This is a genomic window from Bacillus sp. AF62 (assembly GCF_050312695.1).
In the GTDB taxonomy this organism is placed as follows: Bacteria; Bacillota; Bacilli; order Bacillales; family Bacillaceae_G; genus Bacillus_A; species Bacillus_A cereus.
The window spans coordinates 1-82375 of the sequence record NZ_JBNPJZ010000038.1 but is presented as its reverse complement, the minus strand read 5'-3'; the positions used below and the strand labels follow the sequence as shown (position 1 = coordinate 82375).

Genomic DNA, 82375 nt, shown 5'->3' with positions numbered 1-82375 from the left:
CTATCATTCTTCCAGGAAAACGGGTTTCTTTATGCATTCATTTTTGGATATTTATGAGTTTTGCAACACCCTCAATATTATTAATTATTCCCTCTTTATTTGCCACTTCATTTTGTGATGCCGTAATTAACTCTAATAAGTTATATTCTAGTGAATTTTGTGTGCGAAGCATTCCTTCTAATAAAATTGCAGAATATTGATAATCATCTACTACAACCTCTGTATCGTGCTTAATCTTATTAATAGAATTAATTGCTACACTGCTTATAATTACCATACCTAAAACTGCTAATGAAATAAGCGCTAATAATTTATATTTCACTTTTAAATTTTGTAAAAAATACATTTTTTCACCTTTATTCCTTTATATATAGATTTTTAGAATTTTATAGCTTATTATTTACAAAATCGCAATAAAAAGCAATGATAAATATTCCCAATACGAAACTTATATCTCTATAAAAAAAAGTAGCATAATAGCTACTCCTTTTTTCTTTGTTTCTCATATTGTTCAAACGTATGAATTCTTTCAAAAATTGGTGGGTGCGTGTATAAGAAAAATTTCACTAACGCAGGCGGATTCACTTGGCTTAAACTTGTTTTTGATAAATATTGAAAAGTTTTCACACCAGATTTTCCGTCCTTCGTCATATTTAAAGCATATTGATCTGCCGCTCTTTCTTCTATACGTGAAACATAGTTTGTTGCTGGTTGTACTGCAAATGAGAGTATAGAAGAAATTAAGAAAAATAAAGGTAAAATGGAGAAACATGCCACTTTTGAAATTTGCAATGTATCTCCCCATTTGCGAATACACATATTTATAATACGACTAATTAAAAACATACCTATAAACGATAGCAATACATAACTTGCAACGCCAAAATATATATGCTTCATAACATAATGCCCCATTTCATGGGCCATGATAAATAAAATCTCTTTATCTTTTAACTGCTTAAGCGTTGTATCCCACATTACAATACGGGCGTTAGGGCCAATTCCTGTTACGTAAGCATTTAATGCATTCGTTTTTTCTGACATATTTACTTCATATACGTGTTTAGCAGGAATATCCGCTTTGTCTGCTATCGCTAAAATTTTCGTTTCTAATTCTTTATTTTTCAGCGTCGAGAAGTCGTTATAAAGCGGATCAATAACGACAGGCTGTATGAATGTTAAAAAGATTGTAAATGGAACAGAGAGCGCCCATCCTGCGAGCCACCATCTCTTCGGAAATTTACGGATAAGCCATAATAGAACGGTAACTACAATTAACATAGTCGCATAACTTTCCCAAAAACCGATAACATGATCTTTTATCCAGCTTTGTGTACTTTGTGTGGAAATGCCGTAATCAACGGACACTTTCCGGCCAATCCATTGCATCGGTAAGGCAAGCACTGTTGTCAATAATGATAAATAAAAGAAATAAATCGCAACTTGCAAAACACTTATTTTAGTCGTTTCCTTCGACCATTTCTCAAACTTTCTTGAAATACCTAGCACAAGTACAAATAATAAAATAATCCATTCAAGAGGCGTCGCTAAAAAGTATAGTAAATTTTTCACGCGCGAATAATCTTGGCTTAGCGTAAGCTCTCTCGTACTCATAAACGTTTCTGGATCTGCACTCGTTCCCTTATACATGTCCGGAATAAGTTCATGATTCCATCCAAATAAATACCAATATATAAGTAACGCAAATCCAACGTACAAAAAAAGCGACCAACCGATAACCTTCCTCACGCTATTCCCTCCTCTATGCTGCCTGTCTATTATTATTGTAAGTTCGTACACGCTAAATTAGAACAAGCTTATTATGTGAATTGCTCGAGATCCTTTTATTTACATAAAAAAACTCTTCTACACAAGAAGAGTTTTACCTATCTTTAAACACTTTCTTTAGTTCATAATCCGGAATAAGGATCGCACGTACAAACCAACACACGTACCCTACTTGCTTTTTAGATAACATAAAAAGCCTCTTTAAGGAAGTACATCTATTAATAAATTAAAATCTTGTAAAGAGAAAGAACTATATTTCATAATACCCTGTACAGCTAAAAGTAAAACAAGACCGATCACACACATATAATTAACTCTTTCTTCATTCTTTTTTTCAGTAACCACTCCACCACTTATACATAAAATCCCTAGCAAATGAAGCGCTAAATACATGAAAAAGTAAGCTTCCTCCCAGCGCAAAATAACATTCACTGTCGTTATTAACACTAGACTAAGTAAAATCAAATAAAAAAACTTATTTGATGATATCGTTTCATTCATATAATTTTATACATCCCTTTCAAATTTCGAATTAATGATGTTTCAAAGCTATAAAGTAAATGATTGTTTTTATACCATAAAACAAAAGGAAAGCCACCATTACTTTCTCGAATACTTTATGAATCCACATATACTTCTCTTCATTCTTTCTGAAGATGCGCTTCATCATTTCTTCTACAATTAGACCAAATATTAGTAAAACCCCGAACACAATAAGAAGAGAAATAATATTTTCTTTTAAATGAGTACTAGAAAATAAGTACTACTCTGGAAACACAATCGTATCTACTACAGGTTGAAGCCAATGACAAACGCTTTTATCACACATATCTGTAATAGACGTAGCATCTATAATCTCTTTTAATATTTTTTCAACCGTCTTCTTCATCTCATTTACTCCCCACTATATCTGAAAAGCTCTTTTCCTGCTCTGCATATATAACTGGCACTTCTTTACTCCAATATTTACGATTAACAAATAAAAAGATAAGTACTAAGTTTAATCCTGTTATAAAAATAATAAGTCCAGGAAAGAATGTCGTATAATTTGAGAAATCGGCAAAACTCATAATTTTTTCTCTACTTATTAAAAAAGACGCACCCATTATAAATGCATTGTTTAACATATGTATTGCAATTGGCATGAGTAAACTTTTCGTACGAATATATACGATTGATAATACGATGCTGAATATGGCTGCACCGAGGAAATCAACATGTAACAACGCAAACAATATTGCTACAACGATGGTCGCTATGCTCGTTCCCCATTTTGTTGCAAAACGTTGAAGTAAAAATCCGCGAAAAACAAACTCCCCGATAATTGGTGCGATGAATACGACCCTAATGACTTGATATACATATCCCCCAGTACTATCTATAATCGGTTCATGCAATGCATTCATAATAAAGTCCGGTGTAATCCATGCAAAACTATACATATACAAAATAAGATACCCGTAACTAAACATGCACAACATAACCGTAATGTATAAAACTTGCACCAAGTTAAATGTTTCATTTTTATTAACAAACAATGAAAATGAAATGCGATGCTTTCTATACTCATAAAAAATCCATACGATCGGAAGGATATAGAATATAAGGATATTTATAAAAGAAGAATTTTGTATATGAAATATACTTGTTAGCAAATCGCCACTACTTCTCGCTATTAAAATTAATAGTGCAAATACAATTAAAAAATATCTAGCTCGCATCACTTGAAACGGATTCACACTCATCTCCTCCCCTATGTTACTTTTATCATATCATTTGATTCTTAATTTTTTGCGAAAGAAAACCTTAAAATTTCCTTAAAAATTCCATAAGTTACAAAATGATGATATGATATTCGAGAAAATTAGGAGGGATTTTTATGTACCAAGCAAATATTTTACTTGTTGATGATGAAACAGCAATTTTACAATTACTAACTACCATTCTTGAAAAAGAAGGTTTTTCTCATATTACAACTGCAACATCAGCTGAAATAGCTTTATCTCTAACTAAGCAAAACAATTACGATTTAATTATTTTAGATGTAATGCTTCCTGGACAATCCGGTTTTGATATTTGTCCAATCATTCGCCAACAAACAGATTGTCCAATTTTCTTCCTATCAGCAAAAGCATCTGATTTAGATAAAATATCCGGATTTTCATACGGTGCGGATGATTATATTACGAAGCCCTTTAATCCATTAGAAGTAGTAGCACGTATGAAAGCACAGCTTCGGAGACATATGAAACAAACCGTACCACACGAACAAAAATCACACTCGATTTCATTTGGCAGATTTGAAATTGATCAGCACTCTGCAGAACTGACAGTGGATGGTCACATTGTCGAATGTTCCGCTCAACTCTTTCAACTACTACTCTTCTTTTGCGAGAATCCGAACTACGTATTTTCGAAAGAGGAAATATACGAAAAAGTTTGGGGAGCACCTGCCTATAATGGCGATGACAACACTGTTATGGTCCACATTCGAAAACTACGTGAAAAAATTGAACACGATCCAAGTAAACCAGAATATATAAAAACCGTTCGCGGGCTTGGTTATAAGTTCGTTACAAAGTAGGGTGACGATATGAATTTTAATAAACGACTTATTATTCAATTTATCATGCAACACGTTTTTGTTTTAGTTACATTACTTATCGCTGTAGTTGCTGCTTTTACTTATTTAATTTTTCTTCTTACTAGTACTTTATACGAACCTAATATTCCAGATTCTGATAGTTTTACAATTTCAAGATACATCTCTTCAGAAGATGGGCATATTTCGTTACAATCTGAAGTGCAAGATTTAATAAAGGAGAAAAATGATTGGCTCCAAGTTGTAGATGAAAACGGAAAAATCCTCTACCACTTTAATACACCAAATGATGTTCCGAATGCTTATACGAAGACATCTTTAGTCGCATATATACAACATCATATCGAAAGTAATTATAAATTTACATATTGGGAAATTGAATTAGAAGAAAAGAAAGTACTTGTTATTTATGGTGGTATGTTAAAAAGCAATGCGTTACTGACAGCAATTCAAAAGGATCACTCCTCTTTAACGATGGATTCGTTCACATTAACAGATCAAGAAAAACAGTTACTGTCTAAAGAAAAAGCAGCACTTCAAATATTTAATCAAAATGGCGAAGAGGTTTTTGCCTATCCAGCTGGAAAGAAAAAAACATTTTCAGCAATACAAATCGCCCTTAATGAAAAAGAACCGTGGAATCATAAAGAAAACACGTCTAGCTTTTACGATGCAAATAGTGGCAACCTTCTCGTTGTGACTGCGAAAAATGATCACTACTATCCAGATGACGAAATTGAAGATGTATTTACTAAGAAGTTTCTCATCGGATGCGGATTAATCCTTCTTATCGTATTTGTTTATTTAGTCATTCTTTCTATTTGGTACGGTAATAAATTCGGGAAACCGTTATTACATGCGATGCGCTGGCTTAAAAATATCGCTGGTGGAAAGTATGAAGAACCCATTAGTAAAAAAGGAAAACCTGTCAGGTTCCGGCGATCTGGTAAAGAAAAATGGTCGTTCCGTTTGTTTAGAGATGTAACAAGTTCACTAGAACACCTTTCTATTACACTCAAAAAAAACGATGCGATGAGGCAAGTACTTCAGCAAACACGAGAAGAATGGATTACCGGTCTAACGCATGATTTAAAAACACCACTTAGCTCTATATATGGCTACGCATTATTACTCGAATCGAATCAATATAACTGGACTGATCGTGATATTCAGCAATTTGGTAGTGTTATGAAAGAGAAATCTCAATATATGACGACATTAATTGATGATTTAAGCTTAACGTATCAATTAAAAAATAACAGCCTTCCTGCCCAACACGTAAACGTTGAAATCAATCAGTTCGTTCAAAAAGTGTTATTGCAATTTATTAACAATCCAACACTCCAAAATCAAAATATTGAATTCGTACCGAGCTCAAATAAAATTCAATATTTCATTGAAGAAAAATGGTTCCAGCGTATTATCGAAAACTTACTAGTAAATGCTGTAAAACATAATAACGAAACAACTACTGTCATCGTAAAATTATCACAAAACGCTAATTCCTTTACACTCTCCATTTCAGATGACGGAAAAGGAATGGATGAAAAAACGAAAGAACTTCTATTTGAACGATATTACCGCGGAACAAACACAGAAGAAAGCAACATCGGAACTGGACTTGGCCTAGCCATTACAAAACAGCTCGTTCATGCTCATAACGGGACAATTTCCGTTGATAGTGCACTCGGAAAAGGAACGACGATTATTCTTGTATTTCCGTTTCGTTCGTAGGAAAGACGCTATGTGGCGTCTTTTTTTCTTTTCTGGGAGAGTTTTTCGGTAATTGAAATTGTGTGGATCGTTTTTTTTGAGGTGTTTTAGCGGTATATGAAATTATATCGGCGATTTTTTGAATATATCGGCGCAACTCAAATTATATCAGCGATTTTTTGAATATATCAGCGCAACTCGAATTATATCAGCGATTTTCTAGATATATCGACTTACCGACAAAACTAACCTACTTCCCTACTATACAAAGTAAAAGTAAAAGTAAAAATAAAACTATTAACAAATACATTTCTAAACTGTTATACTATAAATAGAAGTATAAACTAACTAAGTTTTGCATAAAATGAAGTAGACGAGGTGCTTCCAACACCCCGTCACTGCAACTAATTACCGCAAGGTGGAAGGTTGCAACTAAAGCTTATTTGCGCTTAGAAGACTTCCCACGCTTCGCAGGCAGACGGGTGGTCTTCTTTTTGCGCTTTTTTGCCGTTAATTTCTTAAATCCAAAAACTATACCTTCTCTAGCTATAGTTTTTGTAATTTCCAACAAAATTTGCAAAAGAAATTCCATACGATTACACCTCCTTTCTTCACAAAATGAAGAAAGGGCATAACCTTCCACCCGCAATATTTAATTGCTATTTTATTTTACCATTTTCATATGTATTACAGATAAAACAATACAAATTTAACAATCCACTTATAAAAAAAACGAACCATCTCCCAATGATTCGCTCTTACCCTATTACTTTTTCTTCACCGGTATCCAAAGCTCTACTTGTGCAAACTCACTCTTATCTTCGTGGCAACGCTCATCGTACAGTTCAAACTCTGTAACTCCGCAATGTTCATACCCTGAATGCGGGAACCATTCTGAGAATACTGCATTCCAAGTTTGGTGGATAGACGATACCATTTCTTCATGAGGAACTTTCGGCGTTGTAAATACTGCATATGTTGCTGCCGGGAAAGTACGCTTCGCAATTTCATTTGGTACATTTTCAAAGTCTGTAACTTCCATTCCGATAATGTAAGTGAAGTCCCCTGTTTCTAAATTAAAATCAGTACATAATCCAAGCTCTACCCATTGGCTCGTATCTTTACGATTGGGAATTGTTGTCCCAAGATCTTTTTGTAAATATTCTTGCCAAAATACTGGAATGTCTTGATGGTTTTTCCCTTCTTTACTTGTCGTCTTCAATTCATAACCCGCCACTAAAAATTCTGGTTTATTTACAATACGATATTCCATTTGTATGCCCCCTAAATACGGATTTAATTTTCTTTGCTTTACATTCACTCTGTAATACATCGGTGTTTCGATTTCTTGTTTTCGATATTCACTCGGTGTCATTTGAAATAATTTTTTAAAGGCTCTCGTGAACGTTTCGTGAGATTGAAAGCCATGTTCAAACGCGATATCAATAACTTTTTCATCCGTATGAGAAAGTTGATAAGCTGCCCGGGCTAACCTCCTCTTTCGAACATACTCCATTACTGTATCACCTACTAATGCCTGAAATACACGGTGAAAATGCGACTCAGAAAAACCTGCAATGCGAGCTAAATTACGCAGCGTTTGTTTTTCCATTACATCTTCCTCAATATAATCAATTGACCTTTGAATTTGTGTTTCATAGCTTTCCATCTCTGTTCACCCGCCTTATATGTATTATGATAAAAGAGAACGCAATCCAATTCTTGACGTTTTTTACTATAATTCCATAAAAAATTGCAACTTTTTTATATGTATTTCGTTGTTATGTATGAAGGGAGGGAAATTAGTGAAACGCAAACAATCATTAGAAGACATTTATTCAGATCATATGCATGATTTATTTCGCTATCTTCTCTCCCTAACCGGAGATTCTCATTTTGCTGAAGATCTCATGCAGGAAACCTTTTACCGCATGCTCGTCCATATTGATTATTATAAAGGCGAAGAAATTAGGCCGTGGTTATTTACAATAGCCTACAACGCCTTTATCGATTGGTATCGAAAAGAAAAAAAATATAAAACAACTACAGTGGAAGAATTCCATTTACCAAACGTGCCAAGTACAGAACATGAATATTTCGTAAAATTTGAGATCGCCAGTTGGTTAGAAAGTTTATCTTCTATTCCGCTCGAAAGACGAAATGTCCTACTACTACGAGATTACTACGGATTCTCGTATAAAGAAATAGCAGAAATGACCGGTCTCTCATTAGCGAAAGTGAAAATTGAATTACACCGCGGACGGAAAGAAGCGAGAAACATAGAGGAGTGATACAGATGGGATGTGCAGAATTTAAAACACTATGGGAGAAGTACGAAAACGGAACGCTCACACGTGATGAACAAGAAGAATTAGAAAATCATATAGAGACTTGTGAGGAATGTGAAGTGTATTTGGATGAATTGCTTACGAAGAGTGCACCGATCAAGAAAAGACTACCACCACAAAATCTTAATGTCCCATTTTGGAAAATAAAATGGAAACAGCGTTGGCAAACTGTTAGTTTTGTTCTTGCGGTTTGTATAGCAATCTATTTTGCCGATCATTTTTCATCTTCTCTTTACTTCAATAATATGAAAAAGTTAGCTGAAGTAAATGAGATTCCAGCACTCGCACTAGAAGCAACAATTCCAAATATTCGTTCCACTGGAGGCAGTACAAAAATCAAACCCTTTTTCCGTACAGAAAATGAAATGAATTTAGTTAAAACTGTCGGCAAAAAAGAAGTTCAATTCGGTACAGTAACAACGAAAAGCTTCTTATCGTCTGTAACTGTTACAAATAAATCTTGGGCAAACAAATTGAATTACTCTAAACTTTCCTTTGTTCATCCGAAAATAAAGCAAGGTGATCATTTGAAAGAACCATCTAAAAAAGTGTGGGATACACTTGCAAAAGTACATGAGGGAACCGTTGCAGAAGTAGCGATATCTTTTGACAAACTTTACACTTTACAAGAATTAGAATCTATTCTATATAGCACATTTGAAGCACAAGAAATGCCACCAACTCCTGTATGGTACGCTTTAGACACAGGACAAGAGAGAATAGATGAGGAAGATTTCATCCTACATGGCGGAGAGGTTATCGGATTTCCAGAACATATAAACCTCCCTGATAGTGAAGCAGAACGACCGAAGACAAAAGAAGATGAAGTAATCGAAATGATGCGCATTCTTTCTGAGCATAAAAAAACTGTAAGTAAAACTACTTGGACTCTTGAAAAAGAGCTGAACTTAGATAAGCGTTATGAGTATGTAAAAGAGAACGGTGTAAAAATATACGGAATTGTTATTACTGGCCCGTCGAAAGAGTTATTAAAATTACAAAACTCCCCGCACGTACGTTATGCGACTCTTGGAGATATTGAGATTTGGAATTGGTTTGATTATTAATAAAAAAGAAGTAGCGCTCTAAAAACGATGCGCTACTTCTTTTTAATTCGAAATCACTTTCACATACATCCCTCTCACCGCTTTTTCATAAGCGACCTCGCTCATCTGTTTTATTTTTTCCGATACGACAGACGATTGAACAACTTCACCTTCACGAAGTAACGGAGGATCAATAAGACGGACTTTATTTTTCTGATACAAATCGTAATCGTCTCTATCTTCTTTTACTTTTACATTCGGATGAACTTTTCTTAATAAAGCATGGACTTCTGAATCATTACATTGCTGCAATTTCGAAATAAGCTCCTCATCTTCAAGAAGAAAATCATCTGCATGAATAATCCTTTTATGAAGAGCTACCTTTAACATTTTCGCTAACATATCATTTCCGTAAATATTCATTGGTTTCATAAAGAAATCGATTACTTCTTTGTAATACGTTTCTGTAAACCACTCTGCCATTTCGATACTTTGAAGGACCATTTTCCCCTCTACTGCGATGACATCCTCTAAAAAACTATGGACTTCTTCTAAAGAAATATACCCATATGTATACATATCTCGTAACGTATAATCTACTCGATCTGCGCATAATTCGGGCGCTGACCTTTCTAGTAATGTCCACTTCGAATCATCTAATAAAATATCTTCATAGTTATAACCATGCTTCGCAAGGATCGCTGGAATTTCTGAGTTTTTCACAACAGAACTAAATATCTCTTCATGGTAACTTTCATCTTCATTATCAAAAACGTAATCAATCACGTGGGAAAAAGCAGTATGCGATACGTCATGCAGTAAACCAGCGATCTGTTCTTCTACTGAACCACCTAGTTTTTTAACTAATAACATAACACCAACCGAATGATCAAAGCGCGTTACATTCCATTTCTCGTTCACTAAGTAACTTGCGCCTGCTTGATGAATTCCCTTTAGTCTTTGCATAGACTTACTTGAAATTAATTCTTCTACTACTTGATCCACTTCAAATTCTCCGTATAGTACATCTGATATGATCACTTACAATCCCCCTTTATTTTAATCGAGTCTTATAATCGTATCTCTTTTATGAAATTAGCACCAACATAAACATTTATTGTTATTTGTTTTTATTGAAAAAATAGAGAGCCATCAGCTCTCTATTTCATAACCCCTATTCAAATGTAACTTCTACCTGCACAATCTCCGACCTACTACCAAGTCTAAGCGGGGGTCCCCAAAATCCAAATCCAGAAGAAACAATTGCGTGGAACGCGCCTTTTTGTGCGTATCCCCAGTCTAGCTCGTACATTCTTCTCGTTACAATATGATTGGGCGCCATTTGTCCGCGGTGCGTATGACCGGATAATAATAAATCTACACCTGACGCTGCTGCTTGTTTCAACTCAAATGGCTGGTGATCCATTGCGATAACAGGCATCGATTTATCTACCGTACTCATTAATTGTTCAAAGCTTCGGCGATCTCGCTCTGTTTTATCTCTTCTTCCAACGAGATAAAAGTCATCTTCAATTGTAATTACTTCATCTAAAAGAATACGAATATCAATCTTATCCATCTCTTGTAAAAACTCTGGAACTGCTCTGCCGTAATATTCATGGTTTCCTAATACGCCATATACGCCTAATGGTGCTTTCATTTGTTTCATGATTGGTCCCATATTCTTTTGAATGAACACACCTGGATGATCGTCGATAATATCACCTGGCAGTAAAATAATATCAGGTTCCATCTCATTTACATGACGAACAAGTCTTTTTAAATGCGAAACGCCAGACAGTTTACCGAAATGCATATCAGAAGCCATCGCAATGCGTAAACTTTTACGCCCCTCTACCTTTTTCGGTATGTGCACCTCGTACTTTCTTACTACCGGACTATACGCATTAAATACTCCATACGCAAAGATAAAGATAAATGCAACTATCACAGCCGCCCCTATCCAAATAATTGCCGCTTCTTTCTCTACTGAAAACTGTAAAAGAAAGACCATAATATCAGCTAATGGCAACAACATAAGCGCATATTGTATGACCGCAAACCAAATCGAACCTATCGTTCGCAGAAATGGCAAAAACTTAAACACTTGCACGAGAATGTACGCATATGAAATAAATGCGACTATGAAAGCATAATATCCCCAAGATTCCCAGCCAAATACCGCATGAAGCCAAACCCATCCGTTCCAGCCGATGTAAAACATAAGTAGTGTGTATATAATTAATATGGTAAATATATTGAGATAACGAAGATTCTTCACAGCCAGCCTCCTTATTGATTTCTTTTATTATAACTTGTTATGCACTTATAACGTAAATATTAAGCGCTTCAATCTTCAGAATAAGAACATTGATAAACATATTGTCTTAAAATTTTTAAGAACGGCTGTAATGGACATTTTTGAGTCTTAAGTGTTGGATGAAATTCTATTATCTTTATCCTTCAAAACTCATCTATGCAATTATGCATAACCATCCATTCCGTTTTATTTCCATGTTACGATATAAATGTAATACGACATATATCGACAAAGATAAAAGGAAGTGATTGTATGAAACGTTCTAAAACCTACTTAAAATGTTTAGCATTATCCGCTGTTTTTGCTAGTAGCGCTGTAACTCTTTCAACACCTGCTGCTTATGCTCAAACAACATCGCAAGTTGTAACAGATATCGGACAAAACGCAAAAACACATACGAGCTATAATACATTTAATAATGATCAAGCTGATAATATGACAATGTCTTTAAAGGTAACTTTTATCGATGACCCAAGCGCTGATAAACAGATTGCCGTTATTAATACAACTGGTAGTTTTCTAAAAGCAAATCCTACTATAAGTGATGCACCTATTGATAACTACCCAATCCCTGGCGCTAGTGCAACATTACGTTATCCTTCACAATATGATGTTGCATTTAACCTTCAAGATAACAGCGCTCGTTTCTTTAACGTAGCACCTACAAATGCTGTAGAAGAAACGACTGTAACATCTAGCGTATCTTATCAACTTGGTGGCTCTGTTAAAGCTTCTGTAACGCCTAATGGCCCTAGCGGTGAAGCTGGTGCAACTGGTCAAGTCACTTGGTCTGACTCTGTAAGCTATAAACAAACTAGTTATAAAACAAATTTAATTGACCAAACAAACAAAAACGTAAAGTGGAACGTATTCTTTAACGGATATAACAATCAAAACTGGGGTATTTACACACGTGACTCCTATCATTCTTTATATGGAAACCAACTTTTCATGTACTCTCGCACATACCTATATGAATCTGATGCAAAAGGTAATTTAATACCGATGGATCAACTTCCAGCGCTAACAAATAGCGGTTTCTCTCCTGGTATGATCGCTGTTGTTATCTCTGAAAAAAATACAGATCAATCTAACTTACAAGTCGCTTATACAAAACACGCCGACGATTACCAACTTCGTCCAGGCTACACATTCGGAACTGCAAACTGGGTTGGAAACAACGTAAAAGACGTTGATCAAAAAACATTTAATAAATTGTTCACACTAGATTGGAAGAATAAAAAGTTAATAGAGAAAAAATAAAGAAAACCGAACCGCCACTTAGATGACGGTTCGGTTTTTATTTAAATTACAAAATCCTCCGGAATAAACACCTTCACTTCTTTCGGCTGTACGTATACAACATCACCCGCTTGAATGCTGAGATGCTTGAACTGTTCTTTACTTATTTCTGCTTCTAAGTACTCATCTGTTCCATCTCGTTTTAATTCTACATATACGACAGGTCCGACTGCGTGAAAATAAGATACTTTTGCCGGGATTGCATCTACGCTTTGTTTCGTACGAGAGATTGATAAGTCATGCGGCCTTACGTAGGCTATTCCGTCTACGTTGGAAACGTGCTTATGCTCTGGTGCTTCTAGTTCGACCGACCCTACATTTAGCTTTCCTTTATGAACGCGGCCGTGAAATAAATTTACATTTCCTAAAAAGTCATATACAAACGGACTTGCTGGGTTTTCATATACTTCTTCCGGTGTTCCCATTTGTTCAATGCAGCCTTCATTCATTACAACGATGCGGTCTGCAACGTCTAATGCTTCCTCCTGATCATGCGTTACGAATACGCTCGTAATTTGAAATTCGTCATGTAATTTCCGGAGCCATCTTCGTAATTCTTTTCTCACTTTTGCATCAAGTGCACCGAACGGTTCATCAAGTAATAAAATTTTCGGTTCGACTGCAAGTGCCCGGGCTAGTGCAATACGTTGACGTTGTCCACCAGATAATTGCGCTGGATAACGTTTAGCAAAGCCATCCATTTTTACGAGCTTTAATAATTCTGTTACCTTTTCTTCTATCGCTTCTGCTGACGGTCTTAAGCTTTTCTTTCTTACTTTTAAACCGAAAGCGACATTCTCAAATACATTCATATGTTTAAAGAGCGCATAGTGCTGAAAGACGAAACCGACTTGCCTGTTTTTCACGTGAATGTCTGTTAGATCTTCCCCATCAAATGAAACAGAGCCTCCATCCGCTTCTTCTAATCCTGCAATAATGCGTAATAACGTCGTTTTCCCAGAACCTGACGGGCCTAATAAGGCAACAAGTTCACCTTTTGGAATATCCAAATGAATGTCTGTTAGTGCTTGAAATGTACCATATTGCTTTGATACACCTTGAATTTGAATACTCACCGTAATCCCCCTCTTATTGTCGTTTTTCCATTCGCCATTCAATCCAGTTTTTTATAACGAGTGTAAACACTGCAATTAATGACATTAACGTCGCTACTGCAAATGCTGCTGAAAATTGATATTCATTGTACAAAATTTCAATATAAAGCGGCATCGTATTCGTAATACCGCGCACGTGACCTGATACGACAGAAACGGCTCCAAACTCACCGATAGCACGGGCATTACATAGAATCATGCCGTATAAAAGACCCCATTTTATATTTGGAAGCGTAACGCGCCAAAACATTTTCCAGCCACTTGCGCCAAGTGATAAAGCTGCCTCTTCTTCACTTTTCCCTTGCGCCTGCATAATCGGAATTAATTCACGTGCAACGAACGGGAAGGTTACAAAGATTGTTGCAATAATAATGCCTGGTACAGAGAAAATGAGTTTCACTCCATGTTCAAGTAGCCATTCGCCAAGAGCACCCCTCGGTGTGAAAAGTAAAACGAATACTAATCCTGCGATAACTGGTGACACAGCAAACGGCAGTTCAATAAGAGAGAGTAATACTTGTTTTCCTTTAAACTGAAACTTTGTAATAAGCCATGCCGCTGCGATTCCGAATACCGTATTCAGCGGTACAACGATTAACGCAACGAGAAGCGTTAACCTAATTGCTGAAAATGCTTCTTGATCAGTGATAGCGGCAAAGTATACATCCATCCCTCTTTCAAAGGCTTTTAGAAAAATAGTTATGAGTGGCAGTAATAGAAAGAGAGATAAAAATAAAACTGTAATCGTAATTAATACGCCTGGTACAAGCTTAGATTCTTTTTTAGCTGATACGCTTTTTACTATTTTCTTTTCTAATACTGTTGGTTCCATTTTCTCTCCTCCTATTCACTTTTTAGTTCATGCCTTCTACTCCAGCTTTGAATCATATTAATAAGAAGAAGGAAAAGGAGAGAAATAATAAGCATCACGGTCGCTACAGCTGTTGCCCCCGCATAATCATATTGTTCTAGTTTCGTCATAATCATCAGTGGTGCAATTTCTGTTTTCATCGGCATATTACCTGCGATGAAAACGACAGATCCGTATTCTCCTAATGCTCTTGCAAATGCAAGTGAAAAACCGGCAAGAAGAGCGGGAAAGATCTCTGGTAAAATGATTTTCACAAATATTTGCAAGCGGGATGCACCTAAACTCGAAGCCGCCTCTTCTACTTCTTTATCAATATTTTGCAGCACTGGTTGCACCATTCGAACGACAAATGGTAAACCGATAAAAGTAAGCGCAACGATAATTCCGAGCGGTGTAAAAGCTACTTTTATATGAAACAGACTAAATATTTTCCCAATCCATCCATTTTCCGCATAAAGCGTTGTAAGTGTAATACCAGCTACAGCTGTCGGAAGTGCAAACGGTAAATCAATAAGTCCATCTAATAGTCGTTTCCCTGGAAATTTGTAGCGTACGAGCACCCAAGCTATTAATAAACCGAAAATGGCATTTACAATAGCAGCTGCAAATGAAGTTGTAAAACTAACTTGATAGGAATGCAACACACGCTCGTTCGTTATAACCCCAGCGAACTTCTTCCAACCTAACTGTGAAGTTTGAATAAATACGATAGAAAGTGGTATAAGTACGAATAAACTCATGTACAACATTGTAAATCCAAGCGATAATCCAAACCCTGGTAAAACACGCTTCTTCCTCATCCTCTTTCACCTCATCCCCCTTTAGCAGTGCATTATTTTTGATAAATTTTATCGAATACGCCGCCGTCATTAAAGTGTTTTTCTTGTGCTTTTTTCCAACCACCAAATAGTTCATCTACTGTAAATAATTGAACTTTCGGAAATTGGGATGCATATTTTTCTGCTACTTTTTCATTACGCGGGCGATAAAAGTTTTTCGCCGCAATTTCCTGTCCTTTTTCTGAGTACAAATATTCAAGATACCCTTCTGCTACTTTTTTCGTTCCTTTTTTATCAACGACTTTATCTACAACCGCTACTGGTGGTTCTGCAAGTACACTAATAGAAGGGGTTACAATTTCAAATTTATCTTTTCCAAGCTCTTTTTGAGATAATAACGCTTCATTTTCCCATGCGATTAATACGTCACCAATTCCTTTTTCAACAAATGTTGTCGTTGCTCCGCGCGCTCCTGAATCTAATACTTCTACGTTTTTATAAATTTGGCTAACAAACTCTTTCGCCTTATCTTCACTATTATTATATTTTTTCAATGCGTATCCCCACGCCGCTAAATAGTTCCAACGTGCTCCGCCTGATGTTTTTGGATTTGGTGTAATGACAGACACACCTTTTTTCGTTAAATCATCCCAGTCTTTAATTCCTTTCGGGTTTCCTTTTCGAACAAGAAATACAATTGTTGACGTGTATGGAGTGGAATTATTCGCAAGTCGCTTCTGCCAATCTTCTGCTAGTTGTTTTTTCTTGCTAATGGCATCAATATCATAAGCAAGTGCTAGTGTAACAACGTCTGCTTCTAAGCCATCAATTACAGAACGCGCCTGGCTTCCAGATCCCCCGTGTGATTGTTTTACATTTACTGTTTGCCCATGCTTCTCTTTCCAATACTTCGCAAAATCTTTATTGAAATCTTGATATAACTCCCTCGTTGGATCATAGGAAACATTTAAAAGCTCAACTGTTTTTTTATCTCCACTTCCTTCAGAATTACTAGTGGATGTTGCCGAACCACACCCTGATAAAAGTACAACTGCTGATAATAAAACACCTGTACTTTTCATAAACGCTGTCTTACCCCACTTTTTCATCGTTAAGCCCCCTTAGTTTATACAATAGAAAAAGGCACACAATATATTCACAAACGTGAACATTGTGCGCCGTCAGTTTATCTGATTAGCTTCTAATGTATTGTATTCGATTTTTTTTCATTTTAATTCTGTAATTCATATGTGTCAACTTGGAATTTGGATTTTCTTACTAAACTAAAATATTGGCATACTTCGAGCCCAATGATTTTTCAAATCAGAAAATTCTTTTGGTAACTTACTATTTTCATTCCATTCTAATTTATATGCATTTACTAACACCGTAGCCATTGATTCACGGTTCATTACTCCATTTTGATTAAAATTACCGTTCTTATCATTTTCAGAGTTCATCCATAATTTCACAAATAAGATATTGCACTCGCCGTAAGCGTTAATCCCTTCTGTTCTATGTATATCTCCTCCTTGTTGGTCATATGAAGCTTTAAATATATGGCACCACAGCTTAATCAATGCACAAAAAAATGAGGCAACCACCTTCAAAGATGGTTGCCTCATTTTTACACTTGCATCGCTTTCTCTCTCAATGCTCTTCTTAACAACTTACCCGTGGTATTCTTCGGCAATTCTATTAAAAACTCAATGCTTTTCGGCACTTTATATTTCGCTAAATGTAACGTACAGTAATGCATTAGTTCTTCTTCTGTTACGTTCGTTTGTTTCAGAACGACGTAAGCTCGCACTGCTTCTCCTAAGTTTTCATCAGGAACACCGATTACAACAACTTCCGCTACTGATTCGTGCGTATATAATACTTCTTCTACTTCACGAGGGTATACGTTATAACCGCCAACTAAGACGATATCTTTTTTACGATCAACGATATAGAAGTAACCTTCTTCATCCATTTTCGCTAAGTCACCTGTATATAGCCAGCCGTCTTTCAATGTCGCAGCTGTATCTTCTGGTGCATTATAGTATCCTTTCATAACGTTAGGTCCGCGAACGATTAATTCGCCGACTGCGCCGACAGGTACTTCTTCCCCAAGTTCATTTACAATTTTATTTTCTACATGCCAAATATTTGTGCCAATTGATCCTGGTTTACGAGGACGATCTAGCGGGTTGAAACAAGTAACTGGTGATGCCTCTGATAAACCGTATCCTTCTGAAACAATAACGTTAAAACGTTTTTCAAAGTTTTGCAGAAGAGCAACAGGCATCGATGCGCCACCAGAAATACAAAGGCGAAGCGTCTTCACATCCTCTGCGCTTGCTTCTTCAAATAAATATAAATAATTGTACATCGTCGGTACGCCAGCAAAGATCGTTGGTTCGTACGTACGACAAATACGGAATACTTCTTTCGGACTAAATTTCGGTAACATTAAAATCGTTGCCCCGTTCACAATCGGTGCATTTACCGCAACTGTTAAACAGAACACATGGAACATTGGCAGTGCCGCAACGACGCGATCGTCAGCAGTAAATTGTAAATAAGACGCAACATCATTCGCATTACTATATAAATTTTTATGTGTTAACATAGCGCCTTTTGGTTTTCCAGTTGTACCTGAAGTGTATAGGATAACCGCTACATCTTCTTCATCTAGTTCAGGGCCTTCGTATTGTAAGTCTCCAGCCCCCACAAAACTAGTAAACGTTTTCATTTTTTCGGTTTCTGTATGGTTAAAATCTGATGAGGTTTCGCATATGATGATGTTTTCTAATGAAGGAAGTCTTGTTGTAAGAGATTGTATCACAGGTAGAAGGACGTCGAGTACGATGATTGTTTTTACATCTCCATTTTGTAAAATATAATGCATTTCGTCTGCTGTATAAATTGGATTAACTGGAATAACAGTTGCTCCGGCTTTCATTGTTCCGTATAAACCGACCAAAAAATGTGGTGAGTTCCCAACAACTAATGCGACATTGTCCCCTTTTCCAATGCCCATTTCTGCTAAATTGCTAGAAAACCTTGTGACCATTTTGTTTAATTGGTCATATGAGACCGACTGATCCATAAATATATAAGCCAGTTTATCCCCCTTCTTTTTTGCCGTTTCAGCCAAAGATTGAACGAGATTCACAAAAACCCCACCTTTATAAAATTTAGAATATTTAAAAATTCTAAATTAATTATATTAAAAGAAAATTAAAGTGGCAAGTGATATTCTATTAACTGCATATAGACAGATCACCTTCTCTTGGTTTACTTTGGAAAGATAAGGGAATTTTGTTCGCAAGTAATTTATGAAACTAGACCAGAAATCATTTTAGGATAATATGTATTCATCTTTTCTCTAAGTTTATTAAGTTCCTCTTTATTTAAGTTCCTCTTTATTTAAGTTCGTATACTCTCCATACAAATTCAAAACGTCCGCTCCATTTTCATGAAAATACACGGTAACATATAACGTCGGTAACCCTTTATTGTTTTCATCTATTGATAAGACGACATCTGGCGTTTTATTAACAGTGCTGAATGTTTCATTTCTTTTCCATTCCTTATTTTGAAACCTGTCCTGTATATCCTGTATCTTTCGTTTGTTATCTGTATGCGTAAAATATATAACATTATCCCGCGCTGGCTTTCCGATAGATAAAAGGGTACGACTTGAGGAAGTTTCACTGTTACACGCTGCAATCCCAATGACGAATCCGAGCAATATTACAATGTGTATGACCCTTTTCATATCGATCCGCCTCCTTTTCATATATATATTCCTTTATAAGAGGCAGATGTCCTGTAAGTATACATTTTGTGGTAAATGGAATTATATCGACAAAACTATAAAAAGAAAGAGGCTGCCTTTATGGCAGCCTCCCTCATTTTTAGAAGAATAAATGTAAGAAATCTTCTGTTGTAATGTTACCGAAGTAGCGTGCGATATCTACGCCTTCTAAAGCTGCAGTGAATGCATCTTTATCGAACTGAACGCCTGTTAGACGCTCTTCAATATCATGAACATCTAGTGAACCGAAGAAGTCGCCGTAAATTTTACATTCTGTTACTGTTCCTTTTTTCACTTCAAGACGAACATCAACTTGTCCAACTGGGAAGCGGTGTGAATGTTGTAAGTTGAACTTCGGTGATTTTCCATAGTTCCAATCCCAATTTTGGTAACGTTCTTCAGAAAGTTTATGGATCTCTTTCCAATCATTTTCTGTTAATTCGTACGTTGGGATTTCTGTTTCTCCTTCGAAAATTGTTTCTAGAAGAAGTTGTCTAAACTCTTCTGTCGTCATTTCTTCGTTTAGGAACTCTGTAATGTTCGCAACGCGGCTACGGATTGATTTAATACCTTTTGATTGAATCTTATCCATTTTTACTTTTAACGCTGATACGACGTGATCGATTTCAGAGTCAAATAGTAACGTACCGTGGCTGAACATACGACCTTTCGTTGAGAACTGCGCGTTACCTGAAATTTTTCTACCTTCAGCTAAAATGTCGTTACGACCACTTAGTTCTGCATTTACACCTAATTTACTAAGCGCTTTCGTTACAGGATCTGTGAATTTTTTGAAGTTGCTGAAACTGTCTCCATCATCTTTCGTAATAAAACTGAAGTTTAAGTTTCCTAAATCATGATATACTGCGCCTCCGCCTGATAGACGACGAACGACATGAATACCTTTTTCTTTTACGTAATCTGCATTAATTTCTTCTACTGTGTTTTGATTTTTACCAATGATAATCGAAGGCTCATTAATGTAGAACAGTAAATATGTTTCGTTAATATCTAAATTCTTCACACAATATTCTTCGATCGCTAAGTTTATTCTAGGATCTGTAATTCCTTTATTATCAATAAATAACATCGTATCACCTCATGAGTTCCATACGTAGCCACTATGCGCTAGCGTAATATGGCCACTGAAAATTTGTTTTGCTTCTGTTACTAAATCAGATAGGTTGCCTGTATGCGGTAAGTGCGTTAATAAAAGTTCTTTTACATTCGCATCTTTTGCAATACTTGCTACTTCTGTACTATTCATATGCCCTGCTTTTGCAGCCTCTTGATGTGCATACATATTCCACTCACAAATGAAAAGATCAGCATCTTTTGTGAATGGAATGAATTCAGGAATATAACTTGAATCAGCGCTGTATACTACAGCATCATCTCCAGCTGTAATACGCATCGCAAAGCATGTAACAGGATGAACAGTTTTTAAGAACGAAATCGAGAACGGTCCAACTTGAAGTGTTTCTTCTGGATTGTACGCGATTCCTTTCGTATGTGGTTCATGTGTTAAAGAATGGAATCCATTCTCGTCAAACGTATGACCGTATATTGGTAATTCCGGTAGTTGCCTTGTTGTCGCACTCGTAATTAATCTCGCATATTGCAATACCCCAATGTCCGCAACATGATCGTGATGATAGTGTGACAGTACAACTGCATCTATATGAGATGGTGTTATATATTTTTGAAGCTGTGCTAGTACACCACTACCACAGTCTACAAGTAAACGAAAACCATCGTGTTCAAACAAATACCCCGACGTTGCTTCTCCCGCTTCTGGAAAGCCGCCCCAAAAGCCGACAACAGTCATTTTCATATGTATCCATCCTTTCTAAAACCGAGTAGGAATGCAGTTTTTCTCCGTACTTGAGAAAGTTTTTTACTTACATCCTACATTGTTAACTATAATCCATTTCCTAAACTTTTTCATTAATTTTCAATTTTGTTATAAAACAGTTGTTGACTTTTATTTTTTGTACTAATACAATGATAGTAAGAAATGGAAATGGAGGGATTGACATGATCGATCAACCAATGGAGTTTTTCAGAAATTTACCGACGAAAACTTGTGCGCACTGTGGGAAAGAAATTGATGAGCAACACGAAGCATACCATAACAAATGTGACGATTGCGTTCACGAAGAATAGTAGTTTGTGAACATAAAAAAACCTAGCAGACATAGTCTACTAGGCTAATAACATCTTATCCTTCATCGTTGAACCTTTCACCAAGAGCTCCAGTTCAAACTCATACAATTCTTTTTTTCGATAATTTTTCGTATGGATTTTATCCATCATCAGGTCGACAACTTTTCGGGCCATTTCATCAATTGGCTGTTTAATTGTCGTAATACCTGGTTCTGTAATCTGCGATAATATTTGATTATCAAAACCGATAACAGCGAGATCATCTGGAATGCTCCAGTTATGGTGCTTCGCCTCTGAGATAATTCCAGCTGCTACCTCATCGCCTCCTGCCAAAATCGCGGTAGGATTTTTTTTGTCCTTTAATACTTCATGGAATATTCGTTTTCCATCTTCCCAAGAGAAAGCGTTTTCAAGAAAATCAATCGCTTCTACTTGGCGGCTCTTCTCAGTTATTGCACGTAAAAAGCCCATTTTTCGCTGCTGGCTAACTAATTTGGTTTCGTTACCACGGCAAAAAATAAGGTTGCGATATCCTTGATCTAACACATGCTTCGCAGCTATGTATGCTCCTTGCGCATGATCAAACTTCACTGTTGGAATATTTGCTTCCTCAATATATTCATTACATAACACGATTGGACCGTGCTGTAAGTATGGCTCTACATCTTCCCACGGATTTTCTAGTGAACATAGAATAATCCCATCTACTTGCTTCGTAGATAATAATTGTAAATACTCCATCTCTTTTTCCGGTAAATATCTTGTTTGACAAATAATCAGTTTATATTTATGTTCAGAAGCAGCAATCTCGATTGCTTCAATAAATCTACTGAAAAAAGGATTTGTAATCCTTGGAACTAGCACCGCAATTGTTTCCGTTTTTTGTTTACGAAGCCTTCTCGCAGCAGAATTAGGAACAAAGCCTAAATGCTTCATTGCTAATTGAACCCTTTTTTTCTTCTCATCTGAAACATATGGATGATTATTAATCACCCTAGAAACCGTTGTCCTTGATAACCCCGCTAATTTCGCCACGTCCTCTATAGTCGACACGAAATTCTCCCCCTTTGCATGAAAACGTTTTCTTAAATTGATTATATAGTATATTATTGGAAACTGCAATATCGGTTGTTATGATTTTACTATATTAATATTATACATAGGAAAAAGTCTGTTAATGCAGGGGCAATATACTGCTTTTAGAAATTTACGTTATGTACATTCCTTTTCTTAATACCATATATTCTTTATTCAATATAAAACCCCATCAATACGTCATCTCCATATGATCCATCTTCATACTTTATTTGCTTTCTTTGTCTTCCTTCTTCTACAAAACCCATGCGTTTGTACACTTTAATTGCCCGATCATTAACAGAAACTACACCTAAGCAAATTTTCTCTAAACCTTTCTGCCCTTTAGCCCAACTAATAAGAAATTCAATTAATTTCGTGCCGATGCCTTGATTACAATACGCCTCTTTAATCCCCATTCCCATTGTGCCTGCGTGTTGTAACCGTTCTAGTTCATATCGGTTGAAAAGTAAAAAGCCTACCACCTTATAATCTACTTCATACACGATATAAAGATTACCTTTCTCATTACTTTTCCGTACCTTTTCTCTTTCTACATCAATATCATTCGGTAATTTCTTTGGAGATACTATGAAAAACTTTGTAGTACTTTCCGATAATATAATTTCTTTTCTAATGTTCATTATTGCTTCTGCATCAGCCTTTTTTGCTAATCGTATCACTGAATCACCTCGTACTTTTTCTTTTAAAAAATAATATTAAAACTATAAAACGTCCAATATGCAATATTGCATATTAAGAATCTTTTTACTCTTGATACAATATTCATACATCAAAATAAAAGGAATGTATGCAATGAATCCAATCTTAACAGCTGCAAAACAACTATTACATAAAGAAGAAAAGATTTTATCTACTTTAAAATGTTCACTTACTGGCTATATGATTACGCATAAAGTCCCGTATCCTGGCATGTTACTTGCTACTAATAGAAGACTGCTCTTTTTTAGCCAATATAAAAACACATTCATTGCCGAATTTGATTATGAAAAAATTCTATCCATAGAAACGAAGAGAAGAATCTTTGACAAAAAAATAATATTTTATTATGAAGATGAATATATAACGCTTGGATACATTACAAGTTCGAATGTTGAAGCTTTCATAGACTTACTACAAAGAAACAGCAAGACTAGCACAGGCTTATAATCAGCGGGGATCCCCTCGCTGATTCATTATTTTAACTCCTCCCACTTCGTCCAAACTTCTCTCCCGTTTATACGGTACATACTATCCTCTCTATCCATAAACCTATGTACAATAAATTCACGTCTAATTGTACAAAAATCATCCTGATATTGTTTTATAAATGTATTAATTTCTTTTTCTGTATATTGATTTTCAGCATTTAACTTGCTAACTAAATGCTCTAACAATACTAGTTTTTTCTTCTTTTGACCTGGAATCGATTTTAAACGATCCTCTTTATCGAAAAAGTTACGAATGGTCGTATCACGGAATTTCATTTCACTCTCGGTCATTTTTTATCCTCCATCGGTTTTTATACAATAAAATTTATCGTTTATCTTTACTATCCTTCTTCATTCTTTCACTTACAACATCCATAAAGTAATATCCACTAATTAGCACATAGTAAAATAAAAGTATCCCTAGTATATCTTTCATACTCGTATATTCTTTTTTCTGAAACAAGATAGGTGAAAGAGAGAAAACGAGAAAGAAGATTAATGGATATAAGATAAAATAGTAAGTAGGATTGCCTCTCATCATATCAACTCCTCTACCCTATGTTTCTCTGTAAATTGTTGTAATTCCTTTTCTTTCGTTTCTATAGCTTTTAGAAAGATTTGTAGATGAACCAAGGAAAAGATGCCCTCTATTAAAATAAAAAAGCACCAAAAAGGTGCTTTTTTTACGCTTCAACCGATTGATTTTCAGCAACATTTTTAAATTGTCGTTTGTGCATCAAAGTTAAGGAGGCGATTGTTCCAAGTGATAATACAACGATAAAGATCATGAGCATTCCTATGTTTTGCCACATGAAGTCAAAGTCTCCACTTGATACGACTGCTTTTAATCCTGATACAGAGTATGTCATCGGTAACCAAGCATGAAATGGTTGTAAAAACTTCGGAATCAACTCTAGTGGGAATGTTCCGGCACTTGTTGTAAGCTGAATAATTAATGTGATAATGGCGATGAAACGCCCTGCATCACCGAATGCTGTTACTAAACATTGAATTAATGCGATAAATGCTAAACTTGTAATGATGCTAAAGAGTATGAAGTATGGAATGCTTTGTACTTCTACACCTAATCCGAATAGTAATATGACATCTGCTACTATCGCTTGAATAATACCGACTGATAGTAACACGCCGAACTTACTAATAAACCAACTAAATCCTGATTTCGGAACGCCAACTGTATCACGTAATGGATATACAATTGATAATAGTAATGCCCCAACGAATAAACCGAGTGATAAGAAATACGGCGTAAATCCAGTTCCGTAGTTAGGAACTTCCGCCATTTTCTCTGTCTTCACTTTTACAGGACTTGCAAACATATCATACGTTTTATCTGTCCCTTTTACTTCCCCAGTTTTCTCTGCCCCTTCACCAAGTTTCTCAGCAAGTTCACCTGAACCATCGTTTACTTTCACTAGTCCATCAGTTACTTTTCCTGATCCGTCTGCTAGTTTATTTACGCCGTCGATTAGCTGGGTTGAGCCAGTTGATAATGTGCCTAAGCCTGTTGTTACTTGACCGGAGCCATCTGCTAATTGATTTACTCCACCTGCCATTTGATTTGCTCCTACAGATAATGTACCTAAACCGCCTGTTACTTTGCTTGAGCCATCCGCTAATTGATTTACTCCTGCAGATAATGTTCCTAAACCATCTGTTACTTTGCTTGAGCCATCTGCTAATTGATTTACTCCTGCAGATAATTGACCTAATCCAGCTGTTACTTTTCCAGAGCCGCTTTGTAATTGCGTTACTCCATCAATTAATTGAACTGATCCATCTTTTAATTTATCAGCACCTATTTTTGCATTATCTAATCCCTCACCAAATCCATGAAACTTACTAACAAATTCATTTTGTGCGTTCGTTAGTTTCTCAACACCACCTGCCAGAGCTTTCATCCCTGCTGGATTTGGTAATTTATTTTGCAACCCATTTGTTGTTTGATGTATTTCGCCCTTTAATTGTTTTACTTCTTCATTTAGTTTATTTGTTCCACCTGCTACTCCGGCAGCCTTTTGCTGAACTGTCGCTGTACTTTTTACAGCACTTGTTATGAACGGTTGTAACTGCTCTTGATATTCTTTTGGTAAACTTTCAATTTGCTTTTGTAAATTCGCTACATCTTGTGCTGCAGTTTTAGCATCTCCTGCTGTTGATTGCGTAAGTTCATTTAACTGATTTATATTCGCCCCAGCTCCATCTATTTTTTCATTTACTGTATTCAATATAGAAGGAACTTTCGACTGCATTTCCTCTAAGCCTGCAGCAGACTTTTGTACGTTACTATTTAAATCTTGCAATCCCTTTTGAATTTCTTGAGACCCTTTTTCTAATTGACTTCGCCCTTCAACAAGTTTTCCCATACCATTTGATAGATCAGTTGTTTCTGTTTTTAAATCACCGGATTTACTTACTAATTTGTTCAAACCACCGGTCACTTTCTCAGATCCATCACGCAATTCACCCGTTTTGCTATTTAACGTATTTAAACCTGCTGTTACTTTTCCGGAGCCATCTACTAATTTTCCGATACCTGCATTGCTATTTAATACATGTAAACCATCTGTTACTTTTCCTGATCCATCTACTAATTTCCCGATACCTATTTGCATTTCACCGTTTTTGCTATTTAACGTATTTAAACCTGCTGTCACTTTCCCAGATCCATCAAATAGTTTCCCAACTCCATCCTTCATCTCCCCAGATTTCCCTTGAAGTGTATGAAGGCCATCCGTCACTTTACTTGAACCATCATGCAATTCACTTGATCCGTCATGTAGTTCATTTGCCCCTTCCGCTCCATCTGCTAATCCTTTTGAGACGTCTTTAATAGAATCAAACATTTTCTCTGCATATGTTTTCGTTAACGTGCTTGATACTTCAGTTTTAATCTTTTCAATAGCTGTTCCTCCAATTTGTGAAGATAAGAAGTTTAAGCTTTCGTTTGGAATGTACTCTAAGTTTAATGGCTTTGGATTGTCTTTTAGTAACGTTGTAGCGTTACTTGAGAAGTCATCTGGAATGCGCACTAACATGTAATACTTTCTACCTTCCATTCCTTTCTTTGCTTCTTTTTCACTTACGAACTCCCATTTAAAACTTTTATTATCTTTTAAATTATCAACGAGCCCTTTTCCGACCTCAATTGGTTTCCCATCAAATACTGCGCCTTTATCTAAATTGACTACTGCAACTGGTAAGTCATCTAACTGTTTATACGGATCCCAAAAGGCCCACAAAAACATCCCTGCATATAAAATCGGTACGAATAAGACCGCAATAATTGGAATTAATATTTTTTTACTTTTTATAATTTCCGTGAACTCTTTCCGAAGTAACTGATTCCCTTTCATAATTTCTCCCCCTTTTATAAATGACCAAAATGTTCATATAGTCATTTTCACCCAAACAAAAAGGATATACTTGTTCATACATATGCCTTATCCCCGAACTTATTACTATGCAACTTTTTCTCATTATGATTATAATTTTTCTATAAACCTTCCTCAAATTAAATATATGACCGTATTGTTCATTTGGTCATTTTTTTATAAAATTAAAAGGATTATCTTAGTTTGACAATCCTTTTAGTAAATAAAGTTCAAATAACTCTGCAATTTTTTCTTTTTCTAGCGGTTCATGATTTTTTTCCCAATCAAAAATAAGCGATACATATAGACGAAGCATAATAAATGCTGTAATTTCTGGATCACATTTGCTAATTTCACCTTTTTCAATCGCAATCTTTAAATACGATTGAATAACAGAAACGATTTCCACATCAACTTGTTGCATAACTTCTTGTACTTCTTTCGTTCCCATATCGCGCTCTTCTTGAATTAATTTAATCATGAGCTGATGTTCTTTTCTAAATTCCAAGATGCTATATAATGCTCTATGTACATTTTCAAAAAATGAAACATCTGAACGAATTGCATTTTCTGCAACTTGCTTCATTTCTGTAATTAAATTAGAAATAATTTCACCAAATAGCTCTTCTTTATTTTTGAAAAAAGTATAAATCGTTCCTTTTCCTACATTCGCTAACTTCGCTACTTGATCCATCGTTGTTGCTTTATAACCGAACGCTGAAAAAGACTTTGTTGCAGCTTCAATAATAGAACGTTTTCGATCTATCGCCACATTGTCACCTCCAAAAATGACCAATTGGATAATATAGTCAATCAGTACATCTTTGATATTACCACACGCTTACATTCTATACAAGTTCTCTTTTTATTATTTCCAGTATAAAAGATTTCAGTCAAGTTATATCATACTGTCCATAGTGTATCAAAAAGTATACTTGTATGGAAAGCTAGAATATATTCATAATAATTGCTGGCTAGATCCCACTAGAAATTTAATAAAATAGACAGTGTTCTTAAAACTAAAAGTTTAAGAACACTGTCTATTATTTTGACATAGAAATTAATATTTTCTCCATTTCTTTCTTAGTTAGCTCATCATCGATTATCTCTTCGTATATCTTTGTATCTCTTGTAAAAATATCATTCACTATGACAACCTGATACTCACTATTCTTTCCTTGTTCTGGTACAAACATTTTGAGCCCTTTTAACTTATCCTCTCCATGAGAAGATTTATTATAGACCATTCCTTTCCCGTCTAAATTATAACTTTCTAGATTCTCTTCTCCAGGCATCATGTAGTGAAGTGGATCCTTATTACCACCTGCATAAATCCTTGATTGGTAAATTGTAAAACCATATTTTCCATTTGTATATTCTGATTTAACAACTAATTCTACATCTCTTCCAAAATATGAGTCAGCCCATTCCCTCTTTAATTCATAACCTTCAGGTATATAAGTCGGCTGCTTAATTTGATACGGTACATGTTCTTTCGCTTCTTCTATAGTATATGTTAAAGACTTCTCCACCCTTTCCGAAAGTGGAACTAATTTCTTCTCAATACTAGCTAATCTTTCTTGATCAGCTTTATTCAAACGTTCACGTTTAAATTCCTTTGTATCTCTATCATAATTCTCAGGTACTTTTTTATTAACCATTGCTTTTTTATGAATTTCTTTAGCTTCTTTAAATAATTGAACATACTGCTCAAATTCTTCTTTTGTAAAATTCTTTTCTGCCAAATACAAAAAATCTGTATCCCTTTTATATGACTTTATTGACATACCCCATTCTCTACTTGCATTCTCTGGTGTACCTAATACTGTTTCTATCGCTTTTTCAAAAGCTGCTTTAGATTGCTTTTTTTCTACAACCTTTTCTTCCTGTCTTTCATCTCCCTCAGTTATCTTTGCATTTAATAAAAATCCGCCTGCTATAGCTGCTATCGCAATAATCCCAAGTAAAGAAAGACGATACGATTTCTTTTGGAATTTTTTAATCATAACGATTCTCCTTTTTAGTGTTCGTTTATTTCTACTTAAATTTGCTAGGCTTGGTACTTGATAGGAATAATGTTCTAAAAGGGTAATAATTGTATGACCGTATGCAATTTGTTCCTCTTTATCTATAAAAGTAAGTGCATATGCATCACATGCCAATTCTTGATCTTCTCGCATACAAAAATAGGCGTACCAAAGAATTGGATTGAACCAATTTAATAGGATTAAACTGTACATAATCCAATTTACAGCTACATCTTTTCTCTTAATATGAGCTAACTCATGGTAAAAGACATATTGTAATTGTTGCTCATTTAATACTTTCATATGTTTTTTTGATAGTAATACTTTTGGGCGGAAGAAACTAAACACAGTTGGACTTGCAATTTTTCCTGCTAAACGTAAGGAAACTGCCTTCTTCACTTTCATAGACTGCTTACAGCGATCAAACACTGTAATGACCTGTTCATCCGTAATATCCGGTTGTTTCTTTATGTACGAATATAACCGTCTATTTGTAAGAAACGTGATGGCTGCTAATATGATTACCCCAGCTAGCCACACATACAAAGCAAGTTTGTATAAAGAAAATGTAGTCTGTTTTTCCGAACTGACTTCTACTTCCGGTTCGCTAGTTTTTGTCACCATTTTAGGATTTGATTCCAATTCCACTTTACGGTCGCTTTCTATGTTCACTATATTCTCAGTAGCCGGCATATTTTTTGGAATAACTTCCGATACACTAGAACTATAGGAAAGTAATGAGTAAATGCTATAAGAGCTATCTGGCGACCATGGTAAAAGGAGTCTTATCATTAATACGATCCACAACATATATTGCCACCGGGGTGTTAATTTATTTCTAAATAGAACTTTTATACATAAAATAAATCCAACTAATATGCTGGCCATAAGTGACGTTTCTATAAGCCAATCAAAAAAATGAGGAAGATATACATTTATAAGCGTGTCTATCATTTTTATCGATCCTTCCTCTTATTCTCCTCTGTCTTCTCATCTAAAATGCGTTTTAATTCATTAATATCTTCTGAAGACAATTTTTCCTCTTTTAAAAAATTAACAAGTAACGGCTTAAACGCTGCACCGCAAAAACGCTTTAGTAAAGATTTCGTTTCCACTTGCAAATAATTATCTTGTGATACTAACGGATAATAAGCATACATTCGCCCTTTATCTTGATGGTAAGAAACGGCTTCCTTTTGTACTAATCGATTAATTAATGTGCGGATTGTTTTCGGTTTCCAGTCCATTGCATCTTCCAGTTCTTCTATAATTTCATTCGCTGTTTGTGGAGAATTCGACCAAAGTACTTTCATAATTTCTAATTCCGCTTCAGATATTTTAGGTAATTGATTTGTCATCGTATGTTTCACTCCTAAGTATTACATTTGTAATCTACAATTAAGATTACAAATGTAATACTTAATTGTCAACCATATTTTAGAAAAATTAATTTCAGCTAAACCTTACTTCACAACAACAAAATTCCTCTTTTTCAAATAATCAAATAAAAAAACAAGAAAATCTTTACAATTAATAGTAATATAGAAAATAGACAAGTTTATCAAAATAGTGGAGGCTTTTTCAGTCATGATGCGTGCGCTTCGTTTAAATATAAAGCAAGCTTTTTGTAATCGTGTTTCTTTAATTATTATGTTCAGTGGATTTGTTCTTATTTGTATTTATCATTATTATTATGTAATTCGTTATTTAGGAGACGCTGCGAATGGACCTATATCGACGGATATTAAATGGATTGGATTTCGTGGTAATGAGATGGATGTTTATTTATTATTAATGCCAGTTATTGCGAGTCTTCCCTTTAGTACAAGTTATAACTCGGATAAGTCCGATGGTTTTAAACCGTTTGTCAGTAAAGAAATTTCTTTATTTTCTTATTCAGTAACGAAATATATCGTTACATTTTGTTGCGGCGGACTTCTTTATACATTTCCATTCATCTTATCATTATTATTTTGCAAATTAACCATTCCAGACGGAGTACCAACGGCTGGTTCAGGCATTATAAATGATAACGGGATGTTCGCAAACTTATATGAAACTTCTCCCATCACTTACATTGCTGTATATATCGGAATTAATTTTTTATTTGCAGGTTTGATGGCTCTTTTAGGACTTGCTGCATCTGCATGGTCCCAAAAGGACTATATGGCGCTTCTATTTCCATTTGCAACTACCTCTATTCCTTACGTCCTGCTAAATACGGTACTCCCTACAATAGGCGGAGCACCTATTCATTTATATGATCCAAGGCAGCCGCTGCATGGCATGTCGCCATATATTTTGACAATACAATGTACCTTCTTCCTCCTCGTTAGCTTAATCATGTATATACAAGGAGTAAAACGTGATAGAAAAAAATATAGAAGAAGGTTGCAAAGAAGAGAGCGGTGTAGAAAGGCGTTTCAAGTATAATAAAACCCTAATTTCCTTACTATATTGGAAATTAGGGTTTTATTTACTATTCACTTACGGTGTACCAGCCAATCCCCATAAAATAACAACCGCTACAAAATAAATCGCTTTAATCGCTACTACTAAACATAATGAAACAATTGCATATTTACTTAATTCTCTTCTTGCACCTATTAAAGTAAAAATAACCGCCAAACTAAATGTTATATAAGAAGCTGTTATATTAATTAAGTTATACGTAATATCTAGATTGCTTGTAAGTCCTGTTACATCAGCTACGAACTGAAGCATGACGATCGTACTAAAAAAAATTGCAAGCTGATTCATTAACTTTCCATTTATTTGTAACTGCATTGATGTCCCCCTTCAAAAAAACTAAATATTCAACCAATTTTATCATTAGATTACAAAAAAAGGAATCATCTCTTTATACTATTCTATAACAATGAAAAAAAAGAACGCTTAGTCACCTAAGCGTTCCTTTCTTTAAGAAGCTTTCTTCAAATCAATTTGAGCAAGTACTGGGTCATGGTCGCTTACACGTCCGTGCTCTTTCATTATGTTTGAGTTTAAGTGCACTGGATCTACAATTGTGTGCGATGCGATGTTGTTTGTTACTAAAATATGATCTAACACTTGTGCATTTCCTTCGTGAATGTAAGTGTAACGATTCTCTTTCGGCACTGTGTTTAACATATCTTTTAAGATTGTTCCCTCTAGTGCTTTTAGTGGTTTAGAGAACTCGAAATCGTTCATATCACCTAACACGACAACTGGTGCATTCGTATTCTTTTTCTGAATTCCTTGCACGAAATGATTTACTTCTTGTGCTAACTGAATTCGTTTGTCTTCACTTTTTAATACGAGCGGCTGCACTTTTCCAAATGGCGTTGCATCTCCTAGTTTTGAGTTTAAGTGATTTGCAACGACAACAATGTTTTGTCCTTGGAACGTAAATTCTGCCGCTAACGGTTTACGTGTACTTTCAAATAATGGATTTTCGTCTCCAATACGAACAACATTTTTATCAAGTAACTTTGGTACCGTCGCTAATTTCACGCGTGATGGATTATAGAAGAAGCCGACGCGAATATTCGCTCCTGGTGCTCCTCCGTCTTGATTATTGTTTGGAGCGATTTCTACATACTCATACTTCGGTCCACGAATTTCTAGAACTGCATCAATGATACGTTTTGCGCTTAATGACGCATCTGTTGTACCGTCATTAATTGATCCGTTATTATCTTGCATTTCCTCTACACCGATAATATCTGGCATTTTTAAGTTGTATTTAATAGAATACGCTAACGCTTTTACCTTTTCATCTGTTGTTTCTTTTTTATTCGCTGAGAAGTTTTCAATGTTATATGTAGCAACCGTTAACTTATCAAGACGTGGCTGAATATTTGCGCCTACTTGCTTAAATCCACCATCCACTACAGCTGGCAGTTCTGTTATTGGCGAAATACGGAAAGAACCGTAATCATATCCTACTACCCCTGTTATATCTCCAGTGAAAGTATCTCCTACTTTTGCTACATAATCGCGAGGTACTTTTACAGAAAGACGCTCTGGGTTTAATTGATTTTCATCTAATAGAGGTGTCCCATATTGTGTTACTATTTTATCTCCACCATTTTTTACTGTTACATATAAATTCCCGTTTTTCTGAGGTGTAATAATTTTTGGTGTTGGCATCGTAACACGCATACCTTCTATACTTTCATAGAAGTCGATTGCATCTTCATTTGGATCAAATAAACCAAATGCATCATTATCAATAATCTGGTCCGGGATTTTCACACCGTTTTCTCCAAGTACAATCGGTGCTGGTAAAGTTTGATTTTTTGCGATTACAGCAACGCGACTCGCCTTAATTTCTGTCGTCGTTAAGTCTGTTTCAAATCGCTCTGCATATCCTGGTCCAACATATTCTTCTACTACTCCATCAACTTGAATAAGATCTCCTACTGCTACATTCGCATCTTTTTTATATACGTAAATACCTTCTGAAGTAGCTGGATCATTATCCGGCTGATTATCTTCTATATAAAAGCCGTTTTTATCAAGCGCTGTGACAACGCCTTCCACATTGTTTACTTTCTTCCCGTTGTAAGGTGAAATATGTGATTTTCCTTGAATGTCATGAATACGAACCTGTTCATTATTTACGATAATAAATGAAAATGTCGAAATTGCTGAAGAAGTAAGCCCTTCTTTTTCCGCGATTGCTTTCACTACACTATTTTCATTCATTACAATTTGTACATTATAACGAACACTTTTATTAGTAGGATTAGAGCCATCTAACGTATAGTAGATTGTTGCCCCTTCTGTATTCGTCGTTAATGTTACCGCTGTTCCTTTAGCAACTTCTCCGCCGTTCGGTGAAGCTACTACGTCGCTAACACGGTTTTGTCCTTCACCTTGAAACTTATAAGCTGTTACTGATTTTAGACCTGGGTTACTAAAATATAATTCAAGAGTCCCAGTCAAACTAACTTTCTTCCCGATATTTTCAGGGTGATCTTTTACATTCACTGCCGTTCTCACATCACCTTTTGGCAACTGAACGGGCATGATTTTGTCTGGATTCGTTTCGTTTGGCGAATCTGCAATTGCTACGTTTGTATCATCAAACTTAGCTGGATCCTTCGTATATTTAGAAGAACTTTGCGTATATCCGACAATATAGCCTTCCACAATCCCCTTCGTTTTCCCTTGCTGCTTAAATACTTGAATTGCTTTTTCTACTGACATAGAAGCAGTTTCTTCTGCTTGCGCTAAAGTTCCAGTAAATGAAAGCAATAGCAAGAATGATAAAAAGACACTTAACAATTTCTTCACAGCCATTTTCCTCTCTCTATTTCATATTTTCTCAGCATTTCTATCATAACAAATGATTCGTTATATAGAACTATTTTTCGACAAATTTTACAAAAGATTTATTTAATTTACAAGCTTTCAAACTATAATACAAAATAATAATTTTACACCTTCTACAAATGCACTCTATAATGTTAGAGAAAGAAAACAGAAAATATTGACATTTGATCGGGATGTAAAATGGATTCATTTGAATAGGAGTGATTGAATGGAAGTGCAAACAGAAACATACCGCGCAGCTATGAATGGAACATTAGAACGTCATTTTTCAGATATGATTGCTGTTATACCAACTAGAATTACAATTGAGCAGTTAAAACAACGACTAGAAACTATCGCTACTAAAGTTGATGAGTTAAAAATTGTTTATAGTGATGAGACAAGCCTTATTGTTGAATTACATATGGGTGAAACAGTCATACCGTATGAACTGCATATTGATGAGGCGAACGACCCAGAAGAATATAAAATGTACAATAGACAAGATTCTACAATTGTAGATCGTAATTTTGAAGATGCGGCTTTCGGCACTGAAATTTTCACTCGTACGCTATTTGTAGGCGATGTACTGGACTGCTTTTTCCAGCAGTTACAGTTTTTATGGAATCTCGCCCCAGATTTGTTATTTGTAATCGATTCAAGTGCAGCAATGAAAGTGATATCTAGAAGCTATATTGAATATCACATTGAAAATGAATTATTACCTGACATTCCTGACTTGTACGTTATTCATTCTGTTTATGAAGACGATAAAGACGGTGAGCCTACGCAATATTGGTTTCATACACATGGTCTTTTAAGAGCAGGCGTAACTGAAATAGAGTTAATTATTCCAAATCGCATTTCTTCCTACTACGGCATTGGTGATCTCTTTCAAACATTTGCTAATAATTCCGTTGAGAATGGACAAGTCCCTCTGAATGAGCCTATCGTTATCGCGCATAGTCAGCAAGGTTCTATACATACAGTCGCTGTTCCGTGGGAAAAAGGATTATCTTATATAGGGCATAAAACGAGTATGGACCAATTATCTTCAATCGAGGATGAAGAAGTGAAACTACAACCAATAGATGCACAAAATACATTCTTAGGCGGAATGGATGCCCGAGATGAATACCATCAATCTCCATCCGTTCTCTTATTCAAATTTAATACTTCAGAAGAATATATTGAAAGTTTTTTCAAAGAACACGAGGAAGCTACAGGGCTCATGTTCTATAAAACAAATAGTGAAACCGATCGTATGGCTTACAATGCGAAAAATACTTTCGGGTATTTCAGCAACATTTTTCACATTGAACAATCAAATGAAGATTTTCGTTTCCTTGCTAAGTTTGGTGTCTCCTACGAAGAAGGAAAAAGTGAACATATGTGGTTTGAAATGCAAAACATTACGGAAGATTTCATTCAAGGAATACTCATTAATGAACCATATTTTATAGAAGATATGAGTGAAGGAAATAGTTATCATTTAGATTTTGATAACTTAACAGAGTGGGTTATTTATGCAGGAGATGCTGTTATAAAGCCAAATACCTTATATATGTTTATTGGCGAATAAGTATTTTATATAATAAACGAAACGCCTTCAATATGATTGAAGGCGTTTCTTATAATTTATTGTGCGATTAATTCAGCATCTATTACTTTCTCCAAATGAGATAATACACGCTTTGAAGCTTCCTCACCTTGATTAATACAATCTGGAAGTCCAGCACCAGCATAGGAGCTACCTGCCAAGTATATACCAGGCAACTCTTTCTCCATAAATGTTGTGAGCTTTTTCATTCGCTCGTTATGGCCTACTGTATATTGAGGCATCGCTTCTTTCCAGCGACTTACGATTGTAAACTCTGGATCCTCTGTAATATCCATCGTCTTTCTTAAATCTTCTAGTACGAGCTGAACGAGCTCTTCTTCAGTTTGTTCTACAACCGCTTCATCACCAGCACGTCCAACGTAACAGCGAAGGAGTGTTTTTCCTTCTGGCGTTGTATGTGGCCATTTTTTATGCGTCCACGTACATGCTGTAATCGTGTAATCGCTATTTCGTGATACGACAAATCCTGTACCATTAATATCGCGCTGGATTGCGGACTTTTGGAAAGCAAGTGCGACATTGGCAACGGATGTGGATGGAATATTACGGAAGAAACGAAACTGCTTGTACTGAGCAAACATGGACGGCAATACTTTATGCGAAGTTGCCACTACGATGGCGTCCGCTTCTATTTCTTTTCCGTTACTAAGAGTAATCGTATAACCATCACCCTGTTTTGCAATTTTTTCAATGCGAGTTCCCTTTATTATCGTACCTTCATGCATCTTTACTTCGAGAGATTTTACGATAGATTCTAAACCTGTTTTCACTGTTTGGAACATTCCCTTTTTCGGTTCAGCTTTCTCTTCTTTCGGAGCGAGCGTACGCATACCGAGTGAAATACTGCGATGTTTCTGCTCAATTTGATACATTTGCGGGAATGTTGACATTAAGCTCATTTCATCAATATCCCCTGCATAAATACCCGATAGTAACGGTTCTATTAAGTTTTCAACCACTTCGTTTCCAAGACGATGTCTGAAAAATTGTCCGAGTGATTGGTCAGATACTGGCTTTGACCTCGGCATTAATAGATCAAAGCCAGCTCTTAGTTTACCAATTGGGGAGAACAGCCCGGAAAATAGAAACGGCGTAATTTGCGTTGGAATTCCCATCACTGATCCATTCGGCATTTTATGTAACCGATTGTTTACAAGGATAAATGATTGACCGGCTTGATTATTTACAAGTTCATCGCCGAGACCTAATTCTTTCACTAATCTAGCTGCACTTTCTTTTCGTGCTAAGAAAGAATCCGGTCCGCGCTCAATTGTAAATCCATCTTTTCGAACGGTTTGAATTTTTCCGCCAAGTTTACCCGATGCTTCTATAAGTAATGTATCAATCGGCAAGTTTTTTTCATGAATATTTTTTTGTAAGTTATACATTGCTGTTAATCCAGTGATGCCTCCGCCGACGATCACAACTTTTTTCCTCAAGCAGGCTCCCCCTTTCTTCTTACAGTACAGATTCTTTTTTCTTTAATACAACATCTGTTAAACAATCAATAAATGCGTCCGATGCATTTGGCATTTCTGGACGATAATATTTCGCACCAATTTCATCCGTTACAACTTTACACTCAAAGTCGTTGTCATATAAAACTTCTAAATGTTCCGCAACAAATCCAACTGGTGCATATACGAATGAAGTATAACCGTGCTTTTCATTTAGTTCTCTCGTTAAATCTTGTACATCTGGACCAATCCAAGGATCTGGTGTGTTTCCTGCACTTTGCCAGCCTACTGCATAGTTTGCTACTTCAGCTCCGCGCGCGATATAGTCCGCTGTTTCATTTAATTGATCTGGATATGGATCGCCCATTGCAATAATTTTCTCTGGTAAGCTATGTGCAGATACGATTAATACTGCTTTTTCACGCTCTGCATCTGACATACCGTTATATATACCCTTCACTGCATCGACCCAGTACTGGATGAATTTCGGCTCTTTATACCAGCTATCAATGCCATGAATTGTTAAGTTTCCAAGTTTCTCAGCTTCTTCTTGTGCTCGTCCAACGTATGATTTCACGCTAAACGTAGAATAGTGAGGTGCAAGAACAAGTGCGATTGCATCTTGTATTCCGTCGTTATGCATATCTTTCACCGCATCTTCAATAAACGGTTCAATATGTTTTAAGCCAAGATACATATGGTACTCTACTTCATCTTGTACTTCATTTAAACGCTTCTCTAACTTCTTAGCTTGCTCTAATGTAATAGTAGCTAAAGGAGAAATACCACCAATTGCACGGTAACGCTCTGTTAAATCTTCCAGCATTTCAGGACTTGGCTTTCTTCCTCTACGAATATGTGTATAGTAACGTTCAATATCTTCTTCTTTATATGGCGTTCCGTATGCCATTACAAGCAAACCAATTTTCTTTTTCATACAGCAATTCTCCTTTACTTCGCTAACTGCCCTTTAGAGTATTCATGAATAAATGTAGTTAAACGTTTTAATGTATCCGGATTTACTTCTGGGAATACACCGTGACCTAAGTTAAAGATATAACCCGGCTGTTTCATCCCTTGATCTAAAATACCTTTTACATGTTCTTCAATAACAGACCATGGTGCAAGTAAGAATGAAGGGTCCATATTACCTTGTACCGCCTTATGAACGCCACGTGCACGTGCTTCTTCAATCGGTAAGCGCCAGTCTAAGCCGACTACATCAAGCGGTAAGTCGTGCCACTCATTCACTAAGTGTGCAGCTCCTACGCCGTGCATAATCATCGGTACACCCATCTTACGAACTTCTGCAAAAATACGCTCCATTGCTGGTTTAATAAATACGCGATAATCTGCTACATTTACTGTTCCAACCCAAGAATCGAAAATTTGAACTGCTTTTGCTCCTGCTTTAATTTGCGCTTTTAAATATGTAATAACCATATCTGCTAGTTTATCCATTAAAGCGAACCAAGCTTTTGGCTCTGCATACATGAACGCTTTCGTATTATGGTAGTTACGAGATGGACCGCCTTCAATCATATAGCTCGCTAATGTAAATGGAGCTCCTGAAAAACCGATTAACGGTACGTCTAACATTTCTGTCGTTAATAAACGAATTGTATCTAGTATGTACGGTACGTCATCTTCTGGATTGATTTCCCCTAGTTTTTCTACGTCTTGTAAAGAACGGATTGGATTATCGATAACTGGGCCAATACCTGATTTAATTTCTACGTCCACACCAATTGCAGGTAGTGGTGACATAATATCTTTATAAAGAATTGCTGCATCTACGTTATATTGATCAACCGGCAATTTTGTAACGTAAGCACATAACTCTGGATTGTGTGTAATTTCAAATAAAGAATACTTTTCTTTAATCTTTCTATATTCCGGCTGTGAACGACCTGCTTGACGCATATACCATGCTGGTACATAATCGGTACGTTCCCCCCTACATGCTTTTAAAAATGTCTCATTTATAGTTCTTACCAAGACCCTTGCTCCCTTCCTTACCAATGCTTCGAATACGTTCGATATTTATCTTTTTTTACTATACAGCTTGTAAAAACAAAATGCATAATATTATGTACGTTGTTCATTAAATTGACACAAACACTCTTAAAAACGCTTACTATTTTCACAACATTCTTATTATAACACAGAGAAAAACTATGGTTTAGCTACTTTCGACTTTTCTCCTTCACGATTCGTTTGTGTATTATATGGTACAACGTAAAAGCTCGGTTTTGAAAATATGTTAACGAACTTTTCCTCATATTCTCCAGCACCGTTTACAGTGCTAACATGCGTATGAATTCCATTCTCCACTCTATAGATTCGGTACATAATTCTGTTATCTGGAAGTGGCGTCCAGCTTAATTTTGCTTTAAATAAACCGAAAGGGCTAAATGATAGTTTCATTTTTACATCTTCAATTCTTCGCAGCCGAATCGGAGCACCGATTGTTTCCACACCTTCAGGCTTCATAAACTTCTCTTTATGCTCTACATTAGCCTTCGTTAAAATTTTCTTAAATAATTTTGTCGCAGATGCACTTTCTCCTTGCAACTGATGCTCCTTATCCGTGCGGTCATAACCAATCCAAACAGCGCCTACTAAGTTCGGTGTATAGCCGACGAACCACATATCTCTTGCTCCCTTATCGTCATTTGGCAATGAAGTTGTACCTGTTTTCCCAGCTAACGCACCGTTATATACACCAACTCTCGCTGTTCCTTCCTTCACAACTCCTTCTAACATTTTCGTCATATACCATGCTGTCTGCTTCGAGAAGATTTTCGTCTCTACTTTTGGAGATTCCCCAATGACTGCACCGTGTCTATTTAATACTTTATCAATAACGTGTGGCTCGATAATATTTCCATTTGCTAAAAATGAACGATACATTTTTACAAGATCAAATGTTGAAACGCCATTTTTCAATCCGCCAAGCGCTGTACTTAAACCAGCATCTGCAATATGGACATTTCCTTTTTCTAAATACTGCTTTCCTTCTTCTACCCCTAACTCATTTAATAAAGAAACTGCTGGTACGTTTGCCGACTCTAAAATCGCATCATACATCGTCATTTCTTTTGAATACTCATGATTATAATTTCGAGGTTCATACCCTTCAAAAGAATTTCTTTCATTTGTTAATAAAGAATACGGATTATACTTTTTCGTTTCTAGTGCTGGTGCATAAACGATAAGTGGTTTTAAAACAGATCCAGGCTGCCTTTTGGCAAAAACACGATTAAATCCTCTCGGGACGTACTTTCTTCCCCCAATCGCCGCTTTAATCCCTCCCGTACGATTATCCATTAATAAAAATGCACCTTGCGCCCCCTCTTCTTTCCCAGGGAAATTCCTTACATCTTGAAACTGGTTATATGCTACCTTTTGAATCTTTTCATCCATAGGTACGACAAACGTATATCCTCCGCGAAGTACTTCTTGATGAGACAATCCATATAAACGAGCGGCTTCATCTATGACCATATCAATATACGGCATATATGCAAGCTCATTCTCATCTAAGTTTTTATAAAGAGCAATTGTCTTTCCTTGATAGCGAACGCTTTCTTCGGCAGTCAAATAGCCTTGTTTATGCATAAGTGACAACACGAGATCGCGGCGTTCCTTACTCTTCTCTGCAGAGTAGTACGGTGAATATCCGTTTGGTGAATTCGGAAGGCCTGCAAGCATTGCCCCTTCCTCTACCGTTAAATCCTCAACATTTTTATTAAAATACAATTTTGCTGCCGCTTGAATACCGTAAGCCCCATGACCAAAATAAATATGATTCATATACATTTCAAGAATTTGTTGCTTCGTATATTTTTGCTCTAATTGAAGAGAAATTGCGACTTCCTTCAATTTGCGCGTAAATGTTTTTTCACGAGTTAAAAAGACATTTTTAGCGAGTTGCTGCGTAATGGTACTACCGCCCTCTACCTTTTCTCCAGCTAACGTATCTTTATAAAGAGCCCGGAATATAGACGGATAATCAATTCCTTGATGCTCATAAAAACGAGAATCTTCCACCGCAACAAACGCCTGTTGCACATACTTCGGAATTTGCTCGATCGGTACGAGGTCTCTATTTTCTACGTATAATTTCGTAATTTCTTTCCCTTTCTGGTCAACGATACGTGATGAAGAGTGGAAAACGAGCTGCTTTTCATCCATCATATAGCCACCAGCTAACACGATAAGTTTATAGAGTACAATCGCTGCTACGAACATTGCGACGCCGCCTAATAAAGTCCACTTTACTTTCTTCATACATCGTCCTTCTTTCCAAATGATGGTACATTTATTATTTGAAAAAGAAGTATCTTTATGTATATAATCTTCGAAGTTTTTTAAGAGAGTTGATATAATAGAAACAAACTATTAAGGGGGCATTAAAATGAAGGCGATTATTTCATACGAAACACCTCTAGAACAAGCACATTTCACTGCAAAAAATGATGAAAAAAATATGTTTTATAAAGAAAATACAGAAGAATCTGTAGAAGGTTCACTTCAGTATGACGTACTAGATGCTGTCGGCGAATTTAAAGGACAACCTGGCTATATCGTTTGTAACAACATTTCTGTCACAGACGAAGGTCGCCCAGTATTTGAAAACCGCTTTAAAAACCGCGCAGGCCTTATTGAAAACGAACCAGGATTCCAAGCGATCCGTGTTTTACGCCCATTAAGTAACGATACATATGTCATCTTAACGATGTGGGAAACAGAGCAAAACTTTAAAGACTGGACAGAATCACGTTCATTCGAAAATGCTCATAAAAAACGTCCCACACAAGCAGAAGGACAAGCTCCAACGCATCCACATGCGGAACAGCAAAAGAGTATTTTCTCTCGTCCTTCTTTTGTGACTACTTTTGATGTATTAGTTTAATTAAAAAGTAATACAACACTAGCAGTACGTGAAATTATATTAACGATTTTTCGAATATATCTATCACATCTTGAAATATATCAACGATTCGACTAAAGATATCCATTTAATAACAAAAAGGAAACACCATTACACACCGGTGTTTCCTTTTTCTTTGTACCAATTATATATACGAAGTGTGTCCTCTTTTCGCATGTGCTTCACTTTATAACGATACCCCGCTACCGATACGACAGCTGTACATAACTCGTCTTTCTTTTGAAAATACGATTGATTGTACCCCACTGCTTGAACATGTCTTCTACGCATGATTCCTGTATATTTCGCAAGACCTCTGTATACCATTGTTAATTGGTTTTCTTTCATCATATAACCGCCGCTAGTATAACGAGCGTATGCGAGTATTGTAAATGCGATACATAGCGGGATAAGAGTGAACAATGCAATATACTGTTTAAAATATATACTTGCACCGGCAATTGGCACAGCGAGCACAGCACTTGTAATCCAGCCCATGATGATGTAACGGCGCAATGCCGCTTTCGGTAAATGAACGATTTCCTCCTCCATTTCATACGGCAACTGTAAATATGCGAGTAACTGCTGCACATTTTTTTTCTTCATAAAAGGATGTAGCATCACTTCATTCCCAGCGGATTCTATACTTTGAATGACTTCTACTTCGACAGAACAATACCCGATAGGCTGGCGAAGTATTCCTTCTTTCACAGTAATTGCTTGAATGCGGTGTAATTTTAACACAAACTCTTTCTTATCAAATAACCCTTGTACGATTCGAATTTCATTTCCGTTTCGCTCAATTTTAAAGTTTGCATATTTTAACGCATAGCCCGCTGTTGAAATAACCCAAGAAATTGCCATTAAAATTGCGGCCATAACGATTAATTCATATACACCGTTATCCATCACATACGCTTCCACTTTATTGATGAGCCATTCTGGTAGAAATTGATTAAACTCTGTGTAAAGGATTACTAACATAGAAAACACTAATCCAAATCTACCAGATGTAATAGATGCGAATAAAATTTCTTTCGCTGTTAACTGATAAACTGTCTTACTACCTTCTCCCGCAGGCACCTCTTCAGCCACAACGCTTCTTTCTTTATGTAATAAAGCAATTAGTCCCTTCGCTTCATCTTCTTTAATACCAGCTAACATCACTTCTGGCTCACTACCGCCGCCTGCAACTTCTATATTTAATTTTGTGAGTCCAAGTATTTGATAAATGATGTTAGAAGATGTACTAACATTTTGCACACGTTCTTTATTTAAGTAGCTTTCTTTCTTAACAAACACACCATGCTTTATATGTAAAATATTATTTTCAACCCAATACACCTTGAAATACCATTTTATAGCTGAGAAAATAGCCATAATAAATAATAAGGCCAAGAGAACAAGATGAAATAAATACCAAGGTTCCACTTCACCATCTGAGCGAAATAGAACAAGCAAAATAAAAGGCAACAAACTCGCAACCCTAATACCTAACAATATCGTGATCGGATGTTGCCTCTTATACATCCTCATCACTCACTTTCGCAAGTTCTCCAATTTGTCTTTTCAGCTGTTCTGCTTCTTCTTTCGTTAAACCTGGAATACTATGAGACGTTGCGGCTGTTGAAATGTGTAATTCTGCTAAATTATACTTTCTCATAATCGGACCTTGCTCAATCGTTACGTGCTGCACACGGATCATCGGAATAAGTACGCGTTTTACAACGAACATTCCCTTTTGAATCTCAATCTCTTCTTCATTTAATCTGTAACTATAATAGCGCTGACGTAAATTTGGAAACACAAAATAATCAAGTGGAATAAATATAATGGCTCCTGTTACTAATAGTCCAAACAACCAGCCCCACCAGTTAAAGTTAATCATAAAAAAGAAATACGTAATTACGACTGTTAGTATAACTGCCGCCCCAATTAAAGCGTGAATCCTCCACACTTTCAGCATATTAGAATGAATCTCCCTTTCTAACGGCTGCATCTCATCACTCCAATTCTATGAATTTATTACTTATATATTATCAAAAAATAAGGTTTTATATACAATTTTGTAAATTTATAGTCAAATAAAAATAGTTGAATCAAAAGCATGTTAAAAAACATACCTCAGTTTTTAAAATTACATATTATAAATATGAATTATATTGAACCAAATAAACCCTGCATGATTCATGCAAGGTTTATCGTTTTATACACAATATATTTCATTATTGTTGAGATATACTAGCATCGCTTTCAATTCGCTTTTCTTTTTGGCTCAGTTTTTTATCTTTAGATTTTTTTAATGTTAAAGTCATGCCAATAAAAATAAAAAGAATTCCTGTTATTTGCATTAAAGTTGGACGGAATCCAGTAAGTACAGTATCTAATAATATTGCCACTGCCGGATCTAAAAAAACTAATATTGAGATTGTTTTTGTAGATAAATGGCGTAAACTATCAAAAAACAGATAATACACTATCCCTGTGTGAATAAAACCAGTAGCTATAATATATGTCCAATTACTTTGAGTGAGGCCACTAAAAGCATCTAAATCTATAAACGGTATTAAAAGAAATATCCCCAAGAATGTTTGTAAAAATGTCATTGCATACGCACTCATTTTGTTAATCCCTTTACCAAATAAAGTTGTAAATGCATAAAAGAGTGCTGCAAGAAATCCCCATATCATACCTGAAGACATTAATGAACCGAAAGAGAAGCTTCCATCGATACCAGCAATTAATAAAGCTCCCACAAAACACACAATTATTGAAATGATAGATATTAATGTTAATTTTTCTTTAAAGACGATACTTCCAATTAACAGTACAATTACTGGTGCAAGATGATAAACTGAGATAGCAATTGTAACTGACATATTTTCAAAGGCTTTAAATAAGAAAACCCAATTAAATACTAAGAAAAAACCACATATTAAAACTTGAATAACTTCTTTTCGTTCCCATTTATCTTGTTTATATTGCCCTGTAAGCAACCAACATACACTTAAAAATATTGTCGCAAAAATACACCTTACAAACACTAATTCAAACGAAGGTAAGTTTGTTTGAACAGAAAAAAATCCAACTGATCCAAAGATAACCATTGATGCTATCATCTTTAAGGCCGGTACCGTTTTCTCTTGCTTAAAACTTTTTTGAAGCAAATTAATCCCCCTCCAATAAAAACTCGGTTTATAGTGAGAAAAACACCAGCCTAAAAAAGGACAGGTGCTTTTCCTCAAAAACACTCAATTACAAATTTTTCCCTGCAGTCCAACCACCATCAATTACAAAATTAGAACCAGTAATAAAGCGGGCCTGATCAGAAATCAAGTACTCAATACATGAAACAATATCCTGCGGCAATCCCCAAGTATCTAAAGATTGATTACTTTTTATCATAGACATCAAGGCTTTATTACTAAAGTATTCTTCTGTAAGTTCAGTTCTAATAACACCGGGAGAAATGCTATTTACTCTTATATTTTGCTTCCCAAATTCCATAGCCATCTGTTTAGTCAATCCGATTAAGGCATGCTTTGATGCCACATAAGCAGCTCGCTCTGGTTCAGCCATTAATCCAGAAACCGATGCTATATTCACAATACAACCTTTTATTTTCGATTCACACCATCGCTTAGCTACTTCCCTAGAAAGGATAAATGGGGCTACTAAATTTACATCAATTACTTTTTTAAACATATCATCGGATAAATGTAAAACAGGTGTTATCTCTCGAATACCAGCTGCATTTATTAATATATCAGGAGAAAGCTTTTCTAAATCTAATTGAGTAAAAAGATTATGAATCGCTTCGCTATTACTTAAATCAATTTGCACTACTTTCAAAGGCATATCTGTTTTCATATAATCTATTAAGTTATTATTATTAATATCAAGAGCTATTACATGAAATGATTTTTCTAAAAAGTATTTTATACAAGCATGACCTATACCGCTATTGGCTCCAGAAATCATAATTATTTTATTCTCTCTCATTTTGTCTCCTTATAAGAAAATGTTACTAATAAAATATCACGAAAAGCCTCCGTACTACATTCTGTTCCAAGTGGCGTTACGGCATGGAAGACCTTTTGTCCAAATACTAAAGTTTCTAACGGCTCCTTCAAACTTATAAACTGATTAATTTCCCGAGGAGAATTAACTATTAAATTATCTCCACCAATAGCTGTATTACTTAAATTCATAAGGTGTAAAAACACTACTGGTTCATCATCTTTATGTAACCAAATAGGTGAACTAAAAGATGGTCTTTCTTTAGTAGCTTTATATCTTACTTGATGTAAACCTATAATTAAGTCTTTACTTGTATCTATTATATTTGTTTTAAATGCAAATTCAGTATCGAAACGCACCATATTTTGAATTAAAGGATTACATAAAAAGCTATCATTTATGCTATTAAACTGTCTAACTTTCCCGCCATCATCATAGTTATATTCTTTAGATTGGAAGTAATCATTACTATTATCTAAAATATAATCTGGTGAATCAACATACTTTATATACCTTGAATAAGATCTAGCACGGCATTCACCGTACGCATCATCTTCCAAATTATAATAATCTAACTGTGCTTGTGTTAATAAGCGATGATTCTCTTCCTCTTGTAAAAAGATTTCATTTGAGATTTCAAGAAACCCTTTAGATTCAAATTCATGTACCTTTTCTTCTATGCTAAAGCCACTCATTTTACTAAGAACAAACGTCATTATAAAAACCTCCACACTATTGTATTTTTCTTTCTCACCCTATGTTAGAAATGCAATAAGTAACCGAGATTCTTGCTTAATAAAATTAAAAATTATGATATTCAATTAATACACCAAATGAAATATATGTAATCCATTAAAACTATTTCTTAAGCCATATTATATATCCTTTTGGACATTATTTCTAATTATCTGAAGATTTATCAACATTAGTCTTAATATTCGGAACTAAAGAAATAACTTTTTCAGGAAGATAAAACTGCGAGTATTGCAATTATTTATGTATATAACTTTTTTTAAAATTATATTTTAAATATAGCTAGTTTTTTATAATTTTTTTGATATAATTACATACGGGAAACGGGAAGAATTTTGTCTTCCCATGTGTTTTTATTTGCATCTAGTTCTTTTGCTAGATGCTTTTTTTATGCTAAAAAAGGTATCCTCAAATACTTTGAGGATACCTTTTCACCTTTATTATCTCTGCTGTTTTCTACCTAATACGAGTAACCCAAAACTCATCATTACAAGAAGTGCTCCCATATATGGTTCCACAGGCATTTTCTGCCCTGTCTTCGGTAATTCTTTTTCAGGCTTTTCTGGATTCGGTGTTCCAGGTATCTCTGGATCTGGTGTTCCAGGCTTTTCTGGATTCGGTGTTCCAGGTATCTCTGGATCTGGTGTTTCTGGACCTGGTGGTGCTAAATGATTCAATTTGTTTAATACTTCTAATTGAACTGCATTTATCATTCCATTTGTAATTTCAAATGGAATTGGATTAGTTAATTTTTCATATCCTTTTGGTGCTTCTACTTCTACTAGTGTGTAGTTACCTACAGATAGATCTGCGATTTTTGCCTTTCCATCTTTATCTGTTGTTACTTTCACTACCACTTTTCCCTTGTCATCATGAACTTCAAACACAGCTCCTGATAAGACTTCCTTGCTTTCAGCGGCCATTTTTGTAATCTCCACTGAACCTTTGTCTAACTTTTCATTCTCTACTTTCAATGATAAGACTTTTGTCATACCTTTTTTAATTTCGAATGATACTGGTTCCGTTAACTTCTTATAACCTGGTAAGCTCTTCGTCTCTACTAATTTGTATTTTCCTACTGATAGATCTGAAACGTTTGCTTTTCCTTCTTTATCTGTCGTTACTTCTGTTACTACTTTGCCTTGCTCATCTTGTACTTCGAAGACTACGCCTTCTAATACTTTTTGGCTATCTTTATCTACTTTTGTTACTTCTACATTTCCCTTGTCTAACATTTCATTTTCTACTGTTAAAGCAAGAGATTTTGTCATGCCTTTTTCAATTTGGAAAGTAATCGGATCTACCAATTGCTTATATCCTTTTGGTGCTTTTACTTCTACTAACTTGTATGTGCCAACTGATAAATTAGTAACTTGTGCTTGTCCTTTTTTATCTGTCGTTATTTTAGCGACTACTTGTCCTGCTGCATCTTGAATTTCAAAGACTGCATCAGCTAAAGCATCTTTATTTTCTTTATCTACTTTTGTAATTTCTATATTTCCTGTATCCACTAATTCATTTTCTACAGTCAATTGTAATGCTGTAACTCTACCTTTTTCAATTTCGAATGAAACTGGCTTTTCTAGTGGCTTGTATCCTGCCGGTGTTTCTACTTCTACTAACTCATACTTTCCAATAGATAAATCTGAAACGTTTGCTTTTCCTTCTTTATCCGTTGTTACTTTTGCAACTACTTTTCCTTTTGAGTCACGTACTTCAAATACAACATTTTCTAATCGAGCTTTACTGTCTTTATCTATTTTTGTGATTTCTACATTCCCCGTATCTACCATTTCATTTTCTACAGTGAACGTTAAAGATTTTGTCATACCTTTTTTAATTTCAAATGGTACAGGCTTTTCTAATTTTTTGTAGCCTGGTAAACTATCTACTTCTACTAGCTTGTACTTTCCTACTGATAAATCTGAAACTGTTGCTTTTCCAGCTTTATCTGTCGTTACTTTCGTTACTACCTTGCCTTTGTCGTCTTGAACTTCAAAGACTACACCTGCTAACGGTGCCTTATTATCTTTATCTATTTTTGTAATTTCTACATTTCCCGTATCTACCATTTCATTTTCTATTTTTAATGATAGAACTTCTGTCATTCCTTTTTTGATTTCAAACGATACTGGTTCTGTTAATTTTTTGTAACCTGGTAAGCTTTCTTTCTCTACTAATTTGTACTTTCCTACAGATAAGTCTGAGATTTTTGCTTTACCATTTTTATCTGTTTTTACTTCCGTTACTACTTTGCCTTGCTCATCTTGTACTTCGAAGACTACGCCTTCTAATACTTTTTGACTATCTTTATCTACTTTTGTGATTTCTACTGAACCTTTGTCTAACTGTTCATTCTCTACTTCTACTAGTTTGTAACTTCCTACAGATAGATCTGAAATTTTTACTTTTCCTTCTTTATCTGTTGTTACTTTCGTTACTACTTTGCCTTTTTCATCTTGCACTTCGAATGTTACGCCTTCTAATGCCTTCTGGCTGTCTTTGTCCACTTTTGTAATTTCTAATGAACCTTTATCTAACTGTTCATTCTCTACTTTTAGTGATAAGACTTCTGTCATGCCTTTTTTAATTTCAAACGATACTGGTTTTGCTAATTTTTTATATCCTGGTAAGCTTTCTACCTCTACTAGCTTATATTTCCCTACTGATAAATCGGAAACGTTTGCTTTTCCTTCTTTATCTGTCGTTACTTTTGTTACTACTTTATCTTTTTCATCTTGCACTTCGAATGTTACGCCCGCTAATACTGCGCCACTTTCTTTGTCCACTTTTGTAATCTCTACTGAACCTTTATCTAACTGTTCGTTCTCTACTTTCAATGATAAAACTTTCGTCATACCTTTTTTGATTTCGAATGATACTGGTTCTATTAATTTTTTGTAACCTGGTAAGCTCTTCGTCTCTACTAATTTGTATTTTCCTACTGATAGATCTGAAACGTTTGCTTTTCCATCTTTATCTGTCGTTACTTCTGTTACTACTTTGCCTTTGTCGTCTTGAACTTCGAAGATTACGCCTTCTAATACTTTTTGACTATCTTTATCTACTTTTGTTACTTCCACATTTCCCTTGTCTAACATTTCGTTTTCTACTGTTAAAGCAAGAGATTTTGTCATGCCTTTTTCAATTTGGAAAGTAATCGGATCTACTAATTGTTTATACCCTTTTGGTGCCTTTACTTCTACTAACTTGTATGTGCCGACTGATAAATTAGTAACTTGTGCTTGTCCTTTTTTATCTGTCGTTATTTTAGCGACTACTTGTCCTGCTGCATCTTGAATCTCAAATACTGCATCAGCTAAAGCATCTTTATTTTCTTTATCTACTTTTGTAATTTCTACATTTCCTGTATCCACTAATTCATTTTCTACTGTTAGCTTTAGCGCTGTTACTCTACCCTTTTCAATTTCGAATGAAACTGGCTTTTCTAGTGGTTTGTATCCTGCCGGTGTTTCTACTTCCACCAACTCATACTTCCCAATAGGTAAATCTGAAACGTTTGCTTTTCCTTCTTTATCCGTCGTTACTTTCGCAACTACTTTTCCTTTTGAATCACGTACTTCAAATACAACATTTTCTAATGGAGCTTTACTATCTTTATCTATTTTTGTTATCTCTACATTCCCTGTATCCACCATTTCATTTTCTACTTTTAATGATAGAACCTCGGTCATGCCTTTTTTGATTTCAAATGATACTGGTTTTTCTAGCTTTTTATAACCAGGTAAACTTTCTACCTCTACTAATTCATACTTTCCTACAGGTAAATCTGAAACATTTGCTTTTCCATCTTTATCTGTCGTTACTTTTGTAACTTCATTACCCTTTTCATCTTGGACGATGAATGTTACTCCCGCTAACGGTGCTTTATTATCTTTATCTATCTTTGTTATCTCTACATTTCCCGTATCTACCATTTCATTTTCTATTTTTAATGATAGAACTTCAGTCATGCCTTTTTTGATTTCAAATAATACTGGATCTGTTAGTTTCTTATAGCCTGGTAAACTTTCTTTCTCTACTAATTTGTACTTTCCTACTGATAGATCTGAGATTTTTGCTTTACCATCTTTATCTGTTTTTACTTCCTTTACTACTGTTCCAGCTTCATCTTGCACTTCAAAGACTACGCCTTTTAATGCTTTTTTGTTGTCTTTATCTACTTTTGTAATTTCTACTGAACCTTTATCTAACTGTTCATTTTCTACTTTCAATGATAGGACTGTTGTCATACCTTTTGTAATTTCGAATGATACTGGTTCTGTTAGCTTTTTGTAGCCAGGTAAACTTTTCGTCTCTACTAATTTGTACTTTCCTACTGATAAATCTGAGATTTTTGCTTTACCATCTTTATCTGTTTTTACTTCTGTTACTACTTTTCCTTGCTCATCTTGCACTTCGAAGACTACGCCTTCTAATACTTTTTGACTATCTTTATCTATTTTTGTAATTTCTACTGAGCCTTTGTCTAACTGTTCATTTTCTACTTTTATTACTAAAGCTTTTGTCATACCTTTTGTAATTTCAAATAGTACTGGTTCTGCTAGATTTTTGTAACCTGGTAAGCTTTTCGTCTCTACTAATTTGTACTTTCCTACTGATAGATCTGAAACGTTTGCTTTTCCTTCTTTATCTGTTACTACTTTTCTTACTACGCCATCTTTCTCATCTTGGACTTCAAATTCGACACCGGCTAATACTGCCCCGTTTTCTTTGTCCACTTTTGTAATTTCTATATTACCTTTGTCTACCATTGCATTTTCCACTTGTATTGGGAATATGCCGTCCCCTGTTACATTTACTTCGAACTCTGTTTCTTTTAATTGGTAGCCTTCAGGTGCTTTTATTTCTTTTAAAATATATTTTCCTGGTGCTAACGGTTTAGAGATTGCCTTACCATCTTTATCTGTAACAATATGTTCGACTACTACACCGTCTTTTACTATATCAAACTCTGCATTTGCTAATGGTTTCTCACCATTTTCCGAATTAATTTTCTTTACTTCAATTTGACCCTTTTGCATAGTATTTTTAATTTCAATTGTTTTTGTTTCTCCAGCTTGGAGTGTAACCTCTACTGGACTTGTTAATTTTTGATATCCTTCTGGTGCTACTGTTTCATATACTTTATACGTCCCAGGAGCTAAAGTTTGAGGTACTGAAAAACCTTTTTCGTCCGTTTTCAGTTTTGCAACAACTTCATTTGCACTATTTCGGACTTCAAATTCGGCAGCTTTTAACCCTTTGTTCGGATTCTCAGAATCTATTTTATGAAGCGATACTGTACCATCTTTTGGAGCTTCAGGCGGCGTAATAGTTACTTCTTTTGATGTTAAAGTTTTATCATCAAAATGTAATTCCGCTTTATTAGGAATCTTCTTATCTACGTAAGAAGATAAGTCTGCATTATTTTTGATTTTCGCCTTGATACTGAGATTAATTATCTGGTCTTCATATGACTTATAGTCAAAACTCTCACCAAACGTAAATGTTACTTCACTTCTTTGTTTATCTATATTTAACGTTCCTTTAGAAGTAATATCTTGGCCATTTTGATCATACACTTTTGCCTCTAATACTTCTAAAACATCTTCTAAATCATCACTAATTACCATAGAATTGTATTTAGGAGGATCGTTCGGTATATGTGTACCAACTTGGTATTGAATAACTTGATCCATTTGTGTTAACTGCTCATTCTCTACAAGCTTGCCATTCTCATCAACTATATTTTTTTCAATGCTAGGTGGATTATTGTCACCTGAACCGGATCCTCCCCCACCACTTACAAATACTTGTCCTACTTTTTCTTCAGTTTTAATATTTTTACCTTCTAATTTCACAGTATTTTTATGAGGCTTCGCAGCAGGATTTGTAACCTTTGTTTTATATCTTAAAATATAGCCTTTTGAACTGTCTGGAAACTCAATTGTAAATCCAGTCTTCGTTGCATTTATTTTAATGTTAGATAAATCTGCTGGCTTAATATTTGTTGGTGCATAACCATCTTCAAATACAGCCTCTTCTAATACTACGCTGTCTGTAATTAACTCATGCCCAGGTCCTAATGTATCTGTTAATTTAAGATCTTGCATTTCTGTTCCAGTTGCATTTACATATACAAGCCAATCAGCAATCGAAGGATCTTCTTGATTATAAGAACCCCATTTCAATAGATTATCTGTATTGGGCTGTGGCTTCGGTCTCTCTGTCGTATTACTTACATTTACTTCTTTATTAACGATTTGACCATCAACGTTAAATTCTAATGGAATTTCTTTAACACCATCATATGCTTCTAAACCAAAGTAGAATTCTACGAATAAAGAACCTTTAATGTTATTCTTTCCTTCTACGTAATCACCCATAGTACACGTTAATAGACCCTTTTTCATCTCACATGTACCAACTGTTTTTCCTTCAGCATCTTTTAAAGGAAAATTCATATTCATAAGGTCTTTTCGAAACTCTTTTGGCATATCAATTGTGAATTGATCTCCACTTTTTATTTTTTCTTTAGCTGACCACTTCACTTCTACTTTCATACCATCTGAGGCTTGATACGGTTCAGATGTCGTGCCATCAGTACGGGAAATATTAATTTCGTCCACTGGACTTTTCATCACAGCAGCTTGAATAACTGGAGCCCACACATTCAGCACTGAAAATAATACTAGAAAAACTAATGAAACCATTGAAATATGCCTTTTAGTACTTTTCATTTGCATAGTTCCCTCCTATTTTTTATATTTATATAACAAAAAAAGACCGTCCGGTTGCATCAAAAATGTGCAACCAGACGATCTTAGTAACCAATATGTATTACCGTAGACTCTAAGCTTTGCGGCCTATCCTTTCGAATAGTGTGCTAAAAATATCTTTTATTCTTTTTTTGTTTCATTTTCCTCTTAAACCAAATATTACTATACCGTCTGGACGGTTATAATTCAATACTCTATAAAATTGTTCTATTTTTCTAATAAAAAAAACAATTCACCACTACATTAAAGAAGCAACGGTGAATTATTTTCACATTATATAGTTCATATATTCTATTTATATGAATTTCCAATAAGAGCTTGAATCACTTTTTCTCTTAACTCGGGGCTTAGTCTTCCAACCCCTAAATATTCCGAATACCATAATCCATCTGCTGCTAATCTAATAATTGTTGCACAAACTGAATCTATCTCATCATTTTCTATATTCTTTTGCAGTTGCTGAAATGATTGTTGTAATGGCTCAAGTAATTCAGGTTTTAACATGAATGCTGCCATCATACTACTAGATAACTCTTCTGTTCTTCTCTCATTATTTAATCTTTCCTCTACAAAAGAGCGAACCCATCTCCCTTTCTTCTCTGCGTCTTCCGCTACTTTATTGTAAATGGCTCCCTCATAATCCTCTACCCCTCTGACTATCATACCTTCTATTAAAGCTTCTTTATTTGAAAAGTGATACAATAATCCACCTTTACTTACACCCGCCTCTTTTGCCACTGCTTCTAAGGTTAATTTAGCAACCCCTTTACATTGCACAATTTGAGAAGCGGCCGCCAAAATCTTTTGCCGCGTTATGCTTATACTCATTCCTTTTTAAAACCCCATTTCTACTAAATTTATATAAATACGAATCTTATTTTTAATATTGTTGATTACTACTAAGTATTTTCTTTATACAACAAAAGCTTCATTACCTTTGAATTTTTAGTTACTTATTCTATTAAAAATTTCCATATCATTCAATATGATAACATTAAACACACAAAGCTGACTATACATCTATACTTTTGTATTTATTGAAAATATATCCATAAACACGAAATGTATAAAAATTGATTATCCTTATACATCTAATCTATAATTTAAAGAGGTTTATATTTTCATAAAAATAAAGTGAAATTTTATAAGGATGATTCCATTGAAAAAATTTTCTATTAGTTATTTAATATGCTTATTGTTTTTTTCTATCATTGTGAATGTTTTACAGTATACAAGCGTTCCAAATTATGCGGATTCATGGGGGCCGATTTGGGTATCTATTATTATGCTTTCAATTCTTGGAAGTATTCCTGTTCTTATCGGTTGTTTAATAGGCGAATTTTGTTATAGAAAAATAAAAGGAAGTCACGAATTAAAAATCGGTATTCCTTTATTTATAGTGTTAGGTATTTCCTACAATCATTTCTTCTTTATGTTGTTTAACGACCGATATTTTCTATCCTTTAATTTAGAAGCCTTTTTGGAAACAGGCCTACCTATTACGTTATCATCTTTATTATTTTACCTTATAAGACGCCGTTAATTCTTTCATCATTACATAAAAAAATGTTATTACTCTTGTTACATCGAGTAATAACATTTTTATTTAAATCTATTTAACTAATTTGCTTCCAACTAGTATCCTTCACATCTTCGCTAGTCGGCTTTCTAACTGATTTCACAAAACATTCCTCGCAAGCACCAAATGCAATGAAGTTTTTCTGTGCTTGTCTTAACGAGACTTCATTTGCCCCGCCTTCAAAGTCAGGATCGTTAAACTGTACCTCATCATCTTCCCAGTAACATATATTACAAATTTCATATGTACCTGGTGGTTCTTCTTCTATTGTTCTATACCCGCAGCACGGACATGTATATTTCATTCTGTTACTCCATTATTCATTTCTTTTTTCTCCCATATATTCCGGCCCATAAAGAATGTAACAGCGCAAATCATAGTTATTACCATGAAAGTAGTATTAGAATACTCATATGTAGTTGGAATTCCAATCGTTACAGAAACAATACTAAAAGCTAAAAGTAAATATAATAATAAAGATAGAATATAGCTTAGTTTAAATCATAAAATGATACCTCTAAACAATAGCTCACCAAGTAGACAGCCACCTAAAATGATAGGTACTCCGAAATATAATGTAAGGACTCCCATTTGCGCAGTAGATTGAATTATCTTACCGATTATGTTCGGCGAAACCAGGTCACTATTGTTTCCCATCCTATCATATAAATCAAGTGCCGTTACTGAAATAAAGAAACTTAATATAGAAAACGAATACGGTATTAAAAATTTGCTCACTCTCATTCACCTCACTTTTTTTGTTTCACATATATTATTCATTACTTTCACAAAAAAATAGCCCTCTATGCTAAAACATAGAGGGCATAATTTTTATATAAAAACCTATACCTTATCCTGAAATCCCCCCTAAACAGAACATCTAAACTATCTGTGCCCTATATTCTTTAGGGGATAGGTGGTTATTAGAAAGTAGTGCCTTCTTTTTTATAATATTCTTTTGAAATCTCTTCATAAAATGCGGCTGATGTCGCGTAGAAATACGGTGCTAACCATAAGAAACCGATTCCTATAGTAAGAATACTTAATATGAACCAGCCTAAGAAACTTAAGCATAGTAAAAAGTAATCCATTTTATGTCCATTCATCATATGACGACTCTCAGTAATCGCTTGATTCGCTGTATATTCTGGATGATCATTCAAAATAAAATATGTCATAGAATAAGAAAATGATTTAATAATACCTGGAATAATAAGAAGTAATGTCCATAGAGTCAAGTATACATACATTAGTAAATATGTTAAAAACGACTTCATCAACTTACTTCCATCGCTAAACCATCTAAATATATGACCAATGCGAGCATCAGTCCCACGAATTGCATTTAAAACAAGATAATAGGCACCTATTGTTAATGGACCAATAACAAGCATTACTATAATACTTACTGTAAGTGAATCACTTGCCTCTTCCCAACCCCAAAATATCGAGAAAATACCTGTTGTTAGCATTTCAACAGCTCCAATAAGGATTCCAATTAATAAAGTTGCCCTACCGCTAATCCCCATCTTCCTTTTAATGCATCAAGTGCTTCTCTTTTCAACTGACTTATCATATATAACCTCCTAATACTATTTGTATTTTAGTATACCATTTATATCAAAAATTCCACATATTTTCCTAAAACAGAAGCATACTCCTTTTTGCATACGTATTGATACATGTGTGCTGTAGTTGTACTAATATATGGATTAAACGACTCTTTTCCCTATAACAAAAAAGCTTGCCCTTCATAATAGGCAAGCTTTCTCAAGTTATTTCTCACTTAACTTCTTCTTATACCAATTCTGCATTCTCTCCGCATCTTCTACTCTCGTATGCTCTATTTTATAACTAGATGATGCACTCGAAAACTTATACGTACATAAATCCGCACGGCGCTGGAAATATGATTGTGTCTTCTCCATTGATTGGACATGTCTTCTTCTAATAAGTCCTGTATATTTTCCGACGCTACGATAGACAAGTGTAATTTGTTCTCCGTTAACACTGTAACCATTTGTTTTAAATGTTGCGTATCCAAGTGTAAAGATAAGGATTGCGAGCGGAATTAATGCCCACATGATGAAGTGCTTTTCAGAGTATATACTTATTACAAGAAGCGGGATTGCTAGCATTGCGAAGAAAATGAAACTATCAATGAGATAGCGGCGTAATGCTGCTTTTGGTAATGCAATAATGTTTGCATTCAGTTCGTATGGTAATTGTAAATGGGCGAGTAACTGTTGTACTCGATCTTTTCGAATGATTGGGTGCAGTGTAACCTTTTCTTTTTCGTCACCCATTCCTTTACTTTGAATGACTTCTACTTGCACAGCACAATAACCGAATGGTTGGCGTAAAATACTTTCTTTTATCGTAATACCTTGAATACGATGCAATTTTAGTACGAGCTCTTTTTTCTCAATTAATCCTTGCGAAATGCGGACTTCGTCATTTCTTCGATTCACTGTGAAATCGCCATGTTTTAACGCGTAACCGATTGTAGATATAATCCAAGAAAGAACGAGTAACATGGCTACCATGAAAATCCAGCCATATATATCATGTTCCATTACATACGACTTTACGCCATTCTCTATCCATTTCGGAATGTACTCATCTACTTGGTGATAGACGAAAAAGATTAAAGAGAATAATAGTCCAAATTGACCAGATGTAACAGATGCTAATAAAATCTCTTTCCAAGTTAATTTATATTCTGTCGCTTGTTTTTCTTCTGTAACAATTTCTTTTTCTACTACATTTTCTGTTGCTTCGTCTAACATTCCTTCTGCTTTCACTTCTGGAGTTGGCTCATTTAGCAAAGTAATAAGCTCCGCCGCTTCTTCTGCCGTAATACCAGCTAAGCTAACTTCTGCTTCATCGCCCCCACCAGCTGTTTCGATTTGAATTTTCTTTAAACCGAGCATTTGATAGAGCACGTTAGAACTTGTATTAATCGTTTGAACACGTTCTTTATTTAAGTAGCTCTCCTTTTTCACGAAGAGACCTTTTTTCACATGTAATACGTTATTTTCAACCCAATATGTTGTGTAATACCATTTTTCAAATGCTGAAAAAACGGTGAGTAAACCAAATGCTGCGGGAATTAAATACCAAAACGGGAATTTTCCGTTTAAGCTAAACATGAAAATAATGAGTGGTATAAAATCTGTTATTTTTAATTCTAATAACATCGTGATTGGATGCTGCCTCTTATACATCCTCATCACTCACTTTCGCTAATTCTGCGATTTTCGTTTTCAACATTTCTGCTTCATACATCGTTAAGCCTGGGATGCTATGAGAAGTTGCTGCTGTTGAAATGTGTAATTCTGCTAAGCCATATTTTCTCATAATTGGTCCTTGTTCAATCGTTACGTGCTGCACACGAATCATCGGTACTAATACGCGCTTTACGACAAAAAGACCGTGCTGAATTTCAAGCTCTTCTTCATTTAGTTGGTAGCTGTAATAACGTTGACGTAGTTTCGGGAATAAGAAGTACGAAAATGGTGCGAACACAACTGTTAGCCCAATCATTACATACAAAATCCACGCCCACCAATCAAACTTTATCATGAGGAAAAGGTAAGCTAAAATGACGAGTATACCAATCCCTTCTTGAATTACAGCACGAACTTTCCACACCTTGACCATGTCAGGGTGAATTTCATTTTTCAATGGACCCATGTAACCACTCCAAATCTAGTAATCTAATATATGAATACTCCCAATCTATATTTTACATAACTTTACAGAAAATTGAAATTTAATCTTCTTTCTTCTCCGGAATAAAATATCCGAACCAAAGTAACCAAATGAAACCGATTAACTTTAGCCAACTTCCATCCGCTTGAAAAGCTTCAATCATACCTGGTATTTTATAAATCCCAATAAATCCAAGAAAACCGAGCCACCAGTTTTTTTGCATTTTCATCTTTACTCCTCCTTCATGACGTTTTTCACATTTCGAATCCAAATTTCTTTATACTTTAAATGGAATCCCATGAGCATATAGTTGCTCATATTATCGATCACAAGCGCTAGCGTATGAGCATTTTCTTCCGTTTCATGTTGTGACACAACGCCCAGTCTCGCGCCTTTCTTCAATAAATCGTGGAAACCATGTAAGAAATCCTCTTGTATTTCAAATAAACGTTTCTGGTACTTTTCATTTCGCGATGCAGTTACGATAAATTCATTGATAACGCGTAGTATTCCTTCTTGCCCTTCATACTCAGAGAGCATATGTAAACCATCTGCGATTAGCTTTTCTGCAAAGTTTTCTTTCGTATACTGCTCTTTATCGAAGTAATTTGCAAAATGATAATCAGAAAAAATCTCTTCAAATAAAAAATCAACTAACGCTTCTTTAGAAGAAAAATGATAGTAAATAGCCGGTTTTGAAATACCTACCTCTTTCGCAATCATGGAAAGACTCATCTTCTCAATGCCGTGTTCTGCCATAAGTTTAAATGATGCCTCTACAATGTTCTGCGATGTTTGTAAATTCTTCGTCATACTGTACCTCACTTATTTTTACTTACCGGTCGGTAAGTAAATTGTAAAATAAAAAATTATCGTTTGCAAGTTTGATTCAAAACTATATATTACTTTTTCAATCTATATTATGAATCTGGATCATATTCCTTAATAATTACTACAATAATCTTTAATCCAGTTAAATCACAAAAAGCACCGTTGTGAGTGCTTCTTGTAATCTAATATTTAGGCCCCATGTAATCATAACTTTGATCTAGCGCTTTTAATAAATCAATCGCACTCTTTAACTCTCTTTTATCAGACTCTAATTCTTCCATTCTTCTTTCAATATCTTTTTTAAAAGATTCTAAATCGCTAATGGCTTTTTTCCCTACTCCAAGTTGAGACCAGCTTGATAAGAGTAAATCATGTACAGTACTTACCACTCTTTTATTATGGTTTAAATCTTGAATCATATGGTCAAATTGTTGTAAAGCTTGGCTCAATGCTTCTTCATTTAAGTAAATTCTCGGCATCTTAATCTTCTCCCTTAATATTGTTGATCCGTCTTCTTATAATCCTCGGCTTTCTTCTCAATAAAATCTGAAATTTCCGTTGCTGTTCGTATGTACCAAAAACTTAAATGCTCTACATGTGCACGTATATTATTTACTTTAGCTTCTACCCGTCTACTTTCAGCCGTTTCTAATAATGTCATCATATTAGAAATTAACCTCGGTACTCTATCTTGAAATTCTTGCGCGTTTCGCTTCATATCTCTTACAGCTTGTTCTAAATTCTCTACCACTACACGAATCTCTCCGCCGCCTAATAACGCGCCTGGTGAATCATAAACTCTTTCATTCGTGTCTACATTTAACAAGTATTTATTTGATAAAGATCCATTCTCTCCAAACCGGAAGTTCTGATCTGTTTGATAATGATAACCAGGGCCACTTATCGAATTTAAAAATCGAGTAACATCCATCCCAAGCTTTTGCTGTAATGATAGCTTTGACATTTCTTCTTTCGAAATTGGTGGGGTTACCGCATAAGTAGAGCCTATATGACTTTCATATGCACCAAATGGTCCATAGCCAATTGAATCATTTCCGTGAACAACACTTACAATTCTATTATTAAACTCACCATTATTTGCTCTTTCTTGTAAATCAGGCGGTAACAAATGTTTTGCACTCGGCGCATTCCATGACATACATCTTACATTATCATTAGATGCCGCTGCATACTCCGCTAAAGCTCCCCCTAACGAATGACCCGTCGTATATATCTCTACATCATCCCTGTCCTTGTATGTATCCGTTACTTGTTTCATGACCCTTTCAGCTTGTTCGAATTGATTATGTGTTTCCCAGCGCTGATTCTCTTCATTCCAATATTTCTTTGAACCTTCATTCTCAGTCCCTGCTACAGGAGGTGCTGCTGGTTCATGAACACCTTCTCGTAATACAAAATGATTAGTATCTGTTTTTAAATCCTTCATACCTTCCCCTGGCTTCATCGGAATGCCTAAAGAGTTTTTCTCTATAATTTTATCCCCTTCTGTTCCTCGGAAAGCTACCATAACTTGCTTCTTCCCATCGACATCTCGTTCAAAGACTACTGCGTCCATTCCGGTTTGTTTGTCGTGGAATGTTTCTCCTACTTTCCATGTCTGTAAAACTTTTTTTTGATCTGTATAATCCTTTATCTCATAATTTTTACCTAAATCATTCCTATATGCTCCTTTTGCCAAATCATAATAAGTTTGATCTAAAACTGCACTTTCTTTCATTCTTTCACTCCTATAATAAATAGTTTATTCTAATTATATAGTTTATCATTAGGAGAGGGTGATTTTTTTGAAAAAAAAGGGATTTTTATTAATAATAATTATAATTATATTTTTTATTGGAGGGTTTATGTATATGAACAAACAAGAGAACAATGAAGAAATAGCATTAAAAGAAAAAGCGACAAAGATCGCAATCCAACATTTTAAAGAGGATAAAAAACTAGATGTTACAGTGACAAAAGTCGAATTCGGCCCTGCAGATTTTGGAGTAATTTTTGTATCGGGTCATGTAACCAATAATCCAAATCGTAAAATAACTGCAGATATAAATTATAGAGATAAATATAGGGTTGAAAGTATTAGTTATGATGACTGAAAATAATATGAAAATAAAGTATATTTTTGTTGGCCCTTTGTATTAATTCCAATTATTTCATATGTATATAAAGGATAAGATCAATATTCAATAAGCTCAACTTCTAACGTTAAAAATTTAGAAGCAATGTATCAAACTTTTGGGCACCTAACAATAAGGTGTCTATTTTTATTTTCAAAAGGAGCCCCTCAAATAATTCTTAAAAACCTAGATTGATTTGAACCTATTAAAACATTTTAAAGTTTCTCTTCTGCAACATTTGATATATCCCTAATTTAGGAACCAATGATTGGAGGAGAATTATGTTGCATAAAAGATTGTTTTTATATTTAGTTTTCATTATTACTACCTTAGGAGACTGTAATAATGAAAATAATACCGATGAAGAAATCATTAATAAAGCAACAGAAGAAACCATTCAATATTTCAAAAAAACAGAGGGCTTAGATGTATCAATTACAGATCATGAATTTGGACCAAAAGACTTTCAAACTATCTCTATATCAGGCTATGTGACTAATGATAAAACGAAAGAATTTACTGCTTCAGTTGAATACGCAAATAATTATCATATCGGCGCTATTTCAACCACCAAAAATTTAGAGCTTAAAAACTAATAATCCAGGCACTTTAGAGTGCCTTTTCTTTATACTTCACCACACAATGTTCAGTGAATATAAAATTTATTGAAGAGGAATATAACGCAACATTCATGGAGTGATTATTCGTGAAAAAATATGCTATAAGATTATTCTTTATCTTTACACTTATCCTTTTAGGAGGATGTACGATAGATCAAAAAAATACTGAACAACAAATAGTTGAAAAGGCAGAAGAAAGGACAATCCAATACTTCAAAGAAAAACAAGACTTAGATGTAGTAATCACTGATTATAGATTTGCTCCAAGTGATTTACAAGGTATCTTTATCTCCGGCTATATAAAAAATGATGAAAGCAAAACATTTAATATTACAATAGAATACGGTGGAGATGAGTATACAATAGGTTCTATCTCTACAAGTGAAAATTTACATTTAAAATAATAAAGAAAAGGCACTCTTTTAAAGTGCCTTTTCTTTATACCCCACCACACAATGTTCTGTGGATATAAAATTTAGTAAAGAGAAATATAACGCAACATTTATGGAGGAATGATAATTGAAAAAAAATGGTATAAGATTATTCATTATCCTTACACTTATCCTTTTAGGAGGATGCGGTATGAATAATAAAACAAATGAAGAAAAAGAAATAGTAGCACAGGCAGAAGAGGTAACCATTAAATATTTTAAAGAAAGAGAGGAGCTCGATGTAGTAATTACAGGACATGAGTTCTCCCCCAATGATTTTCAAACTGTTTTTATAGATGGACATGTTAAAGGAGATAAAAGCAAAACGTTTGGAGTAGGTGTAGAATATGGGGGTGGAGAGTATAATATAAGTTCTAGGTCATACTCTAAAAATCTAAAATTAAAAGAATAATCATTAGACACTCACTAGAGTGTCTTTTTTACGTAAAATATTTTAGCATATAAATTTTTTCTTAACAAAATGACTTGTATCTGTTTTTAAATCCTTCATACCTTCCTTGGCTTCATCGAAATGCCTAAAGAGTTTTTCTCTATAATTTTATCCCCTTCTGTTCCTCGGAAAGCTACCATAACTTGCTTTTTCCCATCGGCATCTCGTTCAAAGACTACTGCATCCATTCCGGTTTGTTTGTCGTGGAATGTTTCACGGACCTTCCATGTTTGTAAAGTATCATCATTCGCATTATTCACTGTAATTTCATTTCTTAACTCTTTATCTGATTTATACGCATCTTTAGCCATTCGATAAAAGCTTAAATCTAACACTTCTTGTGTATTTTTGCTATCCAAAATATTCCCTCCTCGGGATATTTAGTATATTCTAAATTATAGAACAACATTAACGGAGGGTAAACATGAGAATTAAAATCCGAAAATTTACCTTTTTTGTCTTTTTTATCTTTGTAAGTACAATAATTGGGGGATGTAATATGCAGGAAAATAATAAAGAAAAACAAATAGTAGATAAAGCAACAGAAAAAACAATTAATTACTTTAAAGAGAAACAAAATTTAGATGTAACTATTACTGATTACAGGTTCCCTTCTAATGATCTAGAATCAGTCTTCATAACTGGTCATATCAAAGATGATGAAAGCAAGGAATTCACTGCTACAATAGATTACAATAATAATTATAATGTTGGTTCTGTTTCAACGAATTTTTCTCTAAAAAAATAATACAATATGGATAAAAAATGAGGAAATAGCATTAAAAGAAAAAGCAAAAAAGATCGCAATCCAACATTTTAAAGAAGATAAAAAGCTAGGTGTCACAGTGACAAGAGTGGAATTCGCCCCCTCAGATTTTTGGGTGATTTTTGTATCAGGTCATGTAACAAATAATCCAAACCGTAAAATAACTGCAGATATAAATTATAAAAATAAGGTTAAAAGTATTAGTTATGATGACTGAAATTAATATGAAAATAAAGTATATTTTTGTTGGCCCTTTATATTAATTCCAATTATTTCATATGTATATAAAGGATGAGATCAATATTCAATAAGCTCAACTTCTAACGTTAAAAATTTAGAAGCAATGTATCAAACTTTTGGGCACCTAACAATAAGGTGTCTATTTTTATTTTCAAAAGGAGCCCCTCAAATAATTCTTAAAAACCTAGATTGATTTGAACCTATTAAAACATTTTAAAGTTTCTCTTCTACAACATTTGATATATCCCTAACTTAGGAACCAATGATTGGAGGAGAATTATGTTGCATAAAAGATTGTTTTTTTATTTAGTTTTCATTATTACTACCTTAGGAGGCTGTAATAATGAAAATAATACCGAGGAAGAAATCATTAATAAAGCAAAAGAAGAAACCATTCAATATTTCAAAAAGACAGAGGGCTTAGATGTATCAATTACTGATCATGAATTTGGACCAAAAGACTTTCAAACTATCTCTATATCAGGCTATGTGACTAATGATAAAACGAAAGAATTTACTGCTTCAGTTGGATACGCAAATCATTATCATATCGGCGCTATTTCAACCACCAAAAATTTAGAGCTTAAAAACTAATAACCTTTTTACTTTAGAGTCCCGTTTTTTTATACCCAGTCACACCATATTCTGTGGATATACAATTTAGTTAAGAGGAATATAACGCACTATTAACGGAGTGATTATTCGTGAAAAAAATATGCTATAAGATTATTCTTTATTTTTACACTTATCCTTTTAGGAGGTTGTACTATAGATCAAAAGAATGAGGAACAACAAATTGTTAATAAAGCAACAGAAGAAACCATTCAGTATTTCAAAGAAAAAGAGAATTTAGAAGTGACTATTACGAATCATCGATTTCCTTCTAATGATATCGAAACTATTTTTATAACTGGTCATATCAAAGATGATACAAATAAGAAATTTACTACTTCAATTGATTATAAGGATGATTATAATATCGGTTCTATCTCTACTACTAATTTCAGCCTAAAACACTGAAAAGACAATCTGAATTATACCTTCTTTTGAAGTATTAATCATTAAAACAAAAAAGCATCCTAAATCACAAATTTAGGATGCTTTCTTTTTAATCCCTATTCAGCAACCGCATACGATAACAATTCATCGTTACTTCCCCAAGTCTTTGCAGTAATTGATAGTTCGCATACGCGCCGACTGGGGCACCGATTATGGGTACGAGCTGAAGCATTTTTGCTAAATCGATATAGTCTCGGTACTCTGTTTGGAACTTTTCCCAGTCCATATGGTTTTCTTCTTCTGTATCCCACGTTTCGATGGCTTTCCATATTTCTTTTCGGTGGTCGTCACTTGAAAAGGCAAGTTGGAAAACGTGAAGGATAAAAAGGCGCTCTTCTTTGTCGCTCGTATCAAATCCGTACAATGTTGCTGCATCGAATAAAAATTTAATTTTAATGCCGAGTAGAAGCGGAAAGTCAGCAAGGCCAAGGAGAATACCGCCTGCTCCCGTCCCTGCTCCTTCTGCCGCTGCTATTTTTTTGTACTCATCCATTTTTTTACGTACTTCATCGTCTCGTCTTTGCAATGACCAGTTCGTCTCTTTTAATTTCGGCTTTATAAAGTTTGATCCGGCGCTAATTGTTTGTACCATCATCCGAATCGTTTCTGTTAATACTTTTTGCACTTTCGCCGGAATAAGCTGTTGTACTTTCGTCTGCACTTTCTTTGAGAACCGTGTCATCATAGAAGAATCTTTCATGAATGTAGCTTTCCACTGCTCCAGCTCTTTTATAACCTTTTCTTCATATGTAATCATAGGTTCATTCCCTTCAATTTAAACGCTCAATACGTTTTGCCCCGTATTGATAAACGAAACCGATACTAAATACTATGCTCACGACTAGTAAAATTCCCGTCATCATGAAATCTTTCGTCGCAAGGGCAAATATAACTGTAAATACAACGCTGCCAGTAAGAAGAATTGCATTTAATAAAGTAAGAAAATCTTTCTTCTTCTCTTCTCCCCCGACCGGATACAAATCAAGCCAAATCTTCATGCGGTGATGCTTCCATAAAGTTAATAGCTGATAACCGATTAAGTATAAGAAAATAAGGCTTACGATAAATCGTCCATATAAAAACGGAATGAAGTAAAGAATAACCCCTCCAAGAGCGAGCAGGCGCACATATAAGCCGAAATAGTTACCCGATCGTAAAAACGTTCTCGTATATAAGTATAAATATGTACGCTTTTCGCCGATTATCGACAGAATGAAATCCAGCCATTTTCGGCGAGATACTCTTTCTTTTAATGCTGGTACATCAACGAACATATTCGCAATTCGGTACAGCAGCATCATTTTCTTACCTTCTTCAGAAATTAAATACTCCCAGTTTAGCGGCTTTCCTTTTACCATTTGATGCATGATAGCAAGATATAACACCATGAGCAGAACGATTCCGCCAATAACAAGAACTGAAGTACGTTCTACAAGGAAATATACAAATAAACCGTTTAAGATAAAACGAATAAACCAATCAGCCCTTTGTATATTTTGATCTGTTAAAAATGACTTTTCCCACGCGACGAATAAATTCCACGCTTTTACAATGACAAATGCGAGGACAATCCATATGTAGCCAGCACCTGTTTGCTTCATTTGTTGGAAGTATAACGGAGCAAGCGCAGCTGCTACGATTGCGATTATGTATAACTGAATCATAAATGTAAAAAGAAATGCCTTGGTGAAGTAAGGTTTTAACTTTTCTTCAACTGGCAGTAAGTAAACGAGATCCGCTTCTTTTAATAACGTTTGAATGGATCCAGCTGTTAACACGAGTCCAATTAATACTGCCATTACGAGCGCAGTTGGAAACGAAGATGTTAACGTTTGTAACCATTGCTGGTAATAATACGCTCCCGCACCGATGATGAACACAAAAATAAATTTCAAATGATCATTAAATACGTATTTACTATATGTACGAACTTCTTTTAGAAAGTGACGAAATCGTTCTTTCCATAACGCTGTGCTATTCATAATCTTCTTCCTTTGTTAGCGCGATGTAAATATCATCTAACGTTGCACCTGGCATATTAAACTGTGATTGCAGCTCAGATAACGTTCCCTTCGCTCTTACTTCACCTTGATGCAGAATAATGAACGAATCACAATAACGCTCTGCCGTCGCTAAAATATGTGTGCTCATTAAAATACCGGCTCCACTCTTTTTCATTTGATCCATCATTTGAAGAAGAGATTGAATTGCTAACGGATCTAATCCAACGAAAGGTTCGTCTACTATGTAAAGAGATGGCTCAACTAAAAACGCGCTCATAATCATTACTTTTTGTTTCATCCCTTTTGAGAAATGAGATGGAAACCATTTTAAACGATTTTTCATGCGAAATTCATGTAATAGTTGTCCTACACGTTCTTCATATTGTTTTTCATCAACACCGTACGCCATCGCTGTTAATTTCAAATGCTCTTCTAACGTTAATTCATCATATAATACCGGCGTTTCTGGAATGAATGAAAAGCTAGAACGGTACGCTGTCATATCATCACGAATTGTTTTCCCATTAATTGTGACAGTTCCTTTTTTCGGTTCCATTAAACCGATAATATGTTTAATCGTCGTACTTTTACCAGCTCCATTTAAACCGATTAAGCCGACAAGTTCGCCTTTATTAACAGAGAACGAAACATCTTTTAATACAGGTCGTTTCGTATATCCTCCTGTAACATTTTCTACACGCAATAACTCGCTCATACGACACCACTTTCTTCATTAGTATTCATTCTATATTCATCTTACCAAAAATTATGCTGTACTACATAGTATCCATGTACTCAAAAAAAAAATTTAAATTTATTAGCATATATTTTCCCGAAAGCGGACATCATAATTAGTGAAGAAGGAACACATTGAAAAAGCGACCACCAATTGATGAGTACAACAACATAGTTAAGTCATCATGAAATGGGGTGTCCATGTTGGACAAAGAAATTTACACATAACCAGATCATTTGTTTCATTTTAGAAACGGGGTGTCTCCGAAAGAGCATATACTGTTTTAAAAAATAAACAATTTCCTTTTATAAAAGATTGCAATTCATTTCACTTGAAAATGGGGTGTCTACGGCAGAAACTTTAGCCGATTTACCGTGCATTTCTTAAATAAATGAGGTGTCTGCGAAACGTAAATTACGATAATGCTTTTTCAATCCCTCTTCAGAAAACAGGAAGCTGAGTCAGCTTCCTGTTTTTCGTGTTTGTTCTCTTATGTAATTATGGTAAAATACGGCTAAGGATATTTGAAAGGATGAGATCAATGAATCATACAGCAGACAATTGTATTTTTTGTAAAATCATTGACGGGCAAATCCCTTGCTCAAAAGTATACGAAGATGAACATGTGCTTGCATTTTTAGATATTAGTCAAGTAACAAAAGGACATACTCTTGTTATTCCGAAAGTTCACAAACAAGACATTTTTGCGTTAACGCCAGAAATCGCATCACACATTTTTTCTGTCGTTCCAAAAATCGCAAATGCGATTAAAGCAGAGTTTAATCCAGTTGGCTTTAACCTACTTAACAATAACGGTGAAAAAGCTGGACAAACTGTGTTCCACTTCCACCTTCATTTAATTCCACGCTACGGTGAAAAAGATGGTTTCGGTGCTGTTTGGAAATCACACCAAAATGAATACACTATGGAAAATTTACAAAACATCGCAAGTACAATTGCAAATAGTGTGAAATAATGACACTATAAGAAGGCGTAATACATAACAAGCCACTTCCCTGAAGTCATCAAATTCCGCATGGCTTGTTTCTTCACTTAAAATGCTCAGGGATGATTGTTTGTGCATGGCACATATAAGAAAGATATGCATATTTTTTCACATCATGAATACGAACAAAAAATAAGGAGGTTTCCTTTTATGTCAAAAGCTAAATCCTTTATTACAGGTGTTATTTGCGGGGGAGCAGTTGCTGGACTGGCCGTTCTTTTCTCAACTCCTTCTTCTGGTAAAGACATGCGCGGCAAGTTAAAAGAAAAAGGAAATGATATTAAAAAGACTTTAGCTGATATTACAGCTGATACGAAATTATTAAAGCGTCAAATTGTTGAAACTGCTTCAGAAGGTAAAGAAGTGTTTCAAGAATTAAAAGATGACATGCAAGACACGCTTTCTAACTGGAAACAAGATATTTCTCAAAACAAGCGCCATATTGAGAAAGAAATTTTAGACATCCAAAAGTCAATTGAGAAACTGCAAGAAGCTGTTCCAGAAAAAGCGTAAACAAATTCCTGCTTAGTTTTTTGCATATAACAAATATTTTTTATATAAATTGACCTTGACACGGCATATCGTATAGATATGCCGTGTTTTTATGCATTTACAATATATGTTATCAATTAACATGTAAGGGCAACGCATGTATTCACGACTCATAAAACGCTTCCATAGTTATGCATGATTTGTATAGAATGTCATTTTGTTAAAAAATTTTCACAATTCTTACAAAAAGACTTTATTAATTTTTATTTTACTGGCATAATAGATAGTAATGAAAAAGAATGTTAAAGTGGGTGAGTAAATGAAAAGTGGAGAAAAAGATTACTCGGTAAAAGAAGCGATGATTTTCAGCCAACGCATTGCTCAATTATCGAAAGCGTTATGGAAATGTGTAGAGAAAGATTGGCAGCAGTGGATTAAACCTTACGATTTAAATATTAATGAACATCATATTTTAACAATCGCTTATCATTTAAAAGGGGCTTCTATTTCTGAGATTGCTAAGTTTGGAGTTATGCATGTATCAACAGCGTTTAACTTCTCGAAAAAGCTGGAAGAACGCGGCTATCTTGTATTCTCAAAAAAGGAAGATGATAAACGAAATACGTACATTGAAATTACAGACAAAGGGGAAGAATTACTACTTCGCTTAATGGAGGAGTATGATCCTGAAAATAATTCAGTGTTTAATGGGGCTCTTGCACTTCGTAATTTTTATGGGAAGTTCCCAGAAAATATCGAACTGATTGCAATCCTGCGTAATATTTACGGACAAGACTTTATCGATATTTTTGAGAAATCATTAGAAGATATTGAAGAGAACTTTACAGAATCCGATCAAAAGTTAGTTAAGAAATAATCTATTTATTTTTTCGCAATCATGCTTAAGAATTCATTCATAAGCGGCTTAAATAAACCTTGTTTTGCTAGCGCTTCCGCAGTTTCGTGTACTTCGAGCTGATGTGGAAGCGCTTTTTCAAATTGATCTAACAGCGCATCGAACAAAAGAAGCCCTTCTGCTTTCTCCACTACATATTGCTCGTTCAGTTTTTCACAAAGATTTAGTATACGTTCAATATCTTTTTTACGAGCTTTTTTCTTTATGATCAAAGAATAAAATGGACACTTCTCTTCATCAATCATTTTAAATAGTAGGTCTACGTAGTATTCAGCTTGTTCTAATCTTCTAACAACGTCCATTTTCTCCCTCACTTTCTAACACAAAGTCTTCTATTTCTGAATTTTGTAACACGAACAAAATATCGTGTGATACAATATATGTATATGTATTTTAGCCAAAAGGAGGTCTCGCCTCATGACACTTATAACAGTTGTTTTTGTCGCATTCGCACTTCTTGTTATATTTTACACGAATTTCATGACACATACACTGTGTGAACGAAAACAAATAGCTGCGAGCCGCCAGCCCGGTGTCTTTCGGGTTATTAATGTATGTATAACAATTTTATTAATTTCTAGTTATATAGAAATTATATTTCATGGAAAGTGAGGAAGGAAAGCCCCTTCCTCACTTTTTTCCTCTATAAGCAAATTATACCTACAATAACCAATAAAATAAACAGTACAAGTAATAAAATAAGTTGAGAATTCATCCCCATCCCCTCCTCTATTCTGTATATGCGGCATACGCCCAATATGGCACACTTTCAAAATCTGACACGTACTGGTTAATTTTTCTTTATCAATATGAAAACGCGTCGAAATATGATATATTAAATTTTGTACATATTGCTTATACTATAGAACAAAACATTCATCAAAACTTTATCCTCAGCCACGGTAAGCCCTGTTAAGCGCGCTTTACCAATACAAAAAAGCAAAAGTATCAGTGAGACTTAATCGGGCTCTTATGAATTTAAAATTCATCGGTGTAGGATAAATTAAAAATACATAATAGTAGGAGTGTTTATCGAATGAAGAAAGCTATGCTTGCCTTAGCCGCAACAAGTGTAATCGCATTATCAGCATGTGGAACATCATCATCAGACAAAATCGTTACATCTAAAGCTGGTGACATTACAAAAGAAGAATTCTACGATCAAATGAAGACACAAGCTGGTAAACAAGTACTAAACAACATGGTTATGGAAAAAGTACTTATTAAAAACTACAAAGTTGAAGACAAAGATGTAGACAAAAAGTTCGATGAAATGAAAAAACAATACGGTGATCAATTCGATACCCTAATGAAACAACAAGGTATTAAAGAAGAAACTATAAAAAATAGTGTACGTGCTCAATTAGCTCAAGAAAAAGCGGTTGAACAATCGATTACTGATAAAGATGTAAAAGCAAAATTCGAGGATTATAAAAAGGAAATTAAAGCAAGTCATATCCTTGTAAAAGATGAAGAAACTGCTAAAAAAGTGAAAGATGAACTTGCTCAAGGTAAATCTTTCGAAGAATTAGCAAAACAATACTCTGAAGATACAGGTTCAAAAGAAAAAGGTGGCGACTTAGGATTCTTCGGACCAGGGAAAATGGTAAAAGAATTTGAAGAAGCAGCTCAAAAGTTGAAAAAAGGTGAAGTAAGCGAACCTGTAAAAACACAATTTGGTTACCATATTATTAAAGTAACTGATAATCACGCAGATGCTACTTTCGATAAAGCAAAAGCTGATATTAAAAAATCACTAGCTCAAGAGAAAACGCAAGATGCTCAATTCATGAACGATCTTATGATGAAAGAAATCAAAAAAGCTGACGTAAAAGTTGACGATAAAGATTTAAAAGATCTTTTCAAAGAGCAAAAAGCTGACGAGAAAAAAGACGAAAAGAAATAATGAAGTAAAAAGCTTGGGCTTCGGCCCGAGCTTTTTTATGTATCCTCTTCGTTAATGAAAGTTTATTTTTTCATTCGTTTAACTAAAACCATCTTTTATGCATTTCACTTAAAAACATTTCTGTAATTTTAAATCCAGAATTTTCTCCTATAATAGAGTCAATCCCGCAATGCGGACAAACTGCTGTGTTATCATCATCCCACCACTCTGTAATTTTTTCTGGATGAAAAATTTCTAAACAATAGAAACAACCACATATAACATCCTTTTCTAAGTGCTTTCTATTACGAGAACAAAAACGATGCGCTTCCTCAAAATATTTTTGCATCAGTATCCCCCTATTCCTGATTTTCTTCTTTGCTTTACTTACATTCTCCTCAATAAAATTGCAATTCTTCCTTAAAGAAAAACACAAAAAAACCTTGATCCACGCCACGCAGAACCAAGGTTTATCTTATTATCATTGATTAAATTCAAAAACTATGTTAAATTAGAACAGAAACACGTTTTATAAAAAGAAAGGAACGTATTTATCCGTATCTTAATTTTACACCAAAACACATCTTCAGTCAACCTCTATTTTTCACTTTTAAAGGAGTGCTTACCGTATGAACAAAAAACTTGATCTAGAGCAAAAAAGATTGGATACCGTAATCGAGACAATTACGGAGCAAATTGATAAACTGGAAAACGAAACCGGCAGACGCCGGGCAGAAGTAATCAATATTCGTAAACACTTTTGGGATGATGTGAAAGTGAACACGGATACTTTTGATGATTATCTTGAAACAGTTATCAACTTAAGACAACAAGCTCAGTCACTAGCTGTCACACAAATCACCCATAAGCACACCTTCAATCGACTTGCCGCATTAAGACGCATGCATAAAGCACCTTACTTCGGGCGAATTGATTTCAAAGAAGAAGGAGAATCTGCTGCGGATCAAATTTATATCGGCGTAGCTACACTTACTGATGCAAGCGGAGAAAACTTCCTTATATATGACTGGCGCGCACCCATTTCGAGTGTGTACTACGATTATCCACCAGGACCGGCTGAATACAGTACACCAGGAGGCGTAATCCACGGTAATGTGGAGAAAAAATTACAATATATTATTCAAAATGGCGAGATTGATTCAATGTTCGATACGAGCCTTACAATTGGCGATGAAATCTTGCAACAAGCGCTCGGAAAAGGTACGAATAAACATATGCAAAGCATCGTTGCTACAATTCAGCGCGAGCAAAATGAAATTATCCGTCACGATGAAGGCCGACTACTTATCGTGCAAGGCGCTGCTGGTAGCGGGAAAACGTCAGCTGCCCTGCAACGAATCGCCTACTTACTATATAAATATCGCGAATGGCTAAAAGCGGATCAAATTATTCTCTTCTCCCCTAACTCTATGTTCAACAGCTACGTATCTAACGTACTACCTGAACTCGGTGAAGAAAATATGCAACAAGTGACGTTCCAAGAATATTTAAACCATAGACTAAGCAAGTCATTTGACGTTGAAGATCCTTATGAACAATTAGAGTATATGTTAGCAGAAACGAATAGCCCTACCTATAAAACGAGAAATGCGAGCATTCGATTTAAAGCATCTACTCAATTTTTTGAGATGATTAGAACGTACAGACAATCTCTTGAATCTTCAGGCATGCTATTTAGAGGAATGAAATTTAGAGGAAAATTAATTGTTTCTGCTAAAGAAATTACAGAGCAATTTTATAATACTGACTCCTCCCTCCGCTTCCATAATCGAATTGAAAAGTTAACGGATTGGCTAAATAAACAAATAGATGCAATTGAAAAAGCAGAACTGAAAAAGCCTTGGGTAGAAGAAGAAATTGAATTACTGAGTAAAGATGAATACCAAAAGGCTTATAAATATTTACAGAAAAAAGGCGAGTTTGACGACAACTCCTTTCATGATTTTGAAAAAGAAACGAAAGTACTTGGACGTATGATTGTCCGTAAAAAATTGAAACCACTTCGTAAAGGCGTTCAAACATTGCGTTTCATCAATTTCACAGGCATATATAAACAGCTCTTCACAGATGCATCATGGGTTACTGGAGAAAAACCGAAAGAATGGGATGACATTTGCTCCTTAACAGTAAACATGCTTGATGAAGGAAAGCTATATTACGAGGATGCGACGCCATTTTTACTTTTAAAAGAATTAATTGAAGGCTTCCAAACGAATAGATCGATTAAACACGTACTCGTAGACGAAGCGCAAGATTACTCGCCGTTTCAATTTGAGTTTTTAAAACGCCTCTTCCCTGCCGCAAGAATGACTGTACTCGGGGACTTTAACCAAGCGATATTTGCCCACGCGAGTGAAGCAGTGAATTTCAACACACTTACTAGCTTATACGGACCAGATGAAACGAACGGCATCAACTTAACTCGTAGCTATCGCTCAACAAAACCGATTATTGAATTTACACGTGCTCTCGTACCGGAAGGCAACAACATTCACGCCTTTGAACGTGACGGTGAGAAACCTACAGTGACGAAAGTAGCTGATTACAGCGAACTGCACGAGCACATTACTGCAAAAGTTACTGAATTACAAAAACAAAATCACAATACGATCGCAATTATATGTAAATCCGCAGCTGAAAGCGCCGCTGCATACGAAGCACTCCGTCATATCGAGAATATTAAACTCGTGAAGAGTAACTCAGCCGAGTATGAGCAAGGCATCGTCGTGATCCCTGCTTATTTAGCGAAGGGTATTGAATTTGACGCTGTTATTATTTATGATGCTTCTGAAGATGTATACAGTGATGAGAGCGTACGTAGATTGTTCTACACTGCTTGTACGCGCGCGATGCATGAGTTGCAACTTTATAGTGTTGGCGAGGTTAGTCCTTTTGTGCTTGGGGCTGATTCGGATAGTTTTGAACTAATAACTAAAACACCTTGATGATTATCAAGGTGTTTTTTACAATAAGAATGTTATTTTTCCTAACTATCTATTTACGTTTTTGAAACAACACAATTAAGACTGGTAATATGGTTAAAGCGCAGAATAAAGAAAGTGTTGTATCAATAACAGTTGTAATACCAAATTCACGTAAGACTGGGAAGTTAACAAAAATTAACGTTGAGAATCCAACAATTACTGTTAATCCTGAAGCTGTAATGGCTTGCCCCACTTTTGAAAGAGAGACGCGAATTGCTTCTTTGGGAGACAGTCCCTTCGCCTCTTCTTCACGATATCTTTCCATAATGAGAATCGTAAACTCTGTTCCAATTCCAAGTACAAGGCAGCTTAGCGCTGTTGTTAGCGGATTATATGAAATATCGAGTAGTTTTAAAGCACCAGGCGAAAATCCTAATACTAAAACAATTGGTATTAATGGATATAATGCATGTTTTACGCGGCGATACACCAGGAGTAAAGATAAGAAAATAATGAGCAGCCCTGCGCAAATCATTAATTCACTATTTGCACCAATGTTATCAATACCATACAGCATCATAACTTGCGCGCCCGCTGGCTTCATTTTCACACCATCGACCGGCTTCATATCCTTTGATATGTTATGCATCAACTTCAATTGATCCGCCGAAGACAGATCTGGATTCACTTGGAACTGAACTGTTGCGTATTTTTTGTTTTTACTTATAACGGTTTCTTTCAGAGAATTTGGCACGTTTTCAAGCTCATTTGCTACTTGTGCAGTAGATTCTGGCAACGCACTTTTCCCATTGATTTGCAAAATAGCTTTAGGCAGTGATATGACATCACTCACATCTTTATATTTGTTTTCAATCTTTTCACTTTCATTATGCATCCAAGACATTACTTTCGGTTCCGTGACGTCCTCTGCTTCTACTAAATACGTAATATATGTTGTAGAGCCAACTATCTTTTGTAATTGTTTCGTATTTTTTAATGTCTCCATATTTTGCGGAATCATTTTTGTTAAGTCTGTTTCAGTTGGTATAGACTTTTCTGCTATAAATCCAAGACCAGATAAAATAACTGAAACGATTAAAATAGGAATTGCGAGTTTCATAGCTAGATTCGCGTATTGATTTAAGAAACGTGATAACATTGTGTTTTTATCTACATCACCTTTTAATGTAGGTACTTCTTTTTTGCGATCTAATAAGTAGAATGTTGAGAACATCAATAATAGTTCAACAACGTAACAGAATATAACACCTATCGCTAAAGTTAATCCAAATTGTTGCATCATCGGCGCTTTCGATAAATACATTGTCAGGAAGCTTAAACTCATAATCACAACTGCAATTCCCACGCCAGGTCCAATATGACGAACGGCATGTAATGTTGCAAGCTTCGCATTACATCCACTCGTTTTATATTCCTCTTCATATCTATTATGGAATTGAACACCGAAGTCAGTGCCGAGCCCTATAATGATTGGTAGTGTCGCCATTGTTGCGAGTGTAATCGGGATTCCGGCCCATCCCATGAAACCAAATGTCCATATTAATCCGACTAACACAAAGGCTAATGAAATAATACGACGTCTTACAGGGAATACGAAGAATAGTACAACAATCATTAATAGAACCGCTAAACCGAGCATGATTCCTAATGTCGTTATGACCTCTTCTTGAATATCCCCTAAAATCGCAGGCATTCCAGCTACCTTTACTGTTACACCTTGACTGAAATTCGTATCTTTAATAAGTTCATTTAGCTCTTTATTCATACGTACATACGTCGTCATCTCTGTATTATTTGATGTGTGAAGCTGAATCACAACGTGTTTTCCATTCCCAGGAATGAGTTGTTTCAATTGGTCTGGTACTTTCCCTTTATTAGAAAAGACGATTTCATGAAGTAAATCATTATTCATATTTTGAACATTCGGTAGAGCTTTCAAAATAGCTCGTTGCATATGATCTTTTTGTTGCTCTGTTAAAATGCTTTGCGTATACTTTGCAACTTCATCATTTTGCTTTTCCGTTAAAACAGATTGCGTTATTTTCTCTTGCTCATCAACTGTAGGAGTATGTTCGAGCGCGACTAATTGTTTTTGTATTTCTTGCATTTGTTCAGCTGCAAGTTGTTGCTGAATAAACACTCCCATTTTTTCACGTTGCTCATTCGTTAAACTGCTTTTGACGTTATTATTAATTTCATTCATTTTTTCGCTTGAAATAGAGTTTTTCAAAGCTGTTTCTAATTTCTCATTTGCTACTCCTGTATCAAATGTTGAAAATGAAGGAGCAGGAGCGGATAACATTTCATTTAATAAGCCAACATAATGTGTTGATCCGGTAATATCTTTAATACCTTCTGCTTTTTTAGTGAATTCTACAATTGCTTTATTTGTTTCTTGTGAAAGCAATGTATCACTCTCTCCACTAAGCAATACGTATATACCATCCCCGCCAAAATGTTTTTGGTACGTTTCTGTATCCTTATAAACATCAGATGTATTACTTAGAAATACATCATTCCCCATCTTCATCTCAATTTTCGTTATACCAAATACGAAAAATATCGTTAAACATAATATAAGTGCAATATTCATCTTCGCGTACTTGATGATAAACCGTCCAATTGTATCAAAAACCTTATTCATCGTTTTCCTCCTTTGCTATGCTCAATAATTTATCATAGGCTTTAGAGGAAAACGATGAATAAAAATGAATATACGTCTCAAAATGAGACATATGTCTTATTTTGGTTCATTTATGAGAAAATTGTTAACGATATGGATGAGTTCTTCTTTTGAATACGGATATTCATTATTTACCCATTTTTTTACGATCTCAAAAAATCCACTACAATAAAAATCACATAACACATTTGGATAATCTGAATTTTGGATTTGTCTTGAAAGAGGGTCGTTATATTGCGTTGCATTTTCATATAAGGACTCCCCGCCAAGTTGAATCAACTTATCATATAATTCACGGCTATTATTTTTACTCGTAACATTAAAAAACAACGCACGATTCACATCTATGTAGTCAATTACTTCTTCAAAAAATGTACGTTCCAAATTCAAACCTTGCTTCGTTTGTTCAAATAGCTCTATGGCAATAGTATTTATCGTGGCACTAAAGAGCTCATACTTATCAACGTAATAACGGTAAAACGTACTTCTATGAATCATTGCTTTTTCGCAAATATGATTAATCGTAATGGCTGAGAATGGTTTTTCTTTTAATAGTTCTATGAAAGTGTTCGTTATTAAAATTTGTGTACGTAAACGCGTAAGGTTACTCAATTTATTTGTCCTCCTATATGTAAGTGATGCTAAAATATCATTTTGTTGTTCTTTTAGTATGCCGTACTTGATTATAATAGTGAATTCTTTTTACATATAAAAGAAACACCTTGATCATTATCAAGGTGTTCTCTTCATTCTAAATGGCATATCTTTACGTCGATATACACTTAACACAATCCCCATTAAAAGCGCATGAAATACAGTCGGTGTTAATCCATAACTAATAAAAGGTAATGATATAGCAGCAATCGGCAATAAGCCTAAAATCATGCCCACGTTATAAATAAACTGGACTACAAAAAGAGTCATTCCTCCAATGAGAAGCAATTTACCATATCGGTCATTTATTTTATAAGATATGATTACTAATCTTGCTACAAAAAGAGAAAGAACAGAAACCAGAATTAACGCAAGCACATACCCATAATAGTAAGTCAAACTTGCAAATACAAAATCAGTATCCGCAGCAGGGATGAATTTTGTATCTCCAGATGTACCAAACCAACCAGCCGATGACATTACCTCTTTTAAACGTATATACATAAATCCTGCACCACCTGCATCACTCTCCGGATTTAAATACCCTAAAATTCTATCTAAGTGGTATCCTGAAGACCAGGATACCGATGCCCTGATAATAAATAAACAAATGGGTACAATCGTAATAATCAACGCCGTTTTCTTTCCTAACTTACTCCACCAAAGCATAACGAATACCATTGTCATATAAACAAAAATTGACGAAAGGGTTGATACAATCAAAAATAAATACAAAGAAAATAAATATAAAACCACAAGATGTATAATCTTTAACCTACTATCATTAAAAAAAGAAGCCCAAGCTAGAAAAAAGAAAGGCACTGCCATTAGACAGTCAATTGCAATTGGGCCGATTTGTATTAACGGTTCTCCAATCATTGAAGCGTTTGGAAAACAGTATAGCATTAACAGGACAACTACTCCGATTATATAAAACAACCATCCCATTCTCTCTAATTTCCGATAATCAAGTAACATCATTCCAATCGCTGTTACAACACCGAGAATAACAAATATCACCTTATTTATTATTACATCATTCGTATATCCAAAAACTAAAACCGGCAAAAATCCTAACCCCATAGCAGCCACTAATAAAATAAGTAAGAACCAATCAACCTTTGGCTTATGCAGTTTGTTAAGTTCTTGTCCCAATTTAATCGGACTTCCCATTTGTTCAACGGCCTTATCTTCAGCAACTTCCTCACTTAAGCCTTTCTCTATCCACATATTCTTCGTCTGTTTCAAGTGAAAATCTAGTTCCGCTGCTACTAAGTCCTTCGCTTCTTTTGATTTAATATGGTTCGTAACTTCTTTTAAAAAACGCTCCCCTTTTTTGCTCAATTTTTTCTCACTCCTGTACTAATCCTTTTAATATAAATCGTGCCTTCGTAGCATTTTTCTCTGCCTTTCGCAGCATCTTGTTTCCTTTATCAGTTAATTGATAATATTTAGCTCCTGCGTGATCCCAGCTAGATTGGATAAAGCGATTCTGTTCTAGACGATGTAATAAAGTGTATAGAGACCCTTCATCACCTTCGAATTTTTGAATTCCCCTCCCCCGCAGTAACTGCATCAATTCATAACCTGTTTTTTCATTCATAAGAAGTTGCAACACTGCTAAGAGGATGTCTTCTTCCTTTTCGGACGATTGATTGATTTTTTCGCGCACCCGCTTTTGGTGCTGATCAGAAAAACTCAAATGTTTAAACGTTGTGTTCTCCATTGATTTTCGCAAACCTTTTAATCGATCTTCCATTTGATTATTCCTCCAATCCTTTCTTCAAAAGCTCCTTCGCTTTTTTCAGTCTCGTTTTTATCGTGTTTTCCTTCACTTCTATTACCGTAGCAACCTCTTTAATTGATAATTCCTCATAATAAAATAGATAAATCACTTCTCGATATTTTATCGGTAAATTCATTACTGCAGAAGCCAGTTCACGATCCTCCGCATTTTGAATGACAGTTTGTTCCACACTTTCTTTTTGACTCCCCATATACGTAAAGTCATCCTCTGTCACAATAACTTTTTTGTTATACCAACTTTTTAAATAGTCCTTACAATGATTGATTGCAATTCTCCATAACCATGTTTTTAAGTTCGAATTCCCTTTATATGTATGAAGAGATTTATAGCATTTTACAAATATATCTTGCGTTAAATCCTCCGCAACCTCTTTATTATTCACATATGAATACACAAGCTGCAGGACTTCTTGTCCATACTTGTTCATGATTTCGTCGATAAGGTCCTCCTTATCTTCTATTTCAAACGCTTCTATCGTTAATTCATCCACATCATTTCCTCCTTCCCATATATTAGACGACGCACTGTATGGAAAAGTTTTATAAATTCATAAAAAAATACGGATGGTAATGTCCATACCGTTTTTTTATGAATATTTATTTACTTCTTGTCCCCTGACACTAATGCTCTGCTTAAAAACAGGAATTTTCATCCATATATCTTGTTCCCTATTTTAAAACATAATACAATTAATATGTAACTTAATAAGCTATAACTAGTAGGTGTGGTAATCATCTCTTCCATTTTGAAAAAAGGGGGAGGTGATAATATGATCGCGATGTTTGTAATTAAATTAGTGTATGGTATCCTAACCGGAGCTGGCGTTGTCATCGGTAGAAGATACGTCGGTCCATGGCTAATTTCTGTATACAAAAAAGCGAGAACCACCCTGCTTTGAACTGGACCCAAAAAGTTGGACACATATTTAAGCAGCTAATAAGGATTGAACTCTGTATTGTACAGGGGGCAATC

General features: G+C 35.0%; 77 protein-coding genes, 7 pseudogenes and 1 riboswitch. Of the genes and pseudogenes, 25 read left to right on the top strand and 59 right to left on the bottom strand.

Going from position 1 to position 82375, the window contains the following annotated elements; translation table 11 throughout:
• Nucleotides 1-70 precede the first annotated feature (70 nt).
• From ACQRBL_RS05350 to ACQRBL_RS05330, 5 genes and pseudogenes are all read right to left on the bottom strand, one after another.
• Nucleotides 71-346 (bottom strand): annotated as a pseudogene (locus tag ACQRBL_RS05350) (methyl-accepting chemotaxis protein); the annotation flags it as partial.
• 134 nt (nucleotides 347-480) lie between these two features.
• Nucleotides 481-1749 carry a M48 family metallopeptidase gene (locus ACQRBL_RS05345; protein ID WP_001233328.1) on the bottom strand — a complete coding sequence of 423 codons (1269 nt, stop codon included), beginning with the start codon at nucleotides 1747-1749 and terminating at the stop codon, nucleotides 481-483.
• Nucleotides 1750-1989: 240 nt separating this feature from the next.
• Nucleotides 1990-2289 (bottom strand): DUF2101 family protein, encoded by a 300-nt coding sequence (locus ACQRBL_RS05340; RefSeq protein ID WP_078993508.1) that lies wholly within the window; start codon nucleotides 2287-2289, stop codon nucleotides 1990-1992.
• Nucleotides 2290-2320: 31 nt separating this feature from the next.
• Nucleotides 2321-2677, bottom strand: a pseudogene (locus tag ACQRBL_RS05335) (hypothetical protein).
• Nucleotide 2678: 1 nt separating this feature from the next.
• Nucleotides 2679-3527: a CPBP family intramembrane glutamic endopeptidase gene (locus ACQRBL_RS05330; protein WP_120461120.1), complete on the bottom strand. Its 849-nt coding sequence runs from the start codon at nucleotides 3525-3527 to the stop codon at nucleotides 2679-2681.
• 140 nt (nucleotides 3528-3667) lie between these two features.
• Between ACQRBL_RS05330 and ACQRBL_RS05325 the strand changes: the two genes are divergently transcribed.
• Nucleotides 3668-4372, top strand: coding sequence for a response regulator transcription factor (locus ACQRBL_RS05325; protein ID WP_029442109.1), 705 nt, complete (start codon nucleotides 3668-3670; stop codon nucleotides 4370-4372).
• A 9-nt stretch (nucleotides 4373-4381) separates the two neighbouring features.
• Entirely contained in the window at nucleotides 4382-6124 is a 1743-nt protein-coding gene (locus ACQRBL_RS05320; RefSeq protein WP_001010445.1) for a sensor histidine kinase, read from the top strand.
• A 418-nt stretch (nucleotides 6125-6542) separates the two neighbouring features.
• Here ACQRBL_RS05320 and ACQRBL_RS05315 read toward each other — a convergent pair whose 3' ends face one another.
• Both ACQRBL_RS05315 and ACQRBL_RS05310 read right to left on the bottom strand, forming a co-directional pair.
• A complete protein-coding gene (locus ACQRBL_RS05315) occupies nucleotides 6543-6695 on the bottom strand; it encodes a hypothetical protein (protein WP_000394943.1) in 153 nt (50 codons plus the stop codon).
• A 174-nt stretch (nucleotides 6696-6869) separates the two neighbouring features.
• Entirely contained in the window at nucleotides 6870-7772 is a 903-nt protein-coding gene (locus ACQRBL_RS05310) for an AraC family transcriptional regulator (RefSeq protein WP_000446842.1), read from the bottom strand.
• A gap of 118 nt (nucleotides 7773-7890) precedes the next feature.
• Between ACQRBL_RS05310 and ACQRBL_RS05305 the strand changes: the two genes are divergently transcribed.
• Together ACQRBL_RS05305 and ACQRBL_RS05300 are read left to right on the top strand one after the other, a co-directional pair.
• The gene (locus ACQRBL_RS05305; protein WP_003269770.1) at nucleotides 7891-8394 is read left to right on the top strand and encodes an RNA polymerase sigma factor; all 504 of its coding nucleotides are present in this window, start codon (nucleotides 7891-7893) and stop codon (nucleotides 8392-8394) included.
• A gap of 5 nt (nucleotides 8395-8399) precedes the next feature.
• Nucleotides 8400-9518 carry an anti-sigma factor gene (locus tag ACQRBL_RS05300; RefSeq protein WP_023521402.1) on the top strand — a complete coding sequence of 373 codons (1119 nt, stop codon included), beginning with the start codon at nucleotides 8400-8402 and terminating at the stop codon, nucleotides 9516-9518.
• 42 nt (nucleotides 9519-9560) lie between these two features.
• On the opposite strand, the gene ACQRBL_RS05295 is transcribed toward ACQRBL_RS05300, so the two are convergent.
• Nucleotides 9561-10538, bottom strand: a complete 978-nt coding sequence (locus ACQRBL_RS05295) for an HD domain-containing protein (RefSeq protein WP_023521401.1) — start codon at nucleotides 10536-10538, stop codon at nucleotides 9561-9563.
• A gap of 133 nt (nucleotides 10539-10671) precedes the next feature.
• Nucleotides 10672-11778, bottom strand: coding sequence for a metallophosphoesterase (locus ACQRBL_RS05290; RefSeq protein WP_097919889.1), 1107 nt, complete (start codon nucleotides 11776-11778; stop codon nucleotides 10672-10674).
• Nucleotides 11779-11812: 34 nt separating this feature from the next.
• On the opposite strand from ACQRBL_RS05290, the pseudogene ACQRBL_RS05285 reads away from it, so the two are divergent.
• Nucleotides 11813-11926: pseudogene (locus ACQRBL_RS05285) on the top strand (TetR family transcriptional regulator); the annotation flags it as partial.
• Between the two features lie 143 nt (nucleotides 11927-12069).
• Nucleotides 12070-13080 carry a beta-channel forming cytolysin CytK2 gene (gene cytK2 / locus ACQRBL_RS05280; RefSeq protein WP_097919888.1) on the top strand — a complete coding sequence of 337 codons (1011 nt, stop codon included), beginning with the start codon at nucleotides 12070-12072 and terminating at the stop codon, nucleotides 13078-13080.
• 41 nt (nucleotides 13081-13121) lie between these two features.
• On the opposite strand, the gene ACQRBL_RS05275 is transcribed toward cytK2, so the two are convergent.
• From ACQRBL_RS05275 to ACQRBL_RS05235, 9 genes and pseudogenes are all read right to left on the bottom strand, one after another.
• On the bottom strand, nucleotides 13122-14195 hold the full coding sequence (locus tag ACQRBL_RS05275) for a sulfate/molybdate ABC transporter ATP-binding protein (protein ID WP_063546756.1): 1074 nt from the start codon (nucleotides 14193-14195) through the stop codon (nucleotides 13122-13124).
• 13 nt (nucleotides 14196-14208) lie between these two features.
• Nucleotides 14209-15066: a sulfate ABC transporter permease subunit CysW gene (gene cysW / locus ACQRBL_RS05270; RefSeq protein ID WP_097919887.1), complete on the bottom strand. Its 858-nt coding sequence runs from the start codon at nucleotides 15064-15066 to the stop codon at nucleotides 14209-14211.
• Between the two features lie 11 nt (nucleotides 15067-15077).
• Nucleotides 15078-15905 carry a sulfate ABC transporter permease subunit CysT gene (gene cysT / locus ACQRBL_RS05265; RefSeq protein WP_001227879.1) on the bottom strand — a complete coding sequence of 276 codons (828 nt, stop codon included), beginning with the start codon at nucleotides 15903-15905 and terminating at the stop codon, nucleotides 15078-15080.
• A 32-nt stretch (nucleotides 15906-15937) separates the two neighbouring features.
• A complete protein-coding gene (locus tag ACQRBL_RS05260) occupies nucleotides 15938-16993 on the bottom strand; it encodes a sulfate ABC transporter substrate-binding protein (protein ID WP_000758702.1) in 1056 nt (351 codons plus the stop codon).
• 174 nt (nucleotides 16994-17167) lie between these two features.
• Nucleotides 17168-17344 (bottom strand): S-layer protein, encoded by a 177-nt coding sequence (locus ACQRBL_RS05255; RefSeq protein WP_141526255.1) that lies wholly within the window; start codon nucleotides 17342-17344, stop codon nucleotides 17168-17170.
• Between the two features lie 167 nt (nucleotides 17345-17511).
• Nucleotides 17512-19044: a fatty acid--CoA ligase family protein gene (locus tag ACQRBL_RS05250; RefSeq protein ID WP_097919885.1), complete on the bottom strand. Its 1533-nt coding sequence runs from the start codon at nucleotides 19042-19044 to the stop codon at nucleotides 17512-17514.
• Between the two features lie 161 nt (nucleotides 19045-19205).
• Nucleotides 19206-19650 (bottom strand): annotated as a pseudogene (locus ACQRBL_RS05245) (hypothetical protein).
• Between the two features lie 139 nt (nucleotides 19651-19789).
• Nucleotides 19790-20779 carry a lipoate--protein ligase gene (locus ACQRBL_RS05240; RefSeq protein ID WP_023521393.1) on the bottom strand — a complete coding sequence of 330 codons (990 nt, stop codon included), beginning with the start codon at nucleotides 20777-20779 and terminating at the stop codon, nucleotides 19790-19792.
• A gap of 9 nt (nucleotides 20780-20788) precedes the next feature.
• Nucleotides 20789-21523, bottom strand: a complete 735-nt coding sequence (locus ACQRBL_RS05235) for an MBL fold metallo-hydrolase (RefSeq protein WP_411996269.1) — start codon at nucleotides 21521-21523, stop codon at nucleotides 20789-20791.
• 203 nt (nucleotides 21524-21726) lie between these two features.
• On the opposite strand from ACQRBL_RS05235, the gene yhfH reads away from it, so the two are divergent.
• Nucleotides 21727-21855 carry a protein YhfH gene (gene yhfH / locus ACQRBL_RS05230; protein WP_000567010.1) on the top strand — a complete coding sequence of 43 codons (129 nt, stop codon included), beginning with the start codon at nucleotides 21727-21729 and terminating at the stop codon, nucleotides 21853-21855.
• Between the two features lie 39 nt (nucleotides 21856-21894).
• Here yhfH and ACQRBL_RS05225 read toward each other — a convergent pair whose 3' ends face one another.
• A complete protein-coding gene (locus ACQRBL_RS05225) occupies nucleotides 21895-22908 on the bottom strand; it encodes a LacI family DNA-binding transcriptional regulator (RefSeq protein ID WP_411996268.1) in 1014 nt (337 codons plus the stop codon).
• 194 nt (nucleotides 22909-23102) lie between these two features.
• On the bottom strand, nucleotides 23103-23612 hold the full coding sequence (locus ACQRBL_RS05220; protein ID WP_097919883.1) for a GNAT family N-acetyltransferase: 510 nt from the start codon (nucleotides 23610-23612) through the stop codon (nucleotides 23103-23105).
• A 133-nt stretch (nucleotides 23613-23745) separates the two neighbouring features.
• Here ACQRBL_RS05220 and ACQRBL_RS05215 point away from each other — a divergent pair, with 133 nt between their 5' ends.
• Entirely contained in the window at nucleotides 23746-24099 is a 354-nt protein-coding gene (locus tag ACQRBL_RS05215) for a PH domain-containing protein (RefSeq protein ID WP_001068221.1), read from the top strand.
• Nucleotides 24100-24125: 26 nt separating this feature from the next.
• Here the strand turns inward: ACQRBL_RS05215 and ACQRBL_RS05210 are convergent, their stop codons facing one another.
• From ACQRBL_RS05210 to ACQRBL_RS05185, 6 genes are all read right to left on the bottom strand, one after another.
• The gene (locus ACQRBL_RS05210) at nucleotides 24126-24431 is read right to left on the bottom strand and encodes a DUF2087 domain-containing protein (protein ID WP_097919882.1); all 306 of its coding nucleotides are present in this window, start codon (nucleotides 24429-24431) and stop codon (nucleotides 24126-24128) included.
• A 34-nt stretch (nucleotides 24432-24465) separates the two neighbouring features.
• Complete coding sequence (locus ACQRBL_RS05205) at nucleotides 24466-24681, bottom strand: hypothetical protein (protein ID WP_071731576.1); 216 nt, start codon at nucleotides 24679-24681, stop codon at nucleotides 24466-24468.
• Between the two features lie 142 nt (nucleotides 24682-24823).
• Nucleotides 24824-27517: a YhgE/Pip family protein gene (locus tag ACQRBL_RS05200; protein WP_411996267.1), complete on the bottom strand. Its 2694-nt coding sequence runs from the start codon at nucleotides 27515-27517 to the stop codon at nucleotides 24824-24826.
• 217 nt (nucleotides 27518-27734) lie between these two features.
• Nucleotides 27735-28307, bottom strand: coding sequence for a TetR/AcrR family transcriptional regulator (locus ACQRBL_RS05195; RefSeq protein ID WP_000963378.1), 573 nt, complete (start codon nucleotides 28305-28307; stop codon nucleotides 27735-27737).
• Nucleotides 28308-28578: 271 nt separating this feature from the next.
• Entirely contained in the window at nucleotides 28579-30516 is a 1938-nt protein-coding gene (locus tag ACQRBL_RS05190; protein ID WP_015055096.1) for a M56 family metallopeptidase, read from the bottom strand.
• Between the two features lie 2 nt (nucleotides 30517-30518).
• Entirely contained in the window at nucleotides 30519-30920 is a 402-nt protein-coding gene (locus tag ACQRBL_RS05185; RefSeq protein WP_000184503.1) for a BlaI/MecI/CopY family transcriptional regulator, read from the bottom strand.
• Nucleotides 30921-31149: 229 nt separating this feature from the next.
• On the opposite strand from ACQRBL_RS05185, the gene ACQRBL_RS05180 reads away from it, so the two are divergent.
• Nucleotides 31150-31995 (top strand): hypothetical protein, encoded by an 846-nt coding sequence (locus ACQRBL_RS05180; RefSeq protein ID WP_023521388.1) that lies wholly within the window; start codon nucleotides 31150-31152, stop codon nucleotides 31993-31995.
• A 54-nt stretch (nucleotides 31996-32049) separates the two neighbouring features.
• On the opposite strand, the gene ACQRBL_RS05175 is transcribed toward ACQRBL_RS05180, so the two are convergent.
• Together ACQRBL_RS05175 and ACQRBL_RS05170 are read right to left on the bottom strand one after the other, a co-directional pair.
• Nucleotides 32050-32349, bottom strand: a complete 300-nt coding sequence (locus ACQRBL_RS05175) for a hypothetical protein (RefSeq protein ID WP_023521387.1) — start codon at nucleotides 32347-32349, stop codon at nucleotides 32050-32052.
• A gap of 132 nt (nucleotides 32350-32481) precedes the next feature.
• Nucleotides 32482-34848, bottom strand: a complete 2367-nt coding sequence (locus ACQRBL_RS05170) for a DUF6359 domain-containing protein (RefSeq protein WP_411996266.1) — start codon at nucleotides 34846-34848, stop codon at nucleotides 32482-32484.
• A gap of 241 nt (nucleotides 34849-35089) precedes the next feature.
• Here ACQRBL_RS05170 and ACQRBL_RS05165 point away from each other — a divergent pair, with 241 nt between their 5' ends.
• On the top strand, nucleotides 35090-36442 hold the full coding sequence (locus tag ACQRBL_RS05165; RefSeq protein WP_411996265.1) for a DUF4026 domain-containing protein: 1353 nt from the start codon (nucleotides 35090-35092) through the stop codon (nucleotides 36440-36442).
• Between the two features lie 56 nt (nucleotides 36443-36498).
• Here ACQRBL_RS05165 and hemY read toward each other — a convergent pair whose 3' ends face one another.
• The 4 genes from hemY to ACQRBL_RS05145 form a co-directional block, all read right to left on the bottom strand.
• The gene (hemY, locus tag ACQRBL_RS05160; RefSeq protein ID WP_411996264.1) at nucleotides 36499-37920 is read right to left on the bottom strand and encodes a protoporphyrinogen oxidase; all 1422 of its coding nucleotides are present in this window, start codon (nucleotides 37918-37920) and stop codon (nucleotides 36499-36501) included.
• A gap of 19 nt (nucleotides 37921-37939) precedes the next feature.
• Nucleotides 37940-38875, bottom strand: a complete 936-nt coding sequence (hemH, locus tag ACQRBL_RS05155; RefSeq protein WP_000726775.1) for a ferrochelatase — start codon at nucleotides 38873-38875, stop codon at nucleotides 37940-37942.
• A gap of 14 nt (nucleotides 38876-38889) precedes the next feature.
• Nucleotides 38890-39936 carry a uroporphyrinogen decarboxylase gene (gene hemE, locus ACQRBL_RS05150; RefSeq protein ID WP_065482486.1) on the bottom strand — a complete coding sequence of 349 codons (1047 nt, stop codon included), beginning with the start codon at nucleotides 39934-39936 and terminating at the stop codon, nucleotides 38890-38892.
• Between the two features lie 177 nt (nucleotides 39937-40113).
• On the bottom strand, nucleotides 40114-42231 hold the full coding sequence (locus ACQRBL_RS05145) for a transglycosylase domain-containing protein (protein ID WP_411996263.1): 2118 nt from the start codon (nucleotides 42229-42231) through the stop codon (nucleotides 40114-40116).
• Nucleotides 42232-42358: 127 nt separating this feature from the next.
• Here ACQRBL_RS05145 and hmoB point away from each other — a divergent pair, with 127 nt between their 5' ends.
• Entirely contained in the window at nucleotides 42359-42856 is a 498-nt protein-coding gene (gene hmoB, locus ACQRBL_RS05140) for a heme-degrading monooxygenase HmoB (RefSeq protein WP_095691270.1), read from the top strand.
• Nucleotides 42857-42985: 129 nt separating this feature from the next.
• Here the strand turns inward: hmoB and ACQRBL_RS05135 are convergent, their stop codons facing one another.
• From ACQRBL_RS05135 to ACQRBL_RS05105, 7 genes are all read right to left on the bottom strand, one after another.
• Entirely contained in the window at nucleotides 42986-44404 is a 1419-nt protein-coding gene (locus ACQRBL_RS05135; RefSeq protein ID WP_065482478.1) for a PH domain-containing protein, read from the bottom strand.
• Complete coding sequence (locus ACQRBL_RS05130; protein WP_097919878.1) at nucleotides 44397-44873, bottom strand: PH domain-containing protein; 477 nt, start codon at nucleotides 44871-44873, stop codon at nucleotides 44397-44399. Before ACQRBL_RS05130 ends, ACQRBL_RS05135 begins: the two co-directional genes overlap by 8 nt.
• A 226-nt stretch (nucleotides 44874-45099) precedes the next feature.
• Nucleotides 45100-46041 (bottom strand): DMT family transporter, encoded by a 942-nt coding sequence (locus tag ACQRBL_RS05125; RefSeq protein ID WP_065482472.1) that lies wholly within the window; start codon nucleotides 46039-46041, stop codon nucleotides 45100-45102.
• 88 nt (nucleotides 46042-46129) lie between these two features.
• The gene (locus ACQRBL_RS05120; protein WP_001208940.1) at nucleotides 46130-46876 is read right to left on the bottom strand and encodes an SDR family NAD(P)-dependent oxidoreductase; all 747 of its coding nucleotides are present in this window, start codon (nucleotides 46874-46876) and stop codon (nucleotides 46130-46132) included.
• Entirely contained in the window at nucleotides 46873-47610 is a 738-nt protein-coding gene (locus ACQRBL_RS05115; RefSeq protein WP_411996262.1) for a 2OG-Fe dioxygenase family protein, read from the bottom strand. Before ACQRBL_RS05115 ends, ACQRBL_RS05120 begins: the two co-directional genes overlap by 4 nt.
• 477 nt (nucleotides 47611-48087) lie before the next feature.
• Nucleotides 48088-54396, bottom strand: a complete 6309-nt coding sequence (locus tag ACQRBL_RS05110; RefSeq protein WP_411996261.1) for a SpaA isopeptide-forming pilin-related protein — start codon at nucleotides 54394-54396, stop codon at nucleotides 48088-48090.
• A 59-nt stretch (nucleotides 54397-54455) separates the two neighbouring features.
• Nucleotides 54456-54548, bottom strand: a riboswitch (cyclic di-GMP riboswitch).
• Between the two features lie 172 nt (nucleotides 54549-54720).
• Nucleotides 54721-55257 (bottom strand): TetR/AcrR family transcriptional regulator, encoded by a 537-nt coding sequence (locus ACQRBL_RS05105; RefSeq protein ID WP_065223818.1) that lies wholly within the window; start codon nucleotides 55255-55257, stop codon nucleotides 54721-54723.
• A 331-nt stretch (nucleotides 55258-55588) separates the two neighbouring features.
• Between ACQRBL_RS05105 and ACQRBL_RS05100 the strand changes: the two genes are divergently transcribed.
• Nucleotides 55589-55972 (top strand): hypothetical protein, encoded by a 384-nt coding sequence (locus ACQRBL_RS05100; protein ID WP_000714567.1) that lies wholly within the window; start codon nucleotides 55589-55591, stop codon nucleotides 55970-55972.
• A 73-nt stretch (nucleotides 55973-56045) separates the two neighbouring features.
• Here the strand turns inward: ACQRBL_RS05100 and ACQRBL_RS05095 are convergent, their stop codons facing one another.
• The 9 genes and pseudogenes from ACQRBL_RS05095 to ACQRBL_RS05055 form a co-directional block, all read right to left on the bottom strand.
• A complete protein-coding gene (locus tag ACQRBL_RS05095) occupies nucleotides 56046-56312 on the bottom strand; it encodes a CPCC family cysteine-rich protein (protein WP_000877837.1) in 267 nt (88 codons plus the stop codon).
• Nucleotides 56309-56746 (bottom strand): annotated as a pseudogene (locus ACQRBL_RS05090) (hypothetical protein). Before ACQRBL_RS05090 ends, ACQRBL_RS05095 begins: the two are co-directional and overlap by 4 nt.
• Nucleotides 56747-56931: 185 nt before the next feature.
• Nucleotides 56932-57584, bottom strand: a pseudogene (locus ACQRBL_RS05085) (DUF975 family protein).
• Nucleotides 57585-57783: 199 nt separating this feature from the next.
• Nucleotides 57784-59235 carry a PH domain-containing protein gene (locus ACQRBL_RS05080; protein ID WP_411996260.1) on the bottom strand — a complete coding sequence of 484 codons (1452 nt, stop codon included), beginning with the start codon at nucleotides 59233-59235 and terminating at the stop codon, nucleotides 57784-57786.
• The gene (locus tag ACQRBL_RS05075) at nucleotides 59228-59704 is read right to left on the bottom strand and encodes a PH domain-containing protein (protein WP_023521369.1); all 477 of its coding nucleotides are present in this window, start codon (nucleotides 59702-59704) and stop codon (nucleotides 59228-59230) included. The genes ACQRBL_RS05080 and ACQRBL_RS05075 overlap by 8 nt, the downstream gene beginning before the upstream one ends.
• Before the next feature lie 79 nt (nucleotides 59705-59783).
• Nucleotides 59784-59951 carry a hypothetical protein gene (locus ACQRBL_RS05070; protein WP_000783806.1) on the bottom strand — a complete coding sequence of 56 codons (168 nt, stop codon included), beginning with the start codon at nucleotides 59949-59951 and terminating at the stop codon, nucleotides 59784-59786.
• 2 nt (nucleotides 59952-59953) lie between these two features.
• The gene (locus tag ACQRBL_RS05065) at nucleotides 59954-60535 is read right to left on the bottom strand and encodes a TetR/AcrR family transcriptional regulator (protein ID WP_016082590.1); all 582 of its coding nucleotides are present in this window, start codon (nucleotides 60533-60535) and stop codon (nucleotides 59954-59956) included.
• Nucleotides 60536-60735: 200 nt separating this feature from the next.
• Entirely contained in the window at nucleotides 60736-61032 is a 297-nt protein-coding gene (locus ACQRBL_RS05060; protein WP_411996259.1) for a hypothetical protein, read from the bottom strand.
• A gap of 14 nt (nucleotides 61033-61046) precedes the next feature.
• Nucleotides 61047-62291: a lipase family protein gene (locus tag ACQRBL_RS05055; RefSeq protein WP_097919875.1), complete on the bottom strand. Its 1245-nt coding sequence runs from the start codon at nucleotides 62289-62291 to the stop codon at nucleotides 61047-61049.
• Nucleotides 62292-62424: 133 nt separating this feature from the next.
• On the opposite strand from ACQRBL_RS05055, the gene ACQRBL_RS05050 reads away from it, so the two are divergent.
• The 4 genes from ACQRBL_RS05050 to ACQRBL_RS05035 all read left to right on the top strand — a co-directional run bounded on the left by ACQRBL_RS05050 (nucleotide 62425) and on the right by ACQRBL_RS05035 (nucleotide 64151).
• Nucleotides 62425-62667, top strand: a complete 243-nt coding sequence (locus ACQRBL_RS05050; RefSeq protein WP_223259179.1) for a hypothetical protein — start codon at nucleotides 62425-62427, stop codon at nucleotides 62665-62667.
• 302 nt (nucleotides 62668-62969) lie between these two features.
• Entirely contained in the window at nucleotides 62970-63284 is a 315-nt protein-coding gene (locus tag ACQRBL_RS05045) for a DUF1433 domain-containing protein (RefSeq protein ID WP_427734034.1), read from the top strand.
• Between the two features lie 110 nt (nucleotides 63285-63394).
• Entirely contained in the window at nucleotides 63395-63712 is a 318-nt protein-coding gene (locus tag ACQRBL_RS05040; protein ID WP_023521365.1) for a hypothetical protein, read from the top strand.
• 115 nt (nucleotides 63713-63827) lie between these two features.
• A complete protein-coding gene (locus tag ACQRBL_RS05035) occupies nucleotides 63828-64151 on the top strand; it encodes a hypothetical protein (RefSeq protein WP_167332612.1) in 324 nt (107 codons plus the stop codon).
• Between the two features lie 54 nt (nucleotides 64152-64205).
• On the opposite strand, the pseudogene ACQRBL_RS05030 reads toward ACQRBL_RS05035, so the two are convergent.
• A pseudogene (locus ACQRBL_RS05030) lies at nucleotides 64206-64501 on the bottom strand (lipase family protein); the annotation flags it as partial.
• 113 nt (nucleotides 64502-64614) lie between these two features.
• Between ACQRBL_RS05030 and ACQRBL_RS05025 the strand changes: the two are divergent.
• The 3 genes from ACQRBL_RS05025 (at nucleotide 64615) to ACQRBL_RS05015 (ending at nucleotide 66216) form a co-directional block, all read left to right on the top strand.
• Nucleotides 64615-64938, top strand: a complete 324-nt coding sequence (locus tag ACQRBL_RS05025; protein WP_001220548.1) for a hypothetical protein — start codon at nucleotides 64615-64617, stop codon at nucleotides 64936-64938.
• Nucleotides 64939-65475: 537 nt separating this feature from the next.
• Nucleotides 65476-65790, top strand: coding sequence for a DUF1433 domain-containing protein (locus ACQRBL_RS05020; protein ID WP_109737657.1), 315 nt, complete (start codon nucleotides 65476-65478; stop codon nucleotides 65788-65790).
• Nucleotides 65791-65916: 126 nt separating this feature from the next.
• The gene (locus ACQRBL_RS05015; RefSeq protein ID WP_411996271.1) at nucleotides 65917-66216 is read left to right on the top strand and encodes a DUF1433 domain-containing protein; all 300 of its coding nucleotides are present in this window, start codon (nucleotides 65917-65919) and stop codon (nucleotides 66214-66216) included.
• An 88-nt stretch (nucleotides 66217-66304) separates the two neighbouring features.
• Here the strand turns inward: ACQRBL_RS05015 and ecsC are convergent, their stop codons facing one another.
• From ecsC to ecsA, 3 genes are read right to left on the bottom strand one after another with little or no spacing between them, the layout of a single operon-like run.
• Nucleotides 66305-67012, bottom strand: a complete 708-nt coding sequence (gene ecsC, locus ACQRBL_RS05010; protein WP_000634126.1) for an ecs operon protein EcsC — start codon at nucleotides 67010-67012, stop codon at nucleotides 66305-66307.
• A 13-nt stretch (nucleotides 67013-67025) separates the two neighbouring features.
• Nucleotides 67026-68237: an ABC transporter permease EcsB gene (gene ecsB / locus ACQRBL_RS05005; RefSeq protein ID WP_088020728.1), complete on the bottom strand. Its 1212-nt coding sequence runs from the start codon at nucleotides 68235-68237 to the stop codon at nucleotides 67026-67028.
• Complete coding sequence (gene ecsA / locus ACQRBL_RS05000; protein WP_001292598.1) at nucleotides 68230-68973, bottom strand: ABC transporter ATP-binding protein EcsA; 744 nt, start codon at nucleotides 68971-68973, stop codon at nucleotides 68230-68232. Before ecsA ends, ecsB begins: the two co-directional genes overlap by 8 nt.
• 562 nt (nucleotides 68974-69535) lie before the next feature.
• Here ecsA and ACQRBL_RS04995 point away from each other — a divergent pair.
• The 3 genes from ACQRBL_RS04995 to ACQRBL_RS04985 all read left to right on the top strand — a co-directional run bounded on the left by ACQRBL_RS04995 (nucleotide 69536) and on the right by ACQRBL_RS04985 (nucleotide 71369).
• The gene (locus ACQRBL_RS04995; protein ID WP_001016835.1) at nucleotides 69536-69970 is read left to right on the top strand and encodes an HIT family protein; all 435 of its coding nucleotides are present in this window, start codon (nucleotides 69536-69538) and stop codon (nucleotides 69968-69970) included.
• A 180-nt stretch (nucleotides 69971-70150) separates the two neighbouring features.
• On the top strand, nucleotides 70151-70513 hold the full coding sequence (locus ACQRBL_RS04990; protein WP_000030302.1) for a YtxH domain-containing protein: 363 nt from the start codon (nucleotides 70151-70153) through the stop codon (nucleotides 70511-70513).
• Between the two features lie 298 nt (nucleotides 70514-70811).
• Nucleotides 70812-71369, top strand: a complete 558-nt coding sequence (locus ACQRBL_RS04985; RefSeq protein WP_000834924.1) for an HTH-type transcriptional regulator Hpr — start codon at nucleotides 70812-70814, stop codon at nucleotides 71367-71369.
• 5 nt (nucleotides 71370-71374) lie between these two features.
• Here ACQRBL_RS04985 and ACQRBL_RS04980 read toward each other — a convergent pair whose 3' ends face one another.
• Nucleotides 71375-71710, bottom strand: coding sequence for a DUF1878 family protein (locus ACQRBL_RS04980; RefSeq protein WP_000383655.1), 336 nt, complete (start codon nucleotides 71708-71710; stop codon nucleotides 71375-71377).
• A 115-nt stretch (nucleotides 71711-71825) separates the two neighbouring features.
• Between ACQRBL_RS04980 and ACQRBL_RS04975 the strand changes: the two genes are divergently transcribed.
• Both ACQRBL_RS04975 and prsA read left to right on the top strand, forming a co-directional pair.
• On the top strand, nucleotides 71826-72020 hold the full coding sequence (locus tag ACQRBL_RS04975; RefSeq protein WP_000172690.1) for a hypothetical protein: 195 nt from the start codon (nucleotides 71826-71828) through the stop codon (nucleotides 72018-72020).
• Between the two features lie 424 nt (nucleotides 72021-72444).
• Entirely contained in the window at nucleotides 72445-73314 is an 870-nt protein-coding gene (gene prsA, locus ACQRBL_RS04970) for a peptidylprolyl isomerase PrsA (protein ID WP_023521358.1), read from the top strand.
• An 82-nt stretch (nucleotides 73315-73396) separates the two neighbouring features.
• On the opposite strand, the gene ACQRBL_RS04965 is transcribed toward prsA, so the two are convergent.
• Complete coding sequence (locus tag ACQRBL_RS04965; RefSeq protein ID WP_001174905.1) at nucleotides 73397-73642, bottom strand: hypothetical protein; 246 nt, start codon at nucleotides 73640-73642, stop codon at nucleotides 73397-73399.
• 280 nt (nucleotides 73643-73922) lie between these two features.
• On the opposite strand from ACQRBL_RS04965, the gene helD reads away from it, so the two are divergent.
• A complete protein-coding gene (helD, locus tag ACQRBL_RS04960) occupies nucleotides 73923-76259 on the top strand; it encodes an RNA polymerase recycling motor HelD (protein ID WP_098256880.1) in 2337 nt (778 codons plus the stop codon).
• Between the two features lie 49 nt (nucleotides 76260-76308).
• Here the strand turns inward: helD and ACQRBL_RS04955 are convergent, their stop codons facing one another.
• The 5 genes from ACQRBL_RS04955 to ACQRBL_RS04935 form a co-directional block, all read right to left on the bottom strand.
• Nucleotides 76309-78903 (bottom strand): efflux RND transporter permease subunit, encoded by a 2595-nt coding sequence (locus ACQRBL_RS04955; protein WP_098256879.1) that lies wholly within the window; start codon nucleotides 78901-78903, stop codon nucleotides 76309-76311.
• A gap of 96 nt (nucleotides 78904-78999) precedes the next feature.
• On the bottom strand, nucleotides 79000-79554 hold the full coding sequence (locus ACQRBL_RS04950) for a TetR/AcrR family transcriptional regulator (RefSeq protein ID WP_078993484.1): 555 nt from the start codon (nucleotides 79552-79554) through the stop codon (nucleotides 79000-79002).
• A gap of 120 nt (nucleotides 79555-79674) precedes the next feature.
• Nucleotides 79675-80940, bottom strand: coding sequence for an FtsW/RodA/SpoVE family cell cycle protein (locus ACQRBL_RS04945; RefSeq protein ID WP_078993483.1), 1266 nt, complete (start codon nucleotides 80938-80940; stop codon nucleotides 79675-79677).
• A 7-nt stretch (nucleotides 80941-80947) separates the two neighbouring features.
• Nucleotides 80948-81355 carry a PadR family transcriptional regulator gene (locus ACQRBL_RS04940; protein ID WP_078993482.1) on the bottom strand — a complete coding sequence of 136 codons (408 nt, stop codon included), beginning with the start codon at nucleotides 81353-81355 and terminating at the stop codon, nucleotides 80948-80950.
• Between the two features lie 4 nt (nucleotides 81356-81359).
• A complete protein-coding gene (locus ACQRBL_RS04935) occupies nucleotides 81360-81893 on the bottom strand; it encodes a sigma-70 family RNA polymerase sigma factor (protein ID WP_000343998.1) in 534 nt (177 codons plus the stop codon).
• Nucleotides 81894-82375: the final 482 nt, after the last annotated feature.

Excerpts from the sequence above, each read along its gene's own strand:
- ACQRBL_RS05340 (WP_078993508.1), bottom strand. The coding sequence starts at position 2,289 with ATGAATGAAACGATATCATCAAATAAGTTTTTTTATTTGATTTTACTT.
- ACQRBL_RS05325 (WP_029442109.1), top strand. The coding sequence starts at position 3,668 with ATGTACCAAGCAAATATTTTACTTGTTGATGATGAAACAGCAATTTTA.
- ACQRBL_RS05320 (WP_001010445.1), top strand. The coding sequence starts at position 4,382 with ATGAATTTTAATAAACGACTTATTATTCAATTTATCATGCAACACGTT.
- ACQRBL_RS05315 (WP_000394943.1), bottom strand. The coding sequence starts at position 6,695 with ATGGAATTTCTTTTGCAAATTTTGTTGGAAATTACAAAAACTATAGCT.
- ACQRBL_RS05310 (WP_000446842.1), bottom strand. The coding sequence starts at position 7,772 with ATGGAAAGCTATGAAACACAAATTCAAAGGTCAATTGATTATATTGAG.
- ACQRBL_RS05305 (WP_003269770.1), top strand. The coding sequence starts at position 7,891 with ATGAAGGGAGGGAAATTAGTGAAACGCAAACAATCATTAGAAGACATT.
- ACQRBL_RS05300 (WP_023521402.1), top strand. The coding sequence starts at position 8,400 with ATGGGATGTGCAGAATTTAAAACACTATGGGAGAAGTACGAAAACGGA.
- cytK2 (WP_097919888.1), top strand. The coding sequence starts at position 12,070 with ATGAAACGTTCTAAAACCTACTTAAAATGTTTAGCATTATCCGCTGTT.
- cysW (WP_097919887.1), bottom strand. The coding sequence starts at position 15,066 with ATGGAACCAACAGTATTAGAAAAGAAAATAGTAAAAAGCGTATCAGCT.
- cysT (WP_001227879.1), bottom strand. The coding sequence starts at position 15,905 with ATGAGGAAGAAGCGTGTTTTACCAGGGTTTGGATTATCGCTTGGATTT.
- ACQRBL_RS05260 (WP_000758702.1), bottom strand. The coding sequence starts at position 16,993 with ATGAAAAAGTGGGGTAAGACAGCGTTTATGAAAAGTACAGGTGTTTTA.
- ACQRBL_RS05255 (WP_141526255.1), bottom strand. The coding sequence starts at position 17,344 with ATGAACTCTGAAAATGATAAGAACGGTAATTTTAATCAAAATGGAGTA.
- ACQRBL_RS05240 (WP_023521393.1), bottom strand. The coding sequence starts at position 20,779 with ATGTTATTTATTGATAATAAAGGAATTACAGATCCTAGAATAAACTTA.
- ACQRBL_RS05235 (WP_411996269.1), bottom strand. The coding sequence starts at position 21,523 with ATGAAAATGACTGTTGTCGGCTTTTGGGGCGGCTTTCCAGAAGCGGGA.
- yhfH (WP_000567010.1), top strand. The coding sequence starts at position 21,727 with ATGATCGATCAACCAATGGAGTTTTTCAGAAATTTACCGACGAAAACT.
- ACQRBL_RS05215 (WP_001068221.1), top strand. The coding sequence starts at position 23,746 with ATGAATCCAATCTTAACAGCTGCAAAACAACTATTACATAAAGAAGAA.
- ACQRBL_RS05210 (WP_097919882.1), bottom strand. The coding sequence starts at position 24,431 with ATGACCGAGAGTGAAATGAAATTCCGTGATACGACCATTCGTAACTTT.
- ACQRBL_RS05205 (WP_071731576.1), bottom strand. The coding sequence starts at position 24,681 with ATGATGAGAGGCAATCCTACTTACTATTTTATCTTATATCCATTAATC.
- ACQRBL_RS05200 (WP_411996267.1), bottom strand. The coding sequence starts at position 27,517 with ATGAAAGGGAATCAGTTACTTCGGAAAGAGTTCACGGAAATTATAAAA.
- ACQRBL_RS05190 (WP_015055096.1), bottom strand. The coding sequence starts at position 30,516 with ATGATAGACACGCTTATAAATGTATATCTTCCTCATTTTTTTGATTGG.
- ACQRBL_RS05185 (WP_000184503.1), bottom strand. The coding sequence starts at position 30,920 with ATGACAAATCAATTACCTAAAATATCTGAAGCGGAATTAGAAATTATG.
- ACQRBL_RS05180 (WP_023521388.1), top strand. The coding sequence starts at position 31,150 with ATGATGCGTGCGCTTCGTTTAAATATAAAGCAAGCTTTTTGTAATCGT.
- ACQRBL_RS05175 (WP_023521387.1), bottom strand. The coding sequence starts at position 32,349 with ATGCAGTTACAAATAAATGGAAAGTTAATGAATCAGCTTGCAATTTTT.
- ACQRBL_RS05170 (WP_411996266.1), bottom strand. The coding sequence starts at position 34,848 with ATGGCTGTGAAGAAATTGTTAAGTGTCTTTTTATCATTCTTGCTATTG.
- ACQRBL_RS05165 (WP_411996265.1), top strand. The coding sequence starts at position 35,090 with ATGGAAGTGCAAACAGAAACATACCGCGCAGCTATGAATGGAACATTA.
- hemH (WP_000726775.1), bottom strand. The coding sequence starts at position 38,875 with ATGAAAAAGAAAATTGGTTTGCTTGTAATGGCATACGGAACGCCATAT.
- ACQRBL_RS05145 (WP_411996263.1), bottom strand. The coding sequence starts at position 42,231 with ATGAAGAAAGTAAAGTGGACTTTATTAGGCGGCGTCGCAATGTTCGTA.
- hmoB (WP_095691270.1), top strand. The coding sequence starts at position 42,359 with ATGAAGGCGATTATTTCATACGAAACACCTCTAGAACAAGCACATTTC.
- ACQRBL_RS05135 (WP_065482478.1), bottom strand. The coding sequence starts at position 44,404 with ATGTATAAGAGGCAACATCCGATCACGATATTGTTAGGTATTAGGGTT.
- ACQRBL_RS05130 (WP_097919878.1), bottom strand. The coding sequence starts at position 44,873 with ATGCAGCCGTTAGAAAGGGAGATTCATTCTAATATGCTGAAAGTGTGG.
- ACQRBL_RS05120 (WP_001208940.1), bottom strand. The coding sequence starts at position 46,876 with ATGAGAGAGAATAAAATAATTATGATTTCTGGAGCCAATAGCGGTATA.
- ACQRBL_RS05115 (WP_411996262.1), bottom strand. The coding sequence starts at position 47,610 with ATGACGTTTGTTCTTAGTAAAATGAGTGGCTTTAGCATAGAAGAAAAG.
- ACQRBL_RS05110 (WP_411996261.1), bottom strand. The coding sequence starts at position 54,396 with ATGCAAATGAAAAGTACTAAAAGGCATATTTCAATGGTTTCATTAGTT.
- ACQRBL_RS05105 (WP_065223818.1), bottom strand. The coding sequence starts at position 55,257 with ATGAGTATAAGCATAACGCGGCAAAAGATTTTGGCGGCCGCTTCTCAA.
- ACQRBL_RS05095 (WP_000877837.1), bottom strand. The coding sequence starts at position 56,312 with ATGAAATATACATGTCCGTGCTGCGGGTATAGAACAATAGAAGAAGAA.
- ACQRBL_RS05080 (WP_411996260.1), bottom strand. The coding sequence starts at position 59,235 with ATGTATAAGAGGCAGCATCCAATCACGATGTTATTAGAATTAAAAATA.
- ACQRBL_RS05075 (WP_023521369.1), bottom strand. The coding sequence starts at position 59,704 with ATGGGTCCATTGAAAAATGAAATTCACCCTGACATGGTCAAGGTGTGG.
- ACQRBL_RS05070 (WP_000783806.1), bottom strand. The coding sequence starts at position 59,951 with ATGAAAATGCAAAAAAACTGGTGGCTCGGTTTTCTTGGATTTATTGGG.
- ACQRBL_RS05065 (WP_016082590.1), bottom strand. The coding sequence starts at position 60,535 with ATGACGAAGAATTTACAAACATCGCAGAACATTGTAGAGGCATCATTT.
- ACQRBL_RS05060 (WP_411996259.1), bottom strand. The coding sequence starts at position 61,032 with ATGCCGAGAATTTACTTAAATGAAGAAGCATTGAGCCAAGCTTTACAA.
- ACQRBL_RS05055 (WP_097919875.1), bottom strand. The coding sequence starts at position 62,291 with ATGAAAGAAAGTGCAGTTTTAGATCAAACTTATTATGATTTGGCAAAA.
- ACQRBL_RS05050 (WP_223259179.1), top strand. The coding sequence starts at position 62,425 with ATGAACAAACAAGAGAACAATGAAGAAATAGCATTAAAAGAAAAAGCG.
- ACQRBL_RS05045 (WP_427734034.1), top strand. The coding sequence starts at position 62,970 with ATGTTGCATAAAAGATTGTTTTTATATTTAGTTTTCATTATTACTACC.
- ACQRBL_RS05025 (WP_001220548.1), top strand. The coding sequence starts at position 64,615 with ATGAGAATTAAAATCCGAAAATTTACCTTTTTTGTCTTTTTTATCTTT.
- ACQRBL_RS05020 (WP_109737657.1), top strand. The coding sequence starts at position 65,476 with ATGTTGCATAAAAGATTGTTTTTTTATTTAGTTTTCATTATTACTACC.
- ecsC (WP_000634126.1), bottom strand. The coding sequence starts at position 67,012 with ATGATTACATATGAAGAAAAGGTTATAAAAGAGCTGGAGCAGTGGAAA.
- ecsB (WP_088020728.1), bottom strand. The coding sequence starts at position 68,237 with ATGAATAGCACAGCGTTATGGAAAGAACGATTTCGTCACTTTCTAAAA.
- ecsA (WP_001292598.1), bottom strand. The coding sequence starts at position 68,973 with ATGAGCGAGTTATTGCGTGTAGAAAATGTTACAGGAGGATATACGAAA.
- ACQRBL_RS04995 (WP_001016835.1), top strand. The coding sequence starts at position 69,536 with ATGAATCATACAGCAGACAATTGTATTTTTTGTAAAATCATTGACGGG.
- ACQRBL_RS04990 (WP_000030302.1), top strand. The coding sequence starts at position 70,151 with ATGTCAAAAGCTAAATCCTTTATTACAGGTGTTATTTGCGGGGGAGCA.
- ACQRBL_RS04985 (WP_000834924.1), top strand. The coding sequence starts at position 70,812 with ATGAAAAGTGGAGAAAAAGATTACTCGGTAAAAGAAGCGATGATTTTC.
- ACQRBL_RS04980 (WP_000383655.1), bottom strand. The coding sequence starts at position 71,710 with ATGGACGTTGTTAGAAGATTAGAACAAGCTGAATACTACGTAGACCTA.
- ACQRBL_RS04975 (WP_000172690.1), top strand. The coding sequence starts at position 71,826 with ATGACACTTATAACAGTTGTTTTTGTCGCATTCGCACTTCTTGTTATA.
- prsA (WP_023521358.1), top strand. The coding sequence starts at position 72,445 with ATGAAGAAAGCTATGCTTGCCTTAGCCGCAACAAGTGTAATCGCATTA.
- ACQRBL_RS04965 (WP_001174905.1), bottom strand. The coding sequence starts at position 73,642 with ATGCAAAAATATTTTGAGGAAGCGCATCGTTTTTGTTCTCGTAATAGA.
- helD (WP_098256880.1), top strand. The coding sequence starts at position 73,923 with ATGAACAAAAAACTTGATCTAGAGCAAAAAAGATTGGATACCGTAATC.
- ACQRBL_RS04955 (WP_098256879.1), bottom strand. The coding sequence starts at position 78,903 with ATGAATAAGGTTTTTGATACAATTGGACGGTTTATCATCAAGTACGCG.
- ACQRBL_RS04940 (WP_078993482.1), bottom strand. The coding sequence starts at position 81,355 with ATGGAAGATCGATTAAAAGGTTTGCGAAAATCAATGGAGAACACAACG.